This window comes from Rhizobium sp. UGM030330-04 (assembly GCF_003208455.1).
GTDB lineage: Bacteria > Pseudomonadota > Alphaproteobacteria > Rhizobiales > Rhizobiaceae > Agrobacterium > Agrobacterium rhizogenes_A.
Map to the genome: position 1 here is coordinate 170,582 of NZ_QKML01000005.1, position 107,611 is coordinate 278,192.

Here is a 107,611-nt window from a genome sequence, read left to right on the forward strand (position 1 = left end):
GTTCGCCGATCGAAAAGAGCAGCACGACGATGGCGGCTTCCTCCGCCTCGCCGATGAAGATCGCGCCGATGGCGGCAATGGTCATCAGCATCTCGATGGTGAAGATCGCACCGAAGCGGGCGGCGTTGAAGGCATTGCGTGCAATCGGAAACAGCGTCACCAGCGTGGCGATGATGAAGGCATAGCCGCCCCAGGCCGGGAAGGTCAGTTCCGCCGCATAGGCAACCGCGACCAGAATGGTGCCGGTGAAGGTGTTGCGGGCCTTTGCCGTGCGCCACCATGCTCCTTTTTCATCCGCGCCATGGGTGTGTCCGGCCTCACTGCCAGAGGCCACTGCCGCCGGCTGCGCCTTCTCGTGCGAATGCTTGGCGTGATCATGGTCGTGGCCGCCGCAATTGGCGTGGTCGTGATCTGAATGATCATGGCCGGAATGATCATGATCGTGATCGTGATCGTGGTTATGGCCGCCGCAGGATCCATGGTCGTGCGTCTGGTCATCCGTCTTTTCGCGTGCGGCCTTTTCCTGCGGCAGCAGGGCGGGTTTGAAGCCGAGCTTGCGCAGCGTGTCCTCGACCTTGTCGACTGCGGTTTTCCCCTCCGTGAGCGAGAGGTTCAGCCTCTCGCGCGCGACCGAGACCCTGACGTCGGCAACACCGGGCAGGCGCGAGAGTGCCGTCTCGATCTTCGCCGCGCAGCTGCCGCAATCCATGCCGCCGACCGAAAAGGTCAGGGCATTGCTCTTCTCACCGCTTAGCCCCGTGTCGCTTGGCCCAGTGTCGCCTAGCCCGGTGTCGGCATGATGGCCGCCGCAGGTGGAATGGTCGTGATGATCGGCCTCGATTTTTGCCTGCGGAGCCTTTTCCCGCGGCAGCAGGGCGGTTTTGTAACCGAGCTTGCGGACGGTTTCCTCGATCTTTTCAACCGAAGTCTTGCTCTCGTCGAGTGAAAGCTTCAGCCTTTCGCGCGCCACCGAGACCTTGATGTCACCCACACCCGGCAACCGGGTCAGCGCCGTCTCGATTTTGGCCGCGCAGCTGGCGCAATCCATGCCGCCGACCGTGAAGGTCAGCTCCCCGTCGTCGCCGTTCAGATTGCCGCGTGTCGAAATATTCATGGTTTTCGCTCCTGAATTCCAGTCGACAGTCAATCTGGCACCTCTAGCAACTAGAGGTTCAAGGGCAAAAATGCGATTTTCCGATTTTATTTGAAAAAGGCGACGCCAGCTTCGCGCCAGCCGCACGGTTCATCATGCCGGCATATTGGATTCCATGAAGCGGTTCAGATGACAGCACTCCTTTTGAAAACCTGCCGCCGGGCGGCCTCTCTGGCGGGCCTTGCGGCTCTGTCGCTCCTGAGCGGCTGCCTTTTCGTGACGGATACGACCCGCATGGACCCGGATGTCTTCGTGCGGGAGACAGCGCCGGTCTTCAACTTCAATTCCGTAAGCTCCAATCGCCAGCCGGAACTGCCGCCGCAGCCGGGCCAGCTTTCGACGCGCCCGCCGGACCTGTTCCGCACCCGTTTCCATCAGGAATATGGCCCGCCGGTGCGCGGGCAGGGGCTGAACGCGCCGCAGGTTCAGGGGCAGGCGGCACCGCTTGTCCCGGATCGCATGGCGACCTACGGCCTGCCGGTCTCCAATCCGCTGCATCGTGTCATGTATGGCCCGATCCGCGATGATGACCGCTCGCTTCCGGCCATTCCCTATGGTCGCATCGATCCGCGTTATCTGCGGCAGGAAGTCAGCTATCAGACGGCGGAAGCACCCGGCACCATCGTCGTCGATACCAGGCAGCACTTCCTCTATCTGGTGCAGCCGGGCGGCAAGGCGATCCGTTACGGCGTCGGCCTCGGTCGTGACGGTTATGCCTGGTCGGGTCGCGGCAAGATCCAGTGGAAGGCGAAATGGCCGCGCTGGACGCCGCCCGATGAAATGGTCAAACGCCAGCCGGAGCTCGCTTCCATTTCCGCCGCCAATGGCGGCATGACACCGGGTCTCAACAATCCGCTCGGTGCGCGCGCGCTTTATATCTTCAAGGATGGCAAGGACACGCTTTACCGGGTGCACGGCACGCCGGACTGGCAGTCCGTCGGCAAGGCCACCTCGTCCGGCTGCGTGCGCATGCTCAACCAGGATGTCATCGACCTTTACGAGCGCGTGCCGCAAGGGGCGCAGATTGTGGTTATCTGACCACGTTCTAAAAGAAAGCGCGGGGATGGGTGGCTCCTCCAGCGGCTTGTCGCTGGCTTTTAGCGGTTGGTTAACTATTTTCGCAATACGCCTGAAACGTGGAACAAACGACGTACAACGGCGATCCAGGCCGTTCGAAATGTGGGACAATCCGGACTTATGACGAGCACCGACACAGATCTTTCCAGACGTACTTTCCTTTCCCTTCTGGGCATCTCCTCCGCTTCGCTTCTCGCGGGCTGTGCCTCGTCCGGTACGGGGGATGCAATCCGCCAGCAGGCGAGCGCCATCGGCAGCGATTTCCGCCAGATGTTCTCGCCCGGCGTCAGCGATGCGGAACTGGCCGTCATGTACGGCTCGGTTGAGGACGGCGGTTACGTCATTCCCGCCGTACCCTATCAGAAAATCGACCGGCGTTATTATCGCCAGCGGGTCGTCGACCCGACCGGCGAGCGCCCCGGCACCGTCGTCGTCGATACGCGCTCGCGCTTCCTCTACGTCGTGGAGCAGGGCGGCAGCGCCATGCGTTACGGCGTCGGCATCGGCCGCGATGGTTTCGCCTGGTCGGGCGAAGGCGTCATCCAGTGGCGTCAGAAATGGCCGAAATGGACCCCGCCGGACGAAATGGTCGCCCGCCAGCCGGAACTCACCAAATATTCGTCCAAGAATGGCGGCATGCCGCCGGGCCTGAAGAACCCGCTGGGTGCGCGCGCGCTCTATATCTTCCAGAACGGCAAGGACACGCTTTACCGCCTGCACGGCTCGCCGGAATGGAACTCCATCGGCAAGGCCGTCTCTTCCGGCTGCGTGCGCCTGATGAACCAGGACGTCATAGACCTCTACGACCGCGTGCCGCAGAAGGCGCGTGTGGTGGTTTGGCAGTAAGCTGACGGAGCATCCGAGCCGCATTCAGTACATAAGCTGACCGAGCTGACAAATAATGGCTGCAACACGAAACGTGCTGCGGCCATTTTTTATTTATAATAAATGAATGTTCTTTTTAATTATAACAATCAATTCTATAGTATAATTTAAAACTCCGTGACTATTATTGATTTTTTATTATAATAAATATGGGATATTCATTAGTTTTTACTGAAATGAATTTCCTGTATTGCGATCATTCTAATATCTCTGTCGTTAATCGAGGAGTGAATGGCATGACTTATTATCTCGCAGATAGTTGGCAGATAGGCACAAGTTCAGGCGAAACTTTTTATGGTGATCGTTACGGCGCGGTTAGGAACGATACGTTTCAGCTTGGCGGCAGTGCGTTTGGCGGTCTAGCTGGAGTCCAGAACGGGTGGGAGCGGTTTTATGGCGGTGAAGGGGAGGATAGAATTTATGTCTCTCCAACGTCGGGCTACTCGTGGACCGCCATCATGATTGCCGACAATGGCTTGAGCAGTATTGAAAAAATTCAATTCAATCAGTTTAGCCAATGGCCGGTGGAGCCCGTCTACTTTGCAGGAAGAGTTGATTTTTCGAGTGTTAAATACATGGAGTCCAGCGTTACGATCTATGGCAGGGCGAACGATAATACGTTCATCGGCGGCATGCTCGGTGAGACAGTTCAAGGCGATGGCGGGAACGACACGCTTTACGGCAATGGTGGCAATGACAGACTATTCGGCGACTCTACCAGTGCTAATCGCTGGGTTGCGGATTTGAACGCGGCCGGGAACGATAAGCTCTATGGTGGAGATGGAAACGACTACCTTAACGGCCAAGGTGGTAACGACCTTCTGTATGGCGATGCAGGCGACGACAATCTTTATGGTGGGACTGGAACCGACCAGCTTAGCGGTGGGGACAGCGCAGACAAGCTATTTGGTGAAGCTGGAAATGACCAGTTGCGCGGCGGGGCTGGAAACGATGTTCTCGACGGAGGCGCAGGTAGCGATTTGATCGAAGGTGGAGGTGGTGAAAACGTTCTTTGGGGTGGAGCTGACGCTGACACGTTCTATTTTTCCGTCAGGAGCGCGCAAGACACTATCAAAGACTTCCAGTTAGGAAGTGACAAAATACGGTTTGACACTGCGATAGCAGACGATTTTGCGGATATTATGATTGCAGACGGTGTCAACGGACACGCCAATATTAGCGTGGACGGTTTGCAGATTGTGCTTTCTGACGTCTCGGCTGCATCACTTGTCCCTTCTATGTTTGAATTTGGCTTACTTGCGTGAGTTAAAGGGTCGGAGCTCCGTCGGAAAACCGACGGAGCACTCTCAACTTGAATACGACTGGAGTTCCGATTTTTTGTAGGCTTTTACCAAGCTCCCCATTTTGTCGAAGATTTCCAGTTCGCCGGTTTCTTTGTACTCAACCATTTTCTGCCCGTTGCCGTAATATAGCGTACCGGGTGTAACCGACACCTGACCATTTTCACCGAGTTTAAGAACTATGGCGGAACCGAAAAATTCCTTAAGCGCTTTTTCGCTGTCATGCATATACTGTCTCGACACTTCGCAATATGTTCCATCGAGAGAGTTGTTGAGTTCCGCCATCTTGACTTGGCCTTCGTAAACTCGGTCACTGATAAAATACGCGACCTGCTTTTTCACGACCGCCTCATCCTCACCATTCGCGATGCGTTTTGCACCCCACTCAGCGTACTGGGCATCGTACTCTTCGCGCGCTGGCACAATGATTTTTGATACTTGGCGCGGACTGGCTCTCGAAGCCATGGATATTAGCTCCTTTACAATCGCTTCTGCATTCTCCGCTGTCCGTTCGATCGGCTTGATGTAAGAGGACGACATTATATACGTCGCCGCGGCGTCCATCGCGCTTACCGTTGCCTGCGGAATGGCGGCGGAGACTATCTCCTTTGTGGCAACAGTCTCCTGTTTTACTTTGGTAACGCGGGAAGCAAGCGATACGATCGTGTCAATGGCTTGCGCAGTCTTCTGCGGGTTGTCTGCGACAATATTGAGGATCGAGTTAGCGGCGCTATTCTGTGAGATGTCCCGCGTGGAAAAAGTTTGATTAAGAATGGTCAATGCCATCGAATTCGCAGAGATCAAAGTCATCAATATGCCTTTTGAAATCTGCCGCAAAATGCCCTCATCGGCTTTTGGGGCTGGAAATGCAGCGGCAAGTCATTTTAGCTGCATAAAATATAAATGCAACTTTATCGGGAACTAGTTAATAAATCCTTTCCGCCCCCTTGTTTTTCAGGGGTCAACCCCTCGAAAGGCCATCCTTCAACGCATTCACCCGGTCGCGCAGCTGGGCCAGTTCCTCCAGCCCGCAGCCGGTGGCGCCGCCGATGGCCATCATGATCTTCACGCCCTCTTTTTTGAGGTCGGCGCCCTTTGGTGTGAGAGCCACCAGCACCTGCCGCTCGTCCACCGTGCCGCGTTTGCGGGTTATCAGCCCTGCATGTTCGAGCCTTTTCAGCAGTGGTGAGAGCGTGCCTGAATCCAGCCCCAGCATTTCGCCAAGCGCCTTGACGGTGGAGGTCTGCTTTTCCCAAAGCGCCATCATGACCAGATATTGCGGATAGGTAAGCCCGATCGGATCGAGCAGCGGCTTGTAGGCACGTGTGAAAGCGTGCGCTGCGCCATAAAGGGCAAAGCATATCTGCTGGTCCAGCCTCAACAGGCTTTCCATCGTCGTGTCGTTGCCCTCTGCGCCCATAGTCCTGCTCCAAAATAAAACCGGGGAGGGAACAATCGGCCCCCGCTTTCGGTTCCTGCCGCATGGATGCGCGGCGAAATTTCGTGAAAACTATCGCAAAAAACAAATTTTCATTCAACGTGCAAAATCATATTGCGCACAATTTAATTGTTCGCTATAAAACATTCAACACCAACCCGAAGGGAGTAAATGCCATGCCTATTCTCTATACGACCAAAGCATCCGCCACCGGTGGCCGCGCTGGCAACGCCAAGTCGGAAGACGGCGTTCTCGACGTTACGCTGACCGTTCCGAAGGAACTCGGTGGCGATGGTGCCCGTGGCACCAATCCGGAGCAGCTGTTCGCCGCCGGTTATTCCGCCTGCTTCCTGGGCGCACTGAAATTTGTTGCCGGCAAGGAAAAGGTAAAGATTCCTGAAGACACGACTGTGACGGCGACAGTGGGCATCGGCCCGCGTGAGGATGGTGGCGGTTTCGGCATCGAAGTATCGCTGAAGGCGAATATTCCGGGTGTCGAGCGCGAAGTCGCCGAAAAGCTCGTTGCCGCCGCCCATATTGTCTGCCCTTACAGCCACGCCATGCGCACCTCCACGGAAGTGCCGGTCTCGGTTGCCTGATATTGCAGAGATGAAAAGCGAGGCCGGGCTTGTCCCGGCCTTCTTGTTTTCAGAAATAAAAATGCTATATTCTTTCTGAAGAAAGGATATGCGCCATGAATGTTCACGCCAAGACCGCCATGGATTCTCCCGCACAGGGCAGGGTCGTCACCAAGGCCGTCATTGCCGCCGCCGAGCGGCTGGGCCTGAATGCCGCCCGCACGGCGGATATTCTCGGCGTTTCAGCCCCTACGGTGTCGCGCATGAAGCGGCTCGATTTCCTGCTGGAGCCGGGCGCCAAGTCTTTCGAACTGGCGGTGTTGCTGATCCGGGTTTTCCGCTCGCTGGATGCAATCGCCGGCGGTGACGAGGTGGTGGCGAAGAACTGGCTGCGCAACCACAATGTTGCGCTGAACGCCGTGCCTGCCGACAAGCTGACCACCATTACCGGATTGATCGATGTCCTCTCCTATCTGGACGCCCGACGCGCTCCTGTCTGAAAAACGCGCCGTATCGGGAAAATACTGGCGGCTGGTTGAGGCGCAGCATCAGGTATCCACCATGAAGCTGGTGGATACGGTGGATGAGCAATCGCTGCTGGAAGATATTCTGGAGGTGAGCAAGCGGCCGTTTCCGCCCGAATGCGCCGGTTTCGATTATCTTCTCGCCACGCCTTTCCGTTATGGCGCCGCCTATCCGCACGGTTCGCGTTTCCGCCGTGCGGGTTTCACCGAAGGGGTTTATTACGCTGCGGCGAAGGTGGAGACGGCGCTGGCCGAAATGGCCTTTTACCGGCTGCTGTTTTATGCCGAATCGCCGGGTACGCCGCTGCCCGCCAATCCCGCCGAATATTCCGCCTTCGCCGCCCGTGTCGCCACCGGTGCCGCACTTGACCTGACGAAACCGGAGCTGAACCGTGACGAGCGGCTGTGGACCGATCTCACGAATTACGAGCCCTGCCAGGCGCTTGCCGACAAGGCGCGGGAGGCGAAGGTCGAGGCCATCCTTTATCGCTCGGTGCGCGATCCGGCAGGCGGCCTTAACATCGCAATTCTGTCGCCAAAGGCCTTTGCGGCCAAAACGCCTGTAGATCGAATGAGCTGGCGCATTCACCTGTCGAAAACCGGGGTGCAGGCCCTGTGCGAATTTCCGATGCGGCGGGCCGGTTTTTCTGTCTCGGATTTTGCCGGTGATCCGCGTCTGGCCGGCCTCCTGGGGTAACGGCCGCTGGTTAAGCGGACGCTGCCGCCTGTTTCTTCTCCCTACCGGGGAGAAGGCGGCCCGAAGGGTCGGGTGAGGGGGCAACGTTGCCGAATATCTCTAGCCTTGCCCGCTCATCCCGCTGCCGCGGACTTCTCCCCGGCGGGGAGAAGAAACAATCGGCATCCCCTCGGCCTGTTCAGGCCCAGCCGCAAGCCTGAGCCCCGCTATTGCTTGCCCACACGGGCGCGCAGTTCTTCCACATGCGCTGCGATTTCCGGCGTTACGGCATCGCCAAAATCTTCCATTTCGAACAGCGGGCGGATTTCGATTTCGCTGCGCTCCAGCATCGGGTTGGGGCAGCGTTTCACCCACGCCACCGCCTCATCCATGTCCGTGACATTCCACAGCCAGAAGCCGGCGACCAGCTCGTTGGTGTGGGGGAAGGGGCCATCAACCACGGTGCGGCTGTCGCCATCAAAAACAACCCTCTTGCCCTTGGAGGAGGGGTGCAGGCCGTCGCCGGATTGCATGATGCCGGCATTGACCAGTTCCTCGTTGAATTTTCCCATTGCCTCCATGAGTTCAGTCGTGGGCATCACGCCATCTTCGCTGCTCTTGGTGGCTTTTACAAAAACGATTGCACGCATGGTCTTTCCTCCTAGATTGCGTTTTCCGGGTCGTTTCATTCGTAGTTTCGTTTTCCAGCACGACGGCCCGATGACATTCTGGCCGATAAAAGTGGCGTCATGCCGTCATGCTGTCAGCCGAGATCGATAAGATCGCGGCGCAGCCGGTCGGGGTCGCCACTGCCGATTTTCGCTTCGATTTCGGCATGGGTCTGTTCCCAGATGGGAAAGGCCGCCGCAAGCACGGCCATGCCATCCGCTGTCAGCCGCAGCCGCTTGCCGCGCCTGTCCTTCGGGTCCTGTTCGATGCTGACCAGCCCGCGCCGTTCCAGCGGCTTCAACGCCGCCGTCAGCGTCGTGCGGTCCATGGCGAGAAGATGGGCCACCGGCCCCATCGGCGGCGGCTCCGGCCGGTTGAGCGACATCAGCAGGGAAAACTGGCCGTTATTGATGCCAACAGGCTTCAGCGCATTGTCGAACAGCCGCGCCAAGGCCCGCGCAGCGCGTTGCGCATGCAGGCAAAGGCAGGCGTCCCGCACGAAAAGAGTTGTCGAAAAAGGAATCACGCTGGCGTTTGACATGGGATAAATATGTTGATATCAACCTAATTAGTCAAGCGGAACTTGATGCTCCGCTGATGGTTTAACTGACTTTCAATGCAGAAATAGGCGGCGCCCTCCGGTGGAGCGGGGTGGTGCCGTGGTGAAAGACGGATCCAAGGAGGAAAGATCATGTCTCATCCCGTCGTTTCGAAAGAGGAGTGGCTTGCGGCCCGCCGCGATCTGCTGGTGAAGGAAAAGGAACTGACCCGCGCCCGCGACAGGCTGAACGAAGCCCGGCGTGCATTGCCCTGGGAAGAGGTGACGAAGGACTATATTTTCGACGCGCCTTCCGGCCCGAAATCGCTGAAAGAACTGTTCGGCGATTGCAGCCAGCTCATCGTTTATCACTTCATGCTGGCGCCTGACTGGGAGGAGGGCTGCACCGGCTGTTCCTTTTTCGCCGACCATGTCGATGGCGCGATGATCCATCTGAAACATGGCGATGCGGGTTTCGTCGCGGTTTCCCGCGCGCCGCTTGAAAAGATCGAAGCCTATAGAAACCGCATGGGCTGGAAGTTCCCATGGGTTTCCGCAGCGGACAGCGATTTCAATTATGATTATCAGGCTTCCTTCCGTGATGAGGATATCAAGGGCGGGGCCATCACCTATAATTACCGTGAAATCGAACCGATGGGCGATCTGAAGGATCTGCACGGCGTCAGCATTTTCGCCAAGGGCGAAGATGGCAAGATTTATCACACCTACTCGGCCTATGCCCGCGGCATGGAACAGGCGCTCGGCACGTTGATGCTGCTCGATCTGGTGCCAAAAGGCCGTAATGAAGACGGTGTAATGGATTGGGTGCGACGGCACGACCAATATGAGGACGCGCCGAAAGCCGCATCCTGCTGCCACTGAAAACAGACAGACGAGGAGGAGACGACAATGGAAATGGAAAGCGCCAAGCCGCAGAAGGAACACGAGTTCCTGTCGAGGATCGTCGGCGACTGGGTCATGACCGCCAGTTCCGGCCATGATTGTTATGACGCCAACGATCCCTCGCAGCGATTCACCGAGACGGTCCGTTCCATCGGCGGGCTGTGGATCGTCGGTGAAGGTACCGGCAGGATGCCCGATGGCGACCAGATGACGGCCGTGATCACGGTCGGTTTCGATCCGGCCAAGGGCAATTTCGTCGGAACCTGGATAGGGTCGATGATGACCAATCTCTGGGTCTATCGGGGCTGGCTGGAAGAGGACGGCAAGACCCTGACACTGGAAGCCGAAGGCCCGGCCTTCGACGGTTCCGGCCGCATCGACACCTATCACGACGTTCTGGTGCTGCATGACGACAATCACCGCAGCTTTTCCGGCAGCGTCCGCCAGCCGGACGGCACATTCAAGACCTTCATGACATCGGAATTCCGGCGCAAGGCATAAAGCCTGCCGGAAGTTGCCGGAAGCAAAAAGCGCCGCCGCACCCCGCGGCGGGCGATCCCGCAAACACAGACGCCCCATCTCCCAAGGAGAAGACAATGTCGGATACACATGGAAAATTCATCTGGGTCGAACTGATGACGCCTGACATGGAAGCGGCCGCCCGCTTTTATGGCCATGTCATCGGCTGGCAGACCAAGGATTTCGGTTCGCCGGAAATGCCCTATCTCGTGCTGGAGGCTGACGGCAAAGGCATGGGCGGCGTCATGGAGCTGACCGAGGAGCACAAGGGCGCGGGCATTCCGCCGAACTGGACCGCCTATGTCGACGTCGATGACGTGGATGCGACGGCGGAACAATTTGCGGCAAAGGGCGGCGCGATCAGGCGCCCGCCAGAGGATATTCCCGAAATCGGCCGTTTTGCCGTGGTGGCTGATCCCTTCGGCGCGGTCCTGTGCATCATGACGCCGCTGCCGATGGAAACCGGCGGTTTCCCCGAGGATATGCAGGCCAGACAGGGCCATGTCGGCTGGTACGAACTCTTCACCGACAATGTCGATGAAGCCATGGCCTTTTACGCCGACGTGTTCGGCTGGACCAGGGACCATGATTTCGACATGGGTGAGATGGGCCCGTACCGTATCTTCGCCCATAACGGCAAGGGCGTTGGCGGCATGATGAAACGCATGCCGGAAGTCCCGGTCTGCCACTGGGGCTATTATTTCAACGTCGATGGCATCGAGGATGCCGTCACGCGTGTCAGCACCGGCGGCGGCAAGATCGTCAACGGCCCGATGGAGGTTCCCGGCGAAAGCTGGATCGTCAACTGTATGGATCCGCAGGGTGCTTATTTCTCGCTGGTGTCGCAGAAGAAATAAGAATATTGGCCCCTCCCGCCATTCAGGCGGCGGGAGGGGCAATCGTTTCGCAAAACGTCAGGCCGAGGCGAAAAACGCTTCCGGATCATCCACCTCCACCAGCCGGCGTTTGTCGATCAGCCAGAAACGGGTTCCGACCGCCCGCACGAAGCTCCGGTCGTGGGAGACGAGCACGCAGCTCGCCCGCCTGCCGGTGATTTCCGCTTCCAGCGCTTCCTGCCCCTCGATGTCGAGATGGTTGGTCGGCTCGTCCAGCAGATAGAAGTTCGGCTCGGTCAGGCGCAACACCAGCATGGCAAGCCGCGCTTTCTGCCCGCCGGAGAGCGATGCGATGCGTCGTTTCTGCATTTCCATATCGATGCCCGCGCCCGCCAGCAAACCATGCGCGCGCTGGTCGCCAATGTCGAAACGGTGTGTGATGAGCGCAAGCGGCGTGCGCCTGTCGTCGATTTCGGCAAGCGACTGGTCGATATATCCGGCCACCAGCGAGGGCGTGGCCCTGATGCCCTCCACCACCTCGCCGTCGGCGGCCACTGCCGCCTTCAGGAGCGAGATCAGCCGCGTCTTGCCGACGCCGTTACGGCCAAGAATGACGATGCGGTCGCCCTGGCGGATGAACTGCCGGCCGGTGCGCAACAGCAGTGTGCCATCAGGCGTCGAAACGGGAATGTCCTCCAGTGTCACCAGAACCTTGGCATGTGTGCCGCGATTGGCGAGCTGGATCTTTCCGGCGGATCGTTCCTGATGGGCGGGACGCGCTTTTTCCTCAAGCTTCTCGGCGCGCTCGCGCAACTGCCTGGTCTTGACGGTCAGAAGATCGCTGCCCGAATTGATGCCGATATTGTTGAGCTTCGCCGCCTGTCGGCGCAATTGCTGCACCGTCTTCATGTCGCGCTCAAAGCGTCGCTCATTGGCCGCGTCCTCTTCCTCGAGCGCCGCCCGCGCATGGCCATAGGGCAGCCGGAAGAATGAGGAATTGTCCGGCCGCAGGAACAGCGTGGATCTGGTGACGTTGTCGAGAAAGGCGCGGTCATGGCTGACGATGACCACCGCCGTATCGCGCGGCAATTGTTGGAGAAACCCTTCCAGCACCCTGATTTTTTCGAGGTCGAGATGGTTGGTCGGTTCGTCGAGCAGGAGAATATCCGGCTCGGTGATCCATGCTCGCGCCAGCATGGCGAGCCGCTGCCAGCCGCCGCTCAGCGCCTGCAGCGGGCGATGGCGATAGCTTTCCGGCACGGCCATGTCGTCGAGGATGATGTCGGCGCGCCAGCTGTCGCTGTCGATCACATCCGCCGGCAGGGCGGATAGCACCGCGTCGCGCATGGTCTTTTCCAGAAGGGCCGGGGGCAGGTGCTGGTGGACGATGGACTGCGTCAATCCGCGCTGCCGGGTGATATCACCGCTGGTGGCATCCAGTTCGCCAGCAAGGCAATTGAGCAGGGTGGATTTGCCGCAGCCATTCGCGGCCACGATGCCGATGCGGTCTCCCGCATGGATGGTGAGGCTGAGACCGGAAAAAAGCGGTTTGCCCAGAATGATTCCGAGGTTTCGAAGCGTAACAAGGGTCATGATTTATCTCTGGCGGCACGGGCCATCGACGAAGGCTCGCCTGCGCCATGCGGGCAAGGCGACCGGTTCACGGTGATCCGTCGTGAAAATATGCGCGATAGCAGACTAGCTGCGTTCCGCGCGGCCTTTAGGGCAAACCAGAGATGTCGTCCGTCCGGTCAGCCCTGCAAACGCATCTGCAGGGCAGAAAGGTGGCGAATCTGGCGATAGCGCCAAAAGCAGGAAATATCCATGCGAAGCCTCCTTTCCGATACGGGTTGAACTGTTTGATGATTAGCAGCGGCGGCGATGGGAGGCAATGGGTTTTGCCGTCGGCCGCAATGATGGGGCGGGGCGGCAGAGAAATCCTCGGAACAATCCGCTGGCCACCCAAAAAGATATTCAACTGGTCAGATTGTCGCCGTTGGCAGATAAATTGACAGCCCATAAGAGGGACGCGGGTGAAGCCGCGACTACATGTTTTCTAAATAATTGCTTTGTCAAATTGAACCTTATACGGTACAAGGATTTCAAATGAAGCGCATCGTGGCGACATTCTTCGCGACGGACGAGGGAGCGGAGCCTGTTAAAGACTGGCTTATGTCACTCGATAAGGACGACCGCCGCATGATCGGGTCTGACATTGCGACCGTTGAGTTCGGTTGGCCAATTGGAATGCCTATTTGCAGGCCCATTAGGGATGGTGTTCGTGAAGTCCGTTCCAGCGTCAAAAATGGAAAGGTTGAAGCCAGAACCTATTTTGGAGTTGATGGCGGGATAATGCTCCTGCTTCACGGGGAAGAAGGCAAGGATGGCCAACAGGATGCGATCAAACTGGCGATCAAGCGTTGGAAAGAGCATCAGGAGCGATCCAGGCGACTGAAAAAGATCGATAAAGGGAAAAAGAAATGAGCGATGCGAAACCTTCTGTCGGCGGTACCCTTGAAGATTTCCTTGATGGGCTTGGCGAAAAAGAAGAAATCTATGGTGAGGCGATCAAGCGAGTTTTGGCATGGCAGATCGAAGAGGCCAGAAAGAAGCAATCGCTCACCAAGTCAGAAATGGCTGCGAGAATGGGTACCAGCCGTACCCAGGTCGAAAGAATACTTGATCCTCACAATGTCGCCGTCTCGCTCGATACGCTCGAGCGAGCGGCCCGTTCAGTGGGTAAAAAGCTGAGGATCGAGCTTGTCGACGCCTAGCCGCTTTAGCCGTTACCGCTTCAAACTACCCAAAATCCCGCGCACGATCGCGCGTCCCACTGAGGTCGCGACCGAGCGGGCGGCACTTTTCATCGCCGCCTCGATCACCGTTTCGCGCTGGTAGCCGGTCTTGCGTGTGCCGCCATTGCGCGAGCCGGTGGAGGCCGGTGCGGGCTCTTCGTCGCCGAAGCCGGGCAGGCGCCAGCGTCCGGAGGCGTTGTCGGACTGGTTGGCGGCATTTTCCTCTTCCGCGCGCTTGGCCGCCTCGGCTTCCGCCACCTTCTGGGCGCGGGCGGCGAGGATTTCGAAGGCGGATTCCCGGTCGATATCCTTGTCATATTGGCCGGCGACGGGGCTCACATCGATCAGAGACTTGCGCTCCGTATCGGTGAGCGGCCCGACGCGGCCCGATGGCGGGCGCACGAGGGTGCGTTCCACGATGGAAGGCGCGCCCTTGTCATGCAGGGTGGAAATCAGCGCCTCGCCCGTGCCGAGCGTGGTGATGGTGTCGGCGGTGTTGAAGGCCGGGTTCTGGCGGAAGGTGTCGGCGGCGGTGCGCACGGCCTTCTGCTCGCGCGGCGTATAGGCGCGCAGCGCATGCTGCACGCGGTTGCCGAGCTGGGCAAGAACGGTTTCCGGCACGTCGAGCGGGTTCTGCGTCACGAAATAAACGCCCACGCCCTTGGAGCGGATAAGCCGCACAACCTGTTCCACGCGTTCCACCAGCACCTTCGGCGCATCGTTGAACAGCAGATGCGCCTCGTCGAAGAAGAACACCAGGCGCGGCTTTTCCGGGTCGCCGACTTCAGGCAGTTCCTCGAACAGTTCCGAGAGCATCCAGAGCAGGAAGGTGGCGTAAAGGCGCGGGTTCATCATCAGCCGGTCGGCGGCGAGAACTGAAATGGTGCCGCGACCATCGGTGCCCACACGCATGATGTCGGCGATCTTCAGCGCCGGTTCGCCGAAGAAATTGGCGGCACCCTGCTGTTCGAGAACCAGCAGCCCGCGCTGCAGCGAGCCGACCGAGGACTTGGAAATCAGGCCGAACTGGTTGGAGAGCTCAGTTGCATTTTCGCCCATATAGTTCAGGAGCGATTGCAGGTCTTTGAGATCGAGCAGCGGCAGCCCGCCCTGATCGGCGATCTTGAAGGCGATGTTGAGCACGCCTTCCTGCGCTTCCGAGGCATCCATCAGCCGGGCGAGCAGCAGCGGCCCCATTTCGGCGATGGTGGCGCGCACGCGATGGCCTTTTTCACCGTAGAGATCCCAGAAGATGACGGGCGACTTGCCGTAAGAAAAATCGGTGAAGCCGATCTGTTCGGCGCGTTTCTGCACCCAGTCTTTCGCTTCGCCCTCGGCCGCGATGCCGGAAAGGTCACCCTTGATATCGGCGCAGAAGACAGGAACGCCGGCCTTGGAAAAACCTTCGGCGAGAACCTGCAGGGTCACGGTCTTGCCCGTGCCCGTCGCGCCGGTGATGAGGCCATGGCGGTTGCCGAATTTCAGTTCCAGATATTCGCCCTTGTTCAGGCTGTCGTCCGGATTGCGGCTGGTGCCGATATAGAGCTGTCCGTCCTGCAACATCGACCATTTTCTCCTGCGGCTGATGCATGACCCTTAAATCGCAGTGGATTTTGCAAAAGTCATGTCCGAATTAAAAGCGTAACTGGCATTCCGTGGCCTTTCCTCGCGGAAGCGGCCTTTTCATAGTTTGGTTGTGATGATCTTATAAGGACAGTTTCGAGGCGCAACAACTGCTTGATGGCGATGAATAAAAAGCGCTTGATGAAAGTTGCCGCACCTATCCGTGGCCGCTTGAATGCGGCATGAGATTGTTTTACGTTGACGTTAACGTCAGTTATTCGATGTTGGCGTCGTTTTTCAACAGGAGGCAAGAATGAACGAAATCATTGATCAGATCGCCGCGAAGGCAGGTATCGACCCTCAGCTGGCCGAAAAGGCCGTTGGCATGATTCTCGGTTTTCTCCAGCGCGAAGCGGCCGACGGCCCGATCGCCAAGATGATCGAAGCCATCCCGGGCGCCAGTGATCTCGTGGCGCAATATAACGGCGAGGGCACCGGCAATGGCGGCGGCGGTCTGCTGGGCGGACTGATGAGCGCGATCGGCGGCGGCGGCATCATGGGTCTCGGCCAGCAGTTGATGAGCCAGGGCATCGGCATGAGCGAGATTTCCACGCTCGCCAAGGAAACCATCGCCGTTGCCCGCCAGCACGCCGGTGACGAGACCGTTGACCAGGTGATCGCCTCGGTTCCGGGCCTCAGCCAGTTCGCATAAAGCGACATTAATCCATTGCGGGGCGCGGTGGCTGTTCTTTGAACCGCCGCCGCGCCTCTTCTATGTCCGCATGGTGCGTTTCCGCCCAGATCCAGACGCCGCAAAAAGCGCTGCCGAGCGTGCGGCCGAGATGGGTGAGATCATAATCCACATGCGGCGGAATGACGGGATGCACGGTACGGCGCACCAGCCCGTCGCTTTCCATCTGTCTCAGCGTTTTTGTCAACATCTTCTGGCTGATGCTGCCCACATGTTTGCCGATCTGCGTGAAACGCAGCGTGCCGTGCTCTTCCAGCACTTCCAGAATGAGCATCGTCCATTTGTCCGCCACCTTGGCGATGATGTCCTGAACCAGCGCCTCGATGACCGGATCGGTTTCCGTGGGCGGCGGAACCTTGCGCCGGCTCTCGATGGCCGGGTCGGCGGCGTGCCGTTTCATTTTACACTCTCCTTTGGGTAAGTATAAATCTTTTGGGTGCCTACTTTCGATTGGAGAGTATCATAGCTAACTTCCTTTCAGCCAACAAGCAAAGGATGCTGCAATGAAAATCACCGGCAACACCATTCTCATCACCGGCGGCGGTTCCGGCATCGGCCGGGCGCTGGCGGAAGCGTTCCATCAGGCTGGCAACAGGGTCATCATTTCCGGCCGCCGCAAGGCCATGCTCGGCGAGGTGACGGCTGCCAATCCCGGCATGGCCTCGGTGGTGATGGACGCGACGGACGCCGCAGGCATCCGCGCGTTTGCCGAAGCTCTGGTGAAGGCCCATCCGAGCCTCAACGCCGTCATCAACAATGCCGGCATCATGCGGCCGGAAGAGATCGCCGCCGCGCCGGATTATCTGGAGACGGCCGAAGAAACCATCGCCACCAATCTTCTCGCGCCCATCCGCCTGACGGCGGCGCTTTTGCCGCATTTCCTCAAGCAGCCCGCCGCCACCGTGCTCACGGTGTCCTCCGGCTTGGCCTTCGTGCCCATGGTGCTGACCCCCACCTACAGCGCCACCAAATCGGCCATCCACGCCTATTCGGTCGCGCTTCGGGAGCAGCTGAAGGAGACGCCGGTGGAGGTCATCGAAATCGTGCCGCCCTATGTGCAGACGACGCTGATGGGCGAGGGGCAGGCCAGTGACGAAAGGGCCATGCCGCTCGACGCCTTCATTTCCGAGGTGATGGATATCCTCAAGAACCGCCCGGATGAGAAGGAAGTCGTGGTGGAACGCTGCAAGCCGCTGCGTTTTGCGGCGCAGAACGGCAATTTCGATCAGGTCTTCGCCATGATCAACCATATGCATCCTTGAGTGCAGGTGTCTGTCGCACAAGGACATCCTGTGATAGCGTCGCGCTCTTTCCCGTGGAGCGCGCGTTTTCATGGCCCAAGGCCGGTTCCTGATGCCGAAAACCAGCATGCCCGGTGTCGCCGCCGTGGTGGCGGATAGCGATCGTTGCTTTCCGCGCCATATGCATGATCAATTCGGCATCGGCCTCATCGAGCGCGGCGCGCAGAAATCGCTCTCCGGCCGTGGCATGGTGGAGGCGGGCGCCGGCCATGTCATCACCGTCAATCCGGGCGAGGTGCATGACGGCATTCCGCTTGGAGAGGGTGGCCGCGCCTGGCGGATGCTCTATCTCGACATCGATATCGTTCGCGACGCCATTGCCGATGTCTGCGAGAAGGATCATGGCTCTTTCGAATTTGCCTATCCCGTTGATGCAAGGCCTTTGGCGCAGCGGTTCAACGCTGTCTTTTCCGCCGTCACTGCGAAGGAACGGCCGGGCGCAACCCTGCATGGCGATGAGACCTTGCTGATGCTTCTGGCGGCCGCGATGGAGACGGCGGCGAAGCCGGGCGAAATCGCCGCACCCGAGAATATAAAGCGGGCGAAAAGCCGCATCGATGACGACCCTTCCCACCCGTTCCGCCTTGCCGATCTGGCCGGGGAGGCCGGCATGAGCCAGTTCCGCTTCCTGCGGGCCTTCGCCAAAGCAACCGGCCTGACACCGCACAGCTATCTTCTCCAGCGGCGTGTCCATGTGGCCCGGCATGCGCTGGCCAGAGGCACACCGCCCGCCGAAGCGGCCTTCATCGCCGGTTTTGCCGATCAGAGTCATCTGAACCGGTTCTTCGTGCGGCAATTCGGGGTGACGCCGGCGGTTTATCGGGCGGCGACGGGCGGCTGAACGTCGTTCTCTTCCGTCATGCCGGACTGGATCCGGCATCCAGCCACGGCGCGTCTGCGCCGTGAAAAGAGTCTTTTGTGGTCAAGGACTTGACCACGCTGGACCCCGGCTCGGGGGCCGGGGTGACGGTGTGCGGACGTGGCGCTGCAATTTCATCCAAGACACCCACCCCACGCACCCTCATGCTCCCGTCCTCCACCCACAGGACACACCCACACCATGACACCCGAATTCCTCATCACATCCTTCATCGTCGCAGCCTCTCCCGGAACCGGCGTGGTCTACACGCTGGCCGCCGGTCTTTCGCAGGGGGCGAGGGCGAGCGTCATTGCGGCTTTCGGCTGCACGCTCGGCATCGTGCCGCATCTGCTCGCCGCCATCACCGGGCTTGCCGCCATTCTGCACACCAGTGCGCTGGCCTTCGGCATCGTCAAATATCTGGGAGTCGCCTATCTCCTCTACATGGCGTGGAACACGCTGCGGGAAGATGGTGCGCTGAAGATCGACGATACGAGGGAGCCTCAGAAGGCCGCCCGCGTTATCGGCGAGGCGATCCTCATCAATCTGCTGAACCCGAAACTGTCGATCTTCTTTTTCGCCTTCCTGCCGCAATTCATCGCGCCGGATGAGGCTTTGCCGACATGGCGCATGGTCGATCTCGGGCTGATCTTCATGGCCATGACGTTTCTGGTCTTTGCGCTTTATGGCTGCTTTGCCGCCTCGGTCCGGCGCCAGGTGATATCACGCCCGGCGGTCCTCGCCTGGCTGAGGCGCAGCTTCGCGGCCGCTTTCGTGGCGCTGGGTGCGAAGCTGGCCCTGACCGAGCGATAAACGGGACCGAATGGCCCGTCGCCTCAGTCGTCCCAGTCGGGCGCGAGGTGGCCGGGGCTGACGATGCGGCCATTCGGCTTGGCAAGCGCGTGGATCGCCCGCATTTCCTCTTCCGTCAGCGCGAAATCGAAAACATCGAAATTCTCTTTCAGGCGGCTTTCCGTCGCCGTCTTGGAAAGCGCCACGATATCCGGCTGCTGCACCGCCCAGCGCAGGGTCACCTGCGCAGCGGTCTTGCCGTGTTTCGCGCCGATATCCTTCAGAACGGGATCGTTAGGCACCTTGCCATCGGCCATCAGATAATAGGCCGTCACCGACATTCCGTGCTTGCGTGCGGCCGAAATCACCTTCGTCTGGTCGAGATAGGGGTGATATTCGATCTGGTTGGTGGCAAGCGGCGTATCGGACAGTTTCACCGCTTCGTCAGTCAGCGCCACGTTGAAGTTGGAAATGCCGATATTGCGCGCCTTTCCGGCCTTGCGCACCGCGTTCAGCGCGCCCATGCGCTCGGCAAGCGGCACGTCACTCTTCGGCCAGTGCAGCAGCAGCAGATCGACATAGTCGGTCTTCAGTTTCGCAAGGCTTTCATCGACGGAAGCGAGAAAATCGTCGTGGCGGAAGCGGTCCACCCAGACCTTGGTGGTCAGGAAAATATCGTGGCGTGAAATGCCTGACTGAGCGATGACTTCCCCGACCGCGCCTTCGTTCTTGTAAATCTGCGCGGTATCGACATGGCGGAAGCCGAGCTTCAGCGCCTCCGGCAGAATGCGTCTTATATCGTCTTCCGGAATGCGGAAGGTGCCGAAACCGAGGGCGGGAATATTCGCGCCATTCGCGCTGACGTCATACATGGGATGTCTCTCCTGTTTGCTGAAAACATGGCCAGCGGCGGACGCCGGGCGGGAAGCCGTCTTTCATTAACTGGTGTCCGCGCAATCGGTTTCAACCCGGCGGGACGATATCACATCAGCACATAATCCACCGGGCGGGGATCGGCCGGCAGATCGGTCTCGCCCATCGCCTCGCGCAGATTGATCTCGATGGTGGTGGCAAGCGCATTGATCGGAAGCGCGTTGAAGCCGGTGCCGAAGGGGTCTTCCAGCTCGTCGGACAGGGCATCGAGACCGAAAAACGTATAGGCGATAAGCGTGCTGGTGAAAGGCGTGGCCCAGCCGAGCAGATCCGTGAAACCGAACGGCAGCAGCAGGCAGAAGAGATGCGCAGTGCGGTGAAGCAGCAGCGAATACCCGAAGGGAACCGGCGTATGGCGAATACGCTCGCACGATGCCTGTGCGGCCGTCATCTGCTGCACGGTGGCATCCAGCATCTGCAGCTGGATATCGCTGATCTGCCCCTTCGCATTGGCGGAAACCAAAGCACCGGATATTTCGCGCAGCAGCATATCCGGCTTGTTGCGGCTGCGGGCATAGGCTTCCGAAATGTCCTCGGGAATGAGACGGGCTGCGGTGGCGGTCGCTTCACCGGGGCGCAGATGCGAGACCAGCGCGTGGCAGAAGGCGATTGCAAGATCGATGATCCGCCGGCGGGCAACGGGATTGGCCACATCCTGCCGGCTCTCGAGCATGGTGCTCTGGCGTGCCAGCGTGCGCGCCACGGTCATCAGCGCGCCCCATTGCTTGCGGGCTTCCCACCAGCGGTCGTAACAGGCATTGGCGCGAAAGCCGAGGAACACCGAAAGCGCAATACCGAGCAGCGAAAATGGCGCGCCATTCAGCGCCGGTACCAGATCCGGCCGGTCCTTGTGCGCCCAGACCACCACCGTCGACAGCAGGAAAACGGCAAGCACCTGCGGAAAGATGCGGACGATGATGGAGCCGCGCAGGATGGTGAAAAGTTGCAGCAGGTTCGGTTTTGGACGAACGATCATGGTGGAGACTCAAGATGCCTGTGATGGTGGCGGGGACGCGAAAATCCCCGCGCATATTTACATGATGGCAGGTCGGGCTTGTCCACTCCTTTTTGCGCGGTTGCGCCCGGCAGCAGGCGGAGTTACGCCTCGGAGGACGTCGGCGAAATGTCGGCGACACGATCAAAATGGGCGGATGGAAGGAAATGTCGCATGTCACGCTCACAGCGGTTGCTTGATCTGTTGCAGATCCTTCGCTCCCACCGCATGCCGGTCAGCGGTGCGGCCCTTGCCGCGCAGACCGGCGTCAGCCTGCGCACGCTCTACCGCGATATAGCGACGCTTCAGGCGCAGGGCGCGGATATCGAGGGTGAGGCGGGCGTGGGTTATGTGCTGCGCCCCGGCTTTCTTCTGCCGCCGCTGATGTTTTCCGGGCAGGAAATCGAGGCGCTGGTGCTGGGTTCGCGCTGGGTGGCGGGCCGTGCCGATGCGGGGCTGGCCGAGGCCGCCCGCGCCGCGCTCGTCAAGATCGCCGCCGTGCTTCCCGATGCCCTGCGCGAAGAACTCGACAATTCCACGCTTCTCATCGGCCCCGGGCAAGCCATGGCAACCATCCGCATCGATCTCGCCGAAATTCGCGATACGATTCGCAAGGAGAGCAAGGTTGTGATGACCTATCGTGACGAAAAGGGAGAGTTGACGGAGCGGGTGATCTGGCCCTTCGCGCTCGCTTTTTTCGATCTGGTGCGGGTGGTGCTGGCATGGTGCGAAACGCGGCAGGATTTTCGCAGTTTCCGGGCCGATCGCATCGAAACTTTCCGGCTGATGGACAGTCGTTATCCCCGCCGCCGGCAGGCATTGCTGAAAGAATGGCGCGAGCGCGAAAAACAGCGGCGACGGCAGGATCATGCTGACAAAAACTGACAGCAGGCGGGTCTAGACATCGTTCATCCGCAACACAGGAGAACGACCATGACCCACCCCGATTTCACCATCCTTTACGTCGACAATCCGCCAGCAAGCACGGAGTTTTACAAGGCTCTGCTGGGCACGGACCCGGTCGAATCCTCGCCGACATTCTCCCTCTTCGTTCTTCAGAACGGCATGAAGCTCGGCCTCTGGTCGCGCCACACGGTGGAGCCGAAGGCATCGGTGACGGGCGGCGGCGGCGAGCTTGCCTTCCGTGTCGAAAACGATGCGCAGGTGGATGAGACTTTCGCCGGATGGCAGGCAAAAGGTGTCCCCATGCTGCAGCAGCCCGCGAAAATGGAATTCGGCTACACTTTCACGGCCACAGACCCCGACAACCACCGCCTCAGGGTCTATGCCTTCGCGGGCTGACGCTACTTCTTCACCGCTACCACAAACAGGCGTGGAAAGCGCAGCAGCAGGCGGCCGTCCGCCATCGGCGGATAGGCCGCCTTGATGCGCTGCGTATAATCGCTGAGGAAGGCTTCGCGGTTTTCCTCACCGGCGGCTGCGAGATAGGGGCGCAGCCCCGTGCCCTTCACCCATTCGACAATGCTTTCCGCATCCTTCATCGGGTGATTGTAGATGGTGTGCCACACATCCACACGGGCGGATTTCGGCGCCAGCGCGTTGAAATAGTCGGATGGCGCGGGCAGGGGTTTGCGCCGCAGCCTGCCATCGGCAAAGGTGTCCTTCCAGGAGCCGTTGGCGCCGGTGTCTTCCATGGCGCGATGTGTCGGTTCCTGCAGATTGTCAGGCATCTGCACCGCCAGAACCCCGCCGCTTTCCAGCTGATCCATCAACTGCGAAAGAACGGCAAGATGATCGGGCACCCACTGGAAAACCGCGTTCGCGTAAAGCAGGTCGGCCTTCTGGGCCGGCCGCCACTGTGAAAGATCGGCCTTGCCGAAATTGGTATTCGGCAGCCGGTCCGCCGCCTTGGCCAGCATGTCGTCATCGCTGTCGATGCCGGTGATGACGTTGACGCCGTAGCGGTCGGTCAGAAGCTCGGTGGAATTGCCCGGCCCGCAGCCGAGATCATAGCCGTTCAGCACCCGTTCCAGCGGCACCTGCGCCAGAAGGTCCCGGGCGGGACGTGTCCGCTCATCTTCGAATTTCAGATATTGCTGGGCGGACCATGCCATGATTTCCTCCTGCCAGAGAGCTGTAAGACCGGGAGCATCGCACGGGCGAAATGCCCCCGCCATCATCCGATGCATGAATTATTGTGATGAACCTATTCATCAACCTTTTGTTTCGCCTCATAAAACATCTTTATCGGGGCGTCGCTTTGTTATTTTCCATCAAAATCTGAAATCGCGGCAATTAAAACTTGACCTCATCAGGCGAGAGGCATTCACTCCGGCCGATTTCCAGCACATGCCCGACTGAGAGCTTGCAGCGCTCTTCATCCGGCAATGCATCAGAACAAAAAAGACGGAGCGTTTTTACCGAACGAAAACGCTTGAAACAGGAGCCTACCATGAGCGTCGATACAGCACCCCGATCAACCACCTGGACCTATGTTGACGGTCAATGGCTGCCCGGCAACCCGCCGCTCATCGGCCCGACCTCGCATGCCATGTGGCTGGCCTCGACGGTGTTTGACGGCGCGCGCTGGTTCGATGGCGTGGCGCCCGACCTCGATTTGCATTGCCAGCGCATCAACCGCTCGGCCGTTAATATGGGCATGAAACCGACCATGACGGCGGAAGAGATCGAGACCCTGGCGCTGGAAGGCGTCAAGAAATTCGACGGCAAGATGGCGATCTATATCAAGCCGATGTACTGGGCCGAACACGGCATGCCCGGCAGCGTCGTGGCGCCGGATGCCAGCTCCACGCGTTTTGCGCTCTGCCTGTTCGAAGCGCCGATGGATGCCGGCAAGCCGCTGACACTCACCGTCTCGCCGCTGCGCCGTCCTTCGCCGGAAACCGCGATGACCGACGCCAAGGCCGGCAGCCTTTACCCCAATAGCGGCCGCGCCATTCTGGAAGCCCGTTCGCGCGGTTTCGACAATGCCCTGATGCGCGACATGAACGGCAATGTCGCCGAATCGGCCTCCGCCAACATCTTCATGGTCAAGGATGGCGTTGTCCTCACGCCGGTGCCGAACCGCACCTTCCTTGCCGGCATCACCCGTTCGCGGGTGATCGGCCTGTTGCGCCAGGCCGGCTTCGATGTTCGCGAGGCGACCTTGTCGGTCGAGGATTTCCGTGAGGCCGATGAAATCTTCTGCTCGGGCAATTATTCGAAAGTATCGCCGGTCGTGAAGCTCGATGACCGCGAGCTGCAGGCCGGTCCCGTGGCGCGCAAGGCGCTGGATCTCTACATGGATTGGGCGCGTCTCGGCGCGGACGTCTGAGCCTTCAATAACTCTGTTTTCAGAAGCCGAGACGGGGGCGTCCTCGTCGCGGCTTTTATTTTGAACTGCTTGCCTGAGCGGCCTCACCGTTTCCGCGCATCCGGCAGGGCAGCGGCAAGCGCCCGCAACGGCGCGGTCATATGTTTGTCGCGCCTGAGCGCCAGCGCGATCCGGCGTTCCAGCGGCGGGTCGAGTGAGCGCCACTCAAGCTCGGATACCGCAGCTTCATGCTCCATGGCCATGCGTGGCACGATGGCAAGGCCGAGACCTGCACCCGCCAGTTTCTTGATGGCCTCGACACTGCCCAGCTCCATGGCGGGCTGCACGGCGCGGCCGCTCGCTGCAAACCATTGATCCACCAGCCTGCGCGTATTGCCGCCCTCATAAAGCAGCAGCGGCTGCCTCGATAATGTTTCGGCATTCAGTGTCTTTTCGCCGGTGCCCCGTGGAAAAACCGCGACCAGTTCGTCGAGATGGATGTCGCTGATATCAAGGCTACGGCCGCTGGCGGGCAGGGCCACCACGGCGGCATCGATGGTATTGGCCTCCAGCAGCCGCAAAATATCGTGGGTATTGCCGGTCTGCACGACGATGTCGATACCCGGCATGGCCTGGCGGATTTTGCCCAGCACTGGCGGCAGCAGGTAGATGCAGGCGGTGGCGCCCGTGCCGATGCGCAGCCGCCCCGTCACCCCGCTGCGATGTGGCGCAACCGTCTCGATGGCATGCGCCACCTCTTCCGCGATCCGCCTTGCATGGATGAGAAAATCCCGGCCGGCAGCCGTCGGCTGTGCCCGCCTGCCGACCCTTTCGATCAGTCGCACGCCGAGCTGCTTTTCCAGCAACCTGATATGCAGGCTGATGGCCGGCTGCGTCAGCCCCGCCTTGTCGGCGGCGGCGGAAAAACTGCCGAGATCGGCCACATCCATGAAGCTGCGCACCTGCCGCAGATCGAGGTCCATCATCAAAGAAAACCTTATCGTTTGTATAAGATAGATAATCTTTATTTTGATTGCGCCGCAATGCACAATGATGGCGTGAATGATCCGCAGGACAGCAAGAATGACCCCTTCCACCGTTTCCAGCCCTTTGATCCGCCCCTGTGAAGAGGCGGATATTCCAGCCATTACCGAAATTTACCGGGATGCCGTGCTCCATGGCCGCGCCAGCTTCGAGATCGATCCGCCGGCCGCCGAGACGATGGCCGAGCGCCGCCGCCTTTTGGTGGAAGGCAATTATCCCTATCTCGTCGCCGAAGCCGGCGGAAAGGTAGCCGGATATGCCTATGCCGGCGCATATCGTGCGCGCCCGGCCTATGGTGCGGCGGTTGAGAATTCCGTCTATATCGATCCGGCCATGAAAGGCATGGGTATCGGCCGCAAGCTTCTCGATGCGCTGATTGAGGACGCGACCGCGCGCGGCTTCCGCCAGATGATTGCCGTCATCGGTGACAGCGCCAATGCCGCCTCGATCGGCGTGCACCGCGCCGCCGGTTTCGAGCATGTCGGCACTTTCAAATCCATCGGCTGGAAACATGGCCAATGGCTCGATACGGTGCTGATGCAACGATCACTGGGCGAGGGTGACACCACGCCCCGTTTCTGACCGATCAGGGTTTGGTGGAGCCGGGAATTTCCACCTTCAGCGTATCGCCGGCAAGTTCGCTGCCAAGCTCCACGGCCTTGGTCTTCTTGTCATAGACGCAGATGTGGCTGACCGTCGCATCCGCGCCCTTCGCCTTGCCGGTGAGGATGGCAAGACCGTAATTCTCGCTGCCGACAGGATCGACCACCGCCTTGGCATCCTCGATCATGTCCCTGGCGCCCGCAAGGCAGGCGGTCTGCACATCGGCCACGAATTCCTTCCACGCCTCATCGGAGGATGCGGCGGCGGGGAGTGCAAGCGATGAAAAGGCGCTGACGAGGAGGACGGAGCGGATCATGGGACGTGGGAAGCGGCGGGTCATGGAATTTCCTTCCTGCAATCTCGCTCAAGAGCGAACCGATAGGGTGGAAAACGGTACGCCAGGGTTGTGAAACAAATATGGTGGCGGCTGGGTTGAGAGGAATTTTCTCTTTTGTCGGAACATTTTGATATTTCGCAGGTTGCCCAAACACAGCTTCGCTCCTATGGTCCGCTCACACGGTTTCTAGGAGCGGTAACCCGCTGCAAAAAGGAGTAAAAACCATGGCCTTCGAACTTCCTGAACTCCCCTACGACTACGACGCGCTTGCACCTTACATGTCGCGCGAGACGCTCGAGTTCCATCACGACAAGCACCACAAGGCATATGTCGACAACGGCAACAAGCTGGCTGCCGAAGCCGGTCTTTCCGACCTGTCGCTCGAAGAAGTCGTGAAGAAGTCCTTTGGCACCAATGCCGGTCTCTTCAACAACGCTGCCCAGCACTACAACCACGTTCATTTCTGGAAGTGGATGAAGAAGGGCGGCGGCGGCAACAAGCTGCCGGGCAAGCTCGAGCAGGCGATTGCTTCCGATCTCGGTGGCTACGACAAGTTCAAGGCTGATTTCATCGCCGCCGGCACCACCCAGTTCGGCTCCGGCTGGGCATGGGTTTCCGTCAAGAACGGTAAGCTCGAAATCTCCAAGACCGCAAACGGCGAAAACCCGCTGGTTCATGGTGCAGAGCCGATCCTCGGTGTCGACGTCTGGGAACACTCCTACTACATCGACTACCGCAACCTGCGTCCGAAATACCTCGAAGCCTTCGTTGATAACCTCATCAACTGGGACTACGTCCTGGAGCGTTACGAAGCCGCTGCCAAGTAAGCTTGGCGAACGGAATTTTTTGAACACCCGGCCTTTGTGCCGGGTGTTCTGCTTTTGGGGCATGCCGTTCCGGCCGCTTGTCACAAGCCTGTCATCAGCCGGGTTTATCGCGGCGCATCATGACTGAAAAAAGCAAGCCTCTCTTCTCCTTCGGCATCGTCGCCGATCCCCAATATGCCGATGCCGATCCCCGCCCGGACATGGGGCGCTATTATGCCGAAAGCGTCAAAAAGCTCTCCGAAGCGGTGGCCGCCTTCAACGAAGAGGACCTCGCCTTCGTGGTGACGCTTGGCGACATCATCGACCGCGGCTTCGACAATTTCGATGCGATCCTCGGCGTTTATGACGGGCTTCGCCATCCCTCGGTCCTGTTGCCGGGTAATCATGATTTTTCAGTTGCGCCTGAACATCTGACCGCCATCCATGCCCGCCTTGGCATGCCCGCCCCCTGGCATGACTTCGCCATCGGCAATGTCCGCTTCGCCGTGCTCGATGGCAACGAGGTCAGTCTCTTCGCCCCGCCGCCCGGCGATCCGCGTCGCGCACTTGCACAGGAGCGGCTGAAGCACCTGCAGGAAGCGGGCGCGATCAATGCGCAGGACTGGAATGCATCGCTGAGCGACGAGCAGTTCGAATGGCTGCGAAACGTCCTGCAAACGGCGGATGCGGCGGACGAAAAAGTGATCGTGCTGTGCCACTATCCGCTTTATCCGCAAAACGCTCATAACATGTGGGATGCGCCGCGCATTCTCGACCTTCTCGGCGCCCATGCGTCGGCCGTCGCATGGTTCAATGGCCATAATCACGAAGGCAATTACGGTGTGCTGGGCAACACCCACTTCGTCAATTTCAAGGGCATGGTGGACACGCCCGACCAGAACACTTTCGCCATCGCCGATGTTTTCGAAGACCGGATCGTCATTCGCGGTTTCGGCCGCGAGGAAGATCGCCTCTTACGGCTGTGAGGATGGACTGCCCGGCTGGTTGTTCTGCCAGCCGCTCATCCACAATTGCCGCAGCTTTTCCCCTTCCAGCTTGAAAAAGCTGCCGGTGTTTTCGCAGCTCAGCACCCGGTCCGAGCGGAAGTTACGGATCGCCTGCCGTAATTCGCACCAGCCGACGATGTTCACCGTTTCCGAATAATAGATCACGGCAATCGGCCGAATCCGCCGTTCCGTCTGCGCGCCGCTTTCATCCCGATAGCGGATTTCCAGTCTTTCCTCGTCGCGCACCGCGCGCCTGACTGTGGCAAGGTCGATGCCGACAGGTGCTGGCGCGATGCTGCCCCAGGCATGCAGGGCATTGGCCGACAGGGTTTTGGACAGGGGTTCGGGCAGGGAAGCGGCGATCTTGTCGCTGGCCTTTTTCGCTGCCTGCCGCAATTCGGTATCACTGGAGCGGCCGACCATGGCGAGTGCGAGCACGATCGCCTCGGTCTCTTCGATGGAAAACATCAGCGGCGGCAGGCTGAAGCCGGGGCGCAGAATATAACCGACGCCGCGCTCGCCTTCGATGGGCACGCGCATGGTCTGGAGGGCGGCTATGTCGCGATAGACCGAACGGGCCGTCACCTCCAGCTTTTCGGCAATCGTCTGGGCGGTAACGGGCCGACGCGCCAGTCGCAGGATCTGGATGATCTCGAACAGTCTCGAAGCCTTGCGCATTGCCGCTTTTCCCTGTGGCTCCCCACGCAACTGACATAACGTTGTCAGTTGGCTTTTCCTATAAAGGACAAAACACATTGAGAAACATGCACTTTCCCGAATGTGCCATGAACCGTCCTGGGAGATACTGACATGAGTTACGCCGAAAATCTCTGGCTTTTCTTTCTCGTCCTGTTCGGCATCATCATCCTGCCGGGCATGGACATGCTGTTTGTGCTGGCAAGCGCGCTGACGGGCGGCAAGAGAACCGGCCTTTCCGCCGCAAGCGGCATGAGCGCCGGCGGCATCGTGCATTCGCTTTATGGCGCGGCCGGCGTTGGTCTGCTCGCCGCCTGGATGCCGTCGCTGTTCCTGCCGCTTCTCATTGCCGGCGCTGCCTATATGGTCTGGATCGGCATCGGCCTGATGCGCAGCGCCATCGTGGTGAATGGCGAGGAGGCGCAGGCGAGTGCCTCTGTGAGAAAGGCGTTCTGGCGGGCGGTGCTGACCTGCCTTTCCAACCCGAAGGCCTATCTGTTCATGATGGCCATCTATCCGCAATTCTTAAAACCGGCCTATGGCCCGATCTGGATGCAGGGGATGGTCATGGGCGCGATGGTGGCGGTGACGCAGTTTACCGTCTATGGCGCGCTGGCGCTGACGGCGGATAAAAGCCGGCAATGGCTGGTGTCCTCGCCCGGCGCCACGATCTTCATCGGCCGCGCCGCCGGTTTCATGCTGATTGCCGCGGCCCTGCTGACACTTTGGGAAGCCCTGTCCTAGACTTCTGTTTTCACGATAAAATTCACCGCAATGTGACTTCTTTTCGCCATCCGGAAAGGGCATCCTCCCGCCGTTCCATCAAGCGTCCGGCACCCGGCCGGAATCAAGGAGAGAGTGTATGAAACTGAAAACCATCGCGGCGGCCATGCTTTTCGGCTGTCTTTGCGCCGGAGCGGTCTATGCTGCCGGCGAAGTCGAAAAACGTGAAGGCATGATGAAGCAGATAGGTGGTTCCATGGGGGCGCTTGCCGCTATCTCCAAGGGTCAGAAGCCGTTCGATGCCGAAGCCGTCAAGGCTGCCGTGACGACCATCAGCACCAATGCCAAGGCTTTCCCCGAACAGTTCCCCGCCGGCACCGAGACCGGCAGCGCGGCTGCTCCCGCCATCTGGGAAAACTTCGAAGACTTCAAGGCCAAGGCGGCCAAGCTCGGTGCTGATGCCGATACGGTTCTTGCCAATCTCCCCACCGATCAGGCGGGCGTCACCACCGCCATGCAGACGCTCGGCGCCGATTGCGGCACCTGCCACCAGACCTATCGTCTGAAGAAGTAAGTCTCGAATTTCAAAACGCCGCTTCCCGGCGGCGTTTTTTCACTTTGAAAGACACCTGACCAGCTCGGGTGAGAATGGGGAGAGGGGTATGTCTTCCATCTGGACGAAGCTTGTGGGCGGGGCCGTGATCGCAGCCATTGCCGGCTATGGCATTTTCGCCTGGGTCACCGCGCCGGAACGTCAGGCGCCCAGCCATTGGGTCAGCCTCGGCGAACCGGATCTGGCCAATGGCGAAACGCTGTTCTGGGCGGGTGGTTGCGCAAGCTGTCACGCCGCACCGGATGCCACCGGCGATGCGCTGTTGACGCTCGCCGGTGGACAGGCGTTGAAAAGTCCCTTCGGCACCTTCCACGTTCCCAATATTTCCTCTGATCCGCAGCATGGTATCGGCGGCTGGACGCTGGCGGAATTCGGCGATGCCATGACGCGCGGGGTGGGAAAGAACGGCGAACATCTGTACCCGTCCTTCCCTTACGCCTCCTATGCGCGCATGACGCAGAAGGATGTCAACGACCTCTTCGGTTATCTGAAAACCCTGCCGGCCAGCCAGAATGATGCGCCGGATCACGACCTGCCGTTTCCCTTCAACCTGCGCATGGCGCTCGGCGGCTGGAAGTTCCTGTATTTCGACACCTCCGCCCCGCCGCGCGTCGAGCTTGCCAATGCCAATGCCGAATTGCTGCGCGGCCAATATCTGGTCGAAGGGCCGGGCCATTGCGGCGAATGCCACACCCCGCGCGATGCTCTCGGCGGTTTCCTGAAAGACAAATGGCTGGCCGGCGGTCCCAATCCCGAAGGTGAGGGCCGTATCCCCGATATCACGCCCGGTTCTGCGAGCATCGGCGCCTGGACGACGGCCGATATTGCCGGCTATCTGGAAACCGGCTTCACCCCGGAATTCGACAGCGTCGGCGGCTCCATGGTCAAGGTGCAGCAGAACATGGCGCATCTGACCGCCGAAGACCGCAATGCGATTGCCGCCTATCTGAAGGCGATCCCGTCTCGGTAGGGAGTTTGAAGCTCCCCTCCGTCATGCCGGCCTTGAGCCGGTATGCAGCCAGACCAAGTTCTTGGGATAAAAGAGCTTTTTCGCCGTGCGGACGCACGTCGGCTGGATTCCGGCTCAGGGCCGGAATGACGGGAGAGTGTTTTTTCGTTCCGGTTTCTCTTTCCAATCTAAAGCGCACAGCAACGGGCTAAACTCCAGGATGACGTTGACTGAGGTGCGTTGCCGGCAGTGCCAAAATCTCGCCGCCATTGACTCCCGCACCCACCCGGCAGATAACATCTGCGTGATGGTTCCTTCCGGGCGTTCCGGAAGGTGAAAAGGGAACACGATAGGGAGCAATCCTCATTCGTGGCTGCCCCCGCAACTGTGAGCGGAGAGCCTGAAACGAAATGCCACTGGCAAGCCATCTCGCCCCCATTCAAGGCGAGGGCGATGCCGGGAAGGTGTTTCAGGTTTTGACCCGCAAGCCAGGAGACCTGCCATCACGGAAATGTCCATGCCGGCGGGGTGTCCGGAAGAGCGGAATGTCAGGGTCGTCGGTTCGATACCCCTGTTTCAGTCTCGTATCCCCGTGGTGAAGTGTATCGTATGCGGCTGCGCGGTTTTTTGCCGTTCGGCCGCGTCTTATGGCGCGGGGTCGCGCCGGGAGAGGGGTCACCATGTCCATCCAGCAGAATACGGCCAATGCTGCCGTTTCAGCAAAAACGGGCAGCTTCGCGCAATCGCTGACGGCGATCGTGCTGGGCCTGTTCGTAGTCGGTTTTGTCGGCTTTTCGCATGTGGAAGCCGTTCACAATGCTGCGCATGACACGCGTCATGCCAATGCCTTCCCCTGCCATTGAGGGGAAACGGCATGTCATTTTTTCGCAATATCGTCTTTACCGCCGTTCTGGTCGGCATCGTCGGCGGTTTGGCCGTCTCGGCCATGCAGGCTTTCGGCACCACGCCGCTCATCCTTCAGGCGGAAACCTTTGAAAGCGCCGGCGGCGAAGCGGCCCACAGCCATGATGCGGTAGCACCCGGCGCTGCGGTTCCCGCCCATGAGTATAATGACGAGGCCTGGGCTCCGGCCGATGGCTTCGAGCGCACGGCCTATACCGTTGCCGCCAATGTGCTGACGGCCATCGGTTACGCGCTTGTTCTGACCGGTCTTATCTCGCTGCGCGGCACCGATGCCGGCTGGCGCGAAGGTCTTCTGTGGGGCGTTGCCGGTTTTGCCGCCGTCATGCTCGCACCGATGATCGGCCTGCCGCCGGAATTGCCGGGAAGCCCGGCCGCAGCACTTGAGGTACGGCAGATCTGGTGGCTCTCGACGGTTGCCGCAACCGCGGGCGGCATTGCGCTGATCGCGTTTCGCCGCGAACCCTGGGCCATCGTTCTGGCTCTCGTGCTGATCGTCGCACCGCATGTGGTGGGCGCACCGCTGCCGCCGGAAGGCGAACATGCGCTGGCGCCGCTGCCGCTTGAACGGCAGTTCATCGTTGCCGCCACCATCACCAGCTTCGTTTTCTGGGCGCTGCTTGGTACATTGAGCGCGTTTTTCCTGAAACGCTTCCAGTCGGCGTAAATGCATGCAGGACGCAGCGGAGTGGAGTGACGAACTCGATGCGCTGCGTTTTGCCGTTCCAGGTCACGGCGCTTTCTGCGCCGTGCACCGCCTTGCCTTCAAGGCCGCTCTGGGCCCAAGCCCTGATCGTGATGCGGCGCTTGCCTATTTTTACGACCACGAGGCTGCCTTTGCCGCTGCGGCACTCGCCAAGATAAGACGCTCAAACTTGCCCGCCGGCCGCAGCCTGCATTTGAACAGCCGCGATATCCGCCGCGCGATTGCCGGCGAGGGACCGGAGTTTGCGGCGCGTGTGTGCCGGGTGCTTGATCGAGAATAGCGCAGGATGATTTGCGAGAGGCGTCTTCTCCTTGACCGTCATGCCGGACTTGATCCGGCATCCAGCCGACGCGCGTCTGCGCGGCGGGAGAAGTCTTTTCAGCCCAAGGACTTGGGCTGGCTGGATACCGGCTCAGGGCCGGTATGACGGAGAGAGGGCGGAATAAGGCTCTGCGCCTTACCGATGCTCCGCCGCGAAAATTCCAAGTTCCGCCTCGGCTTCCGGACCAAAGAGGCCGAGGGTTTTCAGAATTTCCACCGCGAAGCTCACCGGTGCGCTGCCGGCGGCCGTGATGACGCCGCCATCGCTGACCGCCTTCGGCTGGTCGCGATAAAGACCGTCGCCACGATAGGTCGGATAGGCCTTGTGCGAGGCGAGCGAATTGCCGGTATGGGCGACATGGTTCAGGATACCCGTGCCGGCCAGCGCGCTTGCCGCCGCACAGATACCGGCAACCAGCCGGTCCTTTTCGCGAAAGCGCTGCACCAGCCCGCCAAGATCGGCCGCCGTGCCCTTTTCCCAGCTGAGGCCGCCGGGAATGACGAGCGCATCGATGTTATCAGGATCAAGCGCGTCATAGGAGGTTTCGGGCGTTACATTCAGCCCGCCCATCGACGTTACCGGCCGCCCGTCCGGGGTGGCATGAACGATCTCGACGCCGAGATAGCTGCGTGCCGCCGCCGCAAGCAGCGCCGGTTCCCAGTCCGCAAAATCCTGCGCCAGCGCAATGGCGATCCGTGTCATGGCCGTCTCCGTCGGTTTTGATCAGGCGATGGACTGCATGTAGCGCATGCCGGTAACCGGACGCGGCGCGAAATCCATGTTTTCGTAGAAACGATGTGCCGCCACATTGCCGGTCGTGGCGCTGACGGAAAGATAGTCGCAACCCAGCCGCTTGGCGATATCGCGGGCGCGGGAAACCAGATGCTGGCCCGTGCCGTGGCCGCGATGGCCGTCACGCACGAAGAGATGGTGCAGCTCAAGCCCGCGCCGGCCTTCCTGCGCCCTGTAGAGCGGCAGAAGCAGCGCGTAGCCGATCAGCGCGCCATCGGCTTCGGCAACAAGACCATGCACCCAGGGCAGGGGGCCGAACAGGTCGCGCTCAAGCTTGGCCGGCGTGATCGCCGCCGCATCGCCATGGTAGGAGGCAAGCAGCGTGATCATCTCGTTAAGCTCGGGCAAATCCGTCTTGCGGGCGCCGCGAATGATGACGACGGGCGGTCTTTCCAGTGTAAGGGAGCTATCTTCGGTCATTTTTTCGGTCCTTTGGTCTTATCTGTGCCGTCAGGACGTTTGAAAACAACAAAGCCGCCTGACGGCGGCTTGTTGACAATATGATCTGTCGAGCCGCCCTTAAAGGTAGGCCCAAAAGTACGAGCAGGAGATGGGTGCGCGTTCGTTGATCATGGCGAATGCAATGCGCCCGAATCCTTAATCTGTCAAGCGGCTTCAATTTGCAAATCGTGCGATTGCTGAAACAATCGCATCTTCCATCCCGGTATCACCGGTGGAATGCCCGGCTCCACCTATGGCAATCAACTCGCTTCCCGGCCATGCGGCGGCAAGGTCGTAAGCGGTGACGGGCGGTCCCTGCAGGTCGCGCATGCCCTGGATGAGCACGCCGGGAATGCCGGCAAGCAGGCCGGCATTGCGCAAAAGCACGCCGTCTTCCAGCCAGGCCGCATGGTGGAAATAATGGGCGCAGAGACGGGCACGGGTCAGGATATAATCGCCGTCGCGCCATTTTTCCGGAAAGGCCGAGCTGGCCTCCGCACTGATCGAGCCCGCCTCCCACAAATGCCACTCAAGCGCCGCCATCTGGCGGATGGCCGGGTCAGGATCGTTTAAAAGCTGCAGATACGCGCCGACGGGATCTTCCTTCGGCAGATGATCCGGGATAGCCGCGATGAAACGCTGCCATTGTTGCGGCAGAAACATCGCCAGCCCCTTGTAAAGCCAGTCGATCTCCTTTTGCCGCGTGGTGGTGACGCCGGCCAGCACCATCGCGCGCACCCGCTCCGGGTGGCGCTGGGCATAGGCCAGTGCGAGCGTGGCGCCCCAGGAGCTGCCGTAAACCAGCCAGTCATCCACCGAAAGCGCGCAGCGGATAGCCTCCATGTCGTCGATCAGGTGGTGTGTGGTGTTGTGCGCAAGGCTCTCGCTAGCATTCGGCGTGCTTTTGCCACAGCCGCGCTGGTCGAACTGGATGATGCGGTAATGGGCGGGATCGAAATAGCGTCTGGCCGTCGCCGAAAGCCCCGAACCGGGGCCGCCATGCAGCAGGATCGCCGGCCGCCCCGCCGGATTGCCGGTAATCGTCACATGCAGCCGGTGGCCTTCTGAAACCTCGAGAAAAACAGTCTCGAACGGGGTGATTTCGGGAAATATTTCGGCCATCCGGCATCCCTTCTTCAAGCAGGAGAGAGCGCATACAGGGCGCGGATGACAGTGGAATGTCAGCCCTGTTCCGGGTTGGCCCTAGTGTTCGCCGCCGCACATGCCATGGTCGGAAAGCGCGCGGATGACGTAACAATCCTCGATGGAATGGCCATCGCAATGGGCGACGATGCGTTCCAGCTCGTGTTCCAGTTTCCTGAGCTTGGCGATTTTTTCGCGCACATCGGCCAGATGTTCGGCGGCGATGCGATCCGCGCCCTCGCACGGCATCTGCCGGTGCTGGCTAAGCGCGATCAGCTCACGGATGGCCTCGATATTCAGCCCGAGATCGCGCGCGTGGCGGATGAAGGCCAGCCTTTCGAGGTCGGACTTTTCATAACGGCGCTGGTTGCCATCGGAACGATCGGCTTCGCGGATGAGGCCCATCTGCTCGTAATAACGGATCGTCGGCACCTTCACGCCGGTGCGTTTCGACAATTCACCGATGGACAGCATGGCTTTCTCCATATCCCGGACGCGGCAGAGGGGCGGAATGGTTCCGCCGCTCATCATCCGATGCTCTAGTCTCTAGAGATATGGTGTTTTCGCCCGCTGTTCAATGGGCCTCAGGCGGCGTCTTCCACACCCAGAGCCTCAGCCAGCGCCTTGAGAACCTCATTCTCGATGGTGGATGCGGCTTCGGGCCGAGCGGAGGCAGTCATTTGAAGGGCAGGCCTGATGGAGGTGGCACCGCTATCGAGGTTCCACAGTGCGGCGGCAAGACCGGCGGAAATGCTGGCGGCGGCCGGCGCAACGGCCGGTGCGACGCTCTCGGCGCTGGAAATGGCGCGGTGCGCCGCCCGGGTCAGCTCCAGCAGGGTCTCTGTGGTGGAGTGGATTTCCCTGCTTTTTGCCGGTTCGAGGCCACGGACCGAAGTGCCGTAATAGCTGCTGGTGGTTGCTGCAATAGTCGTCATGACTGAGTCCCCCTGAGTTCTGATGGGTAGTTTTAGGAACCGAAACATTCGCGAAGATTGCGTCTTGCGGGGCTTGAAGGCAAAATCGTCCTCATATAGTATACCCCCCTATACTATATGAGGTGCTCATGTCCCATACGATCCGCAACAAGGAAAAGCTGCTCGCCCGCATCCGCCGCCTGAAAGGGCAGATGGAGGCAGTGGAGCGTGCGCTTGATGATGCCAAGCCCTGCGGCGAGGTGCTGCAATTGCTGGCTTCGGTGCGCGGCGCGCTTTCCGGCCTGACGGGGGAGGTGATGCAGGAGCATCTGCACGAACATGTGGTGCATGCCGAAAATGAAGACGAGCGGGCGCGGGCAGCGGAAGAACTGGCCCAGGTGCTGAAGACTTACATCCGCTAGCACGCCCCCCCAAAAAAGTGTCCGCGACTTTGGGAAAAGCCATGCGTGGAACGACTAGCTTGAAGATCGAACAGGATTAGCGACATGACGACGACATCCGAATTCCCTGCCACGACCGGCCACGACCATGTTTTTCTCGGCCAGAACCATGAGCGCAATGAAAAGCGCGTGTGGATGGTGATTGCGCTGACCACCGTGATGATGGTGGCCGAGATTGTCGCCGGCCACTGGTTCGGCTCCATGGCACTGACAGCGGACGGATGGCACATGTCCACCCATGCGGGCGCGATGCTGATTTCGGCGCTGGCCTATCTTTATGCCCGGCGTGAGGCGCGCAACCCGCGCTTCACTTTCGGCACCGGCAAGTTCGGTGATCTCGCAGGTTTTGCCAGCGCCATCGTACTGGCGGTGGTGGCGCTGCTGATCGCCGTCGAAAGCGCCATGCGCCTCGTCAGCCCGGTCGAGATCGACTTCAACCAGGCGATCCTCGTCGCCGTCATCGGCCTTGCCGTCAATCTCGTCAGCGCCCTGCTTTTGAAGGATGACCATCATCATGACCACGGGCATGGACACGGCTCGCATGCCCATCACGATCACGGCAGCCACGCGCACCATGGCGACCATGGCGCGGCAAAGGGCGGCAGGGACAATAATCTGCGTGCCGCCTATCTGCATGTGCTGGCGGATGCGCTGACCTCGGTTCTCGCCATCGTCGCGCTGCTGCTCGGCAAATGGAACGGCTGGTTCTTCCTCGACCCGCTGATGGGCATTGTCGGCGGTCTGGTCATCGCCCGCTGGTCATGGGGGCTGGTGCGCTCCACGGCGGCAACCCTGCTCGATGCCGTGCCGCAGACGGAATATCTGCCGCAGGAAATCCGTGAAAGCGTCGAGACGGAAGAAGATCGCATCACCGACCTGCATGTCTGGCAGGTGGGGCCGGGGCACCATGCGGCCATCGTGGCGATCCAGTCGCAGGCACCGAAGGCACCTGATTTCTACAAGCGGAAACTTGCAGCCATACATGAACTGTCGCATGTGACGGTGGAGGTCAGCCCGGCAAGGGCCTGAGAAGAATCGCCTATTCGTATTCGGAATAGGCGCTGCGCACCCACTCGGCCTGTGCTTCCGCCTTGTCCTCGGCGGAAGCCACTGCGGGCGTATCCTGATAGGCCGGCGCGCTGCCATTGCCCACGGCCCACAATACGTTGGCCAGCGAATGCGAAAGAATGGTGCTGGAAACGGTCGGGTTGCCGGGGCCGCGTTTGACGGCCTGCTCCTCCGGCGCGCTTTGCGTGCTGCCGGCTTTTTCGATCTCGCGGATACGTCCCTGATAATTGTATCCGCCGATATTGCTTTCGATCTGCATGTCGGTGATTCCGCGTTCAAAAGTTAACGAAGGGTTAACGGCGGCGACTTGTCTGAAACTTGCGCTTGCTGCGTTGCAGCGACTGTCGAGGGTTGACAGCCGACGAAGTAGTGCTTCGTTTTTGCATAGTGAAGACGGGGCAGGAGGTGATTGCCAGCTTTGTCCCTCGCGGCATTGCAGTCCGGTTTAAATTTCTGGCGCCGTGAATACCTCACTCCCGTCATTCCGGCCTTGAGCCGGAATCCAGCCGACGCGCGTCTGCGCGGCGAGAGAGTCCTTTCAGCCCAAGGACTTGGGCTGGCTGGATACCGGCTCAAGGCCGGTATGACGGAAAGAGGAAATCTCGCGGACGCGGCCAATCCGTCCGGTGCCGGATTACGCCGTTTCCTTCTCCACCGGCATAACCGTTTCCTGGAGCTTCTCCGGCTTCTCCGCCGCTTCCGCCTCCGCCTCAACCTCCTGCGGCGCTGGTGTCACCATCGCCGCCACCAGCGTATCGAGGCCGATCGAGCCGACAGCTTTGCCGTCCTCATCCACCACATGCGCCTGTGTCTCGTTGGCTTCCGACATATCGCGGGCAATGGTCTCCAGCGTCGCGCTTTCCGGCACGGACATGCCCTGCGGTTTGCTGTCCAGCGGCTCCATGACGGTGGTGGCCTGCAGCACGCGGCCGCGATTGACGTCGCGCACGAAGTCGGTGACGTAGCCATCGGCAGGGGAGAGAATGATGCTCTGGCCGTCGCCCTGCTGCACCACTTCGCCGTCCTTCAGAATGGCGATATGGTCGCCCAGCCGCAAAGCCTCGTCCAGATCGTGGGTGATGAAGACAACGGTCTTCTTCAGCTCCTGCTGCAGATCGAGCAGCATGGTCTGCATGTCGACACGGATCAGCGGATCGAGCGCCGAATAGGCTTCATCCATCAGGAGGATATCGGCGTCATTGGCAAGCGCCCGGGCAAGGCCCACACGTTGCTGCATGCCGCCGGAAAGCTGGTTCGGATAATAATCCTCGTAACCGGCAAGGCCGACGCGCTCCAGCCAGTAACGGCCCTTTTCCTCGCTCTTGCTGCGCGGCACGCCCTGGATGTCGAGGCCGTAGACGCTGTTTTCCAGCACCGTGCGGTGTGGCAAGAGGCCGAATTTCTGGAACACCATCGCCGTCTTGTGGCGGCGGAATTGCCTGAGTGCCGAGGTGCTCATGCCGCAGATATCCTCGCCGTCATAAAGAACCTCACCCGCTGTCGGGTCGATCAGCCGGTTGATGTGGCGGATGAGCGTCGACTTGCCGGAGCCGGAAAGACCCATGACGACGGTGATCTTGCCGCCCGGCATGGTGATGTTGATGTTGTTGAGGCCGAGAACGTGGTTGTGTTTGTCGTTCAGCTCGGCCTTGTCCATGCCCGACCGCACCGCTTCGAGATATTTCTCGGGATGCTTGCCGAAGATCTTGTAAAGATTCTTGATTTCGATGCTTTTAGCCATGGGAGACCTCGCGGTACTTCTGCAGGCGCTTGCCAAAAGCCTGGCTCGCCCGGTCGAACATGATGGCGATGGCGACCAGAGCGAAACCGTTCAGGAAGCCCACCGTGAAGAACTGGTTGTTGATGGCCTGCAGCACGTTCTTGCCGAGCCCGCCGACACCGACCATGGAGGCGACGACGACCATGGCGAGCGCCATCATGATGGTCTGGTTGATGCCGGTCATGATGGTGGGCAGTGCCAGCGGCAGCTGCACGTTGAATAGCTTCTGGCCATTGGAGGAGCCGAAGGCATCGGCCGCTTCCAGCACTTCGCGATCAACCAGGCGAATGCCGAGGCTGGTCAGGCGAATGACGGGCGGAATGGCATAGATCACCACTGCGATCAGGCCCGGAACCTTGCCGATGCCGAAAATCACCACCACGGGGATGAGATAAACGAAGCTGGGCAGGGTCTGCATCACGTCGAGCACGGGATTGATGAGGCGTTGCAGGCGTTCGGAACGACCCATCAGGATGCCGAGCGGCAGGCCGATGACGATGGCGATCAGGGTGGCGATGGCGACGATGGACAGTGTCGTCATGGCGTCTCGCCAGAGGCCGACCGCGCCGATCATCAGCAGGGAAATGGCGGTGCCGCCGGTGATCTTGATGCTGCGCCCGGCCAGATGCACGATGGCGAGAATGACCAGCATGGTGATGATCCACGGCGTCTGGATGAACAGCCGCTCCGAGGAATTGAGGAACAGTTGCAGCGGATGCACGACGACATCGATCGCATCGCCGTAATTGCGCACGATGTCGCGAAACCCGTCATCGATGGTCTTGCGTGCCACACGCATCGTGGAGTTGTCGATGGCCGGGAACTTGCAGAGCAGGTCCGGCAGGTAATTGCAGAGGGCCATTATTGTTGTTTTCCCTTTGGGTTTTGGGGATGGGGGGAGGTTGGAGTGCGCGGGCACCCCCCTCTGTCCTGCCGGACATCTCCCCCACAAGGGGGGAGATCGACCTGCGGCAAAGTCTCACCCATCTTGATGGTTGAGGATGAAGCGGTGAAAGCGCGCCCAGCCGATCTCCCTCCTTGTGGGGGAGATGCCCGGCAGGGCAGAGGGGGGTAAGCGGCTTGCGCCGACTCCCCCATCAACCAATCACATCGAAGCCTTGATCTTCTCCGCCACCTCGGCCGGAACCCACTTCGTCCAGATGTCCTCGTGGTTTTCGAGGAAATATTCCGCGCCATCCTCGTTGGTGCCCTGGTTCTCATCCATCCAGGCGAGGATTTCGGCGACCACCTTGTTGTCCCAGTTGCGGGCCTTGATGTAGTCCATCGTCACGCCGGCCTTGCCTTCGAAATCCTTGGTGATGACGGTGTAGACATCGGCCACCGGATAGGCGTTGACCTTGGGATCGGCGCAATCGACCTTGGCGGTGCATTCGTCGAAATGGGCGCGGTCGAGTTCGACGCCGTCATCCAGCTTCACCATCTCGTATTTGCCGAGAATGGCGGTGGGCGACCAGTAATAGCCGAGCCAGCCCTGCTTCTTTTCGAATGCATTGGCGATGGAGCCATCGAGGCCGGCGGCGGAGCCGGTATCGACCAGCGTGAAGCCCTTTTTGTCGCCTTCGCGTGCCTTGTAGAGATTGGTGGTTGTCACCTGGCAGTTCCAGCCGGAGGGGCAATTGTGCACGGCGCCCTTGCTGGCGTCCTCCGGGGCGGGGAAGAGTTCGGGATGCTTCAGCGCATCCTCGACGGTCTTGATGTCGGGGTGTTCATCGGCGATGAATTTCGGGATCCACCAGCCTTCGATACCGCCTTCGGAAAGAATTTTCGATGCCTCGATCATGCGGCCGTCCTTGACGGCGGCATCGAGCGGCTCGCGCACGGCATTCACCCACAATTCGGGCGCCATGTCCGGCTGGCCCTTTTCGTTCATGGAGGCGAAGGTCGGCATGGTATCGCCGCTGACGACGTTGACCGTGCAGTCATAGCCGTTTTCCATGATGAACTTGTCGACGTAAGCCGCGACACCGGCGGATGCCCAGTTCATTTCGGCGATGGAGATGCTGCCGCACGCTTCGGCGGCATTGGCGGAATGTGCTGCACCGGCAGCGATGGTAAAGCCCGTTACGAGAATGGTCGAGGCCAGGAGTTTCTTCATGGTGTAAGACCCCCAAGTCTGATGCAGTGTTTTCAGTTGGCAAAGCGGGAGCACTGCAAAGCCCGGATTGCCAAGGGCGAACTGACATGGCGCATGGAAAAGCCGAAAAATCCCGGCAAGAAGAATATCCGCAGAACACGCTACGGAATTGCCGCAAGAAGAGCGGCGAAAAGGCGCATGAATATGTCAATGACCGGCATAATACGGCCAAAAAGTGATATTGCAACGCGAAATGGCGCATCGCAGCCATGCGTTCGATTTTTGGAACGTTTTCTCATTTGATGTAATACATGAAATATATTCTGATTTTACAGAAATATATTATAAATTTCAGTAAGATGAAATAAAAATCCTGCTGCAGTCAAGTTGGGATTCAAGGAAAAAATAAAGTCGCGATTTTGTGGAAAAAATATTCGAAAAGAGGTTTTGCGAAGGTATTTTTATGCTGTTTCGGTGCGGGCGGCGGCTCTGTCGCCGCCCGTTCCACGGTCAGGATGTCAAACGGCGTCCTTGCCAGCCACCTTCAGCGCGAAGGCATATTCGAAGGCGATTTCTTCCAGCCGCTGGAAACGGCCGGACTTGCCGCCATGGCCTGCCGCCATGTTGGTCTTGAGCAGAATCGGCGCTTCTCCCGTCGTCTTTTCGCGCAGCTTCGCCACCCATTTGGTCGGCTCCCAATAGGTCACCCGCGGGTCGGTCAGGCCGGATAGCGCCAGAATCGGCGGGTAAGGCTTCGCACCGACATTGTCATAGGGACTATAGGCAGCGATCCAGCCATATTCCTCCGCCGATTCCAGCGGATTGCCCCATTCGGGCCATTCCGGCGGGGTCAGCGGCAGGGTGTCGTCCAGCATGGTGGTCAGCACGTCCACGAAGGGAACGGCGGCGATGATGCCGGCGAATTTTTCCGGCGCCATATTGGCGACGGCCCCCATCAGCATGCCGCCGGCCGAGCCGCCTTCTGCGATGATGCGGTCATAGGAGGTGAAACCCTCCTGAACCAGATGATCGGCAGCGGCGATGAAGTCCTTGAAGGTGTTCTGTTTGTCTTCCATCTTGCCGGTTTCGTACCATTCGAAGCCCTTGTCCTTGCCGCCGCGAATATGGGCGATGGCATAGATGAAACCACGGTCGGCGAGCGACAGTGTGGTGGTGGAGAAGGAGGCGGGAATGGTGATGCCGTAAGCGCCATAACCATAAAGCAGGCAGGGGGCGGAACCGTCAAGCGCCACATCCTTGCGGTAAAGCAGCGAGACCGGCACCAGTTCGCCATCATGGGCGGGCGCCATGATGCGGCGCGTGATGTAATCATCAGGATTGTGGCCCGAGGGTACTTCCTGCGTCTTCAGAAGGGTCCGCTCCCGCGTCACCATGTCGTAATCGAACAGCTGGCTCGGCGTCGTCATCGAGGAATAGGAGAAGCGGATGACATCGGTGTCATATTCCGCGGCGCCATGCAGGCCAAGCGAATAGGCCTCCTCGGCAAAGGCGATGGAATGTTCCTCGCCCGTGCGACGATCGCGGATGACGATGCGCGGCAGGCCGTCGCGGCGTTCCAGCCAGACCAGGTGGCGGGCATAGGCATCGACGGAGAGAATGAGACGGCCCGGCTCATGCGGGACGATCTCTTTCCAGTTCTCTTTGCCGGGCGCAGTGACCGACGCTTCCACGATACGGAAATCCTTGGCATCGCCGTCATTGGTGAGGATGAAGAAGACATCGCCGCCTTCGCACATCGAATATTCGATGCCTTCCTCGCGCTCCGCCACCACGGCAGGTTCGGCGGTCAGGTCGCTGGTGGAGAGAAGGCGGTATTCGCTGGTTTCATGGTCGTGAATGTCGATGAAGATGAAATCGTCGAGAACCGACGCGCCGACGCCCATGAAGAAGCCGGGGTCCTTTTCCTCATAGACCAGCCGGTCGGACGATTGCGGCTCGCCGATGATGTGATGGAAAACCTTGGAGGGGCGATGGTTTTCGTCCTGCAGCGTATAGAAGAAGCTCTTGCCGTCAGGCGCCCAGGCCCCGCCGCCGCCGGTGTTTTCCACGACGTCGGCAAGGTCCTCGCCGTTTTCGAGGTTGCGGATGCGCAGGGTGAAATATTCCGAGCCCTTGTCATCGTAACCCCAGATGCCGTAGCTGTGATCTGAAGACTGGTCGAGGCCGGACAGGCGGAAATAATCCTTGCCTTCGGCCTCCTTGTCGCCGTTCAGAAGCACGTGTTTTTCGCCGCCATCGCGCGGTGTGCGGAAATAATGCGGCTGCTCGCCGCCGGTCACGAACAACGTGCCATAGGCATAGGGGCCGTCCCTTACCGGAACGGAGGAATCATCCTGCTTGATGCGGCCCTTCATCTCCGTAAACAGCTTTTCCTGAAGTGCGCCGGTGTCGCCCATCGCCGCTTCCATATAGGCGTTTTCCGCCTCCAGATGGGCGCGGATCGCGGGGTCGAGAATGGATGTGTCCTTGAACATGGCCTGCCAGTTATCGGCCCGGAACCATGCGTAGTCGTCGGTGCGGGTAATGCCGTGATGCGTATCCTGAACAGGCCGTTTTTCGGCGGTCGGGGCGGCGGGCAGGTTCTTGAAAATCGGCAAGGGAAACTCGCTTTCCTGTAAAAATTCTTGGGCGGCACCAAGATGTAGAGCGGGCCTTGCGGCCGATCAAGTTTCAAATCTCCACAGGCGGAATGCAGCTCGGGCACAATTTCGTCAGCTTTCGATCACATTTTGGCAATATCCGGCAAATCAGCGATGATGCGCTCAGGTCGCCCGGCCTGCCGCAATCACCAAGAACAAACGAAAAAACTGACAGGATCCCATGCGAAAGCTTCTTCCCGCTGCCCTTTCTGCCTTTTTCCTCGGCTTGCAGGCCTTTACCCCCGCTTTCGCGATCGACGCCAGCGTCATGCGGCAGCTGAATGCGCTCGCCCCCGAAGAGCGTCTGGAACAGCGCTGCGATATCGAGGCGATGGAGAGGATAGCGACGGAGCAGAAGGGCATGCGGCCGGACAAGGTCATCGCCTATACCTTCGGCGATCCGGAAGTTGGCAAGAACTCCATCAAGGCGCCGGGCGCGGTCTTCAGAAGTTCCGGCGAATGGTACAAGCTCAAATACAAGTGCCAGCTGAAGAGCGACAGCCTCAGCATCCAGTCCTTCGATTACCGCGTTGGCGACCGGATTCCCGAGGAGCAGTGGAAGAAGTTGTATCTTTATGACTAAGCAAGGATTTTTTCGGTTGTCGGCAGGGGTTTAGCCGCCGCTTTTCTTGCCGCTCCGCCACCGGCTCTGTAACCCTGCCTGCCGATCAAAGCGAGGGAGACGGGCATGGCGACACGATTCAAGGGACTTTCGGCTTTTCCGATCACGCCGGCCGATGAGGCCGGGCGGGTGGACACGCAGGCCTTTTCCGCGCTGATCGAGCGGCTGGATGTGGCGGATGTCGATTCCGTCGGCATTCTCGGCAGCACCGGCATCTACATGTATCTCACGCGGGAAGAAAGACGCCGCGCCATCGAGGCGGCAGCGGCGATCCTCAGGGGCAAGCGCATATTGATGGCCGGCGTCGGCGCATTGCGCACCGATGAGGCGGTGGCGCTGGCGAAGGATGCGGAAGCGGCCGGCGCCGATGCGCTGCTGCTCGCACCCGTCTCCTACACGCCGCTGACGCAGGAAGAGGCCTATCACCATTTCGCCGCCGTGGCCGGCGCGACGGCCCTGCCGCTTGCCATCTACAACAACCCGACGACAACCCGCTTTACCTTCAGCGACGAGCTTCTGGTGCGGCTTGCCTATATCCCCAATATCCGCGCCATAAAGATGCCGCTGCCGGCCGATTCCGATTATGCGGGTGAGCTTGCGCGGCTGAGACCGAAGCTGACAGATGATTTCGCCATCGGTTACAGCGGTGACTGGGGCTGCGCCGAGGCCACGCTTGCCGGCGGCGACACCTGGTACAGCGTGGTTGCCGGCCTGCTGCCGGTTCCGGCCCTGCAATTGATGCGGGCGGCTCAGGCCAAGAATGCGGAAGAGGCAAAGAGGATCGATGCGGCCTTCCAGCCGCTCTGGGCGCTGTTCAAGGAATTCGGCAGCATCCGCGTGGTTTACGCCGCCGCCAACATCCTGCAACTGACGGCGTGCGAACCGCCCCGGCCGATCCTGCCGCTCACCAGCGCGGAACGCCAGCGGGTGGAAGAGGTGCTGGAGGCACTTTCCGGGCTGGAAAGCGCGCCATAATTCGGGCGCTTTGCGGGCGGATTGCCACGTCCTTACACTTCGGAAAGCCAAAAATGCTGCGTCGCCTCTTCATTGCCGCCCTGTTAGTCTCTGCTTCATCCGCCGCGTTCGCGGGCACCGGCCTTGTCGAGCCGACGCTGAAGATGACGCCGCAGCATGACGGCAAGGTGCGGGTGGCGATGACGCTGGATGCCTGCATGGGCAAGACCGATCACCGCATTCTCGATACGCTGGTGAAGGAGCGCATTCCGGCAACGATCTTCGTTACCGCCCGCTGGCTGAAACACAATGGCGAAGCGCTCGCCGTGCTCATGGCGCATCCGGACCTGTTCGAGATTGAAAACCACGGCGAAAACCATGTACCGGCGGTGGACAGGCCGGTTTCCATCTACGGCATCGCCGCCGCCGGCTCTGAAGCGGCGGTCGAGCAGGAAGTGGAGGGCGGCCGCCAGGCGATCGTTGCCGCCACCGGTCTCCAGCCGCAATGGTTCCGTGGTGCGACGGCCAAATACACCAGATCCTCCATGGCCACCATCAACCGGCTCGGCATGCGGGTGGCCGGTTATTCCGTCAATGGCGATGGCGGCTCGCTGCTGGGGGCGGCGATGACGGCAAAACACATCGCCTCGGCAAAAGATGGCGACGTCATCATCTCCCACATCAACCAGCCCACCCATGAGGCGGGCGAAGGCGTGGTGAAAGGCCTTCTGGCGCTGAAGGCGCGCGGCGTCATCTTCGCCCGGCTGGACGACCCATCCTTCGCGCCGCCGGGGAACTGACCCGCAAGGTTGCCGCCCATTTCTTCTCCCCCCTCGGGGAGAAGAAATATGCCGTACTCGCTCGGTCCTGAAGCGACGCGGGCGAAAAGAACCGGCGGCATCCCCACATCCATGCCTGTTTTTCGGCGGCGCGGAACAAAAAATTGGGCTAGCATCCTCCCATGATGCTGTTCAAACGCCCCGACACCGAAACGTTATATTCCGCCCTTGTGAACAAGGACCCCGCCTATGAAGGCGTGGCCTATGTCTGCGTGACCTCGACCAAGATTTTCTGCCGCTTCACCTGCACGGCCAGAAAACCGAAGATCGAAAACTGCCGGTTCCGCGAAACCATTGCCGAATGCCTGGAGGCCGGTTTCCGTCCCTGCAAGCGCTGCAAGCCGATGTTGTCCTACGGCACCGCCGACGAGACCGTCTCTTCGCTTCTGACGGCGCTGGAAAACGAGCCGGCGCGCCGCTGGCGAGAGGAGGATGTGGTGGCGCTCGGCCATGATCCCTCCACCGTGCGCCGCAGCTTCAAGCGTCGTTTTGGCATGAGCTTTCTGGAAATCGCCCGGCTGCGGCGGCTGGGTGATGCGGTCACGGGCCTTGCCTCCGGCGAAGCGGTGATCGGTGCGCAGATCGATGCCGGTTACGAATCCGGCAGCGGCTTCCGCGCCGCCATCAACCAGTTCTTCGGAGCCTCGCCCGCCGCCATGAAGGGCAGGGGCTTCCTGAGGGGCGACTGGATCGACACGCCGATCGGGCCGATGCTGGCCGTTGCCGATGACCATGCCCTGCATCTCCTCGAATTTGCCGACCGGCCGGCGCTCCCGGCCGAGTTGAAACGGCTGAAGGCCCGCACGGGCGCCGACATGGTGCTGGGCAGGACGGCGGTGACCGGCCAGATCGCGGCGGAACTTGCCGCCTATTTCGCCGGCAGTTCGGCCATATTCGAAACCCGGCTTGCCGGTCACGGCACGCCTTTCGAACGCGATGTCTGGCGCAACCTGCGGGAAATCCCGGCGGGAGAGATCGTCAGCTACTCCTCCCTCGCAACCGCCATGGAACGACCGTCGGCCGTGCGTGCGGTCGCCCGCGCCAATGGTGCCAACCAGATCGCCATCGTCGTTCCCTGCCATCGGGTGCTGGGTGCGGATGGCAGCCTCACCGGCTATGGTGGAGGCCTGTGGCGGAAGAAATGGCTGATCGAGCACGAGCGCCGCATGGTGAGCGCGCAGGGGAAGGTGCAGGGACTGCCGCTCGCTTCCTGAGCAGCCGGGGGCTGGCTTTAGGGAGGTTGTCCGTTGATGGTGGCGCGTGGGGTTTACCCCCCTCTGCCCTGCCGGGCATCTCCCCCTCAAGGGGGGAGATCGGCAGGAGGCCCTACCATTGCTCCATTCGCAACTGTCGTGATGGGCGAAACCCAACCGCTTGTCGATCTCCCCCCTTGAGGGGGAGATGCCCGGCAGGGCAGAGGGGGGTAAGCTCCACGCGCTGCCGTCAACGGACAACCTCCCGAAAGCCCACCCCCCGGAGCGGTTTCGCCTTCCTTCAAGTCACGAAAACACTCCAATTCCCTGTTTGTCGCATTTCCTGCCGGAAAGCCGGTGTTTAATCCGGCAGTTTGGGCGTGACCCGGCGCGACGGAAACAGTTCCCGTGTCGCCGTCATGGCGATCAGCGACAGCGGCAGGGCCAGCATGGCGCCGGCCGCCCCCCACATCCACGTCCAGAAGATGATCATCACGAAGACGAGGAACGGGTTGATTTCCATGTTGCGGCCCACGACAGCCGGGAAGGCGAGGTTTTCCATCAGCAGGTGAATGGTGAAGAAGATCGCCGCCGGCAGAAGAGCCAGAATGATGTTGTCATGGGTGATGATGCCCGCCACCGTCAGCGCTATCGTCATGGCGGTGATGCCGAGAAACGGCACGAAACTGGAGAGGAAGGCGAAGAGCCCCCACAGGAGCGGCATGGCCAGCCCGCCGAAATAGGCGATCACCACCATCGTCACGCCGAGCCCGGCATAGATCAGCGCCGCCGTGGCGAAATAGGTCCCGAGCACCTCTTCCACCGAACCGATGATGCGGATGGTTCTGAGCCGCTGATGGCGGGCCGGGAAGGCCATGATGATCGCCTTGCGCAGCCGCAGCCGGCTATAGAGAAACATCAGCAGGGCTGCGAGGAAGATCAGGCCCTGAATGACCGCAGGGGTGACGTTGGAGCCGAGCAGCGAGATGATCTCGCCGCTGCGGGAAATCAGCGATTCCATCGACATCGACCCCATGCTGAAACTGGCCGCCGAAATATTCAGCCATCTGAGACTTTGCAGATAGGGCAGGAAGCGGTCGATGCTGCGCTCCACCAGCGCCGGGCCTTCCGAAGCGAGGAGCGAGAGCGGCTCGGTGAGCGAATTGATGACGAAAAACATCACCGCCGCCACGAGGCTTGAAAGAATGAGCGCGACGCCGAAACCGGGAATGCCGTAGGAGCCGAGTTTTTCGGCGGCGATGCCGAGGATCATGCCCACAACGATCGCCATCACCACCGGGATGAGGATGAGCGACAATTCGTGGATGACGGCCATCAGCATGATGAGGAAGATGCCGATCACCGACCAGGCGACAACCACATCCAGGGCTTCGCGGCCAAGCGGCTGCTGGCTGCGGGCATCGTCGCGGTGGGAACCGGACGCAGGCGGCTCCAGCGGATCGCCTTTTGATGCCGGAGCGGCTGCGGTGCCGGCGCCATTGTGGTTCAAAGTGCCGGTCTTGTCCGGTCTGGCATTTTCATTCATCGAGCGGTCCCCCAATAAGGTGACAAACGTTCGAAAAATATGGCGGTTCCGGGGCGGCACAAATTTCTGCCGCCCCTTTTTGCGTTTATGCGGAAAGCTTTAGCCCGATGCCCCACGGATCTTTCAGGGCAATGCCGTCAGCCTGCCGTTCGGTGGCGATTTCCAGCCGGTCGAGTGCGGCAACCGCCCTGTCTAGCGCTTCGGGCTCATTGAATTTCAGCGAATAACCGGAAAGGCCGGTCATATTGTCCTTGCGGGCGGCGGCACCCCGGCTGTTCCAGATATTGGCGGCCACATGGTGGTGATAGGCGCCGGAGCCGAAGAAGCTCGCGCCCGGATAACGCGCCATGATCTTCAGGCCCAGCACATCCTGATAAAATTCATCCGCCTGCGGAATATTGCCGACCTGCAGATGGATATGGCCGATGGCCGTTCCTTCCGCCGCACCGGTAAAGGCCGTCTTCGGCGCGCTGTCGTAAAGCGCCTGAAGGTTGAGGCCGAGTGTGGCCATCTCCACCGTGCCATCCGGCTGGTAGGTCCATTCCGATGGCTGCCGGTCGCGATAGACCTCGATGCCGTTGCCTTCGGGGTCGGCAAGGTAGATCGCCTCGCTGACCAGATGATCGGATGCGCCCTGAAACTGCACGTTGTTATGGGCGGCATGGGCCAGCCATTGCGCCAGATCATCACGGCTCGGCAGCAGGAAGGCGGTGTGGAACAGGCCGGCGGCATTGCGCGGCGCGCGTTCCGCCGTGTTGGAGGTGGAAAGCGTCAGGAGCGGCTGGCCATTCACGCCCAGAACCTCGCCGCTCTGGCTCTTTTCAAGGACCGAAAGGCCGATGATCTTCTGGTAGAAATCCGAAACGCGCGGCAGATCGTGAACGATGAGATGCGCCTGGCCGACATAGGCCGGTCGCGTCAGGGCGAATTGTTTGATTTCACTCATCATAATCTCCATATTGAATATGACGCGCCGGAAAGCGGATCGGCGGTCGCCGGCATCGGCCGACGCCGCTTCGCGGCGTTTGTCTGTCGTGAATATGGGCGGATTTCGTCGTTCAGCAAAGATCGTCGTCTGGCGATTGACCGTCCACTATTTGTTGACAACGCCCTGCGGCGGGACCGACGCGGCCTTGACTTCGATCAAGGCGAAGGCCGCTGCGGCGGGGAAATATGGGTTTAGCCTGATACGCGAACGGCGGATAACGCCAAAGGAGACAGCCATGTACAAGAAGATCATCGTACCGGTAGACCTCAGCGCCACCGACAAGGGGGAAAAGATCCTTGAAAAGGCCAAGACGCTGCTGGACCCCAACGGCGAGATCGTCCTCATCAATGTTGTTGAGGAATTGCCCGGCTACATGGCGATCGACCTGCCCGTCGACCTCATCGAAAACGCCATCAAGGACGCCAAGGCGAAACTTGCGGAATTGAAGGCAAAGAGCGGCTTTAACGGCAGCCAGGAAATCAGAAGCGGCGCGCCGGCGCGCGAGATCATCGCGGCGGCGGAGGAACACAAGGCCGATCTGATCATCATCGCGTCGCATACGCCGGACTTTACCAATTATTTCATCGGCGCCACCGCCGACCGCGTGGTGCGCCACGCCAAGTGCTCGGTGCTGATCGACCGGTAAAGGGCGGTCACAAAAGGGTTGCGGGCGAATGCCCGCCCGCACCGGCTGGAGGAAAGACCATGAATGTCGAAAGCTATGAGAAAATCCTGCGCGACCGCCAGCGTGAGCTTTATCGCCGCCTGCACCGGATCGAGGCCGATTTTGAACAGCCGCGCAATCCCGACGACGAGGACCGCGCCACTGAGCGCAACAATGACGAGGTGCTGGACGAGATGGGGCAGGTGGGGCAGGACGAGCTGCGCGCCATCGACGCCGCGCTCGACCGCATCGCCGAGGGCACCTTCGGCATCTGTGTCAAATGCGGCAAGAGGATTTCCGACGATCGGTTGAAGGCCGTGCCCTATACGCCGTTCTGTCAGGAATGCGCTGCGGCTTTGTGATACGCGACTGAAAAGGGCCGCGAGGTCGCCGCGAGTTTCTTCTCCCCGCCGGGGAGAAGAAGCAGACGGCAACCGCTCGCTCCAAAGGCGTTCGTTGGCTCAAACAAAACGCCACCTCTCCTTTCGCAACAGCATCGAACGCAATTTGATCGCCGTTAACCGGCCGCTGTCTTGTTCCTGTCTAATATTGTCTCCATGCTTTGGTGAAAGCACGCAGACAGGATTGGACTATGAGTGATTTATGGCGGTTCGGGCGCCAGTATGATTTTCACGAGATCGTCGCCGATGGCATCGTCCATGGCGTTGGCATCGTTTTTGCGCTGGTCGGCGCCACGGCGCTGATTTTTTACGCGACCGCCTGGGGGACGCTGAGCGCGATTGCGGCCGCATGGATCTACGGTCTCGGTCTGGTCGCCTGTCTTTCCGTGTCCTTCACCTACAATATCTGGCCGCACTCCAAGGTGAAATGGTTCCTGCGCCGGCTGGATCATTCGGCGATCTTCATCCTCATTGCCGCCACCTATACCCCCTTTCTGATGCGTGGCATAAACGATCCGCTGATCGCCACCATGCTGGGGTTGATCTGGCTCGCCGCCCTCTGCGGCATCCTCCTCAAATGCCTGTTTCCCGGCCGCTACGACCGGGTGGCCATCGGCCTTTATCTCGCCATGGGCTGGAGCGGCATCATGGTGGTCGAGCCCTTGTCGTCTCACCTCGCCCCCCTCACGCTCTGGCTGATCGTCGCCGGCGGCATCATCTATTCGCTTGGCGTGATTTTCCACGTCTGGGAAAAGCTGCGTTTCCAGAACGCCATCTGGCACGCTTTCGTCGTCGCCGCCGCCGCCGTTCATTATTTCGCCGTGGTCACCGCGTTCAGCCTGGTTCCGCTGACATCCTGAAGCCGGTTTCGAGGCTCGCCACAGACGCCGGACAATGCCACGGCACCGGCAGACGGCCGATGCCGGCGCTTGTCGACCATGCCGCCGCCAATGAGGTGCATGTGCCGGTCGTCGCCATCGAGGCGGAAAACATCGCTTCCATTCGCCCGCAAGAAAGCTTCGGTTTCAGGGGCGTCGGGAGATTTTCGGAGGTTCGGCACCAAGTTCGAGCGGTGGCTGGACCTGACGTGCATGGCGCTGAAGGCCACCCATGAATCGGGCGAGTGCCGCACAGTTCCTCTCCCCGCCGGGGGGAAGAAACAGGCGGCATCGTTTTGCCACACGCGGCCAATTGAGGGGGGGCTAAACCCGTCTTAAACCGGCTCGAACACCATTGAATGGCCGTTGATGCAGTAACGCAGGCCGGTCGGCTTCGGGCCGTCGGGGAAGACGTGGCCGAGATGGCCGCCGCAATTGGCACAGCGGATTTCGGTGCGCACCATGCCGTAGCTCGCGTCACGATGTTCCGTCACCGCACCCGGCTTCACCGGCTCGAAATAGCTCGGCCAGCCGCAGCCCGCATCGAATTTCGTGTCGGAGAGGAACAGCGGCTCGTCGCAGGCCGCGCAGCGATAGAGGCCCTTTTCGAAACTGTCCCAGTAGGGTCCGGTAAAGGCGCGCTCGGTGCCGTGCTCGCGCAGGATGCGATATTGCTCCGGGGTCAGCTGCTCACGCCAGTCGGCATCGCTCTTGTTGACTTTGGGGGGTGTCAGATCGCTCATGGAATGATCCTTTCTGTTCCTGCCAGAAATAGTCATCGCCGTTACGGATTGAAAGAGGACACATCTCAATAACGAGTCCGTTATGCTGCGGATCGGGAGTCGATTTGGGTTGAGATGATGTTGCCTATGCCTTAACTGAAAATTCGATTTGAAAAAGAGAACGCCAGTCATTGGCGCGCGGGGTTGGGGACACCCCAGGCAGATGTGTGGGGGACACCCCGGGAGATGTGAATGACATCAGATGTCACGCAGCTGACATTCCTGTCGCTGTTTTTGCCGTTTATGGCGGCGCTCGCCGCGCCGGCGCTGGTGAAGAGGTTGGGGCACAATGCCGCCTGGCTGCTGGCGCTTGCGCCGGGGCTTGCCTTTGTCCATTTCGCGCTGATGCTGCCTGGCATCGCGGCGGGCGGGATCGTGACCGGCGGTTATGCCTGGGTGCCGAGCTTCAATCTCAGCTTCTCCTGGTTCATCGATGGCCTGTCGCTCACCTTCGCGCTGCTGATCACCGGCATCGGCCTGCTGATCGTGCTTTACGCCGGCGGTTATATGAAGGGACATCCGCAGCAGGGCCGGTTCCTGTCCTTCCTGCTGCTGTTCATGGGGGCGATGCTGGGCGTCGTGGTCTCCGACAGCCTGCTGATGCTGTTCGTTTTCTGGGAACTGACCTCCATCACCTCTTTCCTGCTGATCGGCTTCGATCACGAGCGTGCCGCCTCGCGCCGCGCCGCCTTGCAGGCGCTGGTGGTGACGGGTGGCGGCGGCCTGCTGCTGCTTGCCGGGCTGATCTTCATCTGGGACATGAGCGGCATGACGCAACTGTCGATGCTGGTGCGCGGCGGCGATATATTGCGCGACAGCCCGTTTTACCTGGCCGCGCTGCTGCTGGTCCTCGGTGGCGCCTTCACCAAATCGGCGCAGTTTCCCTTCCATTTCTGGCTGCCAAACGCCATGGAAGCACCGACGCCGGTTTCGGCCTATCTGCATTCGGCAACCATGGTGAAGGCCGGCGTCTATCTGCTGATGCGCCTCAATCCGGTGCTTGGCGATACCGCCGCATGGCAGATCCTGCTGCCCTTCTTCGGCGGGCTGACCATGCTCACCGGCGCGCTGCTGGCGGTGCGCCAGACCGACCTGAAGCTGATGCTCGCTTATACCACCGTATCGTCGCTCGGCCTTCTGGTGATGCTGACCGGCTTCGGTTCGGACCACGCCATCGAGGCCGCGGTGCTTTATCTGGTGGCGCATTCGCTGTTCAAGGGTGCCCTGTTCATGGTCGCCGGCATCATCGACCACGAGACCGGCACGCGTGACGTCACGAAGCTCGGCGGCTTGCGCAAGGCCATGCCCATCACCTTTGCGGCGGCGCTGGCCGCCGCGATTTCCATGGCCGGCCTGCCGCCGTTTTTCGGCTTTCTCGCCAAGGAAGAGATTTATTACGCGCTGGCGCATGGCAATCCGCGCGCCGTGCTGTTTACCGGCATCGCCATTCTCGGCAACGGGCTGATGTTCGCCGTCGCCTTCGCCGTGGCGCTGAAACCCTTCCTCGGCAAGCCGGTGAAAACCCCGAAACACGCGCATGAAGGCCCGCTGCTGCTCTGGCTCGGCCCGGCGCTGCTGGCGCTGAAGGGGCTCACCATCGCCCTCTTTTCGGGCATCGCGCATTTCTACATCTCCACGCCCATGGCAAGCGCCATTGCCGGCGAGCCGCGCCCGGTGGAAATCTCGCTCATTCCCCATATCGGCGTGCCGCTCGGCCTGTCGCTGCTCACCGTTGCGCTCGGCATTGTCCTCTATACGCAGCTTGCTCCCCTCCGCAGCCTGATGGACCGCACGTTCAAGGCGTTGGGGGCAGGGCCGGACAGGGGGTTCGATGTCTTCATCGAAGCGCTGGTGAAAATCTCCTTCCACGTCACACGGATCATCCAGCCCGGCCGGCTGGAGTTTTATGTCACCGCCACCTTCGCCGTCATCGCCGCCGTGCTGCTTGCACCGCTGTTTCTTTATGGTGAACTTCCGGCGGTGCCCTCGTGGCCGCGCGATATGCAGATCCATGAGCTGACCTTCATCGCCATCGCAGTCGCAGGCCTTGTCGCTGTCCTGACGGCGTCGAGCCGGTTGACCGCCATCATCGCGCTCGGCATTCAGGGCTTTGCCGTGGCGGTGATTTTCCTGCTGTTCGGCGCGCCTGATCTGTCGTTTACGCAATTCATGGTCGAGACCCTGTCGGTGGTCATTCTGACGCTGGTCATGACGCGGCTTCGCCTGTCGCCGTCGGACCATCGCGGGTTTGGCCAGAAGCTGCTGGACAGCACCATCGCCATTGCCTGCGGCACCGGCTTTGCCCTGTTCCTGATGCGGGCGACGCAAACGAGCTTCGATAACCGCCTGACGGACTTCTACAACACCTATTCCAAGGTCATCGCCCATGGCGCCAATGTGGTGAACGTCATCATCGTTGATTTCCGCGGCACGGATACGCTGGGCGAAATCGCCGTGGTAATGATCACCGGTCTCGCCATCCTAGCGCTCATCCGCATCCGCCCGGCCGCCGCCGTCAAGGGGCCGGCAAAGGCGGTAAAGAAGAAGGGAGCGCGGGCATGAATACGCTCATTCTGCGCACCGTCGCCCCCGTCATCACCAGCCTCATGGTGCTCTTCTCGATCTTCGTGCTGCTGCGCGGCCATAACGAGCCGGGTGGCGGTTTCATCGGCGGGCTGATCGCGGTTTCGGCGCTGGCGATCTATGGCATCGCTTATGGTGTCGCTGCGGTCAGGCGGGCCATCGTGTTTCACCCGCTGTCGATCGCAGGCGCGGGGCTGCTGATGGCGATGCTCTCCGGCCTCATTTCGATTGCCGCCGGCGTGCCCTTCATGACCGGGCTCTGGGTCTATCCCGGCCTGTTCGGCGTCGAGGTGCCGCTTTCCACCGTCATGTCCTTCGATATCGGTGTTTACCTCGTCGTGGTCGGCGCCATCACCTCCATTGCGCTTGCGCTGGAAGAAAGGGAAAGCGACTGATGGAAGCGGTCTTCTCCATTCTCGTCGGCATCTTCTTTTCGGTGGCGATCTATCTCATGCTGTCGCGCCACAGCATCCGCATGCTGCTCGGCATCGCCATCCTCGGCAATGCCGTAAACCTCCTGCTGTTTACGGCGGGCAGGCTGACGCGCGAAGTGCCGCCGATCATCCCGGCCGGCATGGACGCCCTGCCGGCTGGCACCGCAAACCCGCTGCCGCAGGCGCTGATCCTGACGGCAATCGTCATTTCCTTTTCCTTCTTCTGTTTCCTTCTGGTGCTGACCTGGCGTGCGTTCCAGGAGTTGCAGACCGACGACACGGACGAAATGCGCACCGCAGAACCGGCCGGCGAGCCAATGCCGCCGCTCGGTTACTGAGCGGGCGGAGCATAGACAGACATGGCCTCATCTACCCCTTCCGCGGTTACCGATCTTTCTGCAGCGCTCGTCATGACGCCTGTGCCGCTGTCCGACTGGCTGATCATCCTGCCGGTTGCGCTCTGCATTGGTGCCGGCGCCGTGCTGATGATGATGCGTCACGCCATCCGCCACCATGCGGCCGTCGCCATTGTGGCGCTCTTCCTGCTTGTGCTGCTCGATGCAGCACTTTTGTGGAAGGTCGCGACGCAGGGCCCGTTCACCATGGTCATGGGCCGCTGGCTGCCGCCTTTCGGTATCGCATTCACCGCCGATCTGACCGGAGCGCTGCTGTCGCTTGCCGCTGCCATCGTTGCGCTTGCCGGCGCCATCCATGCCGCCGGCGATATCGACGCCAGCGGCAGGCGCTACGGCTTTTATCCGTTCCTGATGCTCCTGATGGCGGGCGTTAGCGGCGCTTTCCTGACGGGTGATCTGTTCAACCTCTATGTCTGGTTCGAGGTGCTGCTGATCTCATCCTTCGGCCTGATCGTGCTCGGCTCGACGCGCGAACAGATCGACGGGGCGCTGAAATACGCCATATTGAACCTCATCGGCACCACGCTGTTCCTGATCACGGTCGGTTATCTCTACGCCATCTTCGGCACGCTCAACATGGCCGATATCGCGCTGAAGGCGAACGGGCTGCGCGCAACCGCGCCGCTGATGACGCTTGCCAGCCTGTTCGCGCTCGCCTTCGCCATGAAGGCCGCCGCCTTTCCGGTGAATTTCTGGCTGCCCGCTTCCTATCACACGCCGCGCATCGTCGTGTCCGCCCTGTTCGGCGGCCTGCTCACCAAGGTCGGTATCTATTCGCTGCTGCGCGTCATGGTCATGCTGTTTCCGGTCGAGAGAGAGGAACTCAGCATGGTCATCGCCGTTTCGGCCGCGCTGACCATGGTGCTTGGCGCGATGGGCGCGCTCGCCCAGAACGACATCCGCCGCATGCTCGGTTATATCGTCATATCGGGCATCGGCTACATGATGGCGGGTATCGCCATCGGCACGCCGTCGGGTGTGTCAGGCGCGATCTTTTACGCGCTGCATTCCATGGTGCTGATGACGGCGCTTTATCTTGCCGCCGGCCATGCCGCCCGGCTTGGCGGCGACTTCAGCCTGACGGCGCTGAGCGGTCTTTACCGGCAGGCCCCATGGTTTTCGGCACTGGCACTGGCGCTGTTTTTCGCCGGCTCCGGGCTGCCGCCGTTTTCCGGCTTCTGGCCGAAGGCGGTGCTGGTCAAGTCGGCGATCGATATCGGCGCCTGGTGGCTTGCCGCCGCCATTCTTGCCTCCGGCTTCATCGCCACCATCGCCTTCGGGCGGATATTCCTGCTGTGTTTCTGGCGCCCGGCGGCACCGGCGGGCCGGCCGCCATCACAGGCATCGTCCTCTCCGGCGATCCCGTCCGTCGCGCCGCTGCTCGGGCTGACCCTGCTGGTGGTGGTTTTCGGCCTGTTTCCCGAAAGCCTGCTCAATCTCAGCCAGCAGGCGGCGGCGGGGCTCGCTGATCCCCAGACCTATATCCAGTCGGTGTTTTCCGAGGGGGGCAAACCATGAGCCTCTATATCGTGCTGTCGATGTTCCTCGCCATCTGGCTTGCCATAACCGGCAGCGTCACGCCGGCGAATATCGTCTTCGGCCTCATCATCTCGGCGCTGGCGCTCGGGCTTATCCGTCATCAGATACCCAGGGGCAACAATCACCGGCTGCGGCCGATGCGGGTGCTGTCGCTCGTGCTGCTGTTCTTCAAGGAACTGGCGCTGTCGGCCTGGAAGGTGGCCATGCTGGTGACGCGGCCGAAGCTTGACGTGAAGCCCGGCATCTTCGCCTATCCGCTGACGGTGACGACGGATTTCGAGATCACCCTGCTTGCCAATCTCATTACCCTCACCCCGGGCACGCTTTCGGTCGATGTCTCCGCCGACAGAAAGACGCTCTACGTCCATGCGATTGACTGCAGCGATATCGATGCCGCCAGAAGCGACATCCGCAACGGCTTTGAAAGAAAGATCATGGAGGCGTTTCAGAAATGACTCCGGAACAAATAGTTTCATTTGCAACTATACTTGCGTCGGTTGTTCTGTCAGTGGCCTTTCTGCTGACAGTATATCGCGTGGTCGTCGGGCCGACCCTGCCGGACCGGATCGTCGCTCTCGACATGCTGGTCGGCATCGCCATCGGCTTTATCGCGGTCATCGCCATCCGCACCGGCTTCAATCTTTATGTCGATATCGCGATTGCGCTCGGGCTGGTCGGCTTTCTGGCGACGGTGGCCTTCGCCCGTTTCGTGCTGTCGCGCGGCCCGGATGCCGGACGGAGTTCGAAGGCGGTGCTGGACGGCGGTCGTGCATCGGAAGCCATTGAGAAAACATCAAAAAATCCGCATCGTGGCGGAAAAGGAAAGGGCGGACGATGACCGGCTGGTTCGTTGCCATTCTCGTTGCGGCACTCACGGTCTCGGGAGCTGCCTTTTCACTGATCGCCGCAATCGGGCTCAATCGCCTGCCTGATCTCTATACCCGCATGCATGCCGCCTCCAAGGCGGGAACGGTGGGGTCGGGGCTTCTGCTTCTGGCGGTGGGCATTCATTCCATGGACATGCCGACACTGGCGCGGGCGCTTGCCGGTTTCTTCTTCTTCATTCTGACGGCGCCGGTCTCCGCACATCTTCTGGCGATGGCCGCGCACAAGGCAGGTTATCCGCTTGACGATAAATCGGTAGTTGATGACCTGAAGAAAATTTGAAGTTGAATTCCCCCTAATAATAAGGGGTACGCATTTTCAATTACTACTTGGCATAGTATTTTATTACCCGTGATTTTTTGTATTCCGATTAGACTGTTTTGAACTGAAAAAACGACACTAGGAATTTGACTTTTGCTGTTTTGCTGTTATCCAAATTAAGTGTAAAGTTGCTACTCGCGATTTGCATCTAGCCTCTTCATAGTCGGCATAGGCATTTTATTAATGTCTAATCTATGGTCGGTCAGGCCATTGCTGCCCATGTTGCGGGCCGTAAGTTGAATCTCGGACCAATACGTTTCCGGTTTTCGCTTGAAATCTAGGGGTAGATTTCACGTTGGTTTCAACAGGGCGAAGGTGGGGCACCGGGTAACTTCACATCGCTCGATGCGGCGTTCGCCCGCTTCAGGGGATCAATAAACAGGAGATACTTAAATGACGGAAACTGCATACGGTAACGCCCAGGATCTGCTGGTCGAACTGACGGCGGATATTGTGGCTGCCTATGTTAGCAACCACGTCGTTCCGGTAACAGACCTTCCCGGCCTTATTTCGGATGTTCACACGGCACTCAGCGGCACCTCGGCACCGGCATCGGTGGCGGTCAATGTCGAAAAGCAGAAGCCTGCCGTCTCGGTTCGCAAGTCGGTTCAGGACGATCATATCGTCTGTTTGGAATGCGGCGGTTCGTTCAAGTCGCTGAAGCGCCATCTCACGACGCATCACAGCATGACGCCGGAAGAATATCGCGAAAAATGGGACCTGCCGGTCGACTATCCGATGGTTGCGCCCGCCTATGCCGAAGCCCGTTCGCGGCTCGCCAAGGAAATGGGTCTCGGCCAGCGCCGCAAGGCCAGCCGCTAATCGGATCTGCCTGTTCTTCTCCCCGCCGGGGAGAAGATGGCCCGGAGGGTCAGATGAGGGGGCAAGCTCTCCGCATATCGCCGACATGGCCCCTCAACGCGCTGTCGCGACCTTCTCCCCGGCGGGGAGAAGGCGGCAAGCGGAACCCGTCCGCTTCACATGTTTCCTTTGAAACTGTCTTTACCGTCACATGAATGTCCAGCCGGTCCATCGACCGGCTTTTTTATTGCCGCGTCGAATCTTGTGTGAGGAAAAAAATCCTTTATCGCGCGCATCGCCTCTGCAAAAGTAAAACCATATCAAGCGCATATTCTTTCCCGCCAAATTCGCGCTTCCCCATATTTGCTTCCGGGTGTATGAATTAATTCCTATTCGTAAAGGAGTTGCATATGCCGTCGGATATATTGCCCCTGCCTGTCACCGCCCGGCCATGCGTGCCGGTCTCCGATCGTCATTTTCGCCGTTTTCCGCCGGCCGCGGGACGGGAGGAGATTTCGCGCATCTGCAGGCTGGTCCGGCAGCTGACCGCTGAAATGCTGCTGCTGACCGGCGAGCGCCCGGCGGTGCGCCGCGACCGTCGGCGCAGCGAATGCCATATCCGCCAGATCGCCATGTATGTGTGCCATGTGCAGCTTGGCATTCCCATGTCGGATATCGGCCCCTGTTTCGGCAGGGACAGAACCACGGTCGGCCATGCCTGCCAGGTGGTCGAGGACCGCCGTGACGAGCCCGCCTTTGACGAGTTCGTCGCCGCGCTGGAACGGCTGGCCGGCAGCATTTTCAACGTGGTGAAAGGTGTGCGGGATGAGTGAGGTAAAAAGCACTCCTGCCGCTCCCCACGACCCGGCGCTGCTGCGGCTCCTGCGCTGCGTCGCAGCCGGTCCGGCGGACATTCGTGAGGATGGCGGGGATATCCTCCTGCATCGGGCGCGGGCAGGGCATTCGGCGTTGCGGTTTCCGGCGGCTCTGGTGCAGCTCGCGCTCTCTTCGGGGCTGGTCGAGAGACGGGACGACATCCTCAGTGCCGCGCCGCCGCTTGCCTCCTGTCTGAGACGGGCGATGGCGAAGGACCGGGACGAGATTTTTCAGGAACAGCACCGGGATTTGCAGACCGTGGTCGTTGAGGTCGAAGGCGACAGGCAATCGGCCCGGCGTAACCTCAATACCTCGCCTCTGACCGGTCTCGCGCGCCTGAAGGACCGGGACGGCTCGGCCTTTTTTCCGGCGGAAGCCCTGCAGGCGGGCGAACGTCTCGCGGCTGATTTCCATCGTGGCCACCTCAACCCCAGGGTGACGGCAACATGGGAACCGCGCACAGCAAACCGGACGAAGGGAGAGGCGGGAGGCGCGCTCGATCTCACCGAGGCGGCGATGGCGGCACGGACCCGGTTTACCCGCGCGGTCGATGCCATGGGGCCTGAACTCTCGGGCGTCGCGATCGATGTCTGCTGTTTCGAAAAGGGGCTGGAGGTGGTGGAGCGGGAACGGCAATGGCCGGCGCGCTCCGCGAAACTCTTGCTCAGGGCGGCGCTTCTGTCGCTTGCCCGGCACTACGCGCCGCCGCCCGGCGGCGCCAGAAGGACGAACCACCATTGGGGCGACGAAGATTATCGTCCTTCGATGGCGTGACGATGGGGATGCGGTGACGGATCAGGCGGCGAGCAGCCGTGCTTCCTCGCGAATCCGCTTGATCATGGAACGCAGGCCGTTAGCGCGCTGCGACGAGAGATGTTCCACCAGCCCGATCTTGTCGAATACCTCGATGGCGTCAAGATTTGTGATCTCGGAGGCCTTTTTGCCGGAATAGACGGCGAGAACGATGGCGACGAGCCCGCGCACGATATGCGCGTCCGAATCGCCCTCGAAGGTCAGGAGAGGGTCTTCGGCGCCGTCGCTGTGGCTGACGAGCCAGACCTGGCTTGCGCAACCCTGCACCTTGTTCTCGGCGGTGCGCTTCTCTTCCGGCAGATCGGGAAGCGCCTTGCCAAGTTCGATGACATAACGGTAGCGGTCTTCCCAGTCGTCGAGGAAAGCGAAATCGTCAAGGATCGTGTCGAGAGAGGCCATCTTGTACGCCGTATCGTCCATTATTGCATGTCTTTGCTACGATATAGGGCAAGTGCAGGCGCTTTTGAACCATGCCCGCAACGAAAAAGCCCACGGAAAACAGGTTTCCGTGGGCAAGTCAGGCAGGCAGTCGGCAGCCGGACGATCCGGCTGCGAGAAAGATGCGGCGCGCGACGACGCGCGGCCGGCGGCGATCAGGGGGCAGGGCGCTTCTGCGGCAGGGGAATGACGGTGCCGGTCTTCAGCATGTCGGTATTGCCGGGAAATTCGACGCTGACGGTCGGGGCTTCCGCCATTTTTCCCGTCTCGGCGGCCACTTCAGCGGCAGGGGCGGTCTTGTCGCCGGCGGCAAGCTGCCTGTCGAGCAGTTCATAGGCGACCTTTGCGCCTTCCTTCGCCCGCTCACCCAGCGCATGGAAGGTTTCCGCGCCCTTGACGCAGACATCGGGCTTTTCGATGCAGATGGCGCTGACATAACGATAGGCCTCGCCCGCTGCCGAAACGGCGCTGGGAATATCGAAGGCCGAAGGTTCCTTGGCCGGATCGTTGCTGCTGCCGAAATAGGACAGCGCCACCAGTACCAGCGAAAACCAGAATGTTCCTTTGATCAGAAACCACATTGTCAGACACCCTGCCAGATGATCTTTGTTTTGAAGCCCCGCCCGGTTTCGGGTCATCGGCCTTTGTCCCGTTTTTCGGGCTTGTGAAGAAGCTACAGGCGACCGGCGAACAGCCGATTGCAAAAAGCGGCGCAATTTAATTCAAATTGTATCTATTCTCCTCGTATCGGGACGCCTGCCATCAATTCATTCGCATTTTAACAGTCCATGTTAAGCATAATTGCGACAGAGGCCGCGCGTTCCGGGCGAAAGCGGCGGCATGCTTTGCCACAAAAGTTAACACGATGGCAAAAATGAAGCGAAATCCGTCGCTTACCCGTCATTAACCATGATTGGCAAAGCTTCGGGGAAATGCCCCGTATTGGGACTGCGGGGCGTTTGAAGGCCGTTTGAGGCCATTCTTTTTATCCATTCCTTAAGCCGCCGCCTTCTATTGTCGGAGCCGTTAAATCCGTCTCAGGGATTCGGTATTGGTATTGCGTAATATGAGAGAAAAAGCGGTCGCACTGGTCGACCATGCCGCGGGCAGATGGCTTGCGCGCATGGAGGAGGACGCCGAAAGGCGCGCCGGAACCGTTGCGCGCCTGCGCCGCCTGATTGCCTTCAGCGCGGTTGGCCTTGTCGTTGTGCCCGCCCTTTTCAGCCTCGTCTTCAGCCCGGCCATCGCGCTGCCCATCGGCGCAGCCCTGGTGCTGGCGCTGTTTCTGTCCGCCGCCGCCCTGTCGATCGCCTTTTCCCACCCCGCGCGCGGTGCGGCATCCTTGTCCGAGCGGGCCGGAGACGATGATCTCGTGGCGGCCTCGCAGGTGCCGGGCCTCGTTCTCACCATCAATGAGAACGGCATCGTCGAACGGGTTTCCGGTCGTGACCGTGAGACATTCCCGACCGAGCTTCAGGCGAGCAGGGGCCATGTCTTTGCCGAATTTGTCTATGTCTCCGACCGTATCGAACTGATGCAGGCCTTTGATCTGCTGCGGCAGGGCGAGGACATGGCCAGCGCCGAGCTTCGCTTCGAAACCGGCGCAAAATCGCGCCAGGCACAATTCATGCACGCCCGCATGGAGATGACCGCCATCCGTGGCGCGACCGGCCGCCTGCGCCGCATCGTCGCCCAGCTTTCCGACGTTACGGAAATGGAGCGTCTGCGCCGCGATGTCGCCCGCAAGGCGGCGGAAGCGGAATCGGCCAATGACGCCAAGTCACGTTTCCTTGCCGCCGTCAGCCACGAGCTGCGCACGCCGCTCAACGCCGTCCTCGGTTTTTCCGATATTCTGGCGGGCGAATATTTCGGCCGGCTGGAAAACGACCGTCAGCGGGAATATGTCGGCCTGATCCGCCAGTCCGGCGCGCATCTGCTGTCCGTCGTCAACACGATGCTGGATATGAGCAAGCTGGAAGCCGGCCGTTACGAGCTGATCATGGAAAGCTTCCCGATTGCCGAAACCATCGAATCCTGCGAGGCCATGCTCGGCTTGCAGGCGAAGGAAAAAGGCCTGACATTGACCAGCCGCATCCAGCGCGGTATCGGCGAAATCTCGGCCGACCAGCGCGCCATCCGGCAGGTTCTCATCAATCTGGCCGGCAATGCCATAAAATTCACCGATGCGGGTGGTGTAGTGTCGATTGACGCCGCGCGTGAAGGCAGGCTGCTGAAGCTGACGGTCAGCGATACCGGCATCGGCATCGCTTCCGACAAGATCGACCTGCTGGGCCAGCCCTTCATGCAGGTTCAGAATGAATATACCCGTCGCTATGAGGGCACGGGTCTTGGACTGTCCCTGGTCAAGGGTCTCGTGGCACTGCATGGCGGCACTTTCGCCATCGCCAGCCAGCCCGGCGAGGGAACAGTCGTAACGATCATGCTGCCTGCCGACGGTTCCGGCATGGCGGCTGGCGAAGGTGCTGAAACCGAATGCATGGTGGAGTTTCCGCCGCGCATCCGGCAGCTCGGCGATATCGCCGCAATGATGAAGAAGGATGGTGACGATGGCCCCGCGAAAGCGAAAATCGCCTAAGAAAACAACGGCCCAGATTGGCGCCGGGTTTGTTTCCTTGGTGGTTGCGGCCATCGGGCGCGAAATCCTGCGCCATCCGAAACTGGTCGGCGGCTGCGGCGCCTTCGCGGTTGTCTTCGGGTTTGTCGCCGCCAATGCGCTCTGGTACCAGCCGGGCGTTCATCCGTCTCCTTTCCTGCGCACGCGTGATGCGGAAAACCCGAACGGTATTGCCGGCTATCGCCCGGCCGAACCGCTCGGCACCCAGGGCAATGTCACCACCTTCCGCATAGAGCGACCGGCAGAGACGGAAACGGCACAGCCGCCGGCGGCTGAGACCGCGGCACTGCCGGCCGCCGAAAGCCAGAAACCGCAGCAGATCGTTGCCGATATTCAGGCCGAACTGAAGAAGCGCGGGCTCTACGAGGGCGAGGCCGATGGGCGCATGGGGCCGAAGACGGCCGCCGCCATCATGTTCTTCGAAGAGACGCTCGGCATGGAGCAGACCGGCGAGCCGACGACCCGGGTGCTGGCGGCCCTCAGGATCGACGGCGCCACCGTTGCCGCGATCCCCAGGGACCGGCCTTCCGACACCAGCGGCGGCGTCGAGATCGACCCGGTCGCGGCTGCCATCCGCAAGGCGGAAGCACCGCGTCCCAGGGCTGAACCCGTTTCACTCAACAGTGCGGCCGCCACCGCCAAGCCCGCAAGCCGGGATCTGATCGCCAAGATCCAGCAGGGGCTGATCAATATCGCCTATGCCGACGTGAAGGTGGACGGTGTGGCCGGCCAGCAGACCCGCAACGCCATCCGCGCTTTCGAAAAACATTATCGCCTGCCGGAAACCGGCGAGCCGAGCGAGGCCGTGCTGAAGAAGCTGAAGTCGATCGGGGCGATTTGAGGTTTCAGCTTCAGGAGGTTGTCCATTAACAGTGGGCCGAAGATGCGTGTGGTTTTACCCCCCCTCTGCCCTGCCGGGCATCTCCCCCTCAAGGGGGGAGATCGATCTGCGGCAAGGTCTCGCCTCTCTCAACGTTTGCGCGTGAAGCGGTGTCAGTGCCTCTTGCCGATCTCCCCCCTTGAGGGGGAGATGCCCGGCAGGGCAGAGGGGGTAAAGCCCCGCGCACCTTTGGCAGCGTAAAATCGAAAGCACATCCATGCGCCTCAAATCCGAAATGTTCGTTTCCGCTCTCATCCGCCGCGTCTTCGCCGCCGGCGGATTTGCCGCCGTCGAAAAGAAGGGTGCTGAAGAGGCGGGTGCGATTTTCATCCGTCAGCGTCTGCGCGATGGCCGCGAAAACCTCTACGGACCCGCGCCGCAAAGTTTCGCGGATGACGAGGAAATCCGCGCGGAGCGCCGTTTCGAAACACGTCTTGCCGGTGCGGAAGGCGAGGAAAGCACAGCTCTTCTGGAAAGGGAGCGTCGTTTCGACAGCGATCTGTGGGTCGTGGAGATCGAAACCGACGAGATCGGAACATTGCTGACACTGGTGGATCAGCCCAGGGCCTAGAACCGGGAAAGGTGGGCTCCGGTTCTCCGTCCGGGAATGGCCTCGCGCTACCGAAGACGCAAGGCCAGCCGCGCTTAACCCTGCGTCCCGGTCCGCTGCGCAGCCGGTGTGCTGCGGCCCGGCCGTTCGCGGCCATGTGTATAGCTGTCGGCCCGCCGCCAGCTTTCCAGCCGCTCTTCGCATTCGACGATGTCGAGACGGTCGAGCAGGGCTTCGGCACGGCTCATGTCGCCTTCGGCGGCGGAAAGATGCGGATAGAAGCACTGCAGGACGAAGGCCGCCTCGGAAAACTCCATTCCAAGGCCGCTCAGGGTCGTTGCAAGCTGCGCGCCTGATATATCGAGCATGATGCGCTCCGACAGCCAGTAGCTGGACGAGAGCGAATCCGCCAGCGCAATGGCGAATTGCCGGGCATTGCGCTCACGGGCAAAACGCACGAGCAGCGCTTCCTGCACTTCACTCAGGCGGCGAAGGCCGAGCACGTCGCTTTCCGGGCGGTTGAGATGGTGCGCCATCTGCTTGATGCGCTGGCGCATTTCCTCTTCCAGCGCCGATGCGGCGGCAATTTTTACTGTTGTCGCAAGGGGGGCGGCTGCTTCGGGTGTTTCCGTCGCTGTCGCCGCCGCCTGCGGTTCGGCTGCATTCGTCTCTTCATCCGGCCGCTTCAGGTCTTCGGCATGGCGAAGCCCCACGAGCGCATCGATGACGGTGGGAGAAAGGTCCTCGCGCCGGACGATCGCACGCGCATGTGCGGCACCCTGCGTGCGGGCAACGGTGATCAGCGTATCGTCATCAAGGCACTTCGATGCCGTGAGGAAGGGGGCGGCGAGCGAAATCGGCTGGCAGGCGATGAAGAAGGCGACGGCCGAAGGCACGCTCGGATGCTGGGAGAGCGCGGCAATCGCCTCCCGCTTGGCTTCCTCCGTGGAGGCGTTGAAAAGCGGCATGAAGAGTTCGGCGAACTGCCTGAGGTCCGTTTTTGACGGATGGGAAACATTCTCGAAATTCGTCACGGTGGCCATCAGCACCACATCTTTCTTCCTCACGGCTCTTGGCCTCTCAAGTTCTCGAAACCGGTCGGTCAACGCACTACCCAACAAACGCAAACACAATATCGGATCAAATTAGAGCAAATCCGTTGACGTCCTGTTAACTATGGGGGGTGGCAAGAGAGATTCCGCATCTATCAACAAGGAAATTTTAAAACCTTCATGACGGAAAAAATGCCATGGAACTTTGCCGCATCGCCTTGGTTTTCAACGGGTGCAGCCTTGTCGGCGATAAATCGGCGTCCGGTGATTAGGGTTAACGGATCATTAACCTCTGTCTGTTTGTAATTTCATGGGCAGTATTAGGATTCCATGTTATTCTGGCGTTCGGAATAAAAGCCAAATTGGCGGCGAGATGCCTGAATGTCCGCATAGTCCCGGGTTAAACCCTTCGCGGTTTCCAGGACGTGCGAGAACCAGCCTGTGGGCTGGGTTGTGCGCAATGTGATGGTGATGAAATTCCCGACGCAAGACGAGGCTTGCGCGGTTCCCATGGGCAACATTGACTCCCGAAGAGGAGACGAGCATGGCAGACATTATTCCAATCGGCGACGCCCGACGAAGCCTGCGCCCCGCCGGAATGCCCGGCACGGTGATCGGCCCGGCAAAGGTGGTGCTGTTTACCGGCGTGCGTTATGAAAAGCGCGATCAGGAGCCGTCCGGCAAGGTGGCGCGCAAGGGCAAGCCCGCGCCGGAGACCGCGCTGAAATCCTGACTACCCGTGATGAACCGGCGTTATTTCCACGGCGTCGGCTGGCATTTCGCCTCGTTCAAGAAACGTTCCGCTTCTTCCCCGAAGCTTGGCTGCGGCACCAGCGTCCGCAATACCACATATCCTTCCGTCTGATCCGATTCCGCCAGAATGGCCTGCGACAGCGAGGGCGGCTGCGCCTTTCGGATGGCGGCGATCTGCACCGCATCGGCCACCAGAATGTCCATGACGCCGGCGGCCGAGGTGCGGTCGTTCATGCTGAACACCTCGTTCGAAGCCTTGTCGTAAACCGCGACCGACCAGAAGGGCACGGCGCCGATGGCGGTCAGCCGGATCGGCTTTTCCTCGATATCGAAGGTGCAGACGGCAACCCGCATGAAGGGATCGCCGCTGCCAAGCGTCTTTTTCTCCGTCGTTTCCTCGAGCAGGTGGAAAAGATGCGGCTTTCCCTCCGCCACCGCGCGCGTATAGGCATCGCGATTGCTGAAATGCGGTATCGCCAGAAGAATGATGACATGCAGCACGGCGGCGGCGACAAGGCCGGTGAGGATGGCGAGCAGGACCCTAAGCATTGCCACACCCCAGCTTGCGGATCTGCGGCATGGCGATGTCGATCAGGCCGGAACTGCCGGCAACCGGCGTGTCGAGCAGCGTCATGACGAGCTTGAATGTCTGGCCCTGTGGCACAGCCAGCCAGTTATAGGTCTGGGCATCAGGGGCGATGGTGATGTCGACGCCGCCATCGGCGCTGCGCAGAAGCGTGCGGGAATTCAGCGCGAAGGGTCGCCCGGCATCTTCGGCCAGCACATTGCCCTGCTGGTCGGCGGTGTAGATCGTCCAGAAACGCGCGGGCGGCACGGCGCCCGCCAGCCGGTAGCGGCACTCGCCGCTCAGCCGTTGCCCGTCGCTGTCGACGGAGGCGGTAAAAGCCAGCCCTTCCGCGGTTCCGTAAAGCAGCTTGCCGGCATCGGCGCGGTGCGATTTGGCGTAAGGGTCGGCCTCGATCGTCTGCGCTTCGGGAAACGCATCCCAGGAGCCGATGCGGATCGAGCCGAAGCCGGATGTTGCCTCAAGTGCTGCCAGCGTCGCGGCAATACCGCCGCCAAAGGCGATCAGAAGGGCGATGCCGACTAGGAATGGAACTCGAAACACGCTGTTTTCCCGTTTTTGAACAGGTCGAGGACTATCACTGATTCCCTGTTTGGAAAATGGCGCGGCTTGTTTAGTCTTCGTGAAAATGATCACAACCGGGGATATTCCATCATGTCGCGACAATCCGCAATCGACCGTGTCGCCGCCTGTTTCGACGATGGCAGCTTCGAGCGGGATCTGTCGCAACGCGTTTTACGACGGACCGAAAGCCAGAATGACGGGCAGAGTGAGGAACTGACGCTCTATCTGGAACAGGAAATGCTGCCCGCTTTCGCCGCCATGGGTTTTGCCTGCACCATCCTGCGTGATCCGGCGGCGGATCTGCCGTTTCTGATCGCCGAACGTCTTGAAGGCGATACTTTGCCGACCGTGCTCGGCTATGGCCACGGGGATGTGGTGCGTGGTCAGGATGAAGGCTGGGCGGAGGGCCTTTCGCCCTTCGTGATGTCTGAGCGCAATGGCAGATGGTACGGGCGCGGCACAGCCGACAATAAGGGCCAGCATTCGGTCAATATGGCGGCCCTGAAGGCCGTGCTCGAGACACGCGGCAGGCTCGGCTTCAACGCCAAATATCTGATCGAGATGGGGGAGGAGAGGGGCTCTCCCGGTCTGAGGGAGATTTGCCGCGACCATGGCGAGCGGTTGAAAGCCGATCTTCTGATCGCCTCCGACGGCCCGCGCCTGAATGCGGAGCGGCCGACGGTCTTTCTCGGTGCGCGCGGCGGCATCACCTTCGATCTGGTGATCGAGGCGCGCAAGGGCGGCCATCACTCCGGCAATTGGGGCGGGGCGCTCTCCAATCCCGGCGTGCAGCTGGCCCATGCCGTCGCAAGCCTTGTCGGCCCGACCGGCCAGATCCGCGTGCCGGAACTGGTGCCGGATGCGTTGCCGAAAGCGGTGCGTGAGGCCCTTGCCGATTGTGAAATCGATGGCGGGCCGGACGGCCCGAAGATCGACCCCGACTGGGGTGAGCCCGGCCTTTCCACCGCCGAGCGGGTTTTCGGTTGGTGCGCGCTGGAGGTGCTGGCTTTCGAGACCGGCAATCCGCGTGCGCCCGTCAACGCCATTCCGCCACGGGCGTGGGCGCGGCTGCAATTGCGCTTCGTCGTCGGCATCGATCCGCAAGCGGTGCTGCCCGCCGTGCGGCGTCACCTCGACCGGCAGGGTTTCGCCATGGTGGAAATCGCGCCTGCCGGCGACGAGATTTTCCGCGCCACCCGGCTTGATCCGCGGGATCCATGGGTGGATTTCACGCTGCGCTCCATCGCCCGCACGACGGGCAGGAAGCCGGCGCTTCTGCCTAATCTCGGCGGTTCGCTGCCGAATGATATCTTTGCCGATATCCTCAAGCTGCGCACCATCTGGGTGCCGCATTCCTATCCCGGCTGCTCGCAGCATGCGCCGAACGAACATCTGCCGAAGGAGATCGCCCGCGAGGCGCTTGCCCTCATGGCCGGGCTCTATTGGGATATCGGAGAGGGGGATACGCCGCCGCTTTAGGCGCCCATGACGAGCTTGAAGGCAATGGCCCACATGGTGACGGCGATGACGCCTTCGAGAATGCGCCAGGCGGACGGTTTTTCGAAGATCGGCCGCAGCCAGCGCGCGCCGTAACCCAGTGAAAAGAAGAACAGCAGGGAGCCGGTGGCCGCGCCCGCCGCGAAGGTTTTTTCGAAGCCGGGAAACTGCGTGGAAATGGTGCCGAGCAGCACGACGGTATCGAGATAGACATGCGGATTGAGAAAGGTCAGCGCAAGGCAGATAGCCAGCGTCTGCCACAGGCTCGCCTCCTGCCGCTCCGCCACCGACAGCGCCTCGGATGAGCGCAGCGCCGAATGCAGGCTTTTTGCGCCATACCAGACGAGGAAGGCGGCCCCCGCATAACGCATGATGGGATCGAGTGCCGGCATGATGGCGCTGATCCGCTGGAAGCCGAATACGCCAACGGTGATCAACAGCGCATCGGCAATGGCGCAGGTGGCGCAGACGGCAAACACATGCGAGCGCGCCAGACCCTGCTTCAGAACGAAGGCATTCTGCGCGCCGATGGCAACGATGAGGCTGAGGCCCATCGTCAGGCCGGTGAAGAAGATTTGTATGTCCATGCGCGTCGCGGCCCCTGCCTCTGTCCATGCGGAGTGGCCGGAGGCGTTGCTTCCAGACCGAGTGCTTGGATATTTGGGTGGAATAGTTTAATCCAGTTAAATAAACTCAATCCAGATAAGCTGAGCTAATGCACCCTGACGCGATTCCACGGATGGATATCAAGAGCGCTTTCCTCACCTCCACCCTCATTCCTGTGCTTGTCACAGGAATCCAGCCGACGCGCGTCTGCGCGACGGGAGAGTCTTTTCAGCCCAAGGACTTGGGCTTGCTGGATTCCTGTGACAAGCACAGGAATGAGGGCAGGGAGGACCGCCGCCAATGGTCCGAGCCCTTGCATGTGCTATGTCAAAACCAGCCTTCACAGCGGGTATCATAATGCTCGACTATCCCTCCATGCGCGCCGTGGCGCTCGTTGCTCAAACCGGCAGTTTCGAAAAGGCGGCGCAGGTGCTGTGCGTCACGCCGTCGGCCGTCTCCCAGCGCATCAAGCAGCTGGAGGAGCGGCTGGGCGTGGTGCTGATCGTGCGCGGTAACCCCTGCGTGGCGACGGAAAAGGGCGAATGGCTCTGCCGTCACATGGATCATGTCGGCATGCTGGAAAGCGAATTGTTCCGAGAGCTTCCGGCGCTGGCGGAAGCGGGGGCAGCGCAGGAGCGTGTGACGCTCAACATCGCCACCAATGCCGACAGCCTCGGCACATGGTTTCTGGATGCGGTTTCGAAATTCACCGGCGGCAGCGATTATCTCGTCAATATCGCGGTGGACGATCAGGACCACACGGTGGAATGGTTGCGCGGCGGCAGGGTGCTCGCCGCCGTCACCGCCCATGCCAAGCCCGTGCAGGGCTGCCGGGTCCTGGCCCTCGGCGTGCTGCGCTATCATGCCACCGCCAGCCCGGATTTCATGGCCCGCCACTTCGCCGATGGTGTGACACCCGCAGCCCTTGCCCGCGCTCCGGGGCTGACCTTCAACCAGAAGGACAGGCTGCAGGCGAGCTGGATCAGGCAGGCGCTGGGCGAGGACGTCTCCTATCCCACCCACTGGCTGCCCTCGACGGATGGTTTCGTGAAGGCAAGCCTTTCCGGCATGGGCTGGGGGCTCAACCCGGTGCAGCTTGTGGGGGAGCATCTCAAGGCAGGGAGGCTGGTCGAGGTCGTTCCCGGCACGCCGCTCGATATTCCGCTTTATTGGCAGGTCAATCGTCTGGCCGCCGACCGTCTCGGCGCGCTCACGGCGGATGTGGTGGAGACGGCGAGGGCGGTGTTGTTGCGCTAAGTTGCGGATTGGAGAAATGGTCGCGACGGAGTGTGTGGCGTACCCCCCTCTGCCCTGCCGGGCATCTCCCCCTCAAGGGGGGAGATCAGCTAGAAGCACTACCTCAACTTCACTCTTAAGCGTTGAGATGGGCAAGGCCGAGCCACAGATCGATCTCCCCCCTTGAGGGGGAGATGCCCGGCAGGGCAGAGGGGGGTGAGCCACACACTCCGACAGAATCTTCAGGCAATGCGCCACACTTCACCGCCGCGCCGCATCCTCCGCACCCTCACGCAACGACGCATCCGCCACCTTCTGCGTCGTCACACTCAATGCCGAAGCGTCCTTCATCTTCTTGGCGATGGAGCGGATCACACGTGTGGCCTCGGCCGAGAGCGAGCGCGGGCGGGTGAGCGCCGGCATTGAGGGTGTGTTGGCGGATGCGGCCGCCACTTCCGCCGAAGGCTGCGGGCGCGCGCCCGTCGGCAGCGGGTTCTGGATGCCGGGAATGGGGCGCAGCTCCATGCCCTGATGGGCGTAATCCATCAGCCGCTTGAAGGTCATGGCCGGAAGCGCACCACCGGTCATGTTGTTCATCGGCGTGAACTCGTCATTGCCGAACCAGACGGCGGTCGTATAGTTGCCGGTAAAGCCCACATACCAGGCATCGCGATAGGCCTGCGACGTTCCGGTCTTGCCGCCGGAGACGATGCCGTTATCCAGCGCGCCGCGCCGGGCCGTGCCCATCACCGGAATGGTCACCAGCATCTGGTTCATCTTGGAATTGGCGTCTTCAGAAAGCACCCGTTTGGCGGGCGGCTCGTCATGGCTGAAATCGTAGAGAACGTTGCCCTCGTAATCCAGCACCTGCTCGATGCCGTGGCGGCGCGACTGCATGCCATCGGCCGGGAATACGGCATAGGCGGTGGCCTGGTCGAGAACCGTCACTTCCGATGTGCCGAGCGGAATGGTCTTGTCGCTGCGCAGCGGTGTTGCCACACCCATGGCCTTGGCGGTATCGACGATCACCTGCGTGCCGAGCACGTCCTTGGCGAGCCGCACAGGCACGGTATTGTAGGACTTGGCGAGCGCCATCTGCAGCGTCACCCTGCCGGCATAGGAGCGGCCGTAATTCTGCGGCGACCAGCCGCGCCAGGTGACCGGCGCGTCGGAGATCAGCGTTTCCGGCTTCATGCCCTTTTCCATGGCGGCCGAGTAGGTGTAGACCTTGAAGGAGGAGCCCGGCTGGCGCAGCGCCGCCGTGGCACGGTTGAACTGGCTTTCGCCATAATCGCGCCCGCCGACCATGGCGCGCACGCCGCCGCCATTCTCGATCATCACCATCGCGCCCTGCTTGACGCGGTAACCCTCGCCGAATTCGCGAAGGCCCATTTCCATCGCCTGTTCGGCCGCCTGCTGCAGGCCGGTATCGATGGTGGTACGCACGACGACGGTGTGGTCCCTGAACTTGCCCTCGGCGGCCAGCCGCTGCACTTCGTCAAAGGCCCAGTCGAGGAAATAATCCGGCGCCTTCACATCGGCGCGATCGATGACGGTGGCCGGGTTGCGCCGCGCGCCGATCACCTGGCCCTCGGTCATCAGCCCGCTCTGCACCAGGTTGGAAAGCACGGTGTTGGCGCGCGCACGGGCTGCCGGCAGGTTGACATGCGGCGCATATTTGGCCGGCGCCTTGAAAAGCCCGGCCAGGATGGCGGATTCGGCCAGCGTCACGTCGGTCAGGTTCTTGCCGAAATAAAACTGCGCCGCCGCAGCAGCACCGAAGGTGCCGCCGCCCATATAGGCGCGGTCGAGATAAAGGCTGAGGATTTCCTTCTTCGACATGTTGGCCTCGAGCCACAATGCGAGAAAGGCTTCCTTGATCTTGCGCTCCAGCGAGCGCTCATTGGTCAGAAACAGGTTCTTGGCAAGCTGCTGCGTCAGCGTCGAGCCGCCCTGTACCACGCCGCCGGCGCGGGCGTTTTCGCTCATGGCGCGGGCAAGGCCGATGAAGTCGATGCCGAAATGGTCGAAGAAACGCCGGTCCTCGGTTGCCAGCACCGCCTTGATGAAATGATCCGGCATCTGGTCGATCGGGACGCTGTCTTCATGGATGATGCCGCGATGGCCGATGGTGTTGCCGTAACGGTCGAGGAAGGTGACGGCGAAATCGCCGCGATAACGCCAGTCCTTCTTGGTTTCCTCGAAAGCGGGCATGGCGAGCGCCAGAAGCACGATCGAGCCGGCCGTTCCGAAAGTCAGCGCGTCGCAGGTCAGGTTGACGGCAAGCTTCTTCCAGCCGCGAACATGCAGCTTGCGCGAGGCGATGGTGACGTCTTCCCAGAAATCCACCAGCCTTGCCGCAGCCGTCCACAGACCGGAATCGATGAAGCTATCGATCCTCAGCAGGATATGCCGTTTCTTGCGGCCTTTTTTTTCGTCTTTTTCTTCCTGCACCTGGCGATGTTTTCCTGTTCAACGCAACGCGGATCGTCGGTATTTCTGCGTTTCAACCCATTCCCGACGCAAAACCATGGCATGTTTGTGTCGGAATTGCTTGACGCGGCGGCTTCTTGCGGGCCAATGACCCTCTGCCGCCTGCCAATATGCTAAAATATCGTACAAACCAGCCCTTGGCGATACGATATAAAGGATTAGGGACCGGTTAAACCTGGGCCCTCCAGGAGATCAAAATGAGACGGAAATGTTAACGATGAATGACGCGCCGTTCTGGAAAACCAAATCCCTTCCCGAGATGACCGGCGAGGAATGGGAAAGCCTGTGCGACGGTTGCGGCCTGTGCTGTCTTAACAAGCTGGAGGACTGGGACACCGGCGAAGTGGTGTTCACCTCGGTTCGCTGCGTGCTGCTCGACGGCGAGAGCTGTCGGTGCTCCGACTACGAAAACCGCCGCGCCACCGTGCCGGACTGTATCCAGCTCGACCTGAAGAAGGTGCATGAGATCGGCTGGCTGCCGCCCACCTGCGCCTATGCGCTGGTGCGCGATGGCAAGGATCTCTACTGGTGGCATTATCTCGTTTCCGGCGATACGCAGACGGTGCATCAGGCCGGCATTTCCGCGCGCGGACGCACCGTCAGCGAGGCCGATGTGGATGTTGACGACTTCGAGGATTATGTGGTCGACTGGCCGCTGACAGTGGGTGAGACGGCGAGCGAAAGGGAGCGGACCTGACGGAAGACGTCAATTCTTGTTTTGGTCCTATTCCTGCCCCATCCGTCTCCTAATGCATGTTATCCGAAAGCGGTCACGGTTTCGGGATCGACTTGTCTGAAATCAAAGACAGCTTCCGGCCATTCCGGCAAATGATCCGCAAAAGCGGACGAGGGACATCAAAACGCATGCGCTACCGGCTGCCCGCCATCGTTCTTTCATGCCTTGCCCTTCCGGGGCTCCTGCCGCTTTCCGTTTCCGCCCAGCAACAGCCCCAGGCTTTTGAATGCACGCTGGTCACGTCAATCGAGACCGGCGCAATCATCAACCAGCAGGGCGCCTGCGACCAGCGCGTCGCGCCGGCCTCCACCTTCAAGGTGCCGCTGGCGCTGATCGGCTTCGATGCCGGCATCCTTCAGGATGAAAAGACGCCCGCATGGGACTGGAAACCGGGTACCGAGGCCCGTGCCGCCGACCGCAAGACGGTCGACCCCTCCATATGGGAGCAGGATTCGGTTCTGTGGTATTCGCGCGAAATCACCCGCCGCCTCGGTCCGGAAAAATTCGCCGCTTCCGTCAAGCGCCTTGGTTACGGCAATGCCGACGTATCCGGCGAGCCGGGCAAGAACAACGGCCTCACCCATTCCTGGCTCGGCGCGTCGCTGACCATCTCACCGGTGGAACAGGTGGGCTTCATCCGTCGTCTGCTGGCCGGTAACCTGCCTTTTTCCCGCGATGCGCAGGCGAAGACACGCGCGATCGTGCCGGTTTTCGATGCGCCGGAAAGCTGGGCCGTGCATGGCAAGACCGGCACCGGCTACATGCGTGACGAAAAAGGTAATCCCGACCGCAACCGCCCCTTCGGCTGGTTCGTCGGCTGGGCGGAGCGCGAAGGCCAGCACATCGTCTTCGCAAGGCTGCGCGTTTCCGACAAACCGTCGAATGAACCGCTCGGCCCCGCCGTACGCGACGCCTTCCTGCGCGATATTCCGCGGCTGGCGGTGCATCGGTAGGAGGATCGTTGGTTTGGGCTACGTCTTTATCTGAAAAGTTCAGCGTGCGTTCCGGCGCGCGTGAAAACGACGAGATTCTGCTTCTCATCGAGGATGTAGATCAACAGAAAGTCGCCGCCGACATGGCATTCGCGATGATCGCGCCAATCTCCGGTCAATTCGTGGTCATGAAACTGTGGCGGTAACGGCCCCTCATTGGCGACGAGGAGAAGCATGATCTTCTTCAGTTTATCCATATCGTAGCGCCCGGAATTGTTCAGCCGCTGCCAGTCTTTAAGAAATTGCCGTGTAAAATCTGAACTGCGCGGCAACGTCGTCCGCTTTGATGCGGCCGGTTTTTCACGGCCTTTGCCGTCTGTCACCGCTTGTCGCCGGCAAGGGCGGTGAGCATAGCTTCCGCTGTTTCGAAGCGGGGACGCCTCGCCGCCGCGATAGCGCGTGCTTCCTCGATAGCGGCAAGTGTTTCGGCATTGGGTCGCGTCAGTTCGATGGGCAGGGCTTTTTCGCGGGCGATCCGCGTCAGCATCATACGCATGACATCGGAAACGGTCAGCCCCAGACTGTCAAGCACAGCGGTCGCGTCGTCCTTGATGGCCTGATCGATACGCGCTCTCACATAAGCATTTGCGGTCATGCTCGACCTCCTTTTGATAATGTTGTATGTAGCTCAAATGAGCATCATTTTCAATATTCGATGCATAAGCGACGGCGTGGCCGTGTTGCCCTGAACCCGGGAAAGGACATCAAAAAATGTCGAACGCCTCCCGCGATGTCATCGGGCTCTATACCGAACACGGCGCTGATTTCGACAAGGAGCGCGGCCGCTCCCTTGCCGAAAAACCATGGCTGGACAGGTTCGCTTCGCTTTTGCCCGGTGGCGGTTCCATTCTCGATATCGGCTGCGGTTCCGGTGAACCGATTGCCGGCTATTTCATCGCCAGTGGTTATGACGTCACAGGCATCGACGCGTCCCTGCCGCTGATCGAACTTTGCCGCAGCCGGTTTCCGGAAAATCTCTGGGCGGTTGCCGATATGCGCGAGCTGGCTCTTGGTCGCCGTTTTGACGGTTTGATCGCCTGGCACAGTTTTTTCCACCTGACACCCGAGGATCAACGCCTGATGTTCGGCATTTTCCGCCAGCACGCCAATGACGGTGCTGCCCTGATGTTCACGGCCGGGCCGGGACAGGGCGAAGCGATAGGCACGTTTCAGGGCAAGCCGCTTTATCATGCCAGCCTTGCACGCGACGACTATGAGAGCCTGCTCGCCGCACATGGGTTCCGGCTTCTCGATCACATCGTCAATGACCGGCAATGCGGTGGGGCGACGGTTTATCTTGCCAGACGCGTGGCGGTCTGAGGCGACCGCACGGTTATCTGACAGCCAAGGTGAACGGCGGAAATCCCTGCTTTTATGGCTGGTGCCAGTGCTCACGATTGTGTGTTCAACAAAAAGCTTGCCCATACCTTGACCTTCCCATCATGGGAAGCCCTACATAGGGTCTCGAAAGGGGATTTCCCATGAACGAGACAGTCAGACACGCCCATTCGAACCAACCGGTTTCCATTCCCGTGGAAGGCATGACCTGCGCGTCATGCGTGCGGCGGGTGGAAACGGCCGCGGCCAAGGTGCCGGGCGTCGCCTCAAGCTCGGTGAACTTCGCCACGAAGAAGCTCACCGTCGAGCCCGTCGAGGGCTTTTCAGCCAGGACGCTCGGTGCCGCCATCAAGAAGGTCGGTTACAATATCGCACCGGACCGGCATGAATTTGTCGTCGAAGGCCTGCGCAATGACGCGGATGCCGGGCGGTTGAAAGCCGTTCTGGACGCCGTCGCCACCACCGTCGACGTGAAGGTGGACGCCGCAACCGGCAAGGTGGCGGTGGAAACCATCGGTGGCCGCCGTGAGCGGGATGCCCTGGTGGAAACGGCAAAGCTCGCCGGCTTTGCGCTGACGACACGCAAGCCGCACAATCATTCCGCCCATCAAGACCACAGCCAGCACCAAAGCCAGCACCATGGACATCATCAGGGCCACAGCCAGATGGCGATGGCCGGCGAAAGCGGCGGCCATGACCATATGCAGCATGCCGGCGAAGAGGGCGCGCTGAAACGCGACCTGACGATTGCCGCCATCCTGACGGCACCGCTTTTCGTGCTGGAAATGGGCGGCCATCTCTATGAGCCGATGCATCACTGGCTGATGGGCATCATCGATACGCAGAACCTCTATTACATCTATTTCGTGCTGGCGACGGCGGTGATTTTCGGGCCGGGCCTGCGCTTTCTCAAGACCGGTTTTCCGGCACTCTTGCGCGGCGCGCCGGAAATGAACTCGCTGGTGGCGCTGGGTGTCACGGCGGCCTATCTCTATTCCGTGGTGGCAACCTTCGCGCCCGATCTGCTGCCGGCAGAGGCGCAGTTCGTCTATTATGAAGCGGCAACGGTCATCGTCACGCTGATCCTGACCGGACGGCTTCTCGAAGCCCGCGCCAGCGGCCGCACGGGAGACGCCATCCGCAAGCTGATGAGCCTGCAGGCGAAGACCGCCCGGGTGGAGCGCGACGGTGCGACCATCGATATTTCCCCTGACGATCTGGTGACGGGCGATATCGTCGTCATCCGTCCCGGCGAAAGGCTGGCGGTGGATGGCGAAGTCGTCGAAGGCTCGTCCTACGTCGATGAATCGATGATTTCAGGCGAACCCGTGCCGGTGGAAAAGACGGTCGGCGCAGCGGTCGTCGGCGGCACCATCAACAAGACCGGCGCTTTCAAATTTAGGGCAACCAAGGTCGGCGCGGATACCATGCTGTCGCAGATCATCCGCATGGTGGAGGAGGCGCAAGGCTCCAAACTGCCGATCCAGCTGCTGGTCGACCGCGTTACCGCGCTGTTCGTGCCCGTTGTCATCGCGATTGCGGTGCTGACCTTCATCGTCTGGGCGATCTTCGGTCCCGAGCCTGCCTATACATTCGCGCTGGTCAATGCGGTCGCGGTGCTCATCATCGCCTGCCCGTGCGCCATGGGTCTCGCCACGCCGACCTCGATCATGGTCGGCACCGGCCGGGCGGCGGAGCTGGGTGTGCTGTTCCGCAAGGGGCAGGCCCTGCAGGAACTGCGCTCGGCGCAGATCGTCGTGGTCGACAAGACCGGTACGGTCACCAAGGGCCGTCCGGAACTGACCGACCTGGTGGTTGCGGAAGGGTTTGCCGATAACGAAGTGCTGGCGCTGGTCGCCGCCGTCGAAGGCCGTTCGGAACATCCGATTGCCGAAGCCATCGTCCGGGCTGCGGAAGAAAAGAAGGTGGCGACCCCTGCAGGACTCGAACCTGCGACCGTCGAGAACTTCGAAAGCGTCACGGGTTACGGCATCGCGGCCACCGTCAATGGCCGCAGGGTCGAAGTCGGCGCGGATCGTTACATGGTCAAACTCGGCCATTCCGTGGAGATTTTCGCTGAAGCCGCCGCAAGGCTGGGTGACGAGGGCAAGACGCCGCTTTATGCCGCCATCGACGGCAGGCTGGCGGCTGCGATTGCCGTCGCCGATCCGCTGAAGCCCTCGAGTGTCACTGCGATCAAAGCGTTGCAGGCGATGGGTATCGAAGTGGCGATGGTGACGGGCGACAATGAACGCACGGCAAACGCCATCGCCCGGCAGGTCGGCATCTCCCGCGTCGTGGCCGAAGTTCTGCCCGAAGGCAAGGTGAAGGCGATCCACGAAATGCGCGCCGGCGGCAAGGTGCTGGCCTTCGTCGGCGACGGCATCAATGACGCGCCGGCACTGGCCGAGGCCGATATCGGCATTGCCGTCGGCACCGGCACGGATGTCGCCATCGAAAGCGCCGATGTGGTGCTGGTCGGCGGTGATCTTCTCGGCGCAGTCAACGCCATCGAGATGAGCCGGGCGACCATGCGCAACATCAAGGAAAACCTGTTCTGGGCCTTTGGTTATAACGTGGCGTTGATACCGGTTGCGGCGGGCGTGCTTTATCCCGCCTTCGGCATCACGCTGTCGCCGATGATCGGCGCGGGCGCCATGGCGCTGTCCAGCGTCTTTGTTCTCGCCAACGCGCTGCGGTTGAAACGGGCGAAAGTCGCGCACAGGGAGGTGACGTCGTGAATATCGGCCAGGCATCGGAAGCATCGGGCGTTTCCGCCAAGATGATCCGTTATTACGAGCAGATCGGCCTCATCACCCCCGCCGCCCGCACCGGCAATAATTACCGGGTCTATGGCGAGCAGGACGTGCACAATCTGCGCTTCATCAAGCGGGCGCGCACGCTCGGTTTCTCGCTGGAAGAAACCGAGACGCTGCTGAAACTCTGGCAGGACAAGAGCCGCGAGAGTTCGGCGGTGAAGGAGATCGCGCTCGTCCATATCGCCGATCTCGAGCAGAAGATCGCCGAGATGAAGAGCATGGTGAAGACGCTGTCACATCTCGCCCATTGCTGCGGCGGCGATAACCGGCCCGATTGCCCCATCCTCGACGATCTCGCCGGCGCTGAAAAGAGCGTCGGCGAGCCGGCAAGAACCCACTGAACTGCAATGACAGCCGGCGCGACCATATCGCTACCGGTCAAAAGGAGAAAAAACCATGAGTGCAACCATCTTCCTCGTTTCGGACATGACCTGCGGCCATTGTGAAAAGACCCTGCGCGGCGCTCTCGCCGACGTGCTGCCCGACGCGTCCGTCAGCATCGATCTCGCCACCCACAAACTCACGGTGACGGGCGACGCCGCAACGGCGGAAGCGGCGATCCGCGATGCCGGTTATTCGCCGGAACGGGTGGGCTGAAAGCCATTCTTGCTGGAATGAACATGGAGGGTGTGCTACTGAGTAGCATCATCCTCCATGCTAAAGGAGTGCCGCAATGTCCGTCAAGGCGTCCGTATCCATTTCCGATCAGCAGGACAGCTTCGCCCGCCGGCTGGTGGAGGAAGGGCGTTATGCCAGCCTCAGTGCCGTCGTCCAGCGCGGGCTGGAACTACTCCGGCAGGAAACCGAGCTGAAGGACGCCGAGCTTGCGGCGCTTCGTGATTTGCTGGTCGAGCGGGGGCAGGGCGACTTCGTCTCCGTGGAAGACGGCAAAGACAGAACCACAGCGATGATAGCAGCCAAGAAGGCCGGCTATGGCCTTTAAGGTCGTGCGCTCGACACAGACGGATCAGGACCTCGGCCTCATTCTCGACCATCTCATCCAGTCCTATCTCGACCTTGGTGATGCTTTGCCGGGGGCTTTCGCGCGCGCTGCACGACGCGTCGGGTCAATTGAAGCGGATATGGAAGCGCTTCACAAAGCGCCTTTTCAGGGGACATTATTGACCGGAATATTACCCGGCCTTCGCCGGGTAACGAAAAATCAGGCTGTCTTTTATTTCGATGTCGACGAGGGTGAAAAGACCGTGCGTATTCTCGCGGTCTTTTTCGGCGGGCAGGACCATCTGCGCCATATGCTCACGCGTCTTGTGTCTCGTCGCGCCCCGAATCTTCCCTAAACCTCATCGAAAGCCCCGCCTTCCCGCGAGGGATTGCGGTTGATGACGCGTTCCTCGGCATCGTCGGGCAAGGCCTCGTCGCTTTCCTGGTAGGGGTCATCCTCGCTCTCAGCCTCTTCCTCCTCGATTTCCTGTTCGATGGATTGCGGGATTTCTCCCTTGGCGGGAAGGGCGTCGATGTCGAGATCGAGCAGATCCTCGTCCATGGCGTCTTCGTCGAGAGGCATGATCTTCCTGCGGTCCATGACGGTGTCCTTTCTGTCGGTTCACTTGGCAAACGGCTCGCGCGCGCGCAGGGTTCCTGCCGCCGTGGAATTCCTTCAGGTCGGATTGCTTGAAAAAGCCGACTTGACCTCAATGGTGCTTGAGGTTCTAGTTTGCCCGCCGTATCGCAAAAATCGAAAGGATACGGCTTTGACGAGTATGGAAATGACGGAGAAAAACGGCTGGGGCGAATTGCTGAGCGGAGCGAACCTCTCGCTTCTGACCGTCATATCCTCCGGTATCGGCCTGCACGCCTTCAACCAGTTCGCGGTGGTGACGGCCTTGCCTGTCGCCGTCAACGAAATCGGCGGCGCCGCCTTCTACAGCTGGGCCTATAGTCTCTATTTCGTCGGCTCCGTGGCCGGCGGTGTCACCGCCGTGCTGTTTCGCGAGCGTTTTGGCGCACGCGCCGTTCTGCTTCTGTGCTGCCTGATCTTTTCCTTCGGCTCGGTCCTCTCCGCAATCGCCGGGGATTTTTTATGGGTCGTCGTCGGCCGGGCGTTGCAGGGGCTGGCAGACGGGTTGATCGTGGCGGTGTGCTACAGCCTCATACCCGCCGGTTTCCGCTCCGGCCTGCTGCCGAAGGTCTTTGCCATCGAGGCGGCGATCTGGGCGGTCGCCTCCTTCATCGGCCCGCTGACCGGCGGTTTCGCCACCGAGCACATGTCCTGGCGCGCCACTTTCCTGCTGTCGGCGCCGCTGATCGTGCTGCTGCTGGTCTACACGACCGTCGCCGTCTCAGTCGAGCGGCCGGTGGCGGCAACGCGCAAACCGCTGGTGCCCCTCATTCTGTGCCTCGTCGGCGCATTGGCCTTTTCCGCGCCTTCCGCCTTTGAGGATGCAAGCCTGCGGGCGATTTCCCTGCTGGCGGGTGCGGCGCTGTTATGGGCTTCGCTGCGGGCGGGCATCCGGCCCTCCACCGGGCTTTTCCCGAAGGATTCCTTCCGGTTGAAAACCGTGCTTGGCAGTGGTTTCTGGGTGCTGTTCCTGATGTCCTATGCCCATGCGCTGGGCAGCGTCTATCTCGCTTACGTCGCCATCAACCTGTGGCGCTACGAGCCGACCTTCGCCGGCTTCATCGTGGTGACGATGCCGCTTGCCTGGAGCTTCGTGGCGATGCTGATCGGCAGCCTGCGCTTCGGCCGGCTCAGGGAAATTTGCCTGCATTACGGCCCCTACCAGATGGTGCCGGGCTGCGCCCTGCTGGGGCTGGGGCTTGCGAGCGGAAACTGGGGCGAGATGCTGCTGGGGCAAATCCTCATCGGCTCGGCCTTCGGCATGTCATGGGCCGGTATCAGCCAGGCCGCCATGGAGGCTGCGCCCGAGGAGGAGCGCAAGATGACGGGCGCGTTGCTGCCCACTGTTTCGACACTGGGTGCGGCGGCAGGCGCGGGCGCCAGCGGCACCGTCGCAGCCGCCACCGATCTCGTTGCGCAGATCGAAAGCGCCGATGTGACGATGCCGATGGTGTATCTTTACGGGCTGGGTGTTCTGGTCTCGCTCATCGCGCTTGTGACTGCCCGCGGCCTGCGCGGTGCATCACGCTGAGTGCCGCGCGCCGGAAAGCGGTTACGACTGGGTGGTGGCGATGGTGATCGCCGCCAGGTAAACCACGAAGGACATGATCGCGATTGCCCCGATAATGATGATGATGCCCTTGCCGGCGCGTTTTTTCTCGGCCCTGTTTTCATTGGCTTCGGTCGGGAACAGGATGGGATCGCTGGTATCGCGGATTTTGGTCATGCCGTTTCTCCTTTTGCGGGTCTGGTCGGCTGTTTCTGAATGATCAACCGCCCGGTCCGCCAAAAGGTTCCTCAGGGGCGCAGCGCCCACGTCGTGGCATGGACCACCGCGCCCGGTGCCGCCTTCAGCACGGCCGAACGCACGGGTTCGAAACCCTCGATGCGTTTTGTGCCGACATACCGGCCCCGGTTGGCAAAGACCTCGATGGAGCCGTAATCGAGGAAGATCCTGAGGCGAGAGGCCCTTGCGCCCTTGGCGATGTAATGCGGCGAAGCGCCGTCCCGTCCATCCTCATGGCGGATCCACAGGCCGGTTTCATCCGAGACGAGACCGAGCGTGACCGTCGGGTGCTCCAGCGCCAGTTCGAAAGGTGCGCCGGGTGAGGAAAGCTCGAACAATATTTCCACCGCTCCGTTGATGAAGGTAACGCGTTCGCCGGCGGCAAGGCGCGTGCGGTCGAGAATATGGCTGCGCAGGCTTTCCGCCGCGCCGATGGGCGGGGTCAGAAGCTCGCCGTTGAGGTAATGAATCCGGCGCGGCAGCGTCATGGAGGTGGGAAAATCGATTTCCGGATTGGCATCCGCCCAATTGGCGAGCCAGCCGATACCGATGATGCTGTCACCATCCAGAAAGGCCTGAAAGGCGTAGTTGTCGGTGCCGAAATCCAGTTCCTGACCGAATTCTTTGGTGAAGGCCTTGCCGTCGAACCACCCGACATCGGCCATGGTGAGGTTCTTGCGGCCGGTTTCCGGGTCTTCGGAATGCATCAGCCCGTAGACCAGAACCCAGCGGGTGGAGCGGGCATTGGCCGGACCGTCGAGCGGCAGCAGGCAGGGGCATTCGATGGCGGTCGTCCTGTAGCGCGTTTCCACCCACAGCTTGCCCACATAGGTCCATCCGGAGGCCGCCGTGGGGTCCTGCGTCTCGTAAAGCAGGATGACGCCGCCGCCATCGCTCTGGCTGCCGAGCACCATTTTCCACAATCCATCGGGGCCACGAAACACGTAAGGATCGCGGAAATCCGGCGTCAGCCCCTGTCCGTCCGGGCGGTGGCCCAGAACGACCTCTGCCTGCCCGGCCATGATGAGATCGGAAGAGGTGGCGGTGAGCTGAATCTGCTGTTCGGGAATACGGTCCTGCACCTGTTCGGTGAAGAAGACGCGGATGCCGGTGCCTTCCACCAGCGGAATGGTGGAGCCGGAATAGGCGCCGCCGCGCTTGTCCGGCCGCGTCGTCAGGTCTTCGGAGGGGAACAGGAAGATCGGCAGATGCCGCCAGCGCAGGTAGTCCGAGGAGACGGCATGGCCCCAATGCATGGTGTTCCAGCGCAGCCCGTGCGAATAATGCTGATAAAACAGATGCGGGCGGCCTTCGAAACGGCCAAACCCGTTCGGATCGTTCATCCAGCCGAAGGGCGGACGGAAGTGATAGCTATCGGGCAGCTCGGGAGCGGCGTTATCAGGCTTGGTGTGGACGACGGTGATGCCGGTTTCCAGCACATCCGAAGCGGTGAACCAGTAGATGACGGAAACGGCGGTCGTGACCGTGTCATAGCTTAGCTCCACATGGCCGCCGCCGAACACCTGATAGATTCGAAAACCGAACTCTTCGGTATTGATGCTTGAAACTTCAGCGAATTTTCCATTCTGGTTGGAGAAGGAGACGGCACCGGGTTCGGCCGCCTTTTTTGCCTTCAGCCAGACATGGAAGGTGGCGTTGACCGGCAGGTCGGTGTGGAGGGTGCGGATGGCGCTTTCCGATACTTCCGTCACGGTTTCAACGACGCTCATTGCTGTTCCTTTCATTTCGGCATTCTGCGGGTCAAGCATAGGAACGATGATGGCGCTGGAAAGTTCATTGCGCAAAATACAATGAGTGGCGTTATAGGCACGGTGTGACGGTATTATCGCTCGCAACTGCGGCCTTGCCGCCCCATATAAAGGCAAAAGCAGGGAGTTTACCCGTGATCAGATTCGACAATTCCTATGCCCGCCTGCCGGAGCGGTTCAGCGCCGCCGTGCTGCCGACGCCGGTGAAGGCGCCGCGCCTCATCGCCTTCAATCGCAAGCTGGCAGACGAACTCCTTCTGGATGTTTCCGGCCTTGACGACGAAAGGCTGGCGGCGATCTTTTCCGGCAATGTCGTGCCGCAGGGGGCCGAGCCGCTGGCGATGGCCTATGCCGGCCACCAGTTCGGTGGCTTCGTGCCGCAGCTGGGCGATGGTCGCGCCATTCTTCTCGGCGAAGTGATCGACGCGAATGGCAGGAGGCGGGATATCCAGCTCAAGGGTTCCGGCCCCACGCCCTTTTCGCGCAGGGGCGACGGGCGCGCCGCCCTCGGACCGGTGCTGCGCGAATATATCGTTTCGGAAGCTATGTTTGCGCTCGGCATTCCCGCCACGCGGGCCTTGGCGGCGGTTCTGAGCGGCGAAAGGGTGCAGCGCGAGGTCGGGCTGCCGGGCGGCGTCTTCACCCGTGTTGCGGCAAGCCACATCCGTGTCGGCACCTTCCAGTTCTTCGCCGCGCGCGAGGATGACGAGGCGATCAAAAACCTTGCCGACCACGTGATCGACCGCCATTATCCCGATGCGAAAAATGCGGACAACCCCTATCTGGCGCTGCTGCGCGGCATCGCTGAAAGGCAATGCGACCTTATTGCCCGCTGGATGATGGTGGGTTTCATTCATGGCGTGATGAATACCGACAATATGGCGGTATCCGGCGAGACCATCGATTTCGGCCCCTGCGCCTTCCTTGATGAATACCACCCCAACAAGGTCTTCTCATCCATCGATGCGCAGGGCCGTTATGCCTTCAACAACCAGCCGGGCATCGCCCAGTGGAACATCGCCAGGCTGGCGGAATGCCTGTTGCCGCTGCTCGATCCTCAAGTGGAAAAGGCCGCCGAACTTGCCAATGCCGTTCTCGCCGGTTTCGCCGCCGCCTTTCCCAAGCGCTGGCTGGCCGGCATGCGCGAAAAACTCGGACTGACGCTGGAAGAGGAAGGCGATCTCGATCTCGTGCAGGCACTTCTGGCTCTGATGCAGGCGTCGGAAGCGGATTACACGCAGACCTTCCGGCGGCTTTCCCATGCGGCGAATGGCGATGCCGAACCATTTCGCGGCATGTTCATCGATATCGCCGGGGCGGATGAATTTCTCGCCCGCTGGCGGGAGCGCGCCGGCCGCGAGGATATTTCCGATGCTGACAGGTCACGGGCGATGTTATCAGTCAATCCGGCGGTCATCCCGCGTAACCACCGTATCGAGGAACTGATCGAGGCGGCGGTGGAGGACGATGATTTCGAGCCGTTCCACGCCATGCTGACGGCAATCGCGACGCCCTTCGAGGAGCGGCCGGACAATTTTGTCTACATGCAGCCGCCGATGAGCCATGAGCGGGTGTTCAGGACGTTTTGCGGGACGTAGGGGCAAAGCTGATCCGGGACGCTGGAACGAGCGGATGCCGCCTGTTTCTTCTCCCCGCCGGGGAGAAGTCCGCGGCAGCGGGATGAGGGGGCAAGCTCTCCGAAATCCGGCTACGTTTCCCCCTCATCCGACCCTTCGGGCCACCTTCTCCCCGGCGGGGAGAAGAAACCCAGCGGCAACGCCGCGCCCTATAAATACTAGCTCTTCACCCCACCCGGGCCAGCGGTTCATGTGAGCCATAATACCGGCCGAACCGGTTTTCGAGGAATTTCGGCAGCGCCACTTCTTCCTGCCGCACGAAGCCCTTCTGCGGCAGGGAACCCTCGGCAAGCAGATCGAGAACCGTGCAGATGCCTGCTGCGGTGGTGATCTGGATGGCGCTCATCATCCGGCCGGAAACAGGGCCCGCATAGACCTTGTTGGCATATGTTTCCTGCAGGAAACGGCCGTTGCGGGTGCCGCAGACGGTGACGAAGACGATGACGACATCCTGCATGGTGCCGGGCAGGGCGTTTTCGAACAGGTCCTTCAGCACATCGCGGCGGTTGCGCAGGTTGAGGTCGTTCAGAAGCGCCTTCATGATTGCCACATGGCCGGGATAACGGATGGTGCGGTAATTCATCGTCCGCACCTTGCCTTCCAGCGTGGCGCAGAGCGTGCCGAGACCGCCCGAGGTATTGAAGGCCTCGTAGGTAACGCCGTCGAGCGAAAATTCCTCGCGCTCTTCCAGCGCCGGAACGGCGGTAAGGCGGCCTTCGACGATGGCTTCGCAGGGCTCGATATATTCGTTGATCAGCCCGTCCGTGCTCCAGGTAAGATTGTAGTTGAGCGCATTGGACGGATATTGCGGCAGCGCGCCGACACGCATGCGCACGCTGTCGAGCTTGTCGAAGCGGGCGGCGAGATCTGCGGCGACGATGGAGATGAAGCCGGGCGCCAGACCGCATTGCGGAATGAGCGCGGTCTCAGCCGTTTCCGAGAGCGCCTTGACCTTGCGGGTGGATTCCACGTCTTCGGTGAGGTCGAGATAATGCGTGCCCACAGTGACCGCCGCCTCCGCAATGCCCGCCGTCAGGTGGAAGGGGGCTGCGGAAAGCACGGCGAATTTGCCCTTCAGCAGTGCTTCCAGCGCCGGGCGATCGGCGATATCGACGATCTCGGTATCGACGCGCTCATGCGCCGGCACATTGGCCAGCTGGTCGGCCGAGCGGTCGGCAACCGTGATGCGATAATCGCCTGTTGCGGCCAGCATCCAGGCGATGGCTGAACCGATATTGCCCGCGCCGATGACGACAATGTTTTTCATGTTTTTGTTCCCCGCAGTAAATTCGCATGTCTTTGCGCAACGAATGCGCCTCAGAGACAGAATGCCAGCTTCTATTGACGATTCGCAGCTTCACTATGTGCAGATAGCGGTCTATTATTGGACAGTTAGACGAGAGGATTGATCATTATGACGATCGCCGACAAGGATCGGGCGCTGCTGGCCCTGCTTTCCGAAAATGCCCGCATGCCGGTGGCGGAACTGGCGCGCAAACTCGGCCTTTCCCGCACGACCGTGCAGGCGCGCATCGAGCGGCTGGAGGCAGACGGGGTGATTGCCGGTTATGGCCTGAGGCTTTCGGAAAGCTATCTTTCCGGGCTGGTGCGCGCCCATGTGCTGATTACCATTGCACCCAAGGCGCTGCCCGGCGTGACGGCCGCGCTTGCCGCCATCAAGGAGGTCACGACGCTGCATTCGGTGAGCGGCACATTTGACCTGATTGCGATTCTGGCCGCCCCTTCGATCCTCGATCTCGACCGGCTGATCGACCGCATAGGCGCGCTTGACGGTGTGGAGCGCACGCTGTCGTCGATCATTCTTTCGACGCGGATTTCGCGGTAGGGATGTTTTGGGAAGTGTAGGGTACGCAAAACCTACTTCCGTCATGCCGGACTTGATCCGACATCCAGCCGCAGCGCGTCTGCGCGGCGAATAGAGTCCTTTCAGCCCAAGGACTTGGGCTGGCTGGATACCGGCTCAAGGCCGGTATGACGGAAGAAATGTTCTACAAAACGAAGCGGCAAAGGCGCTTGTCTCTCCCATGCTTTTGTCACTACGCGAGGGCGCGAAGACCATCTAAGCCGGCGCCCTCTCGTCATAGGCCCTCTGTGCCGCCAGCACCGCGTCCATATTGCCCTCCGCCCAATGCGCAAGCGCCGCCACCGTGTCGGTCAGCGTCCGCCCCAGCGGCGTCAGCGAATATTCGACCGTTACCGGAACGGTTGGAAAGGCTTGCCGGGAAATCAGCCCGTCACGCTCGAGCTTCTTCAGCGTCTGCGACAGGACCTTCTGCGAAATGCCCTTGATCTCGCGCCGCAGCAGGTTGAAGCGCACGGGATCGCGCCGCAGCTTGTCGAGGATCAACAGCGCCCATTTGTCGGCGATCCTGTCCAGCACCATGCGGGTGGGGCAGCGGTCCTCATAGACGTCATAGATGTTTTCCATCGGTCTTTTCCATCTTCTTACGGCCACGCCGGTTTCCGCGAGGAAACCAGATAACCGAAAAGTGCTCTCTTTTCATGATTTCGCAAACGCAGTACCTGTGTTTCCGAAACATGGTTTCCATTAGATACTAAGGAGATTTGAGATGACAGGCAAGATACTCGTAATCGGTTCCACCGGCACCATCGGCACGCCGCTGGTCAAGGCACTTCTGGCAAAGGGTGAAAGCGTCAAGGCTGCCTCGCGCAGCGGCAAGGCGGCGGATGGCGCCGAAGGGGTGCGTTTCGATTATACCGACCGGGCAACTTACGCCGATGCATTCGACGGCGTGGACCGGCTGTTCCTGATCCTGGCGGGCGGGCGTCTGGATGCCATCGACGCTTTGACGCCCGTTGTCGAGGAGGCGGCGCGTCGCAAGGTGAAGATCGTTTTCCTCAGCGTCCTCGGTGTCGATGCCGACGATTCCATTCCCTATCGCCAGATCGAACTGAAGATCATCGCGTCGGGTACGCCTTACGTCATCCTGCGCCCCAACTGGTTTGCCGATAATTTTCACAGCTACTGGAAGGCCGGCATTGAACATGGCCAGATCGCCGTGCCGGCCGGCGAGGGCAAGTCGAGCTTCATCGACGTGCGCGATATCGCCGACAGCGCGGCTGCCGCGCTGACCTCCGACGCCTTAAATGGCAGGGCCTTCAACCTGACCGGGCCGAAGGCCTTCGGCTACGGCGAGGCAGCCGCGGTGATTTCAAAGGCGATCGGCAAGCCGGTTTCTTATGCCGCCGTTTCGGATGAGGTCTTCATCGGCATCCTCACCGGTGCGGGTGTGCCGAAGGATTATGCCTCTTTCCTCGCCTCGATCTTTTATCCCGTGCGTGAAGGCTGGACAGCGGTGGTGACCGGTGATGTCGAGACCCTGACCGGCCACGCGCCGCGCTCGCTGGAAGCCTATGTGGCCGACCATCTGGACGCGCTGAAGGGCTGACGCCGGCAAGCGATACGCCCGCCGCGCTCACGCCGGATCGGTGGAGCCGCGGCGGGCCTTGAAGAACATCTTCAGCCGCTGGGTCTCCTCGGCGCTCCAGCCGTCGGGCTGCGTCACCTCCATCCATGCATCGATGTAGTGTTCCGGGGCATAGACATGGCCGTAACCGATCGGTGCGGTGGTGGCGGCGGCGACATCGAGACCGAGCTGCAGCAGCGTCACCACCGGGAACCATCGGAACGACGTGGAAACGTCAGGCCCGTGATGTGCCATCCACTCTGGACGCCGATAAAGCGAAGCGGTTTCGAAGAAGGTGATCGGGTCGCTCGCATATTGCAGATAGACGATCCGCATCGGCCCCCATTTCGCATCGGGCATATGGGCGGTGGTATATTGGTTGGCAAAACGGATGACGGAGGAATCGCGGAAACGCGGCAGCCATGCCGGTGTGCCCTCAACCCGCCCGTTGGTGGCCATGCGCCATGTGGGGCTGGAGAACGGTGGGCCGCTCCACAGCGCGCCCTGAAACGGATCGGACAGCACGTCGTAAAGATCGGAGGACTTCTGCGAATTGAGCGAACCGAGGCTGAGGCCATGCAGATAAAGTTTCGGCCGGGTTTCCTTTGGCAGAGTGGTCCAATAACCATAGACGGCGTGGAACAGCGCGCGCGCCGTTTCAACGCCGTAGTCAGGCTCGGTAAGAAGCGCGATCCAGCTGGAAAGATAGGAATATTGCACGGCGACGCTGGCGATGTCGCCATCATGCAGATATTCCACCGTGTCAAGCGCTTCGGGGTCGATCCAGCCGGTGCCGGTCGGGATGACGACCAGCAGCACCTTGCGTTCGAAACCGCCGACCCGCTTCAGTTCCTCCAGCGCCAGTTTGGCTCTTGCTTCGGGTGTCGAAGCGGAATTCAGACCGGCATAGACCCGGAGCGGTTCGCTGGCCGGACGGTGGGTGAAGGCGGTGATTTCCTGCGCTTCAGGCCCGCCTGCCACGAATTCCCGCCCGCGACGGCCAAGCGATTCCCATGTCATCAGCGACGCGCTGCTGCCGGTCTTCAGCGGATCGGACGGGCGCGGCACGTCAGGCTCGATCAGTGCATCCACCTGTTTCAGCGAGGAATCGGCAAATTTCAGGCCGATATCGAAGATCAGGCCGTTGAGCAGCATCCATGACAGCACGATGGCAGCGGCAATGCCGAGAACATTGGCGAGCCGGCGCGGCAGGAAATGCCGACTGCGCGCGGCAAAGAACCGGCGGATAAGCTGGAAGAGCCGGCCGGCGCCAATCAGGATGGCGGCGACCAGTACGGCAAGGCCACCGGTCTTGGTGGGATGGGCGCTTGGCAGCGGATCGAGCTCCATCAGCACGCGGATGGAATTCTGCCAGTCCTTCGCCTGCCACAAAAACGCAATGGCCGTGATGGCGGCAGCAAGCGCGATGAGAAAACGAACGCTGCGGACATTGTGGCGCGAGGGTTCTGGCAGTTCCAGATAGGCCCAGACGGCGTGCAGGGCGACACCGATCAGATAACCGATGGCAAAGGAAAATCCGCACAGAACCCCCTGCATCAGCCATGTGCGCGGCAGAAGCGAGGGTGTGAGCGAAGCGCAGAACAGGACCGTACCGAAGACGATGCCGGTTGCCGAAAGACCCGCAAACAACCGCCCAACCCATTGTTTCACCAACTTGACCTGCCCCTTCTGCTCATTGCCTGGCGCGGAGTGTAATATGCGGCGGGCGAGGGTGCAAATCCTGTTGGCAGGATAAAAATCATCAAAATAGGAAAATAATCCTTTACACCGTGACGGTGGTTTGGTAGTGTTTGGCTACGGTCGGAGATTTGCGGCTGACGGCAGAGGCCGGTTCGAAGGGTTGCCTTCGGGGTTGATGACGAGCCGCCCTATATTTCTCAGCGATACCGCAGTCTATCCGATTGGCTGTCCAGCTCCCATACCAAGGCATGTTTCTCCCGTCATTCCGGCCTTGAGCCGGAATCCAGCCAGCCCAAGTCCTTGGGCTGAAAAGACTCCTTTCGCCGCGTAGACGCGCGTCGGCTAGATACCGGCCCGAGGCCGGTATGACGGGGAGAGAAATGCTTCGTCTCAGAAAAAACGGGCGATAGCGCGACAGAGTCACTTGATCCCAATCACTGCCATTTTTCTCTCAGGCCGATTCCATGACGAATTCTGACACTTGCGACCCGGTGCTCTGCAGCGCGTGGCCGGAACGGCCTGCCTATGTCGGTGACGACATGCCGGATACCGCGCCTGAGACAAAGTCGCGGGCCGACAAGCTGGCCGCCGAGGATGCGGCGCGTAACGGCGAGCTAAGGCAGATGCTGAACGAGATGACGGAAGAGATGCGTGATCAGTTCCACCTGTACCGCACCCTGCGGCAGGAGAGCGAGGCGGCCCTGTTGGGAGCTGCGGATGACGCTCCCGGCAAACAGGCGCGTGCCGATGTGAAGGCTGCGACGGATCAGCTTTCGCTGATCGTGCGCACGCTGGAGCGCATCGACGCCTTGCAACGGGTGTTGGCGGAAGAGAGGGAAGCGCTTGCCGCTGAGGACGAAACCGATACCGAAGACTACGAGGCCGCAGTGGCGCATTTCCTCAAACGCATCGACGAACTGGCCGACCAGAAATGCCGCGCCAAGCTGGAGGCGGGGCTGACACCGGTTGCATCCGGGGAACCTGATGCATGACGGAGCTTTCGCCCGACCCTCATATCAAGGATCAGGTCTTTGCCCTTTCGCACGACTGGCGTTTCCTTGGCAACCTGCCGCAGCAGCCGCCTGAGGGCGACTGGCGGACATGGCTTTTGATCGGCGGGCGCGGTTCCGGCAAGACCCGCGCCGGTGCCGAGTGGGTGCACGGCATTGCTTCCGCCGGCAAACAATCGGATTTGCGCATCGCGCTCATTGCGGAAACGCTGGGTGACGCCCGCGAGGTGATGATCGACGGTATTTCCGGCATCTGCCGTATCGCCCGCCGTCGCCGTCCCGCTTTCGAGGTCACGCGCCGCCGGCTCCTCTGGCCGAATGGTGCGATGGCGCAGGTGTTTTCCTCGGAAGACCCCGAAAGCCTGCGCGGCCCGCAATTCCACATGGCCTGGGCGGATGAGCTGGGAAAATGGAAATATCCGCAGGAAACCTGGGACATGCTGCAATTTGGCCTTCGACTGGGCGAGGCACCGCGGCAACTGGTGACCACGACGCCGCGACCCATTCCGCTGTTGAAGGCGCTGCTGGCCGATCCTTCAACGCGGGTTGCGCGAATGCCGACCGCCATGAATGCGCAGAACCTGTCGCCCGGTTTCCTGAAGGCCATGCAGGACCGTTACGGCGGCACGCGGCTGGGGCGTCAGGAAATCGGCGGCGAGCTGATCGACGAGCGCGAGGGAGCATTGTGGAAACGCGCCGATCTCGAAACAATTGTCGAGGTGACGCATGAGCCGCTCTCGCGGATCGTGGTGGCGGTCGATCCGCCTGCCGGTGCAGGTGAAAATTCCTGCTGCGGCATCGTCGTTGCGGGGCTTGGCATGTCGGGCAAACTCGCCGTGCTTGCCGATTGTTCGGTGGAAGGCGAAACACCGGCCGGCTGGGCCCGCGCGGTGGTCGCCGCCTTCCGCCGCCACGCGGCTGACCGGGTGGTGGCCGAGGTCAATCAGGGCGGAGAGATGGTGCGGGCGATGCTGCAAAGCGTGGACGCCGACCTGCCGCTCACTCTGGTGCGGGCCAGCAGAGGAAAATTCACCCGCGCCGAGCCGGTCGCCGCACTTTACGAGCAGGGCAGGGTGCGTCACGCCGCGCGGTTTGAGAAGCTCGAAGACCAGATGACGGATTTCGGGCCGGATGGCCTGTCATCCGGTCGCTCGCCCGACCGGCTGGACGCACTTGTCTGGGCGATAACGGCGCTGACGACGATGGTGGTGAATGAGCCGAGGGTGCGCGGGATGTGAGTTGATTGATACGTCGCGTCCACCATCACGGGCAATGACTGGCACACGGATGCCGCGTGTTTCTTCTTCCCGAGGGGGAGAAGGTCGCGGCAGCGGGATGAGGGGGCGACGGTAGAGATAATTAGAGAGGTTACCCCCTCATCTGACCCTTCGGGCCATCTTCTCCCCGGCGGGGAGAAGAAATTTTCAGCACCGTATCCGCCCATGATCGGGCGTCGGACAGGTCTTACTTCTTCGGAGATTGCGCCGGTTTCGGCTGGGAGCCGGTTTCGCGCATCTGGCGCCACTCGTTTTCGAGACGGTCATAAACGGTCTGGGGGATTGTCGCTGTCATGGTGGCATTCCTCCTTGAATGGTTAACGCAGCTGGATTGCGCGGTGAATGGAGTTAGCGCGCTAAGGTTCCGGAATTCAAGGATTTTTTTACCCCAAAACCGCGGTCTGCGGATTAAAATCGATTAAGGTTTTTTCAAATCGATTTAGTCCTGACGGCCATCATGTGGAAAAACCGGGTGTCATATCGCCCATCGTTTTCAGGAGCCGGCTATGGCCTATGACGAGGCGCGATTCTTCGCGTCGGTGCGGGTTTCGATCTTTGGCGGCCGCCTGCGTGCCGCGCAACTTGCGGGGACGAAGACGATACTTGCCGGATGGGCAAAGGCCGGGCCACAGGGCGATCCGCGCTGGCTGGCCTATATGCTGGCAACCAGCTTTCACGAAACGGCTGCCACCATGCAGCCGGTGCGCGAGACTCTGGCGGCAAGCGATGCGGAGGCGATTGCGCGGCTGGACCGTGCCTTTGCGGCCGGCCGCCTGCCGATGGTTCGCAAGCCTTACTGGCAACGGGACACGGACGGAAAAAGCTGGCTGGGGCGGGGCTTCGTGCAGCTGACACATCGCCGCAACTACGAGGCCATGTCGGTGCTGACAGGCATCGACCTTGTGGAGCGGCCCGAGCGGGCCATGGAAACGGAGGTGGCAACAGCCATCCTGATCCACGGCATGATCGCCGGCAGCTTCACCGGCCGCCGGCTTGCCGACTTCTTCGGCGCGCAGCGGGAGGACTGGGAGGGTGCCCGCGCCATCATCAATGGCAGCGACCGGGCGCGGCTTGTGGCTGGCCACGCACGCGCATTTCATCGCGCCCTTGTCGCGGCGCGGATTGAACCGGGGCGGGCCAGATGATAACCCGTTACGCGCGCCCAGAAGGCCGCCTTCGAATTTTGCATGACAGGTGACACCGTGATCCGCCATATCGTTTTTTTCACTGTTCCCGAGGAAAACCGCGACGCCGTGCGCAAGGGGCTTTCCGGCCTCACCGCGATCCCGCATGCGCTGACGCTGGAAATCGGCGAGAACGTGAAGAAGGACCAATGGGGCAACTCGGTCGATTTCATCGTCTACGGCGAGTTCGAAAACGAGGCGGCGCTGGCAGCCTACAAGGCCGACCCCGCCTATGATCTCTCGACCCGCACGGTCAAGCCGCTGCGCGAAACCCGCGTCGCCGCTGATTTCAACAGCGACACGGCGGTGAAGGCACCCATCCGGTAATATCCGCCTTCGCCTTCGCCTGCGAAAGCGGGAGGCACATTCGCAATGTGTCTGCTGGCAAGGTACGCAAACCTTTCCTCCGTCATGCCGGACTTGATCCGGCATCCAGCCGCCGCGCGTCTGCGCGGCGAGAAGGGCTTTTTCGGCCCAAGGACTTGGGCTGGCCGGACCCCGGATCTCGTCCGGGGTGACGGCGTGTGGGCGTGCACGGGGTCCAAACACGCCATCAAAACACGCCATCAAAACAAGGACAACTCCATGCGATTTCCGTTTTCCCTGCCGTGGCTGCGCCCGGCGGATGGCAAAGCCGTGCCCGAAAGCAAAATGACGGCGGGCGGCTTCATGGCGGTGGCGAGGCAGGGCGGGCAGGCCTTCTGGTCCGGCCGGTCCTATGCCGCACTTGCCCGCGAAGGCTTCATGAAAAACCCGGTCGCCCACCGTGCCGCCCGCATGGTGGCGGAAGCGGCCGCATCGGTGAACTGGCTGCTTTATGATGGCGACGAGGAAATCGGCGATCATCCGCTGCTGGCGCTCCTGACGAAGCCGGGCGCGCATATGGGCGGGCCGGATTTTTTCGAGGCGCTTTATGGTCACCTGATGCTGGCCGGAAATGCCTATGTCGAACCTCTGATGATCGGCGGGCGTTTAAGGGAACTGCATCTGCTGCGGCCGGATCGGGTAAGCATTGTCGAGGGGGCGGATGGCTGGCCGGTGGCTTATGACTACCGCGCCGAAGGGCGCGCGTCGCGCCGCATCGCCGCCGAGCGCGATGGGCTGGGGCTGCTGCACCTGAAACTTTTCCATCCGCTGGATGACCGGGCGGGTTTTGCGCCGCTGGCTTCCGCAGGTGCTGCGCTTGATCTACACAACGCCGCGAGCCAGTGGAACAAGCGCCTGCTGGACAATTCCGCCCGGCCTTCGGGCGCGCTGGTCTATCAGCCGAAGGAGGGCGGCAATCTTTCCACCGAGCAATATGAACGGCTGAAGCGCGAGCTGGAGGAGGGCTATCAGGGCGCGATGAACGCCGGCCGCCCGCTGCTTCTGGAAGGCGGGCTGGACTGGAAGGCCATGGGCCTTTCGCCGCGCGACATGGATTTTCTGGAAGCCCGCAACGGTGCCGCCCGCGATATCGCGCTGGCGCTCGGCGTGCCGCCGATGCTGATCGGCATTCCCGGCGACAATACCTATGCCAATTACCAGGAGGCGAACCGTGCCTTTTATCGCCTCACCGTGCTGCCGCTCGTCAACCGCACGGCGGCAAGATTGTGCGGCTGGCTCGCACCGGTCTTCGGCGCGGGGCTGCGTCTGGAGCCGGATCTCGACAAGATCGCCGGGCTCGCCGGCGAGCGGGATGCGCTGTGGAGCCGCATCGGCGCGGCGTCGTTTCTGAGCGACGAGGAAAAACGCGAAGCCGTTGGTTACTGAGCCGGCAAACCGCGCTTTCGCAGCCGTCTGTTTCTGCTGAACCATTTTCTGAAGTGGCGGATTCTCTTTGTGAGGCTTTCCGCCCAAGCTTCTCCGAAGACTCGTGAAATTACCCACCGCAGGCGCGCAAACAACACCTGCGGGCGACGCGGTGCGTTCGCCCGATTGCAACATCCTAAACCGGAATGATTACCCATGTCTGAATTCGCCAATGAGGCCGGCATCTGGGCCGCCCGCATCACCGGCGCCGTCGCGGGTGCCGGCGTGTCGCTTGTCTATCTGCTGCCGAAAAGCAAACGGGAAGCGGCGAGCCGTTTCATCACCGGGGTGTCCTGCGGCATGATCTTCGGCGGGCCGATCGGCCTGTGGATCGTGCAGCAGCTCGATATTGCCGGCGCGCTTTCCGGCCGGGAAATCATGGTGGCGGGCTCCGCCGCCGCAAGCATGATGGCCTGGTGGGGGCTGGGCGTGATGGTGCGGGTGGCCAGCCACTATGGCACACGCCCGCGCAGCTGAGCCCGCGCCGCAAGGCGGCTTCATTTTCACATCGCAGGAGTTTCCCATGCACGCCTATCGCGGGCCGCGTCCCGCCACGCGCAAATTCGCCAGTCTGGAACTGCGCGGCATCGCCGGCGACGGCACGTTTTCCGGTTATGCCAGCGTCTTCGGCGAGGTCGACCTCGGCCGTGACGTGATCGAGCGCGGCGCTTTCCGCCGCTCCATCGAGGAGCGGGGAGCGGCCGGTATCCGCATGCTCTACCAGCACGATCCGGCCGAGCCGATCGGCGCCTGGCGCACCATCCGCGAGGATGAGCGCGGGCTTTATGTCGAGGGCGTTCTGGCACCGGGTGTTGTCCGCTCGTGTGAGGTGCATTCGTTGATGAAGACCGGCGCGCTGGACGGGCTGTCGATCGGTTTCCGCACCGTTCGCTCGGGCAAGGCCGAGCGTTCCGGCGTGCGACGCATTGTGGAAGCCGATCTCTGGGAAATCTCGGTCGTTACCTTTCCGATGCTGCCTTCGGCGCGGATGTCCGACGTCAAACATGCCCGCTTTTTCCGTGACCGCGAGACCGAACTGGCGCGCAGCATGCGCCGCGCCGCCCGCTCGCTGTTCGACACCACCTTCAAACGCTGACTTCCCGACACGTATTTCTGAAACAAGGATGGCGACATGACAGACCAGATGACAAAACCGGCGGCAATGACCGTTGCGCCGCAGGTAAAGGCCGTGCCCGACACGATGACGGCGGCCTTCGACGAGTTCATGGAGGCCTTCGAGGCTTTTCGCGAAACCAACGACCAGCGGCTCAATGACATCGAACGCAAGATGGGTGCGGATATCGTGACCCGCGACAAGCTCGATCGTATCGACAGGGCGCTCGACGATAACAGAAAGATCATGGACGATCTGGCGCTCAGGAAGGCGCGGCCTGCGCTTGGCCGGAGGGACGCGCCCTCGCACGATGCCGAAGAGCATAAGGCCGCCTTCGAGGCCTATATCCGCCGGGGTGAGGAGGGCGCGCTGCGTGATCTGGAGGCCAAGGCCTTTGCCGGATCGAGCGGCGCGGATGGCGGCTTTCTGGTGCCGACCGAGACGGATGGCGAGATTGGCCGGCGCATGACGGCGATTTCGCCGATCCGGGCGCTCGCCACTGTGCGGCAGGTGTCCACGGCCGTGCTGAAGAAACCCTTCGCCGCCGGCGGACTGGCCACCGGCTGGGTCTCCGAAACTGCGGCCCGTCCCGAAACGGCGACACCGAAGCTGTCTGAGCTTTCTTTCCCGACCATGGAACTCTACGCCATGCCCGCCGCGACCCAGGGCCTGCTGGACGACGCGGCTGTTGATGTCGAGGCATGGATCGCCTCGGAAGTGGATATCGCCTTTGCCGAACAGGAGGCTGCCGCTTTCATTGCCGGTGATGGCGTCAACAAACCGAAGGGTTTTCTCGCCTATACGCCCGTTGCCAATGACAGCTGGAGCTGGGGCAATATCGGTTATGTCGCGACCGGCGTTTCGGCCGGCTTCGCTTCCGCCGGGCCGATGGATGTGCTGCTCGATGCCATCTATGGTCTGAAGGCCGGCCACCGCCAGAACGGCGCGTTCCTGATGAACCGCAAGACGCAGGCGGCGCTGCGCCGTTTCAAGGACACGACCGGCGCTTACCTCTGGCACCCGCCCGCCGCCGCCGGCCAGCCCGCCTCGCTGATGGGCTTTCCGGTGACGGAGGCGGAAGACATGCCGAATGTCGCGGCCAACAGTTTCGCCATCGCCTTTGGCGATTTCCGCTCCGGTTATCTCGTCGTCGACCGCACCGGTGTCCGCATCCTGCGCGATCCCTATTCGGCCAAACCCTATGTGCTGTTCTACACCACCAAGCGCGTGGGTGGCGGCGTACAGAATTTCGAGGCGATCAAGCTGGTGAAATTCGGGGTGAATTGACCAGAGATTTAGCGGCGCATTTCTTCTCCCCGCCGGGGAGAAGATGCCCGAAGGGGCAGATGAGGGGGCAACGTTGCCGGATACCATTACCCTTGCCCCCTCATCCCGCTGCCGCGGACTTCTCCCCCACGGGGAGAAGAAACTTGTTGCACCCGCTCGCTCATCCAGCCCGTAATTGCGTCATCCCGGAGACCCCATGACCTACGCCCTCATAAATCCGCCGCAGGCGGAGCCGCTGACCCTTGCCGAGGTCAAGGCGCATCTGCGTCTCGACGGCAGCGACGAGGACGCGCTTCTTGCCGCGCTGATCCGCACCGCCCGCGAGCATCTGGAGCGCGTGAGCGGCCTTTGCCTGCTGCACCAGACCTGGCGGCTTTATCTCGACCAATGGCCGCAGACGGGTGTGATTCCGATTGCCAAGACACCGGTGCAAACCATCGAAACGATTCTGGTTTTTGGCATCGACGGGCGCGAGACCAATATCACCGCCGCTGATAAGTTACTGGACGGCGCAGCGCGTCCGGCGCGGCTGTGGCTGCGCAATCCGCCGGCCCCCGGACGGGTGATGAACGGTATCGAAATCGACTTCATCGCCGGTTATGGCGAGGCCGGGACCGATGTGCCGGATACGCTGAAACGCGCCATGCTGATGCATGTGGCGCAGATGTTTGCCTTTCGCGGCGCCGTTGCCCTGGAAAATCAGCCCGCAGTGGTTCCGGCCGGTTACGAGCGGCTGGTGGCGCCCTTCTGCCGCATGGGGCTTTAAGCCATGAATCTCGTTTTTCTCGACCCCGGCAGGCTGACGGCGCGGCTGGAGCTGGAAATGCGGACGGAGATGCCGGACGAGCAGGGCGGTGCGCTGGAACGCTGGGATGTCCTGCGCTCGCTCTGGGCGGCGATCGAGCCGGTTTCGGAGGCGTCCCATGAGCGTGCTTCGGCCGAGGGCGTGACGATCACCCATCGCGTCTGGCTCACCTGGCGCAGCGATATCGCGGCCGGCATGCGCTTTCGCAAGGGCCGGCGCATTTTGTGCATCCGCACGGTGATGGATCCGGACGAGACCCGCCGCTTCATCGTCTGCCGCTGCGAGGAGGAAAGCCTGTGAGCGCTGCAAACGCACTTCTGAAGGCGGTTTTTGCGCGGCTGACGGGCGATGCGGTGCTGATGGCTCTGACATCAGGCGGCATCGTCGACCGGCTTCTGCCGCGCGCGCTTATGCCCTGCATCGTCATTGGCGAAATTGACAGCCGGGATTATTCGACCGCGACGGAAAAAGCCGAGGAACATGTCCTGTCGCTGGAAATCTGGAGCGATGCCGCCGGCCGCAAACAGGCCGGCGAAATCACAGAGCGGGTGAAAACCCTGCTCGATGATGCCGCCCTGCCGCTTGCCAATGTCTCGCTGGTCAACTTGCAACTGCGCTCCTGCCGCTCCCGGCGCGAAGCAAAGTCGCGGAACTTCATCGCGGACATGCGTTTCCGCGCGGTAACGGAATGAGCCTCTTTCAGGAAGCCTGCCTGCGCATGGTCTTCCAAAGTACGAGCAGCAGCACAAATGAAATGCCGATCAGCACGGAAGCGATGGTCAGCATGGACGAGACCCCGCTGCGATCCAGCGCCAGCGTGAAGATAACAGGCGCAAAGGCGATGGCGAGGTTCTGCGGAAGGGAAATACGCGCGGCCTGAAGGCCATATTCTTCCGGCGAAAACACCGCCAGCGGCAACACCGCCCGGCTGACGGTGAGCACGCCCGCGCCAAAACCGAAGAATACAATAAAGCCGATGAAAGCCGGCATGGCAGGCGCAAAGGCCAGCAACAGCAGCAGCGACACGAGCAGCAGACAGAAACCGATCATGGCGGTGACGAACGGGTTGCCGTGTTTGCCAAGCAGGAAATCCAGCCCGCGCGCGGTGATCGCAAGTACGCTGCGGGCGGATGCCAGCTGCACGGCCAGCGATTGTGTCGCCCCCGCCTGAACCAGCAGCAAGGGCAGCAGCGGCGACAGGCCGAAGGTCGTAAACGCGCTGATCGTCGTCATTGCGGCCAGAAGCATGAAGGCGCGGCGTGTATCGACGGGCGGGGGCGAAGCCCCGGCCACCTCCCGCGACCCCGTGGCCTTGCGGGCCGGCCGCCCGGGAAGCACGAAGACGTAGAGGGGCAGAAGCACGAAGAGCTGCAGACCGGCATAGGCGACAAGCGTGCCGCGCCAGCCGAGATGCTGGTCGGCAAGCGCGGTCACCGGCAGGAAAACCGCGGCCGAAAGCCCGGTAAACAGCATCAGCAGCGTCAGCAACCGGCCGCTTTCCGCCCCGACGCGCTCCACGACGGCGGCATGGGCGGCCGTCGTCAGGCCACAGGTGGCGGCAAAACCGATCACGGCCCAGCCGAGCAGATAACTTGCCACGCCGCCCGCAAAGGCGAGCACGGCAAAACCGGCGGCAAACAGCAATGAACCCGCCACAAGCACGGGTGCCGCGCCGTGGCGCACCAGCGTTCTTCCCAGAAGCGGACCGCAGAGCGCGCTGATCGTCATCATGACGGTGAGGCCGGCGAAAACCACCTCGTTGGCGATGGCCAGTTCCTGCCCGATCCGTGGGCCGAGCACGGCCAGCATGTCGAACCCGCTGCCCCAGCTGATGATCTGCCCAACCGCAAGCACGCCGATAAGGCGCGCGCGGGACGGGAAGGGAGCGGCTTCGGACATGATGAAAATCAGGGGTGCGGAATGCGGAGAAACAATTGGTAGCAGGCCCATTGCGGCCCGGCAACATCAATCGAAACGGTAAGGAGAACAACATGGTGGCGCAGAAGGGCAAGGACCTGCTGCTGAAGATCGACAGCGCCGGTTCCTATGTGACCGTGGCGGGGCTGCGAACAAAGCGGTTGGCCTTCAACGCGCAGGCCGTGGACATAACCGATGGCGAAAGTGCGGGGCGCTGGCGCGAGCTTCTGGCCGGCGCCGGCGTACAGCGGGCGTCGCTGACGGCATCCGGCATCTTCAAGGATCAGGCGAGCGACGCATTGGTGCGCGGCGCGTTTTTTGCCGGAAGCATTCCGGGCTGGCAACTCCTCATCCCCGATTTCGGTGCCGTGACCGGGCCGTTCCAGATCGTCGCGCTCGAATATTCCGGTCGCCACGATGGCGAGGTGCAATTCGAGATCGCGCTGGAATCGGCCGGTCTCCTTAATTTCGGAGCGCTGTGATGCCGCAGGGTTTGCGTTATGGGCGGGCGAACCGCCATCGCGGCGAGATCGAGGCGCTGATCGACGGTGAAAGGCGCATTCTCTGCCTGACGCTCGGGGCTCTCGCCGAACTCGAAACCGCCTTTCAGGCCGATGATCTCACCGCGCTCGCCGAGCGTTTTGCCAGCGGCCGCATGAAGGCCGCCGATATGATCCGGGTCATCGGTGCCGGCCTGCGCGGCGCGGGCAATGTGTTTTCCGACGAAGACGTGGCTGCGGCAACCGTGGAGGGCGGCATCGCCGGCCATGCCGCGATCATCGCCGATCTTCTGACCGCCACCTTCGGCGGCCCGAAAGGAGAAACACAGCCGGACCCTTGAGTGCCGCAGCAGGCGAGGCGAGGCCCCGCCCTTTCCCCTGGGAGGCGGTCATCCATGCCGGCTTCTGCCTGCTGCGGCTTTCTTCCGAAACCTTCTGGCGGCTGACGCCAAGGGAGTTCTTCGCGATGACGGGCGGCGCACGCGCCATCTCCCGCAGCCCCGATCGTCAGGCGATGGAGGCGATGATGCGGCTGTTTCCTGATGGGTGACGGTATCAGGGTATTTTTCGCGGACGGCCACCCTTTGCGCCATTGGCACGGCTGGCCGCTGCCTTTGCCGGCGAGCGGGATTGGCCGCCCTTGCGCTGGGCTTCCATGAATATACGGCTGCCGAAAATGCCGTTCATCAGTCCACTGATTGTGTAATCGACATCGAGACTTTCCCAATGCAGGCCGGTCTCGCCGAGAAGCTCGACTTCAGCCAGCTGTTGCGCGGTAGCGTCTTGCAAACCTTCCAGTGCCCGGGCCGGAAACATGAAGCAGGCGCCATTGGTAAAATCGACGATGACGCGGGCCGATGCCGCTTCGAAACGCACGGAGACCGGAATAGGGCGTTCCACACGTTCCTGCTGCCAGCGCTCCCTGGCGGCGGCAAGTTCGGTATCGCTGACACCAACCATGATATCGTCTCCAGGTTTGCATAAACAGCGTCCGGTTCTCCTCGATCACTGTAACGGCGCGCCGCACATCCCGGTCCGACATGCCGCCCTGCGTGAGAACGGTGAGACTGACGAGGTCGATGCGGGCTTCACCCTCTCCGTAGACATGCGCATGCGGCGGCTCGTGATCGGCCGTGTAGATGACAAAACGCATGCCATGCTGTCGCAGAACCGTGACCATGAAAACCATAACCCAACAAGCCGGGTTTTTAAAGAGCGTTGGCTGAATAGCTGCTTTTTGAAAGCTGTTTCAGCAGCATGCATTCCCCAGTTGAATCAGAAAGGCAAGCGCAATGGCAGGCGAAGGATCGATTGCGGAGAACCGCGAGGAGGCGGAAGCGCTTGCGGATGTGATGGGCGATCTCGAAAAGCGCTCCGAGCGGTTCGGGGCGGCGTTGACCAGCGCCCTGCAGGCCGCAACGACGGGTGGCAAGGGGCTGGACGATGTGCTGCGCGGCCTCGGCGAACGCCTGTCGGGCATGGCGCTTTCGGCCGGTTTGAAGCCGTTGGAGAATATGATCGGCAATGCCGTCGGCGGACTTTTGAACGGTGGCGGTTCCTTGTTTGCCTTTGCCGATGGCGGGGTGCCGGGGCGCAGCATCACGCCTTTTGCTGATGGCGGCGTGGTTTCCAGCCCCACTTTTTTTCCGATGGGCGGTGGGCTGGGCCTGATGGGCGAGGCGGGAGCGGAAGCGATCCTGCCGCTAAAGCGTGGCTCGGATGGTGCTCTGGGTGTGGCCGCACCGGCAGGCGGTGGTGGTGCGCGGATCGTCTTCAACGTGACGGCGACCGATGCGGCGAGTTTTAGAAAAAGTGAAGGCCAGATCGCCGCCATGCTGGCCCGCAGCGTCGGGCGCGGCCAGCGCGGTTTGTGACGCATCGACCTTTCAACACAGCAAAAAGATTCGTGGAACAACGACATGGCGGCATTTCATGAAGTGCGGTTTCCGCTGCGGCTGGCGCTCGGTGTGAGCGGCGGGCCGGTGCGGCGGACCGATATCGTTAATCTCTCCAATGGGCGCGAGAGCCGCAACCAGCGCTGGAAGAATGCGAGGCGCGCTTATGATGCCGGGTCCGGCATCCGCTCGGTGGCCGATCTTTACGAGGTGCTCGGCTTTTTCGAGGCGCGGCGCGGTGAGCTTTATGGTTTCCGCTTTCGTGACCCCGTCGATTGCAAATCCTGCCCGCCGGGCGGGACACCTGCCGCCACGGATCAGAGGATCGGCACCGGCGATGGCGCAACCGCACAGTTTCAGCTGGTGAAGACCTATGCCGATGCCGGCGGTGCCTTCATCAGGCGGGTGGAAAAGCCGGTCGAGGGCTCTATCCTCGTTTCCGTCGAGGGGGTGAAGGTCCCGCCTTCGGATGTGTCGGTGGATCATCTAACCGGCACGGTGACGTTTCGTGCTGGCAAGGTGCCACCTGCCGGTGCGGCGATCCGCGCGGGTTTCGAATTCGACGTGCCGGTGCGCTTTGCGATCGATCGCATCGACGTCAACCTCACCGCCTTCGAGGCCGGCCGCATTCCCTCCATTCCCTTGACGGAAATCCTGCCATGAAGACCGTTCCTCCGGCCCTTGCCACGCATCTGCAGGGCGATGCCACCACCACCTGCCATTGCTGGAAGGTGACGCTGAAGGATGGCGCCGTGATCGGCTTTACCGACCACGATGAGACGTTGTCCTTTGCCGGCACGGCCTATCTGGCCGCCAGCGGTTTCGGGGCGAGCGACAGCGACAGCGAAACCGGGCTGGGTGCGAGTGCGGGCGAGGTGGCCGGCGGTTTTTCCAGCGAGGCGATCGCGGAGGATGATCTTGCCGCCGGGCGTTTCGATGGCGCGAGAGTAGAGCTTTTCCTCGTCAACTGGCAGGCGCCGGATGAGCAGATGCTGCTTTCCATGCGCGAGATCGGCGAGGTGACGCGGGCGGGCGGGGCGTTTCGCGCCGAGTTGCGCAGCCTTGCCCATCGCCTCGGCCAGCCGCAGGGCCGGATCTATGGACGGCGTTGCGATGCCGCACTGGGTGACCGGCGCTGTGGCGTCGATCTTTCGCGGTTCACCGGCAATGGCAGCGTGGTGGCGGTGGATGCGGTGGGTAACCTGCTGGTCTCGGGGCTTGATGCTTTCGCCGATGGTTTCTTCAGCCGGGGGAAGTTGCTGTTTCTAAGCGGTGTGCTCGCCGGCAAGGGTTTTGATCTCGACGGTCATGCGCGACGCGACGGCGGCACGCTTCTGTCCTTCTGGCTCGCGCCGGAACGCATGCTATCGCCGGGAGACGGTTTTTCCATAACCGCCGGCTGCGATAAGAGTTTCGCCACGTGCAAGGCGAAATTCGCCAATCACCTGAATTTCAGGGGCTTCCCGCACCTGCCGGGGGCGGATTTCGCCTATTCCTATGCCAGCGGCGGCCAGACCCATGATGGCAAGGCACTATTTCCATGAACAATACTGGAGAAAAAGTACTGGCGCTGGCGCAGGGCTGGCTGGGCACGCCTTATCGGCACCAGGCCTCTTTGCGGGGTGTGGGCTGCGATTGCCTCGGCCTGGTCAGGGGCATCTGGCGTGAATTGTACGGCGCCGAGCCGGAATTGTTGCCGCCCTATGCGCCTGATTGGGCCGAACGCGGCGGTGAAGACCGGATGATGGCGGCGGCGAAGC

The 107,611-nt window shown here is 61.1% G+C and carries 128 protein-coding genes, 1 pseudogene and 1 riboswitch (2 of these 130 cut by a window edge); of the genes and pseudogenes, 84 read left to right on the forward strand and 45 right to left on the reverse strand.

Features of this window, described 5'->3' with window-relative positions; translation table 11 throughout:
* Positions 1–1,114: the 5' end (the start) of a heavy metal translocating P-type ATPase gene (locus N434_RS09590; RefSeq protein ID WP_110757385.1), read on the reverse strand. Its footprint begins 1,580 nt before the window's first position; only the first 1,114 of its 2,694 coding nucleotides appear in the window; the start codon lies at positions 1,112–1,114; its stop codon lies beyond the left edge, outside the window.
* Between the two features lie 168 nt (positions 1,115–1,282).
* On the opposite strand from N434_RS09590, the gene N434_RS09595 reads away from it, so the two are divergent.
* The 3 genes from N434_RS09595 (at position 1,283) to N434_RS09605 (ending at position 4,380) form a co-directional block, all read left to right on the forward strand.
* A complete protein-coding gene (locus N434_RS09595) occupies positions 1,283–2,191 on the forward strand; it encodes a L,D-transpeptidase (protein ID WP_065115104.1) in 909 nt (302 codons plus the stop codon).
* 159 nt (positions 2,192–2,350) lie between these two features.
* Positions 2,351–3,076, forward strand: coding sequence for a L,D-transpeptidase (locus tag N434_RS09600; protein WP_065115105.1), 726 nt, complete (start codon positions 2,351–2,353; stop codon positions 3,074–3,076).
* Between the two features lie 275 nt (positions 3,077–3,351).
* Entirely contained in the window at positions 3,352–4,380 is a 1,029-nt protein-coding gene (locus tag N434_RS09605; RefSeq protein WP_181423930.1) for a calcium-binding protein, read from the forward strand.
* Positions 4,381–4,422: 42 nt separating this feature from the next.
* On the opposite strand, the gene N434_RS09610 is transcribed toward N434_RS09605, so the two are convergent.
* Entirely contained in the window at positions 4,423–5,226 is an 804-nt protein-coding gene (locus N434_RS09610) for a hypothetical protein (protein ID WP_110757388.1), read from the reverse strand.
* A 151-nt stretch (positions 5,227–5,377) separates the two neighbouring features.
* Complete coding sequence (locus N434_RS09615) at positions 5,378–5,836, reverse strand: MarR family winged helix-turn-helix transcriptional regulator (protein WP_110757390.1); 459 nt, start codon at positions 5,834–5,836, stop codon at positions 5,378–5,380.
* A 194-nt stretch (positions 5,837–6,030) separates the two neighbouring features.
* Between N434_RS09615 and N434_RS09620 the strand changes: the two genes are divergently transcribed.
* From N434_RS09620 to N434_RS09630, 3 genes are all read left to right on the forward strand, one after another.
* Complete coding sequence (locus N434_RS09620) at positions 6,031–6,453, forward strand: organic hydroperoxide resistance protein (RefSeq protein WP_003509379.1); 423 nt, start codon at positions 6,031–6,033, stop codon at positions 6,451–6,453.
* A gap of 95 nt (positions 6,454–6,548) precedes the next feature.
* A complete protein-coding gene (locus N434_RS09625) occupies positions 6,549–6,932 on the forward strand; it encodes an MbcA/ParS/Xre antitoxin family protein (RefSeq protein WP_065115107.1) in 384 nt (127 codons plus the stop codon).
* Positions 6,892–7,653, forward strand: a complete 762-nt coding sequence (locus tag N434_RS09630; protein ID WP_174030897.1) for an RES family NAD+ phosphorylase — start codon at positions 6,892–6,894, stop codon at positions 7,651–7,653. The genes N434_RS09625 and N434_RS09630 overlap by 41 nt, the downstream gene beginning before the upstream one ends.
* Positions 7,654–7,859: 206 nt before the next feature.
* Here N434_RS09630 and N434_RS09635 read toward each other — a convergent pair whose 3' ends face one another.
* A complete protein-coding gene (locus N434_RS09635; protein WP_110757394.1) occupies positions 7,860–8,282 on the reverse strand; it encodes a YciI family protein in 423 nt (140 codons plus the stop codon).
* 113 nt (positions 8,283–8,395) lie between these two features.
* On the reverse strand, positions 8,396–8,842 hold the full coding sequence (locus N434_RS09640; protein WP_046798570.1) for a MarR family winged helix-turn-helix transcriptional regulator: 447 nt from the start codon (positions 8,840–8,842) through the stop codon (positions 8,396–8,398).
* A gap of 150 nt (positions 8,843–8,992) precedes the next feature.
* Here N434_RS09640 and N434_RS09645 point away from each other — a divergent pair, with 150 nt between their 5' ends.
* From N434_RS09645 to N434_RS09655, 3 genes are all read left to right on the forward strand, one after another.
* Positions 8,993–9,721, forward strand: coding sequence for a DUF899 domain-containing protein (locus N434_RS09645; RefSeq protein ID WP_110757395.1), 729 nt, complete (start codon positions 8,993–8,995; stop codon positions 9,719–9,721).
* A 27-nt stretch (positions 9,722–9,748) separates the two neighbouring features.
* Complete coding sequence (locus tag N434_RS09650; protein WP_065115111.1) at positions 9,749–10,243, forward strand: DUF1579 domain-containing protein; 495 nt, start codon at positions 9,749–9,751, stop codon at positions 10,241–10,243.
* Between the two features lie 95 nt (positions 10,244–10,338).
* Positions 10,339–11,118, forward strand: a complete 780-nt coding sequence (locus tag N434_RS09655; RefSeq protein WP_110757397.1) for a VOC family protein — start codon at positions 10,339–10,341, stop codon at positions 11,116–11,118.
* A 57-nt stretch (positions 11,119–11,175) separates the two neighbouring features.
* Here the strand turns inward: N434_RS09655 and N434_RS09660 are convergent, their stop codons facing one another.
* Entirely contained in the window at positions 11,176–12,690 is a 1,515-nt protein-coding gene (locus N434_RS09660; RefSeq protein ID WP_110757399.1) for an ABC-F family ATP-binding cassette domain-containing protein, read from the reverse strand.
* A 513-nt stretch (positions 12,691–13,203) separates the two neighbouring features.
* On the opposite strand from N434_RS09660, the gene N434_RS09665 reads away from it, so the two are divergent.
* Complete coding sequence (locus N434_RS09665) at positions 13,204–13,581, forward strand: type II toxin-antitoxin system RelE/ParE family toxin (protein WP_065115114.1); 378 nt, start codon at positions 13,204–13,206, stop codon at positions 13,579–13,581.
* The gene (locus N434_RS09670) at positions 13,578–13,871 is read left to right on the forward strand and encodes a helix-turn-helix domain-containing protein (protein ID WP_110757401.1); all 294 of its coding nucleotides are present in this window, start codon (positions 13,578–13,580) and stop codon (positions 13,869–13,871) included. Before N434_RS09665 ends, N434_RS09670 begins: the two co-directional genes overlap by 4 nt.
* A 12-nt stretch (positions 13,872–13,883) precedes the next feature.
* Here the strand turns inward: N434_RS09670 and N434_RS09675 are convergent, their stop codons facing one another.
* Positions 13,884–15,455 carry a helicase HerA-like C-terminal domain-containing protein gene (locus N434_RS09675; protein ID WP_110757403.1) on the reverse strand — a complete coding sequence of 524 codons (1,572 nt, stop codon included), beginning with the start codon at positions 15,453–15,455 and terminating at the stop codon, positions 13,884–13,886.
* Between the two features lie 313 nt (positions 15,456–15,768).
* Here N434_RS09675 and N434_RS09685 point away from each other — a divergent pair, with 313 nt between their 5' ends.
* On the forward strand, positions 15,769–16,167 hold the full coding sequence (locus tag N434_RS09685) for a DUF937 domain-containing protein (protein ID WP_065115117.1): 399 nt from the start codon (positions 15,769–15,771) through the stop codon (positions 16,165–16,167).
* Between the two features lie 7 nt (positions 16,168–16,174).
* On the opposite strand, the gene N434_RS09690 is transcribed toward N434_RS09685, so the two are convergent.
* Complete coding sequence (locus tag N434_RS09690) at positions 16,175–16,606, reverse strand: winged helix-turn-helix transcriptional regulator (RefSeq protein WP_110757405.1); 432 nt, start codon at positions 16,604–16,606, stop codon at positions 16,175–16,177.
* Positions 16,607–16,709: 103 nt separating this feature from the next.
* Between N434_RS09690 and N434_RS09695 the strand changes: the two genes are divergently transcribed.
* The 3 genes from N434_RS09695 (at position 16,710) to N434_RS09705 (ending at position 19,179) form a co-directional block, all read left to right on the forward strand.
* Complete coding sequence (locus N434_RS09695) at positions 16,710–17,468, forward strand: SDR family oxidoreductase (RefSeq protein WP_110757407.1); 759 nt, start codon at positions 16,710–16,712, stop codon at positions 17,466–17,468.
* Positions 17,469–17,538: 70 nt separating this feature from the next.
* Complete coding sequence (locus tag N434_RS09700) at positions 17,539–18,348, forward strand: AraC family transcriptional regulator (RefSeq protein WP_110757409.1); 810 nt, start codon at positions 17,539–17,541, stop codon at positions 18,346–18,348.
* A 219-nt stretch (positions 18,349–18,567) separates the two neighbouring features.
* Positions 18,568–19,179: a LysE family translocator gene (locus tag N434_RS09705; protein ID WP_110757411.1), complete on the forward strand. Its 612-nt coding sequence runs from the start codon at positions 18,568–18,570 to the stop codon at positions 19,177–19,179.
* Between the two features lie 23 nt (positions 19,180–19,202).
* Here the strand turns inward: N434_RS09705 and N434_RS09710 are convergent, their stop codons facing one another.
* Positions 19,203–20,030: an aldo/keto reductase gene (locus N434_RS09710; RefSeq protein WP_110757413.1), complete on the reverse strand. Its 828-nt coding sequence runs from the start codon at positions 20,028–20,030 to the stop codon at positions 19,203–19,205.
* A 110-nt stretch (positions 20,031–20,140) separates the two neighbouring features.
* Positions 20,141–21,067, reverse strand: coding sequence for a bestrophin family protein (locus N434_RS09715; protein WP_110757416.1), 927 nt, complete (start codon positions 21,065–21,067; stop codon positions 20,141–20,143).
* A 192-nt stretch (positions 21,068–21,259) separates the two neighbouring features.
* On the opposite strand from N434_RS09715, the gene N434_RS09720 reads away from it, so the two are divergent.
* Positions 21,260–21,970, forward strand: a complete 711-nt coding sequence (locus N434_RS09720; RefSeq protein WP_110757418.1) for a helix-turn-helix transcriptional regulator — start codon at positions 21,260–21,262, stop codon at positions 21,968–21,970.
* A 48-nt stretch (positions 21,971–22,018) separates the two neighbouring features.
* Positions 22,019–22,387: a VOC family protein gene (locus N434_RS09725; protein ID WP_110757420.1), complete on the forward strand. Its 369-nt coding sequence runs from the start codon at positions 22,019–22,021 to the stop codon at positions 22,385–22,387.
* Between the two features lie 2 nt (positions 22,388–22,389).
* Here the strand turns inward: N434_RS09725 and tam are convergent, their stop codons facing one another.
* A complete protein-coding gene (gene tam / locus N434_RS09730; RefSeq protein ID WP_110757422.1) occupies positions 22,390–23,160 on the reverse strand; it encodes a trans-aconitate 2-methyltransferase in 771 nt (256 codons plus the stop codon).
* Between the two features lie 338 nt (positions 23,161–23,498).
* Here tam and N434_RS09735 point away from each other — a divergent pair, with 338 nt between their 5' ends.
* The gene (locus N434_RS09735) at positions 23,499–24,380 is read left to right on the forward strand and encodes a branched-chain amino acid aminotransferase (RefSeq protein WP_110757424.1); all 882 of its coding nucleotides are present in this window, start codon (positions 23,499–23,501) and stop codon (positions 24,378–24,380) included.
* 83 nt (positions 24,381–24,463) lie between these two features.
* Here N434_RS09735 and N434_RS09740 read toward each other — a convergent pair whose 3' ends face one another.
* Positions 24,464–25,345: a LysR family transcriptional regulator gene (locus N434_RS09740; protein ID WP_110757426.1), complete on the reverse strand. Its 882-nt coding sequence runs from the start codon at positions 25,343–25,345 to the stop codon at positions 24,464–24,466.
* A gap of 97 nt (positions 25,346–25,442) precedes the next feature.
* Here N434_RS09740 and N434_RS09745 point away from each other — a divergent pair, with 97 nt between their 5' ends.
* Positions 25,443–25,985, forward strand: coding sequence for a GNAT family N-acetyltransferase (locus N434_RS09745; RefSeq protein ID WP_110757428.1), 543 nt, complete (start codon positions 25,443–25,445; stop codon positions 25,983–25,985).
* Positions 25,986–25,989: 4 nt separating this feature from the next.
* Here the strand turns inward: N434_RS09745 and N434_RS09750 are convergent, their stop codons facing one another.
* Entirely contained in the window at positions 25,990–26,346 is a 357-nt protein-coding gene (locus tag N434_RS09750) for a hypothetical protein (protein WP_077767651.1), read from the reverse strand.
* 221 nt (positions 26,347–26,567) lie between these two features.
* Here N434_RS09750 and N434_RS09755 point away from each other — a divergent pair, with 221 nt between their 5' ends.
* Together N434_RS09755 and N434_RS09760 are read left to right on the forward strand one after the other, a co-directional pair.
* Positions 26,568–27,170 carry a superoxide dismutase gene (locus tag N434_RS09755; protein ID WP_065115131.1) on the forward strand — a complete coding sequence of 201 codons (603 nt, stop codon included), beginning with the start codon at positions 26,568–26,570 and terminating at the stop codon, positions 27,168–27,170.
* Positions 27,171–27,289: 119 nt separating this feature from the next.
* Positions 27,290–28,135: a metallophosphoesterase gene (locus N434_RS09760; RefSeq protein WP_110757429.1), complete on the forward strand. Its 846-nt coding sequence runs from the start codon at positions 27,290–27,292 to the stop codon at positions 28,133–28,135.
* Here N434_RS09760 and N434_RS09765 read toward each other — a convergent pair.
* Complete coding sequence (locus tag N434_RS09765; RefSeq protein WP_110757431.1) at positions 28,124–28,834, reverse strand: helix-turn-helix transcriptional regulator; 711 nt, start codon at positions 28,832–28,834, stop codon at positions 28,124–28,126. The genes N434_RS09760 and N434_RS09765 overlap by 12 nt on opposite strands.
* Positions 28,835–28,966: 132 nt before the next feature.
* Between N434_RS09765 and N434_RS09770 the strand changes: the two genes are divergently transcribed.
* The 6 genes from N434_RS09770 to N434_RS09795 all read left to right on the forward strand — a co-directional run bounded on the left by N434_RS09770 (position 28,967) and on the right by N434_RS09795 (position 33,044).
* Positions 28,967–29,596, forward strand: coding sequence for a LysE family translocator (locus tag N434_RS09770; protein ID WP_110757433.1), 630 nt, complete (start codon positions 28,967–28,969; stop codon positions 29,594–29,596).
* A 118-nt stretch (positions 29,597–29,714) separates the two neighbouring features.
* Positions 29,715–30,149 (forward strand): c-type cytochrome, encoded by a 435-nt coding sequence (locus N434_RS09775; RefSeq protein WP_046798595.1) that lies wholly within the window; start codon positions 29,715–29,717, stop codon positions 30,147–30,149.
* 88 nt (positions 30,150–30,237) lie between these two features.
* Positions 30,238–31,158 (forward strand): cytochrome c, encoded by a 921-nt coding sequence (locus N434_RS09780; RefSeq protein WP_110757435.1) that lies wholly within the window; start codon positions 30,238–30,240, stop codon positions 31,156–31,158.
* Between the two features lie 270 nt (positions 31,159–31,428).
* A riboswitch (cobalamin riboswitch) is annotated at positions 31,429–31,656 on the forward strand.
* A 161-nt stretch (positions 31,657–31,817) separates the two neighbouring features.
* The gene (locus N434_RS09785; protein WP_046798597.1) at positions 31,818–32,000 is read left to right on the forward strand and encodes a CbtB domain-containing protein; all 183 of its coding nucleotides are present in this window, start codon (positions 31,818–31,820) and stop codon (positions 31,998–32,000) included.
* A gap of 11 nt (positions 32,001–32,011) precedes the next feature.
* Positions 32,012–32,725 carry a CbtA family protein gene (locus N434_RS09790; protein ID WP_110757437.1) on the forward strand — a complete coding sequence of 238 codons (714 nt, stop codon included), beginning with the start codon at positions 32,012–32,014 and terminating at the stop codon, positions 32,723–32,725.
* 4 nt (positions 32,726–32,729) lie between these two features.
* The gene (locus tag N434_RS09795; RefSeq protein ID WP_110757438.1) at positions 32,730–33,044 is read left to right on the forward strand and encodes a hypothetical protein; all 315 of its coding nucleotides are present in this window, start codon (positions 32,730–32,732) and stop codon (positions 33,042–33,044) included.
* A gap of 177 nt (positions 33,045–33,221) precedes the next feature.
* Here N434_RS09795 and N434_RS09800 read toward each other — a convergent pair whose 3' ends face one another.
* The 5 genes from N434_RS09800 to N434_RS09820 all read right to left on the reverse strand — a co-directional run bounded on the left by N434_RS09800 (position 33,222) and on the right by N434_RS09820 (position 36,397).
* Positions 33,222–33,788 (reverse strand): type 1 glutamine amidotransferase family protein, encoded by a 567-nt coding sequence (locus tag N434_RS09800; RefSeq protein ID WP_110757440.1) that lies wholly within the window; start codon positions 33,786–33,788, stop codon positions 33,222–33,224.
* A 21-nt stretch (positions 33,789–33,809) separates the two neighbouring features.
* Entirely contained in the window at positions 33,810–34,298 is a 489-nt protein-coding gene (locus N434_RS09805; RefSeq protein ID WP_003509304.1) for a GNAT family N-acetyltransferase, read from the reverse strand.
* Between the two features lie 195 nt (positions 34,299–34,493).
* The gene (gene pip, locus N434_RS09810; RefSeq protein ID WP_110757442.1) at positions 34,494–35,441 is read right to left on the reverse strand and encodes a prolyl aminopeptidase; all 948 of its coding nucleotides are present in this window, start codon (positions 35,439–35,441) and stop codon (positions 34,494–34,496) included.
* Between the two features lie 81 nt (positions 35,442–35,522).
* Positions 35,523–35,936 carry a MerR family transcriptional regulator gene (locus N434_RS09815; protein WP_065116155.1) on the reverse strand — a complete coding sequence of 138 codons (414 nt, stop codon included), beginning with the start codon at positions 35,934–35,936 and terminating at the stop codon, positions 35,523–35,525.
* A gap of 110 nt (positions 35,937–36,046) precedes the next feature.
* Positions 36,047–36,397 (reverse strand): hypothetical protein, encoded by a 351-nt coding sequence (locus tag N434_RS09820; protein WP_110757444.1) that lies wholly within the window; start codon positions 36,395–36,397, stop codon positions 36,047–36,049.
* 128 nt (positions 36,398–36,525) lie between these two features.
* Between N434_RS09820 and dmeR the strand changes: the two genes are divergently transcribed.
* Together dmeR and dmeF are read left to right on the forward strand one after the other, a co-directional pair.
* Positions 36,526–36,798 carry a Ni(II)/Co(II)-sensing transcriptional repressor DmeR gene (gene dmeR / locus N434_RS09825; protein ID WP_003509296.1) on the forward strand — a complete coding sequence of 91 codons (273 nt, stop codon included), beginning with the start codon at positions 36,526–36,528 and terminating at the stop codon, positions 36,796–36,798.
* Positions 36,799–36,882: 84 nt separating this feature from the next.
* Positions 36,883–37,866, forward strand: a complete 984-nt coding sequence (gene dmeF / locus N434_RS09830) for a CDF family Co(II)/Ni(II) efflux transporter DmeF (RefSeq protein WP_110757446.1) — start codon at positions 36,883–36,885, stop codon at positions 37,864–37,866.
* A 10-nt stretch (positions 37,867–37,876) separates the two neighbouring features.
* Here dmeF and N434_RS09835 read toward each other — a convergent pair whose 3' ends face one another.
* The 5 genes from N434_RS09835 to N434_RS09860 all read right to left on the reverse strand — a co-directional run bounded on the left by N434_RS09835 (position 37,877) and on the right by N434_RS09860 (position 44,398).
* A complete protein-coding gene (locus N434_RS09835) occupies positions 37,877–38,164 on the reverse strand; it encodes a hypothetical protein (protein ID WP_065115143.1) in 288 nt (95 codons plus the stop codon).
* A gap of 375 nt (positions 38,165–38,539) precedes the next feature.
* A complete protein-coding gene (locus N434_RS09840) occupies positions 38,540–39,646 on the reverse strand; it encodes a quaternary amine ABC transporter ATP-binding protein (RefSeq protein WP_110757449.1) in 1,107 nt (368 codons plus the stop codon).
* A complete protein-coding gene (locus N434_RS09845; RefSeq protein ID WP_110757451.1) occupies positions 39,639–40,547 on the reverse strand; it encodes an ABC transporter permease in 909 nt (302 codons plus the stop codon). The genes N434_RS09840 and N434_RS09845 overlap by 8 nt, the downstream gene beginning before the upstream one ends.
* 243 nt (positions 40,548–40,790) lie before the next feature.
* Positions 40,791–41,801, reverse strand: coding sequence for an ABC transporter substrate-binding protein (locus N434_RS09850; protein ID WP_110757453.1), 1,011 nt, complete (start codon positions 41,799–41,801; stop codon positions 40,791–40,793).
* A gap of 497 nt (positions 41,802–42,298) precedes the next feature.
* Positions 42,299–44,398 (reverse strand): S9 family peptidase, encoded by a 2,100-nt coding sequence (locus N434_RS09860; RefSeq protein WP_110757455.1) that lies wholly within the window; start codon positions 44,396–44,398, stop codon positions 42,299–42,301.
* 223 nt (positions 44,399–44,621) lie between these two features.
* On the opposite strand from N434_RS09860, the gene N434_RS09865 reads away from it, so the two are divergent.
* The 4 genes from N434_RS09865 (at position 44,622) to N434_RS09880 (ending at position 48,069) form a co-directional block, all read left to right on the forward strand.
* The gene (locus tag N434_RS09865; RefSeq protein ID WP_003494410.1) at positions 44,622–45,023 is read left to right on the forward strand and encodes a DUF930 domain-containing protein; all 402 of its coding nucleotides are present in this window, start codon (positions 44,622–44,624) and stop codon (positions 45,021–45,023) included.
* A gap of 105 nt (positions 45,024–45,128) precedes the next feature.
* On the forward strand, positions 45,129–46,037 hold the full coding sequence (locus tag N434_RS09870; RefSeq protein ID WP_110757458.1) for a dihydrodipicolinate synthase family protein: 909 nt from the start codon (positions 45,129–45,131) through the stop codon (positions 46,035–46,037).
* A gap of 53 nt (positions 46,038–46,090) precedes the next feature.
* Positions 46,091–46,816: a polysaccharide deacetylase family protein gene (locus tag N434_RS09875; protein WP_110757460.1), complete on the forward strand. Its 726-nt coding sequence runs from the start codon at positions 46,091–46,093 to the stop codon at positions 46,814–46,816.
* Positions 46,817–46,977: 161 nt separating this feature from the next.
* Entirely contained in the window at positions 46,978–48,069 is a 1,092-nt protein-coding gene (locus N434_RS09880; RefSeq protein WP_110757462.1) for a bifunctional transcriptional activator/DNA repair enzyme AdaA, read from the forward strand.
* 340 nt (positions 48,070–48,409) lie between these two features.
* Here the strand turns inward: N434_RS09880 and N434_RS09885 are convergent, their stop codons facing one another.
* Both N434_RS09885 and N434_RS09890 read right to left on the reverse strand, forming a co-directional pair.
* Entirely contained in the window at positions 48,410–49,594 is a 1,185-nt protein-coding gene (locus N434_RS09885) for an AI-2E family transporter (RefSeq protein ID WP_065115151.1), read from the reverse strand.
* A gap of 85 nt (positions 49,595–49,679) precedes the next feature.
* On the reverse strand, positions 49,680–50,540 hold the full coding sequence (locus N434_RS09890; RefSeq protein ID WP_110757464.1) for a VOC family protein: 861 nt from the start codon (positions 50,538–50,540) through the stop codon (positions 49,680–49,682).
* Positions 50,541–50,817: 277 nt separating this feature from the next.
* On the opposite strand from N434_RS09890, the gene N434_RS09900 reads away from it, so the two are divergent.
* The 4 genes and pseudogenes from N434_RS09900 to N434_RS09915 form a co-directional block, all read left to right on the forward strand.
* Positions 50,818–51,228, forward strand: a complete 411-nt coding sequence (locus tag N434_RS09900; protein ID WP_110757466.1) for a universal stress protein — start codon at positions 50,818–50,820, stop codon at positions 51,226–51,228.
* Positions 51,229–51,287: 59 nt separating this feature from the next.
* Complete coding sequence (locus tag N434_RS09905) at positions 51,288–51,608, forward strand: TraR/DksA family transcriptional regulator (protein WP_065115154.1); 321 nt, start codon at positions 51,288–51,290, stop codon at positions 51,606–51,608.
* A 230-nt stretch (positions 51,609–51,838) separates the two neighbouring features.
* Entirely contained in the window at positions 51,839–52,507 is a 669-nt protein-coding gene (trhA, locus tag N434_RS09910) for a PAQR family membrane homeostasis protein TrhA (protein WP_065115155.1), read from the forward strand.
* A 38-nt stretch (positions 52,508–52,545) separates the two neighbouring features.
* Positions 52,546–52,750: pseudogene (locus N434_RS09915) on the forward strand (GNAT family N-acetyltransferase); the annotation flags it as partial.
* Positions 52,751–52,860: 110 nt separating this feature from the next.
* Here the strand turns inward: N434_RS09915 and msrB are convergent.
* Positions 52,861–53,268 (reverse strand): peptide-methionine (R)-S-oxide reductase MsrB, encoded by a 408-nt coding sequence (gene msrB / locus N434_RS09920; protein ID WP_065115156.1) that lies wholly within the window; start codon positions 53,266–53,268, stop codon positions 52,861–52,863.
* A 231-nt stretch (positions 53,269–53,499) separates the two neighbouring features.
* Between msrB and N434_RS09925 the strand changes: the two genes are divergently transcribed.
* The 10 genes from N434_RS09925 to N434_RS09970 all read left to right on the forward strand — a co-directional run bounded on the left by N434_RS09925 (position 53,500) and on the right by N434_RS09970 (position 61,936).
* Positions 53,500–55,869 (forward strand): putative monovalent cation/H+ antiporter subunit A, encoded by a 2,370-nt coding sequence (locus tag N434_RS09925; protein WP_110757467.1) that lies wholly within the window; start codon positions 53,500–53,502, stop codon positions 55,867–55,869.
* Complete coding sequence (locus N434_RS09930) at positions 55,866–56,285, forward strand: Na+/H+ antiporter subunit B (RefSeq protein ID WP_110757468.1); 420 nt, start codon at positions 55,866–55,868, stop codon at positions 56,283–56,285. Before N434_RS09925 ends, N434_RS09930 begins: the two co-directional genes overlap by 4 nt.
* Positions 56,285–56,662 (forward strand): Na+/H+ antiporter subunit C, encoded by a 378-nt coding sequence (locus N434_RS09935; protein ID WP_065115159.1) that lies wholly within the window; start codon positions 56,285–56,287, stop codon positions 56,660–56,662. The genes N434_RS09930 and N434_RS09935 overlap by 1 nt, the downstream gene beginning before the upstream one ends.
* A gap of 21 nt (positions 56,663–56,683) precedes the next feature.
* The gene (locus tag N434_RS09940) at positions 56,684–58,258 is read left to right on the forward strand and encodes a Na+/H+ antiporter subunit D (RefSeq protein ID WP_110757470.1); all 1,575 of its coding nucleotides are present in this window, start codon (positions 56,684–56,686) and stop codon (positions 58,256–58,258) included.
* Positions 58,255–58,734 carry a Na+/H+ antiporter subunit E gene (locus tag N434_RS09945; protein WP_110757472.1) on the forward strand — a complete coding sequence of 160 codons (480 nt, stop codon included), beginning with the start codon at positions 58,255–58,257 and terminating at the stop codon, positions 58,732–58,734. The genes N434_RS09940 and N434_RS09945 overlap by 4 nt, the downstream gene beginning before the upstream one ends.
* Positions 58,731–59,117 carry a cation:proton antiporter gene (locus N434_RS09950; RefSeq protein ID WP_110757474.1) on the forward strand — a complete coding sequence of 129 codons (387 nt, stop codon included), beginning with the start codon at positions 58,731–58,733 and terminating at the stop codon, positions 59,115–59,117. Before N434_RS09945 ends, N434_RS09950 begins: the two co-directional genes overlap by 4 nt.
* Positions 59,114–59,446, forward strand: coding sequence for a monovalent cation/H(+) antiporter subunit G (mnhG, locus tag N434_RS09955; protein WP_065115163.1), 333 nt, complete (start codon positions 59,114–59,116; stop codon positions 59,444–59,446). Before N434_RS09950 ends, mnhG begins: the two co-directional genes overlap by 4 nt.
* 432 nt (positions 59,447–59,878) lie before the next feature.
* On the forward strand, positions 59,879–60,307 hold the full coding sequence (gene ros / locus N434_RS09960) for a MucR family transcriptional regulator Ros (RefSeq protein WP_003497181.1): 429 nt from the start codon (positions 59,879–59,881) through the stop codon (positions 60,305–60,307).
* A gap of 389 nt (positions 60,308–60,696) precedes the next feature.
* Positions 60,697–61,119, forward strand: coding sequence for a helix-turn-helix domain-containing protein (locus tag N434_RS09965; protein WP_110757476.1), 423 nt, complete (start codon positions 60,697–60,699; stop codon positions 61,117–61,119).
* Positions 61,112–61,936, forward strand: coding sequence for a DUF6456 domain-containing protein (locus N434_RS09970; protein WP_110757478.1), 825 nt, complete (start codon positions 61,112–61,114; stop codon positions 61,934–61,936). The genes N434_RS09965 and N434_RS09970 overlap by 8 nt, the downstream gene beginning before the upstream one ends.
* A 21-nt stretch (positions 61,937–61,957) precedes the next feature.
* On the opposite strand, the gene N434_RS09975 is transcribed toward N434_RS09970, so the two are convergent.
* Both N434_RS09975 and N434_RS09980 read right to left on the reverse strand, forming a co-directional pair.
* A complete protein-coding gene (locus N434_RS09975; RefSeq protein ID WP_110757624.1) occupies positions 61,958–62,374 on the reverse strand; it encodes a SufE family protein in 417 nt (138 codons plus the stop codon).
* Positions 62,375–62,568: 194 nt separating this feature from the next.
* The gene (locus N434_RS09980; RefSeq protein ID WP_110757479.1) at positions 62,569–62,994 is read right to left on the reverse strand and encodes a DUF5330 domain-containing protein; all 426 of its coding nucleotides are present in this window, start codon (positions 62,992–62,994) and stop codon (positions 62,569–62,571) included.
* A gap of 485 nt (positions 62,995–63,479) precedes the next feature.
* Here N434_RS09980 and N434_RS09985 point away from each other — a divergent pair, with 485 nt between their 5' ends.
* The 3 genes from N434_RS09985 to N434_RS10000 all read left to right on the forward strand — a co-directional run bounded on the left by N434_RS09985 (position 63,480) and on the right by N434_RS10000 (position 66,499).
* Positions 63,480–65,009: a sensor histidine kinase gene (locus N434_RS09985; protein WP_110757481.1), complete on the forward strand. Its 1,530-nt coding sequence runs from the start codon at positions 63,480–63,482 to the stop codon at positions 65,007–65,009.
* Complete coding sequence (locus N434_RS09990; RefSeq protein ID WP_161991609.1) at positions 64,981–65,889, forward strand: peptidoglycan-binding domain-containing protein; 909 nt, start codon at positions 64,981–64,983, stop codon at positions 65,887–65,889. Before N434_RS09985 ends, N434_RS09990 begins: the two co-directional genes overlap by 29 nt.
* 256 nt (positions 65,890–66,145) lie before the next feature.
* Complete coding sequence (locus tag N434_RS10000) at positions 66,146–66,499, forward strand: DUF1491 family protein (RefSeq protein ID WP_065115168.1); 354 nt, start codon at positions 66,146–66,148, stop codon at positions 66,497–66,499.
* A 74-nt stretch (positions 66,500–66,573) separates the two neighbouring features.
* Here the strand turns inward: N434_RS10000 and N434_RS10005 are convergent, their stop codons facing one another.
* On the reverse strand, positions 66,574–67,521 hold the full coding sequence (locus N434_RS10005; RefSeq protein WP_236773672.1) for a DUF2336 domain-containing protein: 948 nt from the start codon (positions 67,519–67,521) through the stop codon (positions 66,574–66,576).
* A 553-nt stretch (positions 67,522–68,074) separates the two neighbouring features.
* On the opposite strand from N434_RS10005, the gene N434_RS10015 reads away from it, so the two are divergent.
* Complete coding sequence (locus N434_RS10015; protein WP_065115171.1) at positions 68,075–68,263, forward strand: hypothetical protein; 189 nt, start codon at positions 68,075–68,077, stop codon at positions 68,261–68,263.
* Between the two features lie 20 nt (positions 68,264–68,283).
* Here the strand turns inward: N434_RS10015 and N434_RS10020 are convergent, their stop codons facing one another.
* Positions 68,284–68,832 carry a DUF1254 domain-containing protein gene (locus tag N434_RS10020; RefSeq protein WP_065115172.1) on the reverse strand — a complete coding sequence of 183 codons (549 nt, stop codon included), beginning with the start codon at positions 68,830–68,832 and terminating at the stop codon, positions 68,284–68,286.
* Positions 68,825–69,412 (reverse strand): DUF1214 domain-containing protein, encoded by a 588-nt coding sequence (locus tag N434_RS10025; RefSeq protein ID WP_065115173.1) that lies wholly within the window; start codon positions 69,410–69,412, stop codon positions 68,825–68,827. The genes N434_RS10020 and N434_RS10025 overlap by 8 nt, the downstream gene beginning before the upstream one ends.
* Before the next feature lie 111 nt (positions 69,413–69,523).
* On the opposite strand from N434_RS10025, the gene N434_RS10030 reads away from it, so the two are divergent.
* Positions 69,524–70,912, forward strand: coding sequence for a M20 family metallopeptidase (locus N434_RS10030; protein ID WP_110757488.1), 1,389 nt, complete (start codon positions 69,524–69,526; stop codon positions 70,910–70,912).
* Here the strand turns inward: N434_RS10030 and N434_RS10035 are convergent.
* The gene (locus N434_RS10035) at positions 70,909–71,517 is read right to left on the reverse strand and encodes a LysE/ArgO family amino acid transporter (RefSeq protein WP_065115175.1); all 609 of its coding nucleotides are present in this window, start codon (positions 71,515–71,517) and stop codon (positions 70,909–70,911) included. The genes N434_RS10030 and N434_RS10035 overlap by 4 nt on opposite strands.
* Positions 71,518–71,893: 376 nt before the next feature.
* On the opposite strand from N434_RS10035, the gene N434_RS10040 reads away from it, so the two are divergent.
* Positions 71,894–72,793: a LysR family transcriptional regulator ArgP gene (locus tag N434_RS10040; protein WP_065115177.1), complete on the forward strand. Its 900-nt coding sequence runs from the start codon at positions 71,894–71,896 to the stop codon at positions 72,791–72,793.
* A 240-nt stretch (positions 72,794–73,033) separates the two neighbouring features.
* Here N434_RS10040 and N434_RS10045 read toward each other — a convergent pair whose 3' ends face one another.
* Positions 73,034–75,226: a transglycosylase domain-containing protein gene (locus tag N434_RS10045; protein ID WP_065115178.1), complete on the reverse strand. Its 2,193-nt coding sequence runs from the start codon at positions 75,224–75,226 to the stop codon at positions 73,034–73,036.
* 256 nt (positions 75,227–75,482) lie between these two features.
* On the opposite strand from N434_RS10045, the gene N434_RS10050 reads away from it, so the two are divergent.
* Complete coding sequence (locus N434_RS10050) at positions 75,483–75,962, forward strand: YcgN family cysteine cluster protein (RefSeq protein ID WP_110757490.1); 480 nt, start codon at positions 75,483–75,485, stop codon at positions 75,960–75,962.
* 167 nt (positions 75,963–76,129) lie between these two features.
* Entirely contained in the window at positions 76,130–76,954 is an 825-nt protein-coding gene (blaOXA, locus tag N434_RS10055; RefSeq protein WP_065115180.1) for a class D beta-lactamase, read from the forward strand.
* Positions 76,955–76,980: 26 nt separating this feature from the next.
* Here blaOXA and N434_RS10060 read toward each other — a convergent pair whose 3' ends face one another.
* Both N434_RS10060 and N434_RS10065 read right to left on the reverse strand, forming a co-directional pair.
* Entirely contained in the window at positions 76,981–77,316 is a 336-nt protein-coding gene (locus N434_RS10060) for a type II toxin-antitoxin system YafQ family toxin (protein WP_110757492.1), read from the reverse strand.
* A complete protein-coding gene (locus N434_RS10065; RefSeq protein WP_110757494.1) occupies positions 77,313–77,588 on the reverse strand; it encodes a type II toxin-antitoxin system RelB/DinJ family antitoxin in 276 nt (91 codons plus the stop codon). Before N434_RS10065 ends, N434_RS10060 begins: the two co-directional genes overlap by 4 nt.
* Positions 77,589–77,704: 116 nt before the next feature.
* Here N434_RS10065 and N434_RS10070 point away from each other — a divergent pair, with 116 nt between their 5' ends.
* The 6 genes from N434_RS10070 (at position 77,705) to N434_RS10095 (ending at position 82,448) form a co-directional block, all read left to right on the forward strand.
* Positions 77,705–78,313 carry a class I SAM-dependent DNA methyltransferase gene (locus N434_RS10070; RefSeq protein WP_110757496.1) on the forward strand — a complete coding sequence of 203 codons (609 nt, stop codon included), beginning with the start codon at positions 77,705–77,707 and terminating at the stop codon, positions 78,311–78,313.
* Between the two features lie 161 nt (positions 78,314–78,474).
* The gene (locus tag N434_RS10075; protein WP_181423931.1) at positions 78,475–81,072 is read left to right on the forward strand and encodes a heavy metal translocating P-type ATPase; all 2,598 of its coding nucleotides are present in this window, start codon (positions 78,475–78,477) and stop codon (positions 81,070–81,072) included.
* Positions 81,069–81,491 carry a Cu(I)-responsive transcriptional regulator gene (gene cueR / locus N434_RS10080; protein ID WP_065115185.1) on the forward strand — a complete coding sequence of 141 codons (423 nt, stop codon included), beginning with the start codon at positions 81,069–81,071 and terminating at the stop codon, positions 81,489–81,491. Before N434_RS10075 ends, cueR begins: the two co-directional genes overlap by 4 nt.
* Before the next feature lie 55 nt (positions 81,492–81,546).
* Positions 81,547–81,747 (forward strand): heavy-metal-associated domain-containing protein, encoded by a 201-nt coding sequence (locus N434_RS10085; protein ID WP_110757498.1) that lies wholly within the window; start codon positions 81,547–81,549, stop codon positions 81,745–81,747.
* A 76-nt stretch (positions 81,748–81,823) separates the two neighbouring features.
* Positions 81,824–82,093 (forward strand): ribbon-helix-helix domain-containing protein, encoded by a 270-nt coding sequence (locus N434_RS10090; protein WP_065115187.1) that lies wholly within the window; start codon positions 81,824–81,826, stop codon positions 82,091–82,093.
* Positions 82,083–82,448: a type II toxin-antitoxin system RelE/ParE family toxin gene (locus tag N434_RS10095; RefSeq protein ID WP_110757501.1), complete on the forward strand. Its 366-nt coding sequence runs from the start codon at positions 82,083–82,085 to the stop codon at positions 82,446–82,448. Before N434_RS10090 ends, N434_RS10095 begins: the two co-directional genes overlap by 11 nt.
* Here N434_RS10095 and N434_RS10100 read toward each other — a convergent pair.
* On the reverse strand, positions 82,445–82,693 hold the full coding sequence (locus N434_RS10100) for a hypothetical protein (RefSeq protein ID WP_065115189.1): 249 nt from the start codon (positions 82,691–82,693) through the stop codon (positions 82,445–82,447). The two genes, N434_RS10095 and N434_RS10100, sit on opposite strands and share 4 nt — an antisense overlap.
* Positions 82,694–82,871: 178 nt before the next feature.
* Here N434_RS10100 and N434_RS10105 point away from each other — a divergent pair, with 178 nt between their 5' ends.
* Complete coding sequence (locus N434_RS10105) at positions 82,872–84,260, forward strand: MFS transporter (RefSeq protein ID WP_181423938.1); 1,389 nt, start codon at positions 82,872–82,874, stop codon at positions 84,258–84,260.
* 21 nt (positions 84,261–84,281) lie between these two features.
* On the opposite strand, the gene N434_RS10110 is transcribed toward N434_RS10105, so the two are convergent.
* Complete coding sequence (locus tag N434_RS10110; RefSeq protein WP_077767646.1) at positions 84,282–84,455, reverse strand: hypothetical protein; 174 nt, start codon at positions 84,453–84,455, stop codon at positions 84,282–84,284.
* A gap of 71 nt (positions 84,456–84,526) precedes the next feature.
* A complete protein-coding gene (locus tag N434_RS10115; RefSeq protein WP_110757631.1) occupies positions 84,527–86,245 on the reverse strand; it encodes a glycoside hydrolase family 32 protein in 1,719 nt (572 codons plus the stop codon).
* A 176-nt stretch (positions 86,246–86,421) separates the two neighbouring features.
* On the opposite strand from N434_RS10115, the gene N434_RS10120 reads away from it, so the two are divergent.
* Complete coding sequence (locus N434_RS10120) at positions 86,422–87,882, forward strand: protein adenylyltransferase SelO (RefSeq protein WP_110757632.1); 1,461 nt, start codon at positions 86,422–86,424, stop codon at positions 87,880–87,882.
* A gap of 205 nt (positions 87,883–88,087) precedes the next feature.
* Here N434_RS10120 and N434_RS10125 read toward each other — a convergent pair whose 3' ends face one another.
* Positions 88,088–89,188 carry a saccharopine dehydrogenase family protein gene (locus N434_RS10125; protein ID WP_110757503.1) on the reverse strand — a complete coding sequence of 367 codons (1,101 nt, stop codon included), beginning with the start codon at positions 89,186–89,188 and terminating at the stop codon, positions 88,088–88,090.
* A gap of 147 nt (positions 89,189–89,335) precedes the next feature.
* Here N434_RS10125 and N434_RS10130 point away from each other — a divergent pair, with 147 nt between their 5' ends.
* Positions 89,336–89,767 carry an Lrp/AsnC family transcriptional regulator gene (locus N434_RS10130; protein ID WP_052817598.1) on the forward strand — a complete coding sequence of 144 codons (432 nt, stop codon included), beginning with the start codon at positions 89,336–89,338 and terminating at the stop codon, positions 89,765–89,767.
* Between the two features lie 234 nt (positions 89,768–90,001).
* Here the strand turns inward: N434_RS10130 and N434_RS10135 are convergent, their stop codons facing one another.
* Entirely contained in the window at positions 90,002–90,370 is a 369-nt protein-coding gene (locus N434_RS10135) for a winged helix-turn-helix transcriptional regulator (RefSeq protein ID WP_110757504.1), read from the reverse strand.
* Between the two features lie 142 nt (positions 90,371–90,512).
* Between N434_RS10135 and N434_RS10140 the strand changes: the two genes are divergently transcribed.
* The gene (locus tag N434_RS10140; protein WP_110757506.1) at positions 90,513–91,352 is read left to right on the forward strand and encodes an SDR family oxidoreductase; all 840 of its coding nucleotides are present in this window, start codon (positions 90,513–90,515) and stop codon (positions 91,350–91,352) included.
* A gap of 27 nt (positions 91,353–91,379) precedes the next feature.
* Here the strand turns inward: N434_RS10140 and N434_RS10145 are convergent, their stop codons facing one another.
* The gene (locus N434_RS10145; protein ID WP_181423939.1) at positions 91,380–93,020 is read right to left on the reverse strand and encodes an alpha/beta hydrolase; all 1,641 of its coding nucleotides are present in this window, start codon (positions 93,018–93,020) and stop codon (positions 91,380–91,382) included.
* A 65-nt stretch (positions 93,021–93,085) separates the two neighbouring features.
* On the opposite strand from N434_RS10145, the gene N434_RS26195 reads away from it, so the two are divergent.
* From N434_RS26195 to N434_RS10205, 12 genes are all read left to right on the forward strand, one after another.
* Complete coding sequence (locus N434_RS26195; RefSeq protein ID WP_404943955.1) at positions 93,086–93,178, forward strand: hypothetical protein; 93 nt, start codon at positions 93,086–93,088, stop codon at positions 93,176–93,178.
* Positions 93,179–93,535: 357 nt separating this feature from the next.
* Positions 93,536–94,063: a hypothetical protein gene (locus N434_RS10155; protein WP_110757510.1), complete on the forward strand. Its 528-nt coding sequence runs from the start codon at positions 93,536–93,538 to the stop codon at positions 94,061–94,063.
* Positions 94,060–95,319 carry a DNA-packaging protein gene (locus tag N434_RS10160; protein WP_110757512.1) on the forward strand — a complete coding sequence of 420 codons (1,260 nt, stop codon included), beginning with the start codon at positions 94,060–94,062 and terminating at the stop codon, positions 95,317–95,319. The genes N434_RS10155 and N434_RS10160 overlap by 4 nt, the downstream gene beginning before the upstream one ends.
* 545 nt (positions 95,320–95,864) lie before the next feature.
* On the forward strand, positions 95,865–96,503 hold the full coding sequence (locus N434_RS10165; protein WP_110757514.1) for a hypothetical protein: 639 nt from the start codon (positions 95,865–95,867) through the stop codon (positions 96,501–96,503).
* Between the two features lie 57 nt (positions 96,504–96,560).
* Positions 96,561–96,869: a Dabb family protein gene (locus tag N434_RS10170; RefSeq protein WP_046798947.1), complete on the forward strand. Its 309-nt coding sequence runs from the start codon at positions 96,561–96,563 to the stop codon at positions 96,867–96,869.
* Positions 96,870–97,127: 258 nt separating this feature from the next.
* On the forward strand, positions 97,128–98,294 hold the full coding sequence (locus N434_RS10175) for a phage portal protein (protein WP_110757634.1): 1,167 nt from the start codon (positions 97,128–97,130) through the stop codon (positions 98,292–98,294).
* Positions 98,295–98,489: 195 nt separating this feature from the next.
* Positions 98,490–98,810 carry a DUF6107 family protein gene (locus tag N434_RS10180; protein ID WP_046798657.1) on the forward strand — a complete coding sequence of 107 codons (321 nt, stop codon included), beginning with the start codon at positions 98,490–98,492 and terminating at the stop codon, positions 98,808–98,810.
* A gap of 46 nt (positions 98,811–98,856) precedes the next feature.
* Entirely contained in the window at positions 98,857–99,429 is a 573-nt protein-coding gene (locus N434_RS10185; protein WP_110757635.1) for an HK97 family phage prohead protease, read from the forward strand.
* Between the two features lie 36 nt (positions 99,430–99,465).
* Positions 99,466–100,734 (forward strand): phage major capsid protein, encoded by a 1,269-nt coding sequence (locus N434_RS10190; RefSeq protein ID WP_110757516.1) that lies wholly within the window; start codon positions 99,466–99,468, stop codon positions 100,732–100,734.
* A 196-nt stretch (positions 100,735–100,930) separates the two neighbouring features.
* Positions 100,931–101,500, forward strand: a complete 570-nt coding sequence (locus N434_RS10195) for a head-tail connector protein (RefSeq protein WP_110757518.1) — start codon at positions 100,931–100,933, stop codon at positions 101,498–101,500.
* 3 nt (positions 101,501–101,503) lie between these two features.
* Complete coding sequence (locus N434_RS10200; protein ID WP_110757521.1) at positions 101,504–101,839, forward strand: phage head closure protein; 336 nt, start codon at positions 101,504–101,506, stop codon at positions 101,837–101,839.
* Positions 101,836–102,231, forward strand: a complete 396-nt coding sequence (locus tag N434_RS10205) for a DUF3168 domain-containing protein (RefSeq protein WP_110757522.1) — start codon at positions 101,836–101,838, stop codon at positions 102,229–102,231. The genes N434_RS10200 and N434_RS10205 overlap by 4 nt, the downstream gene beginning before the upstream one ends.
* A 7-nt stretch (positions 102,232–102,238) precedes the next feature.
* Here the strand turns inward: N434_RS10205 and N434_RS10210 are convergent, their stop codons facing one another.
* On the reverse strand, positions 102,239–103,438 hold the full coding sequence (locus N434_RS10210) for an MFS transporter (RefSeq protein ID WP_181423932.1): 1,200 nt from the start codon (positions 103,436–103,438) through the stop codon (positions 102,239–102,241).
* A gap of 92 nt (positions 103,439–103,530) precedes the next feature.
* Here N434_RS10210 and N434_RS10215 point away from each other — a divergent pair, with 92 nt between their 5' ends.
* Genes N434_RS10215 through N434_RS10225 form a run of 3 tightly spaced genes read left to right on the forward strand, consistent with a single transcriptional unit; the run spans position 103,531 to position 104,506 of the window.
* Positions 103,531–103,938, forward strand: coding sequence for a phage major tail protein, TP901-1 family (locus N434_RS10215; RefSeq protein WP_110757637.1), 408 nt, complete (start codon positions 103,531–103,533; stop codon positions 103,936–103,938).
* Complete coding sequence (locus N434_RS10220; RefSeq protein WP_110757524.1) at positions 103,938–104,297, forward strand: gene transfer agent family protein; 360 nt, start codon at positions 103,938–103,940, stop codon at positions 104,295–104,297. The genes N434_RS10215 and N434_RS10220 overlap by 1 nt, the downstream gene beginning before the upstream one ends.
* Positions 104,294–104,506, forward strand: coding sequence for a rcc01693 family protein (locus tag N434_RS10225; RefSeq protein ID WP_046798666.1), 213 nt, complete (start codon positions 104,294–104,296; stop codon positions 104,504–104,506). Before N434_RS10220 ends, N434_RS10225 begins: the two co-directional genes overlap by 4 nt.
* A 5-nt stretch (positions 104,507–104,511) precedes the next feature.
* On the opposite strand, the gene N434_RS10230 is transcribed toward N434_RS10225, so the two are convergent.
* Positions 104,512–104,832 (reverse strand): DUF2442 domain-containing protein, encoded by a 321-nt coding sequence (locus tag N434_RS10230; RefSeq protein ID WP_286172193.1) that lies wholly within the window; start codon positions 104,830–104,832, stop codon positions 104,512–104,514.
* A complete protein-coding gene (locus tag N434_RS26095; protein ID WP_353618462.1) occupies positions 104,714–105,145 on the reverse strand; it encodes a DUF4160 domain-containing protein in 432 nt (143 codons plus the stop codon). The genes N434_RS10230 and N434_RS26095 overlap by 119 nt, the downstream gene beginning before the upstream one ends.
* A gap of 103 nt (positions 105,146–105,248) precedes the next feature.
* On the opposite strand from N434_RS26095, the gene N434_RS10240 reads away from it, so the two are divergent.
* The 4 genes in view from N434_RS10240 to N434_RS10255 are tightly spaced (at most 45 nt apart) and all read left to right on the forward strand, a layout consistent with a single transcriptional unit that may run on beyond the window.
* Positions 105,249–105,830: a phage tail tape measure protein gene (locus N434_RS10240; RefSeq protein WP_110757527.1), complete on the forward strand. Its 582-nt coding sequence runs from the start codon at positions 105,249–105,251 to the stop codon at positions 105,828–105,830.
* A gap of 45 nt (positions 105,831–105,875) precedes the next feature.
* Positions 105,876–106,514 (forward strand): TIGR02217 family protein, encoded by a 639-nt coding sequence (locus N434_RS10245; protein WP_110757529.1) that lies wholly within the window; start codon positions 105,876–105,878, stop codon positions 106,512–106,514.
* On the forward strand, positions 106,511–107,395 hold the full coding sequence (locus N434_RS10250; RefSeq protein WP_110757530.1) for a phage/gene transfer agent baseplate hub protein: 885 nt from the start codon (positions 106,511–106,513) through the stop codon (positions 107,393–107,395). The genes N434_RS10245 and N434_RS10250 overlap by 4 nt, the downstream gene beginning before the upstream one ends.
* On the forward strand, positions 107,392–107,611 hold the 5' portion of the coding sequence (locus N434_RS10255; protein WP_110757532.1) for a C40 family peptidase. The gene runs 215 nt beyond the window's last position; 220 of the gene's 435 nt are visible here — the first part of the coding sequence; the start codon lies at positions 107,392–107,394; the stop codon falls past the right edge of the window. The genes N434_RS10250 and N434_RS10255 overlap by 4 nt, the downstream gene beginning before the upstream one ends.

Excerpts from the sequence above, each read along its gene's own strand:
- N434_RS09595 (WP_065115104.1), top strand. The coding sequence starts at position 1,283 with ATGACAGCACTCCTTTTGAAAACCTGCCGCCGGGCGGCCTCTCTGGCG.
- N434_RS09600 (WP_065115105.1), top strand. The coding sequence starts at position 2,351 with ATGACGAGCACCGACACAGATCTTTCCAGACGTACTTTCCTTTCCCTT.
- N434_RS09605 (WP_181423930.1), top strand. The coding sequence starts at position 3,352 with ATGACTTATTATCTCGCAGATAGTTGGCAGATAGGCACAAGTTCAGGC.
- N434_RS09610 (WP_110757388.1), bottom strand. The coding sequence starts at position 5,226 with ATGACTTTGATCTCTGCGAATTCGATGGCATTGACCATTCTTAATCAA.
- N434_RS09615 (WP_110757390.1), bottom strand. The coding sequence starts at position 5,836 with ATGGGCGCAGAGGGCAACGACACGACGATGGAAAGCCTGTTGAGGCTG.
- N434_RS09620 (WP_003509379.1), top strand. The coding sequence starts at position 6,031 with ATGCCTATTCTCTATACGACCAAAGCATCCGCCACCGGTGGCCGCGCT.
- N434_RS09625 (WP_065115107.1), top strand. The coding sequence starts at position 6,549 with ATGAATGTTCACGCCAAGACCGCCATGGATTCTCCCGCACAGGGCAGG.
- N434_RS09630 (WP_174030897.1), top strand. The coding sequence starts at position 6,892 with ATGTCCTCTCCTATCTGGACGCCCGACGCGCTCCTGTCTGAAAAACGC.
- N434_RS09635 (WP_110757394.1), bottom strand. The coding sequence starts at position 8,282 with ATGCGTGCAATCGTTTTTGTAAAAGCCACCAAGAGCAGCGAAGATGGC.
- N434_RS09640 (WP_046798570.1), bottom strand. The coding sequence starts at position 8,842 with ATGTCAAACGCCAGCGTGATTCCTTTTTCGACAACTCTTTTCGTGCGG.
- N434_RS09645 (WP_110757395.1), top strand. The coding sequence starts at position 8,993 with ATGTCTCATCCCGTCGTTTCGAAAGAGGAGTGGCTTGCGGCCCGCCGC.
- N434_RS09650 (WP_065115111.1), top strand. The coding sequence starts at position 9,749 with ATGGAAATGGAAAGCGCCAAGCCGCAGAAGGAACACGAGTTCCTGTCG.
- N434_RS09655 (WP_110757397.1), top strand. The coding sequence starts at position 10,339 with ATGTCGGATACACATGGAAAATTCATCTGGGTCGAACTGATGACGCCT.
- N434_RS09660 (WP_110757399.1), bottom strand. The coding sequence starts at position 12,690 with ATGACCCTTGTTACGCTTCGAAACCTCGGAATCATTCTGGGCAAACCG.
- N434_RS09665 (WP_065115114.1), top strand. The coding sequence starts at position 13,204 with ATGAAGCGCATCGTGGCGACATTCTTCGCGACGGACGAGGGAGCGGAG.
- N434_RS09670 (WP_110757401.1), top strand. The coding sequence starts at position 13,578 with ATGAGCGATGCGAAACCTTCTGTCGGCGGTACCCTTGAAGATTTCCTT.
- N434_RS09675 (WP_110757403.1), bottom strand. The coding sequence starts at position 15,455 with ATGTTGCAGGACGGACAGCTCTATATCGGCACCAGCCGCAATCCGGAC.
- N434_RS09685 (WP_065115117.1), top strand. The coding sequence starts at position 15,769 with ATGAACGAAATCATTGATCAGATCGCCGCGAAGGCAGGTATCGACCCT.
- N434_RS09690 (WP_110757405.1), bottom strand. The coding sequence starts at position 16,606 with ATGAAACGGCACGCCGCCGACCCGGCCATCGAGAGCCGGCGCAAGGTT.
- N434_RS09695 (WP_110757407.1), top strand. The coding sequence starts at position 16,710 with ATGAAAATCACCGGCAACACCATTCTCATCACCGGCGGCGGTTCCGGC.
- N434_RS09700 (WP_110757409.1), top strand. The coding sequence starts at position 17,539 with ATGGCCCAAGGCCGGTTCCTGATGCCGAAAACCAGCATGCCCGGTGTC.
- N434_RS09705 (WP_110757411.1), top strand. The coding sequence starts at position 18,568 with ATGACACCCGAATTCCTCATCACATCCTTCATCGTCGCAGCCTCTCCC.
- N434_RS09710 (WP_110757413.1), bottom strand. The coding sequence starts at position 20,030 with ATGTATGACGTCAGCGCGAATGGCGCGAATATTCCCGCCCTCGGTTTC.
- N434_RS09715 (WP_110757416.1), bottom strand. The coding sequence starts at position 21,067 with ATGATCGTTCGTCCAAAACCGAACCTGCTGCAACTTTTCACCATCCTG.
- N434_RS09720 (WP_110757418.1), top strand. The coding sequence starts at position 21,260 with ATGTCACGCTCACAGCGGTTGCTTGATCTGTTGCAGATCCTTCGCTCC.
- N434_RS09725 (WP_110757420.1), top strand. The coding sequence starts at position 22,019 with ATGACCCACCCCGATTTCACCATCCTTTACGTCGACAATCCGCCAGCA.
- tam (WP_110757422.1), bottom strand. The coding sequence starts at position 23,160 with ATGGCATGGTCCGCCCAGCAATATCTGAAATTCGAAGATGAGCGGACA.
- N434_RS09735 (WP_110757424.1), top strand. The coding sequence starts at position 23,499 with ATGAGCGTCGATACAGCACCCCGATCAACCACCTGGACCTATGTTGAC.
- N434_RS09740 (WP_110757426.1), bottom strand. The coding sequence starts at position 25,345 with ATGATGGACCTCGATCTGCGGCAGGTGCGCAGCTTCATGGATGTGGCC.
- N434_RS09745 (WP_110757428.1), top strand. The coding sequence starts at position 25,443 with ATGACCCCTTCCACCGTTTCCAGCCCTTTGATCCGCCCCTGTGAAGAG.
- N434_RS09750 (WP_077767651.1), bottom strand. The coding sequence starts at position 26,346 with ATGACCCGCCGCTTCCCACGTCCCATGATCCGCTCCGTCCTCCTCGTC.
- N434_RS09755 (WP_065115131.1), top strand. The coding sequence starts at position 26,568 with ATGGCCTTCGAACTTCCTGAACTCCCCTACGACTACGACGCGCTTGCA.
- N434_RS09760 (WP_110757429.1), top strand. The coding sequence starts at position 27,290 with ATGACTGAAAAAAGCAAGCCTCTCTTCTCCTTCGGCATCGTCGCCGAT.
- N434_RS09765 (WP_110757431.1), bottom strand. The coding sequence starts at position 28,834 with ATGCGCAAGGCTTCGAGACTGTTCGAGATCATCCAGATCCTGCGACTG.
- N434_RS09770 (WP_110757433.1), top strand. The coding sequence starts at position 28,967 with ATGAGTTACGCCGAAAATCTCTGGCTTTTCTTTCTCGTCCTGTTCGGC.
- N434_RS09775 (WP_046798595.1), top strand. The coding sequence starts at position 29,715 with ATGAAACTGAAAACCATCGCGGCGGCCATGCTTTTCGGCTGTCTTTGC.
- N434_RS09780 (WP_110757435.1), top strand. The coding sequence starts at position 30,238 with ATGTCTTCCATCTGGACGAAGCTTGTGGGCGGGGCCGTGATCGCAGCC.
- N434_RS09785 (WP_046798597.1), top strand. The coding sequence starts at position 31,818 with ATGTCCATCCAGCAGAATACGGCCAATGCTGCCGTTTCAGCAAAAACG.
- N434_RS09790 (WP_110757437.1), top strand. The coding sequence starts at position 32,012 with ATGTCATTTTTTCGCAATATCGTCTTTACCGCCGTTCTGGTCGGCATC.
- N434_RS09795 (WP_110757438.1), top strand. The coding sequence starts at position 32,730 with ATGCAGGACGCAGCGGAGTGGAGTGACGAACTCGATGCGCTGCGTTTT.
- N434_RS09800 (WP_110757440.1), bottom strand. The coding sequence starts at position 33,788 with ATGACACGGATCGCCATTGCGCTGGCGCAGGATTTTGCGGACTGGGAA.
- N434_RS09805 (WP_003509304.1), bottom strand. The coding sequence starts at position 34,298 with ATGACCGAAGATAGCTCCCTTACACTGGAAAGACCGCCCGTCGTCATC.
- pip (WP_110757442.1), bottom strand. The coding sequence starts at position 35,441 with ATGGCCGAAATATTTCCCGAAATCACCCCGTTCGAGACTGTTTTTCTC.
- N434_RS09815 (WP_065116155.1), bottom strand. The coding sequence starts at position 35,936 with ATGCTGTCCATCGGTGAATTGTCGAAACGCACCGGCGTGAAGGTGCCG.
- N434_RS09820 (WP_110757444.1), bottom strand. The coding sequence starts at position 36,397 with ATGACGACTATTGCAGCAACCACCAGCAGCTATTACGGCACTTCGGTC.
- dmeR (WP_003509296.1), top strand. The coding sequence starts at position 36,526 with ATGTCCCATACGATCCGCAACAAGGAAAAGCTGCTCGCCCGCATCCGC.
- dmeF (WP_110757446.1), top strand. The coding sequence starts at position 36,883 with ATGACGACGACATCCGAATTCCCTGCCACGACCGGCCACGACCATGTT.
- N434_RS09835 (WP_065115143.1), bottom strand. The coding sequence starts at position 38,164 with ATGCAGATCGAAAGCAATATCGGCGGATACAATTATCAGGGACGTATC.
- N434_RS09840 (WP_110757449.1), bottom strand. The coding sequence starts at position 39,646 with ATGGCTAAAAGCATCGAAATCAAGAATCTTTACAAGATCTTCGGCAAG.
- N434_RS09845 (WP_110757451.1), bottom strand. The coding sequence starts at position 40,547 with ATGGCCCTCTGCAATTACCTGCCGGACCTGCTCTGCAAGTTCCCGGCC.
- N434_RS09850 (WP_110757453.1), bottom strand. The coding sequence starts at position 41,801 with ATGAAGAAACTCCTGGCCTCGACCATTCTCGTAACGGGCTTTACCATC.
- N434_RS09865 (WP_003494410.1), top strand. The coding sequence starts at position 44,622 with ATGCGAAAGCTTCTTCCCGCTGCCCTTTCTGCCTTTTTCCTCGGCTTG.
- N434_RS09870 (WP_110757458.1), top strand. The coding sequence starts at position 45,129 with ATGGCGACACGATTCAAGGGACTTTCGGCTTTTCCGATCACGCCGGCC.
- N434_RS09875 (WP_110757460.1), top strand. The coding sequence starts at position 46,091 with ATGCTGCGTCGCCTCTTCATTGCCGCCCTGTTAGTCTCTGCTTCATCC.
- N434_RS09880 (WP_110757462.1), top strand. The coding sequence starts at position 46,978 with ATGATGCTGTTCAAACGCCCCGACACCGAAACGTTATATTCCGCCCTT.
- N434_RS09885 (WP_065115151.1), bottom strand. The coding sequence starts at position 49,594 with ATGAATGAAAATGCCAGACCGGACAAGACCGGCACTTTGAACCACAAT.
- N434_RS09890 (WP_110757464.1), bottom strand. The coding sequence starts at position 50,540 with ATGAGTGAAATCAAACAATTCGCCCTGACGCGACCGGCCTATGTCGGC.
- N434_RS09900 (WP_110757466.1), top strand. The coding sequence starts at position 50,818 with ATGTACAAGAAGATCATCGTACCGGTAGACCTCAGCGCCACCGACAAG.
- N434_RS09905 (WP_065115154.1), top strand. The coding sequence starts at position 51,288 with ATGAATGTCGAAAGCTATGAGAAAATCCTGCGCGACCGCCAGCGTGAG.
- trhA (WP_065115155.1), top strand. The coding sequence starts at position 51,839 with ATGAGTGATTTATGGCGGTTCGGGCGCCAGTATGATTTTCACGAGATC.
- msrB (WP_065115156.1), bottom strand. The coding sequence starts at position 53,268 with ATGAGCGATCTGACACCCCCCAAAGTCAACAAGAGCGATGCCGACTGG.
- N434_RS09925 (WP_110757467.1), top strand. The coding sequence starts at position 53,500 with ATGACATCAGATGTCACGCAGCTGACATTCCTGTCGCTGTTTTTGCCG.
- N434_RS09930 (WP_110757468.1), top strand. The coding sequence starts at position 55,866 with ATGAATACGCTCATTCTGCGCACCGTCGCCCCCGTCATCACCAGCCTC.
- N434_RS09935 (WP_065115159.1), top strand. The coding sequence starts at position 56,285 with ATGGAAGCGGTCTTCTCCATTCTCGTCGGCATCTTCTTTTCGGTGGCG.
- N434_RS09940 (WP_110757470.1), top strand. The coding sequence starts at position 56,684 with ATGGCCTCATCTACCCCTTCCGCGGTTACCGATCTTTCTGCAGCGCTC.
- N434_RS09945 (WP_110757472.1), top strand. The coding sequence starts at position 58,255 with ATGAGCCTCTATATCGTGCTGTCGATGTTCCTCGCCATCTGGCTTGCC.
- N434_RS09950 (WP_110757474.1), top strand. The coding sequence starts at position 58,731 with ATGACTCCGGAACAAATAGTTTCATTTGCAACTATACTTGCGTCGGTT.
- mnhG (WP_065115163.1), top strand. The coding sequence starts at position 59,114 with ATGACCGGCTGGTTCGTTGCCATTCTCGTTGCGGCACTCACGGTCTCG.
- ros (WP_003497181.1), top strand. The coding sequence starts at position 59,879 with ATGACGGAAACTGCATACGGTAACGCCCAGGATCTGCTGGTCGAACTG.
- N434_RS09965 (WP_110757476.1), top strand. The coding sequence starts at position 60,697 with ATGCCGTCGGATATATTGCCCCTGCCTGTCACCGCCCGGCCATGCGTG.
- N434_RS09970 (WP_110757478.1), top strand. The coding sequence starts at position 61,112 with ATGAGTGAGGTAAAAAGCACTCCTGCCGCTCCCCACGACCCGGCGCTG.
- N434_RS09975 (WP_110757624.1), bottom strand. The coding sequence starts at position 62,374 with ATGGCCTCTCTCGACACGATCCTTGACGATTTCGCTTTCCTCGACGAC.
- N434_RS09980 (WP_110757479.1), bottom strand. The coding sequence starts at position 62,994 with ATGTGGTTTCTGATCAAAGGAACATTCTGGTTTTCGCTGGTACTGGTG.
- N434_RS09985 (WP_110757481.1), top strand. The coding sequence starts at position 63,480 with ATGAGAGAAAAAGCGGTCGCACTGGTCGACCATGCCGCGGGCAGATGG.
- N434_RS09990 (WP_161991609.1), top strand. The coding sequence starts at position 64,981 with ATGGCCCCGCGAAAGCGAAAATCGCCTAAGAAAACAACGGCCCAGATT.
- N434_RS10000 (WP_065115168.1), top strand. The coding sequence starts at position 66,146 with ATGCGCCTCAAATCCGAAATGTTCGTTTCCGCTCTCATCCGCCGCGTC.
- N434_RS10005 (WP_236773672.1), bottom strand. The coding sequence starts at position 67,521 with ATGGCCACCGTGACGAATTTCGAGAATGTTTCCCATCCGTCAAAAACG.
- N434_RS10015 (WP_065115171.1), top strand. The coding sequence starts at position 68,075 with ATGGCAGACATTATTCCAATCGGCGACGCCCGACGAAGCCTGCGCCCC.
- N434_RS10020 (WP_065115172.1), bottom strand. The coding sequence starts at position 68,832 with ATGCTTAGGGTCCTGCTCGCCATCCTCACCGGCCTTGTCGCCGCCGCC.
- N434_RS10030 (WP_110757488.1), top strand. The coding sequence starts at position 69,524 with ATGTCGCGACAATCCGCAATCGACCGTGTCGCCGCCTGTTTCGACGAT.
- N434_RS10035 (WP_065115175.1), bottom strand. The coding sequence starts at position 71,517 with ATGGACATACAAATCTTCTTCACCGGCCTGACGATGGGCCTCAGCCTC.
- N434_RS10040 (WP_065115177.1), top strand. The coding sequence starts at position 71,894 with ATGCTCGACTATCCCTCCATGCGCGCCGTGGCGCTCGTTGCTCAAACC.
- N434_RS10050 (WP_110757490.1), top strand. The coding sequence starts at position 75,483 with ATGAATGACGCGCCGTTCTGGAAAACCAAATCCCTTCCCGAGATGACC.
- blaOXA (WP_065115180.1), top strand. The coding sequence starts at position 76,130 with ATGCGCTACCGGCTGCCCGCCATCGTTCTTTCATGCCTTGCCCTTCCG.
- N434_RS10065 (WP_110757494.1), bottom strand. The coding sequence starts at position 77,588 with ATGACCGCAAATGCTTATGTGAGAGCGCGTATCGATCAGGCCATCAAG.
- N434_RS10070 (WP_110757496.1), top strand. The coding sequence starts at position 77,705 with ATGTCGAACGCCTCCCGCGATGTCATCGGGCTCTATACCGAACACGGC.
- N434_RS10075 (WP_181423931.1), top strand. The coding sequence starts at position 78,475 with ATGAACGAGACAGTCAGACACGCCCATTCGAACCAACCGGTTTCCATT.
- N434_RS10085 (WP_110757498.1), top strand. The coding sequence starts at position 81,547 with ATGAGTGCAACCATCTTCCTCGTTTCGGACATGACCTGCGGCCATTGT.
- N434_RS10090 (WP_065115187.1), top strand. The coding sequence starts at position 81,824 with ATGTCCGTCAAGGCGTCCGTATCCATTTCCGATCAGCAGGACAGCTTC.
- N434_RS10095 (WP_110757501.1), top strand. The coding sequence starts at position 82,083 with ATGGCCTTTAAGGTCGTGCGCTCGACACAGACGGATCAGGACCTCGGC.
- N434_RS10100 (WP_065115189.1), bottom strand. The coding sequence starts at position 82,693 with ATGGACCGCAGGAAGATCATGCCTCTCGACGAAGACGCCATGGACGAG.
- N434_RS10105 (WP_181423938.1), top strand. The coding sequence starts at position 82,872 with ATGGAAATGACGGAGAAAAACGGCTGGGGCGAATTGCTGAGCGGAGCG.
- N434_RS10110 (WP_077767646.1), bottom strand. The coding sequence starts at position 84,455 with ATGACCAAAATCCGCGATACCAGCGATCCCATCCTGTTCCCGACCGAA.
- N434_RS10115 (WP_110757631.1), bottom strand. The coding sequence starts at position 86,245 with ATGAGCGTCGTTGAAACCGTGACGGAAGTATCGGAAAGCGCCATCCGC.
- N434_RS10125 (WP_110757503.1), bottom strand. The coding sequence starts at position 89,188 with ATGAAAAACATTGTCGTCATCGGCGCGGGCAATATCGGTTCAGCCATC.
- N434_RS10130 (WP_052817598.1), top strand. The coding sequence starts at position 89,336 with ATGACGATCGCCGACAAGGATCGGGCGCTGCTGGCCCTGCTTTCCGAA.
- N434_RS10135 (WP_110757504.1), bottom strand. The coding sequence starts at position 90,370 with ATGGAAAACATCTATGACGTCTATGAGGACCGCTGCCCCACCCGCATG.
- N434_RS10140 (WP_110757506.1), top strand. The coding sequence starts at position 90,513 with ATGACAGGCAAGATACTCGTAATCGGTTCCACCGGCACCATCGGCACG.
- N434_RS10155 (WP_110757510.1), top strand. The coding sequence starts at position 93,536 with ATGACGAATTCTGACACTTGCGACCCGGTGCTCTGCAGCGCGTGGCCG.
- N434_RS10160 (WP_110757512.1), top strand. The coding sequence starts at position 94,060 with ATGACGGAGCTTTCGCCCGACCCTCATATCAAGGATCAGGTCTTTGCC.
- N434_RS10165 (WP_110757514.1), top strand. The coding sequence starts at position 95,865 with ATGGCCTATGACGAGGCGCGATTCTTCGCGTCGGTGCGGGTTTCGATC.
- N434_RS10175 (WP_110757634.1), top strand. The coding sequence starts at position 97,128 with ATGCGATTTCCGTTTTCCCTGCCGTGGCTGCGCCCGGCGGATGGCAAA.
- N434_RS10180 (WP_046798657.1), top strand. The coding sequence starts at position 98,490 with ATGTCTGAATTCGCCAATGAGGCCGGCATCTGGGCCGCCCGCATCACC.
- N434_RS10185 (WP_110757635.1), top strand. The coding sequence starts at position 98,857 with ATGCACGCCTATCGCGGGCCGCGTCCCGCCACGCGCAAATTCGCCAGT.
- N434_RS10190 (WP_110757516.1), top strand. The coding sequence starts at position 99,466 with ATGACAGACCAGATGACAAAACCGGCGGCAATGACCGTTGCGCCGCAG.
- N434_RS10195 (WP_110757518.1), top strand. The coding sequence starts at position 100,931 with ATGACCTACGCCCTCATAAATCCGCCGCAGGCGGAGCCGCTGACCCTT.
- N434_RS10200 (WP_110757521.1), top strand. The coding sequence starts at position 101,504 with ATGAATCTCGTTTTTCTCGACCCCGGCAGGCTGACGGCGCGGCTGGAG.
- N434_RS10210 (WP_181423932.1), bottom strand. The coding sequence starts at position 103,438 with ATGTCCGAAGCCGCTCCCTTCCCGTCCCGCGCGCGCCTTATCGGCGTG.
- N434_RS10215 (WP_110757637.1), top strand. The coding sequence starts at position 103,531 with ATGGTGGCGCAGAAGGGCAAGGACCTGCTGCTGAAGATCGACAGCGCC.
- N434_RS10220 (WP_110757524.1), top strand. The coding sequence starts at position 103,938 with ATGCCGCAGGGTTTGCGTTATGGGCGGGCGAACCGCCATCGCGGCGAG.
- N434_RS26095 (WP_353618462.1), bottom strand. The coding sequence starts at position 105,145 with ATGGTTTTCATGGTCACGGTTCTGCGACAGCATGGCATGCGTTTTGTC.
- N434_RS10240 (WP_110757527.1), top strand. The coding sequence starts at position 105,249 with ATGGCAGGCGAAGGATCGATTGCGGAGAACCGCGAGGAGGCGGAAGCG.
- N434_RS10245 (WP_110757529.1), top strand. The coding sequence starts at position 105,876 with ATGGCGGCATTTCATGAAGTGCGGTTTCCGCTGCGGCTGGCGCTCGGT.
- N434_RS10250 (WP_110757530.1), top strand. The coding sequence starts at position 106,511 with ATGAAGACCGTTCCTCCGGCCCTTGCCACGCATCTGCAGGGCGATGCC.